The 113566-nt window shown below is 47.3% G+C and carries 110 protein-coding genes and 26 pseudogenes; 90 read left to right on the top strand and 46 right to left on the bottom strand.

Features of this window, described 5'->3' with window-relative positions; all coding sequences use genetic code 11:
- Positions 1-679: 679 nt before the first annotated feature.
- Positions 680-1216 (top strand): chromate transporter, encoded by a 537-nt coding sequence (locus O9H85_RS31290; protein ID WP_269885302.1) that lies wholly within the window; start codon positions 680-682, stop codon positions 1214-1216.
- Positions 1217-1221: 5 nt separating this feature from the next.
- Here O9H85_RS31290 and O9H85_RS31285 read toward each other — a convergent pair whose 3' ends face one another.
- Complete coding sequence (locus O9H85_RS31285; RefSeq protein WP_269885301.1) at positions 1222-1374, bottom strand: hypothetical protein; 153 nt, start codon at positions 1372-1374, stop codon at positions 1222-1224.
- Between the two features lie 72 nt (positions 1375-1446).
- Positions 1447-1638, bottom strand: coding sequence for a hypothetical protein (locus tag O9H85_RS31280; protein WP_269885300.1), 192 nt, complete (start codon positions 1636-1638; stop codon positions 1447-1449).
- Positions 1639-1778: 140 nt separating this feature from the next.
- Here O9H85_RS31280 and O9H85_RS31275 point away from each other — a divergent pair, with 140 nt between their 5' ends.
- Together O9H85_RS31275 and O9H85_RS31270 are read left to right on the top strand one after the other, a co-directional pair.
- Positions 1779-2939, top strand: a complete 1161-nt coding sequence (locus O9H85_RS31275) for an MFS transporter (RefSeq protein WP_269885299.1) — start codon at positions 1779-1781, stop codon at positions 2937-2939.
- Between the two features lie 25 nt (positions 2940-2964).
- Positions 2965-3777 carry an inositol monophosphatase family protein gene (locus O9H85_RS31270; protein WP_269885298.1) on the top strand — a complete coding sequence of 271 codons (813 nt, stop codon included), beginning with the start codon at positions 2965-2967 and terminating at the stop codon, positions 3775-3777.
- Between the two features lie 62 nt (positions 3778-3839).
- Here the strand turns inward: O9H85_RS31270 and O9H85_RS31265 are convergent, their stop codons facing one another.
- The gene (locus O9H85_RS31265; RefSeq protein WP_269885297.1) at positions 3840-4307 is read right to left on the bottom strand and encodes a type II toxin-antitoxin system VapC family toxin; all 468 of its coding nucleotides are present in this window, start codon (positions 4305-4307) and stop codon (positions 3840-3842) included.
- Positions 4307-4633: a hypothetical protein gene (locus tag O9H85_RS31260; RefSeq protein ID WP_269885296.1), complete on the bottom strand. Its 327-nt coding sequence runs from the start codon at positions 4631-4633 to the stop codon at positions 4307-4309. Before O9H85_RS31260 ends, O9H85_RS31265 begins: the two co-directional genes overlap by 1 nt.
- 187 nt (positions 4634-4820) lie before the next feature.
- Between O9H85_RS31260 and O9H85_RS31255 the strand changes: the two genes are divergently transcribed.
- From O9H85_RS31255 to O9H85_RS31185, 14 genes are all read left to right on the top strand, one after another.
- On the top strand, positions 4821-5423 hold the full coding sequence (locus tag O9H85_RS31255; RefSeq protein WP_269885295.1) for a hypothetical protein: 603 nt from the start codon (positions 4821-4823) through the stop codon (positions 5421-5423).
- Positions 5424-5573: 150 nt separating this feature from the next.
- Positions 5574-5954, top strand: a complete 381-nt coding sequence (locus O9H85_RS31250) for a response regulator transcription factor (RefSeq protein ID WP_269885294.1) — start codon at positions 5574-5576, stop codon at positions 5952-5954.
- A gap of 19 nt (positions 5955-5973) precedes the next feature.
- Entirely contained in the window at positions 5974-7068 is a 1095-nt protein-coding gene (gene mreB / locus O9H85_RS31245; RefSeq protein ID WP_269885293.1) for a rod shape-determining protein, read from the top strand.
- Between the two features lie 78 nt (positions 7069-7146).
- Positions 7147-7629 carry a MarR family winged helix-turn-helix transcriptional regulator gene (locus O9H85_RS31240; RefSeq protein ID WP_269885292.1) on the top strand — a complete coding sequence of 161 codons (483 nt, stop codon included), beginning with the start codon at positions 7147-7149 and terminating at the stop codon, positions 7627-7629.
- A gap of 164 nt (positions 7630-7793) precedes the next feature.
- Entirely contained in the window at positions 7794-8375 is a 582-nt protein-coding gene (locus O9H85_RS31235; RefSeq protein ID WP_269885291.1) for a hypothetical protein, read from the top strand.
- Between the two features lie 208 nt (positions 8376-8583).
- Positions 8584-8808, top strand: coding sequence for a membrane protein insertion efficiency factor YidD (yidD, locus tag O9H85_RS31230; RefSeq protein ID WP_269885290.1), 225 nt, complete (start codon positions 8584-8586; stop codon positions 8806-8808).
- 417 nt (positions 8809-9225) lie between these two features.
- Positions 9226-11253, top strand: coding sequence for a methionine--tRNA ligase (metG, locus tag O9H85_RS31225; RefSeq protein WP_269885289.1), 2028 nt, complete (start codon positions 9226-9228; stop codon positions 11251-11253).
- Between the two features lie 56 nt (positions 11254-11309).
- Positions 11310-12383, top strand: a complete 1074-nt coding sequence (locus O9H85_RS31220; protein WP_269885307.1) for a Gfo/Idh/MocA family protein — start codon at positions 11310-11312, stop codon at positions 12381-12383.
- A gap of 169 nt (positions 12384-12552) precedes the next feature.
- Positions 12553-13497, top strand: coding sequence for a metal ABC transporter substrate-binding protein (locus O9H85_RS31215; RefSeq protein ID WP_269885288.1), 945 nt, complete (start codon positions 12553-12555; stop codon positions 13495-13497).
- 34 nt (positions 13498-13531) lie between these two features.
- Positions 13532-14317 carry a metal ABC transporter ATP-binding protein gene (locus O9H85_RS31210; protein WP_269885287.1) on the top strand — a complete coding sequence of 262 codons (786 nt, stop codon included), beginning with the start codon at positions 13532-13534 and terminating at the stop codon, positions 14315-14317.
- A gap of 12 nt (positions 14318-14329) precedes the next feature.
- Positions 14330-15133, top strand: a complete 804-nt coding sequence (locus O9H85_RS31205; protein WP_269885286.1) for a metal ABC transporter permease — start codon at positions 14330-14332, stop codon at positions 15131-15133.
- A gap of 60 nt (positions 15134-15193) precedes the next feature.
- Positions 15194-15904 carry a cytochrome c biogenesis CcdA family protein gene (locus O9H85_RS31200; RefSeq protein ID WP_269885285.1) on the top strand — a complete coding sequence of 237 codons (711 nt, stop codon included), beginning with the start codon at positions 15194-15196 and terminating at the stop codon, positions 15902-15904.
- A gap of 501 nt (positions 15905-16405) precedes the next feature.
- A complete protein-coding gene (gene mntR / locus O9H85_RS31190) occupies positions 16406-16828 on the top strand; it encodes a transcriptional regulator MntR (protein WP_269885284.1) in 423 nt (140 codons plus the stop codon).
- A gap of 162 nt (positions 16829-16990) precedes the next feature.
- The gene (locus tag O9H85_RS31185) at positions 16991-17977 is read left to right on the top strand and encodes a patatin-like phospholipase family protein (protein ID WP_269885283.1); all 987 of its coding nucleotides are present in this window, start codon (positions 16991-16993) and stop codon (positions 17975-17977) included.
- A 48-nt stretch (positions 17978-18025) separates the two neighbouring features.
- Here the strand turns inward: O9H85_RS31185 and O9H85_RS31180 are convergent, their stop codons facing one another.
- Together O9H85_RS31180 and O9H85_RS31175 are read right to left on the bottom strand one after the other, a co-directional pair.
- Complete coding sequence (locus tag O9H85_RS31180; RefSeq protein ID WP_269885282.1) at positions 18026-18298, bottom strand: hypothetical protein; 273 nt, start codon at positions 18296-18298, stop codon at positions 18026-18028.
- A gap of 51 nt (positions 18299-18349) precedes the next feature.
- On the bottom strand, positions 18350-19285 hold the full coding sequence (locus O9H85_RS31175; protein WP_269885281.1) for a DUF1385 domain-containing protein: 936 nt from the start codon (positions 19283-19285) through the stop codon (positions 18350-18352).
- Between the two features lie 144 nt (positions 19286-19429).
- On the opposite strand from O9H85_RS31175, the gene O9H85_RS31170 reads away from it, so the two are divergent.
- The 7 genes from O9H85_RS31170 (at position 19430) to O9H85_RS31140 (ending at position 24912) form a co-directional block, all read left to right on the top strand.
- The gene (locus O9H85_RS31170) at positions 19430-19939 is read left to right on the top strand and encodes a YqhR family membrane protein (protein WP_269885280.1); all 510 of its coding nucleotides are present in this window, start codon (positions 19430-19432) and stop codon (positions 19937-19939) included.
- Between the two features lie 86 nt (positions 19940-20025).
- On the top strand, positions 20026-20472 hold the full coding sequence (gene aroQ, locus O9H85_RS31165) for a type II 3-dehydroquinate dehydratase (protein WP_269885279.1): 447 nt from the start codon (positions 20026-20028) through the stop codon (positions 20470-20472).
- Between the two features lie 2 nt (positions 20473-20474).
- Positions 20475-21548, top strand: coding sequence for a M24 family metallopeptidase (locus O9H85_RS31160; protein WP_269885278.1), 1074 nt, complete (start codon positions 20475-20477; stop codon positions 21546-21548).
- A 99-nt stretch (positions 21549-21647) separates the two neighbouring features.
- On the top strand, positions 21648-22205 hold the full coding sequence (gene efp / locus O9H85_RS31155) for an elongation factor P (RefSeq protein ID WP_269885277.1): 558 nt from the start codon (positions 21648-21650) through the stop codon (positions 22203-22205).
- 166 nt (positions 22206-22371) lie between these two features.
- Complete coding sequence (locus O9H85_RS31150; RefSeq protein ID WP_269885275.1) at positions 22372-23523, top strand: tyrosine-type recombinase/integrase; 1152 nt, start codon at positions 22372-22374, stop codon at positions 23521-23523.
- A 227-nt stretch (positions 23524-23750) separates the two neighbouring features.
- Positions 23751-24182: a GNAT family N-acetyltransferase gene (locus tag O9H85_RS31145; RefSeq protein ID WP_269885274.1), complete on the top strand. Its 432-nt coding sequence runs from the start codon at positions 23751-23753 to the stop codon at positions 24180-24182.
- Positions 24183-24450: 268 nt separating this feature from the next.
- Positions 24451-24912, top strand: a complete 462-nt coding sequence (locus O9H85_RS31140; RefSeq protein ID WP_269885273.1) for a hypothetical protein — start codon at positions 24451-24453, stop codon at positions 24910-24912.
- Between the two features lie 124 nt (positions 24913-25036).
- Here O9H85_RS31140 and O9H85_RS31135 read toward each other — a convergent pair.
- Positions 25037-26190 (bottom strand): annotated as a pseudogene (locus O9H85_RS31135) (IS256 family transposase).
- Positions 26191-26205: 15 nt separating this feature from the next.
- On the opposite strand from O9H85_RS31135, the gene O9H85_RS31130 reads away from it, so the two are divergent.
- Positions 26206-26523, top strand: coding sequence for a GNAT family N-acetyltransferase (locus O9H85_RS31130; RefSeq protein ID WP_269885272.1), 318 nt, complete (start codon positions 26206-26208; stop codon positions 26521-26523).
- A gap of 160 nt (positions 26524-26683) precedes the next feature.
- On the opposite strand, the gene O9H85_RS31125 is transcribed toward O9H85_RS31130, so the two are convergent.
- Entirely contained in the window at positions 26684-28039 is a 1356-nt protein-coding gene (locus O9H85_RS31125) for an IS1380 family transposase (protein WP_269885271.1), read from the bottom strand.
- Between the two features lie 197 nt (positions 28040-28236).
- Between O9H85_RS31125 and O9H85_RS31120 the strand changes: the two genes are divergently transcribed.
- Both O9H85_RS31120 and O9H85_RS31115 read left to right on the top strand, forming a co-directional pair.
- A complete protein-coding gene (locus O9H85_RS31120) occupies positions 28237-28719 on the top strand; it encodes an SDR family NAD(P)-dependent oxidoreductase (protein ID WP_269885270.1) in 483 nt (160 codons plus the stop codon).
- A gap of 154 nt (positions 28720-28873) precedes the next feature.
- A complete protein-coding gene (locus O9H85_RS31115) occupies positions 28874-29029 on the top strand; it encodes a hypothetical protein (RefSeq protein WP_269885269.1) in 156 nt (51 codons plus the stop codon).
- Positions 29030-29359: 330 nt separating this feature from the next.
- Here O9H85_RS31115 and O9H85_RS31110 read toward each other — a convergent pair whose 3' ends face one another.
- The 4 genes and pseudogenes from O9H85_RS31110 to O9H85_RS31095 form a co-directional block, all read right to left on the bottom strand.
- The gene (locus tag O9H85_RS31110; RefSeq protein ID WP_269885268.1) at positions 29360-30244 is read right to left on the bottom strand and encodes a cupredoxin domain-containing protein; all 885 of its coding nucleotides are present in this window, start codon (positions 30242-30244) and stop codon (positions 29360-29362) included.
- 162 nt (positions 30245-30406) lie between these two features.
- Entirely contained in the window at positions 30407-30949 is a 543-nt protein-coding gene (locus tag O9H85_RS31105) for a DoxX family protein (protein ID WP_269885267.1), read from the bottom strand.
- 263 nt (positions 30950-31212) lie between these two features.
- Positions 31213-31440 (bottom strand): annotated as a pseudogene (locus tag O9H85_RS31100) (PduL/EutD family phosphate acyltransferase); the annotation flags it as partial.
- A gap of 104 nt (positions 31441-31544) precedes the next feature.
- A complete protein-coding gene (locus O9H85_RS31095; RefSeq protein WP_269885266.1) occupies positions 31545-31694 on the bottom strand; it encodes a 3-hydroxyacyl-CoA dehydrogenase NAD-binding domain-containing protein in 150 nt (49 codons plus the stop codon).
- A 326-nt stretch (positions 31695-32020) separates the two neighbouring features.
- Between O9H85_RS31095 and O9H85_RS31090 the strand changes: the two genes are divergently transcribed.
- Positions 32021-32932 (top strand): GGDEF domain-containing protein, encoded by a 912-nt coding sequence (locus O9H85_RS31090; protein WP_269885265.1) that lies wholly within the window; start codon positions 32021-32023, stop codon positions 32930-32932.
- Between the two features lie 98 nt (positions 32933-33030).
- Entirely contained in the window at positions 33031-33468 is a 438-nt protein-coding gene (locus tag O9H85_RS31085) for a universal stress protein (protein WP_269885264.1), read from the top strand.
- A gap of 86 nt (positions 33469-33554) precedes the next feature.
- Here the strand turns inward: O9H85_RS31085 and O9H85_RS31080 are convergent.
- A pseudogene (locus O9H85_RS31080) lies at positions 33555-34187 on the bottom strand (GNAT family N-acetyltransferase).
- Positions 34188-34411: 224 nt separating this feature from the next.
- Entirely contained in the window at positions 34412-34597 is a 186-nt protein-coding gene (locus O9H85_RS38015) for an HPF/RaiA family ribosome-associated protein (RefSeq protein WP_409348230.1), read from the bottom strand.
- On the opposite strand from O9H85_RS38015, the gene mobA reads away from it, so the two are divergent.
- Entirely contained in the window at positions 34592-34996 is a 405-nt protein-coding gene (gene mobA, locus O9H85_RS31075; protein ID WP_269885263.1) for a molybdenum cofactor guanylyltransferase, read from the top strand. The two genes, O9H85_RS38015 and mobA, sit on opposite strands and share 6 nt — an antisense overlap.
- Before the next feature lie 68 nt (positions 34997-35064).
- On the opposite strand, the gene O9H85_RS31070 is transcribed toward mobA, so the two are convergent.
- Together O9H85_RS31070 and O9H85_RS31065 are read right to left on the bottom strand one after the other, a co-directional pair.
- Positions 35065-35715 (bottom strand): response regulator transcription factor, encoded by a 651-nt coding sequence (locus O9H85_RS31070; RefSeq protein WP_269885262.1) that lies wholly within the window; start codon positions 35713-35715, stop codon positions 35065-35067.
- 76 nt (positions 35716-35791) lie between these two features.
- Positions 35792-36250, bottom strand: coding sequence for a GAF domain-containing protein (locus O9H85_RS31065; RefSeq protein ID WP_269885261.1), 459 nt, complete (start codon positions 36248-36250; stop codon positions 35792-35794).
- Positions 36251-36538: 288 nt separating this feature from the next.
- Here O9H85_RS31065 and O9H85_RS31060 point away from each other — a divergent pair, with 288 nt between their 5' ends.
- The 5 genes and pseudogenes from O9H85_RS31060 to O9H85_RS31040 all read left to right on the top strand — a co-directional run.
- Entirely contained in the window at positions 36539-37300 is a 762-nt protein-coding gene (locus tag O9H85_RS31060; protein ID WP_269885260.1) for a Crp/Fnr family transcriptional regulator, read from the top strand.
- 86 nt (positions 37301-37386) lie between these two features.
- Positions 37387-37818 carry a universal stress protein gene (locus O9H85_RS31055; RefSeq protein WP_269885259.1) on the top strand — a complete coding sequence of 144 codons (432 nt, stop codon included), beginning with the start codon at positions 37387-37389 and terminating at the stop codon, positions 37816-37818.
- Positions 37819-37888: 70 nt separating this feature from the next.
- Positions 37889-38597, top strand: a pseudogene (locus O9H85_RS31050) (IS6 family transposase).
- A gap of 66 nt (positions 38598-38663) precedes the next feature.
- A complete protein-coding gene (locus tag O9H85_RS31045; RefSeq protein ID WP_269885306.1) occupies positions 38664-39239 on the top strand; it encodes a flavodoxin domain-containing protein in 576 nt (191 codons plus the stop codon).
- 27 nt (positions 39240-39266) lie between these two features.
- Positions 39267-39632, top strand: a pseudogene (locus tag O9H85_RS31040) (NADPH--cytochrome reductase); the annotation flags it as partial.
- A 91-nt stretch (positions 39633-39723) separates the two neighbouring features.
- On the opposite strand, the pseudogene O9H85_RS31035 reads toward O9H85_RS31040, so the two are convergent.
- Positions 39724-39885, bottom strand: a pseudogene (locus O9H85_RS31035) (IS6 family transposase); the annotation flags it as partial.
- A 285-nt stretch (positions 39886-40170) separates the two neighbouring features.
- Between O9H85_RS31035 and sigK the strand changes: the two are divergent.
- Both sigK and O9H85_RS31025 read left to right on the top strand, forming a co-directional pair.
- A complete protein-coding gene (gene sigK / locus O9H85_RS31030; protein ID WP_409348231.1) occupies positions 40171-40704 on the top strand; it encodes an RNA polymerase sporulation sigma factor SigK in 534 nt (177 codons plus the stop codon).
- A gap of 720 nt (positions 40705-41424) precedes the next feature.
- Positions 41425-42133 (top strand): annotated as a pseudogene (locus tag O9H85_RS31025) (IS6 family transposase).
- 102 nt (positions 42134-42235) lie between these two features.
- On the opposite strand, the gene O9H85_RS31020 reads toward O9H85_RS31025, so the two are convergent.
- Both O9H85_RS31020 and O9H85_RS31015 read right to left on the bottom strand, forming a co-directional pair.
- Positions 42236-42988: an esterase family protein gene (locus tag O9H85_RS31020; RefSeq protein WP_269885258.1), complete on the bottom strand. Its 753-nt coding sequence runs from the start codon at positions 42986-42988 to the stop codon at positions 42236-42238.
- The gene (locus tag O9H85_RS31015) at positions 42985-44172 is read right to left on the bottom strand and encodes an ATP-grasp domain-containing protein (RefSeq protein ID WP_269885257.1); all 1188 of its coding nucleotides are present in this window, start codon (positions 44170-44172) and stop codon (positions 42985-42987) included. Before O9H85_RS31015 ends, O9H85_RS31020 begins: the two co-directional genes overlap by 4 nt.
- Positions 44173-44641: 469 nt before the next feature.
- Between O9H85_RS31015 and O9H85_RS31010 the strand changes: the two genes are divergently transcribed.
- Entirely contained in the window at positions 44642-45253 is a 612-nt protein-coding gene (locus O9H85_RS31010; RefSeq protein WP_269885256.1) for a class I SAM-dependent methyltransferase, read from the top strand.
- Between the two features lie 341 nt (positions 45254-45594).
- Positions 45595-46605 carry a Gfo/Idh/MocA family protein gene (locus O9H85_RS31005; RefSeq protein ID WP_269885255.1) on the top strand — a complete coding sequence of 337 codons (1011 nt, stop codon included), beginning with the start codon at positions 45595-45597 and terminating at the stop codon, positions 46603-46605.
- Between the two features lie 19 nt (positions 46606-46624).
- Here the strand turns inward: O9H85_RS31005 and O9H85_RS31000 are convergent.
- From O9H85_RS31000 to O9H85_RS30990, 3 genes and pseudogenes are all read right to left on the bottom strand, one after another.
- Positions 46625-47657: pseudogene (locus O9H85_RS31000) on the bottom strand (IS630 family transposase); the annotation flags it as partial.
- Between the two features lie 215 nt (positions 47658-47872).
- Positions 47873-48274: a VOC family protein gene (locus O9H85_RS30995; protein WP_206250066.1), complete on the bottom strand. Its 402-nt coding sequence runs from the start codon at positions 48272-48274 to the stop codon at positions 47873-47875.
- An 897-nt stretch (positions 48275-49171) separates the two neighbouring features.
- A complete protein-coding gene (locus O9H85_RS30990; RefSeq protein ID WP_269885254.1) occupies positions 49172-50617 on the bottom strand; it encodes an RCC1 domain-containing protein in 1446 nt (481 codons plus the stop codon).
- Between the two features lie 1142 nt (positions 50618-51759).
- Between O9H85_RS30990 and O9H85_RS30985 the strand changes: the two genes are divergently transcribed.
- The 5 genes and pseudogenes from O9H85_RS30985 (at position 51760) to O9H85_RS30965 (ending at position 55937) form a co-directional block, all read left to right on the top strand.
- Complete coding sequence (locus tag O9H85_RS30985; RefSeq protein WP_269885253.1) at positions 51760-52623, top strand: MBL fold metallo-hydrolase; 864 nt, start codon at positions 51760-51762, stop codon at positions 52621-52623.
- Positions 52624-52938: 315 nt separating this feature from the next.
- A pseudogene (locus O9H85_RS30980) lies at positions 52939-53300 on the top strand (transposase); the annotation flags it as partial.
- 109 nt (positions 53301-53409) lie between these two features.
- Positions 53410-54036, top strand: coding sequence for a DUF4337 domain-containing protein (locus O9H85_RS30975; protein WP_269885252.1), 627 nt, complete (start codon positions 53410-53412; stop codon positions 54034-54036).
- Positions 54037-54084: 48 nt separating this feature from the next.
- Positions 54085-55014, top strand: coding sequence for a magnesium/cobalt transporter CorA (gene corA, locus O9H85_RS30970; protein ID WP_269885251.1), 930 nt, complete (start codon positions 54085-54087; stop codon positions 55012-55014).
- Between the two features lie 95 nt (positions 55015-55109).
- Positions 55110-55937, top strand: a complete 828-nt coding sequence (locus O9H85_RS30965; protein ID WP_269885250.1) for a peptidoglycan-binding protein — start codon at positions 55110-55112, stop codon at positions 55935-55937.
- A 416-nt stretch (positions 55938-56353) separates the two neighbouring features.
- Here the strand turns inward: O9H85_RS30965 and O9H85_RS30960 are convergent, their stop codons facing one another.
- On the bottom strand, positions 56354-56620 hold the full coding sequence (locus O9H85_RS30960; RefSeq protein ID WP_269885249.1) for a hypothetical protein: 267 nt from the start codon (positions 56618-56620) through the stop codon (positions 56354-56356).
- A gap of 381 nt (positions 56621-57001) precedes the next feature.
- On the opposite strand from O9H85_RS30960, the pseudogene O9H85_RS30955 reads away from it, so the two are divergent.
- A pseudogene (locus O9H85_RS30955) lies at positions 57002-57169 on the top strand (N-acetyltransferase family protein); the annotation flags it as partial.
- A gap of 388 nt (positions 57170-57557) precedes the next feature.
- Entirely contained in the window at positions 57558-58376 is an 819-nt protein-coding gene (locus tag O9H85_RS30950) for an S-layer homology domain-containing protein (protein WP_269885248.1), read from the top strand.
- 408 nt (positions 58377-58784) lie between these two features.
- On the opposite strand, the gene O9H85_RS30945 is transcribed toward O9H85_RS30950, so the two are convergent.
- Entirely contained in the window at positions 58785-59672 is an 888-nt protein-coding gene (locus O9H85_RS30945) for a fructose bisphosphate aldolase (RefSeq protein ID WP_269885247.1), read from the bottom strand.
- 183 nt (positions 59673-59855) lie between these two features.
- On the opposite strand from O9H85_RS30945, the gene O9H85_RS30940 reads away from it, so the two are divergent.
- Both O9H85_RS30940 and O9H85_RS30935 read left to right on the top strand, forming a co-directional pair.
- Positions 59856-60083 carry a hypothetical protein gene (locus O9H85_RS30940; RefSeq protein ID WP_269885246.1) on the top strand — a complete coding sequence of 76 codons (228 nt, stop codon included), beginning with the start codon at positions 59856-59858 and terminating at the stop codon, positions 60081-60083.
- Positions 60084-60249: 166 nt separating this feature from the next.
- Positions 60250-60486: an aminoglycoside phosphotransferase/kinase family protein gene (locus O9H85_RS30935; RefSeq protein ID WP_269885245.1), complete on the top strand. Its 237-nt coding sequence runs from the start codon at positions 60250-60252 to the stop codon at positions 60484-60486.
- Positions 60487-60560: 74 nt separating this feature from the next.
- Here the strand turns inward: O9H85_RS30935 and O9H85_RS30930 are convergent, their stop codons facing one another.
- The 4 genes from O9H85_RS30930 to O9H85_RS30915 form a co-directional block, all read right to left on the bottom strand.
- Positions 60561-61304 carry a type 1 glutamine amidotransferase gene (locus O9H85_RS30930; protein ID WP_269885244.1) on the bottom strand — a complete coding sequence of 248 codons (744 nt, stop codon included), beginning with the start codon at positions 61302-61304 and terminating at the stop codon, positions 60561-60563.
- Complete coding sequence (locus tag O9H85_RS30925) at positions 61289-62614, bottom strand: Mur ligase family protein (protein WP_269885243.1); 1326 nt, start codon at positions 62612-62614, stop codon at positions 61289-61291. The genes O9H85_RS30930 and O9H85_RS30925 overlap by 16 nt, the downstream gene beginning before the upstream one ends.
- A gap of 413 nt (positions 62615-63027) precedes the next feature.
- Entirely contained in the window at positions 63028-63177 is a 150-nt protein-coding gene (locus O9H85_RS30920; RefSeq protein ID WP_269885242.1) for a hypothetical protein, read from the bottom strand.
- An 18-nt stretch (positions 63178-63195) separates the two neighbouring features.
- Positions 63196-64047, bottom strand: a complete 852-nt coding sequence (locus O9H85_RS30915; RefSeq protein WP_269885241.1) for a hypothetical protein — start codon at positions 64045-64047, stop codon at positions 63196-63198.
- A 476-nt stretch (positions 64048-64523) separates the two neighbouring features.
- Between O9H85_RS30915 and O9H85_RS30910 the strand changes: the two genes are divergently transcribed.
- The 8 genes and pseudogenes from O9H85_RS30910 (at position 64524) to O9H85_RS30875 (ending at position 70281) form a co-directional block, all read left to right on the top strand.
- Positions 64524-65579, top strand: a complete 1056-nt coding sequence (locus O9H85_RS30910) for a sugar phosphate isomerase/epimerase family protein (RefSeq protein ID WP_269885240.1) — start codon at positions 64524-64526, stop codon at positions 65577-65579.
- A gap of 320 nt (positions 65580-65899) precedes the next feature.
- Positions 65900-66012 (top strand): annotated as a pseudogene (locus tag O9H85_RS30905) (polyketide cyclase); the annotation flags it as partial.
- Positions 66013-66067: 55 nt separating this feature from the next.
- Positions 66068-66445, top strand: coding sequence for an SRPBCC domain-containing protein (locus O9H85_RS30900; protein WP_333474289.1), 378 nt, complete (start codon positions 66068-66070; stop codon positions 66443-66445).
- 341 nt (positions 66446-66786) lie between these two features.
- Positions 66787-67725 carry a thioredoxin-disulfide reductase gene (trxB, locus tag O9H85_RS30895; RefSeq protein WP_269885238.1) on the top strand — a complete coding sequence of 313 codons (939 nt, stop codon included), beginning with the start codon at positions 66787-66789 and terminating at the stop codon, positions 67723-67725.
- A 24-nt stretch (positions 67726-67749) separates the two neighbouring features.
- Positions 67750-67995 (top strand): glutaredoxin family protein, encoded by a 246-nt coding sequence (locus O9H85_RS30890; protein ID WP_269885237.1) that lies wholly within the window; start codon positions 67750-67752, stop codon positions 67993-67995.
- 27 nt (positions 67996-68022) lie between these two features.
- Positions 68023-68592 (top strand): peroxiredoxin, encoded by a 570-nt coding sequence (locus O9H85_RS30885; RefSeq protein WP_269885236.1) that lies wholly within the window; start codon positions 68023-68025, stop codon positions 68590-68592.
- Positions 68593-68639: 47 nt separating this feature from the next.
- Positions 68640-69254 (top strand): superoxide dismutase, encoded by a 615-nt coding sequence (locus O9H85_RS30880; protein WP_269885235.1) that lies wholly within the window; start codon positions 68640-68642, stop codon positions 69252-69254.
- A 136-nt stretch (positions 69255-69390) separates the two neighbouring features.
- Complete coding sequence (locus tag O9H85_RS30875) at positions 69391-70281, top strand: SDR family oxidoreductase (RefSeq protein ID WP_269885234.1); 891 nt, start codon at positions 69391-69393, stop codon at positions 70279-70281.
- Positions 70282-70508: 227 nt separating this feature from the next.
- Here O9H85_RS30875 and O9H85_RS38010 read toward each other — a convergent pair.
- The 3 pseudogenes from O9H85_RS38010 to O9H85_RS30865 all read right to left on the bottom strand — a co-directional run.
- Positions 70509-70933 (bottom strand): annotated as a pseudogene (locus tag O9H85_RS38010) (ATP-binding protein); the annotation flags it as partial.
- Positions 70929-71324: pseudogene (locus O9H85_RS30870) on the bottom strand (NADPH-dependent FMN reductase); the annotation flags it as partial. The pseudogenes O9H85_RS38010 and O9H85_RS30870, both read right to left, overlap by 5 nt.
- A gap of 12 nt (positions 71325-71336) precedes the next feature.
- Positions 71337-71812, bottom strand: a pseudogene (locus tag O9H85_RS30865) (LLM class flavin-dependent oxidoreductase); the annotation flags it as partial.
- Between O9H85_RS30865 and O9H85_RS30860 the strand changes: the two are divergent.
- Positions 71812-72338, top strand: a pseudogene (locus O9H85_RS30860) (transposase); the annotation flags it as partial. The pseudogenes O9H85_RS30865 and O9H85_RS30860 overlap by 1 nt on opposite strands.
- Before the next feature lie 211 nt (positions 72339-72549).
- On the opposite strand, the gene O9H85_RS30855 reads toward O9H85_RS30860, so the two are convergent.
- Together O9H85_RS30855 and O9H85_RS38005 are read right to left on the bottom strand one after the other, a co-directional pair.
- Positions 72550-72705 (bottom strand): winged helix-turn-helix transcriptional regulator, encoded by a 156-nt coding sequence (locus O9H85_RS30855; protein ID WP_269885233.1) that lies wholly within the window; start codon positions 72703-72705, stop codon positions 72550-72552.
- Positions 72706-72784: 79 nt separating this feature from the next.
- Positions 72785-72997: pseudogene (locus O9H85_RS38005) on the bottom strand (FMN reductase); the annotation flags it as partial.
- A gap of 151 nt (positions 72998-73148) precedes the next feature.
- Here O9H85_RS38005 and O9H85_RS30850 point away from each other — a divergent pair.
- Both O9H85_RS30850 and O9H85_RS30845 read left to right on the top strand, forming a co-directional pair.
- Positions 73149-73446: pseudogene (locus tag O9H85_RS30850) on the top strand (pirin family protein); the annotation flags it as partial.
- A 52-nt stretch (positions 73447-73498) separates the two neighbouring features.
- Positions 73499-73812: pseudogene (locus O9H85_RS30845) on the top strand (winged helix-turn-helix transcriptional regulator).
- A 280-nt stretch (positions 73813-74092) separates the two neighbouring features.
- On the opposite strand, the pseudogene O9H85_RS30840 reads toward O9H85_RS30845, so the two are convergent.
- Positions 74093-74653: pseudogene (locus O9H85_RS30840) on the bottom strand (FAD-dependent oxidoreductase).
- Between the two features lie 197 nt (positions 74654-74850).
- Positions 74851-74992 (bottom strand): annotated as a pseudogene (locus O9H85_RS38230) (IS110 family transposase); the annotation flags it as partial.
- A gap of 102 nt (positions 74993-75094) precedes the next feature.
- On the opposite strand from O9H85_RS38230, the gene O9H85_RS30835 reads away from it, so the two are divergent.
- Both O9H85_RS30835 and O9H85_RS30830 read left to right on the top strand, forming a co-directional pair.
- Positions 75095-76426: a purine/pyrimidine permease gene (locus O9H85_RS30835; RefSeq protein ID WP_269885232.1), complete on the top strand. Its 1332-nt coding sequence runs from the start codon at positions 75095-75097 to the stop codon at positions 76424-76426.
- A gap of 38 nt (positions 76427-76464) precedes the next feature.
- On the top strand, positions 76465-77058 hold the full coding sequence (locus tag O9H85_RS30830) for a TetR/AcrR family transcriptional regulator (RefSeq protein WP_269885231.1): 594 nt from the start codon (positions 76465-76467) through the stop codon (positions 77056-77058).
- A gap of 193 nt (positions 77059-77251) precedes the next feature.
- On the opposite strand, the gene O9H85_RS30825 is transcribed toward O9H85_RS30830, so the two are convergent.
- A complete protein-coding gene (locus tag O9H85_RS30825) occupies positions 77252-77878 on the bottom strand; it encodes a nitroreductase family protein (RefSeq protein WP_269885230.1) in 627 nt (208 codons plus the stop codon).
- A gap of 971 nt (positions 77879-78849) precedes the next feature.
- Positions 78850-79431 (bottom strand): TetR/AcrR family transcriptional regulator, encoded by a 582-nt coding sequence (locus tag O9H85_RS30820; protein WP_269885229.1) that lies wholly within the window; start codon positions 79429-79431, stop codon positions 78850-78852.
- A 386-nt stretch (positions 79432-79817) separates the two neighbouring features.
- On the opposite strand from O9H85_RS30820, the gene O9H85_RS30815 reads away from it, so the two are divergent.
- The 14 genes and pseudogenes from O9H85_RS30815 to O9H85_RS30760 form a co-directional block, all read left to right on the top strand.
- Entirely contained in the window at positions 79818-80012 is a 195-nt protein-coding gene (locus O9H85_RS30815) for a hypothetical protein (protein ID WP_269885228.1), read from the top strand.
- A 488-nt stretch (positions 80013-80500) separates the two neighbouring features.
- Positions 80501-80917, top strand: a pseudogene (locus O9H85_RS38000) (polysaccharide deacetylase family protein); the annotation flags it as partial.
- 12 nt (positions 80918-80929) lie between these two features.
- Entirely contained in the window at positions 80930-81865 is a 936-nt protein-coding gene (locus tag O9H85_RS30810; protein WP_269885227.1) for a YkoP family protein, read from the top strand.
- Positions 81866-82305: 440 nt separating this feature from the next.
- Positions 82306-82476, top strand: a pseudogene (locus O9H85_RS30805) (IS66 family transposase); the annotation flags it as partial.
- Between the two features lie 90 nt (positions 82477-82566).
- Entirely contained in the window at positions 82567-82896 is a 330-nt protein-coding gene (locus O9H85_RS37580; protein ID WP_333474288.1) for a hypothetical protein, read from the top strand.
- Positions 82897-83097: 201 nt separating this feature from the next.
- Positions 83098-84150 (top strand): zinc-binding alcohol dehydrogenase family protein, encoded by a 1053-nt coding sequence (locus tag O9H85_RS30795; protein WP_269885304.1) that lies wholly within the window; start codon positions 83098-83100, stop codon positions 84148-84150.
- A gap of 69 nt (positions 84151-84219) precedes the next feature.
- A complete protein-coding gene (locus tag O9H85_RS30790; RefSeq protein ID WP_409348229.1) occupies positions 84220-84309 on the top strand; it encodes a transposase in 90 nt (29 codons plus the stop codon).
- A 171-nt stretch (positions 84310-84480) separates the two neighbouring features.
- Positions 84481-85032: an NADPH-dependent FMN reductase gene (locus O9H85_RS30785; protein WP_269885226.1), complete on the top strand. Its 552-nt coding sequence runs from the start codon at positions 84481-84483 to the stop codon at positions 85030-85032.
- Between the two features lie 294 nt (positions 85033-85326).
- The gene (locus O9H85_RS30780; RefSeq protein WP_269885225.1) at positions 85327-86403 is read left to right on the top strand and encodes an LLM class flavin-dependent oxidoreductase; all 1077 of its coding nucleotides are present in this window, start codon (positions 85327-85329) and stop codon (positions 86401-86403) included.
- Positions 86400-86966: an NADPH-dependent FMN reductase gene (locus tag O9H85_RS30775; protein ID WP_269885224.1), complete on the top strand. Its 567-nt coding sequence runs from the start codon at positions 86400-86402 to the stop codon at positions 86964-86966. The genes O9H85_RS30780 and O9H85_RS30775 overlap by 4 nt, the downstream gene beginning before the upstream one ends.
- Before the next feature lie 186 nt (positions 86967-87152).
- The gene (locus tag O9H85_RS30770; protein WP_269885223.1) at positions 87153-87722 is read left to right on the top strand and encodes an FAD-dependent oxidoreductase; all 570 of its coding nucleotides are present in this window, start codon (positions 87153-87155) and stop codon (positions 87720-87722) included.
- 197 nt (positions 87723-87919) lie between these two features.
- Entirely contained in the window at positions 87920-88963 is a 1044-nt protein-coding gene (locus O9H85_RS30765; protein ID WP_269885222.1) for an aldo/keto reductase, read from the top strand.
- Positions 88964-89540: 577 nt separating this feature from the next.
- Complete coding sequence (tnpB, locus tag O9H85_RS37995) at positions 89541-89732, top strand: IS66 family insertion sequence element accessory protein TnpB (RefSeq protein WP_409348228.1); 192 nt, start codon at positions 89541-89543, stop codon at positions 89730-89732.
- A pseudogene (locus O9H85_RS30760) lies at positions 89713-89982 on the top strand (IS66 family transposase zinc-finger binding domain-containing protein); the annotation flags it as partial. The gene tnpB and the pseudogene O9H85_RS30760, both read left to right, overlap by 20 nt.
- Positions 89983-90093: 111 nt before the next feature.
- Here O9H85_RS30760 and O9H85_RS30755 read toward each other — a convergent pair.
- Positions 90094-91611 (bottom strand): annotated as a pseudogene (locus O9H85_RS30755) (IS5 family transposase); the annotation flags it as partial.
- 179 nt (positions 91612-91790) lie between these two features.
- Between O9H85_RS30755 and O9H85_RS37990 the strand changes: the two are divergent.
- Positions 91791-92282 (top strand): helix-turn-helix domain-containing protein, encoded by a 492-nt coding sequence (locus O9H85_RS37990; protein WP_409348227.1) that lies wholly within the window; start codon positions 91791-91793, stop codon positions 92280-92282.
- A gap of 77 nt (positions 92283-92359) precedes the next feature.
- Complete coding sequence (locus O9H85_RS30750; RefSeq protein ID WP_269885220.1) at positions 92360-92758, top strand: IS630 family transposase; 399 nt, start codon at positions 92360-92362, stop codon at positions 92756-92758.
- 31 nt (positions 92759-92789) lie between these two features.
- On the opposite strand, the gene O9H85_RS30745 is transcribed toward O9H85_RS30750, so the two are convergent.
- Positions 92790-94067: a sulfatase family protein gene (locus O9H85_RS30745; RefSeq protein WP_269885303.1), complete on the bottom strand. Its 1278-nt coding sequence runs from the start codon at positions 94065-94067 to the stop codon at positions 92790-92792.
- Between the two features lies 1 nt (position 94068).
- On the opposite strand from O9H85_RS30745, the pseudogene O9H85_RS30740 reads away from it, so the two are divergent.
- A pseudogene (locus tag O9H85_RS30740) lies at positions 94069-94362 on the top strand (IS66 family transposase); the annotation flags it as partial.
- 261 nt (positions 94363-94623) lie between these two features.
- Here O9H85_RS30740 and O9H85_RS30735 read toward each other — a convergent pair.
- A complete protein-coding gene (locus tag O9H85_RS30735; RefSeq protein ID WP_269885219.1) occupies positions 94624-95472 on the bottom strand; it encodes a VOC family protein in 849 nt (282 codons plus the stop codon).
- Between the two features lie 180 nt (positions 95473-95652).
- Positions 95653-96684 carry a nuclear transport factor 2 family protein gene (locus O9H85_RS30730; protein WP_269885218.1) on the bottom strand — a complete coding sequence of 344 codons (1032 nt, stop codon included), beginning with the start codon at positions 96682-96684 and terminating at the stop codon, positions 95653-95655.
- 257 nt (positions 96685-96941) lie between these two features.
- On the opposite strand from O9H85_RS30730, the gene O9H85_RS30725 reads away from it, so the two are divergent.
- Positions 96942-97286, top strand: a complete 345-nt coding sequence (locus O9H85_RS30725; RefSeq protein WP_269885217.1) for a winged helix-turn-helix transcriptional regulator — start codon at positions 96942-96944, stop codon at positions 97284-97286.
- A gap of 62 nt (positions 97287-97348) precedes the next feature.
- Here O9H85_RS30725 and O9H85_RS30720 read toward each other — a convergent pair whose 3' ends face one another.
- Both O9H85_RS30720 and O9H85_RS30715 read right to left on the bottom strand, forming a co-directional pair.
- A complete protein-coding gene (locus O9H85_RS30720; protein ID WP_269885216.1) occupies positions 97349-97507 on the bottom strand; it encodes a hypothetical protein in 159 nt (52 codons plus the stop codon).
- A 42-nt stretch (positions 97508-97549) separates the two neighbouring features.
- Positions 97550-97783 (bottom strand): YozQ family protein, encoded by a 234-nt coding sequence (locus tag O9H85_RS30715; protein ID WP_269885215.1) that lies wholly within the window; start codon positions 97781-97783, stop codon positions 97550-97552.
- 307 nt (positions 97784-98090) lie between these two features.
- Between O9H85_RS30715 and O9H85_RS30710 the strand changes: the two genes are divergently transcribed.
- The 7 genes from O9H85_RS30710 to O9H85_RS30680 all read left to right on the top strand — a co-directional run bounded on the left by O9H85_RS30710 (position 98091) and on the right by O9H85_RS30680 (position 106856).
- Positions 98091-99566, top strand: coding sequence for a protein adenylyltransferase SelO (locus tag O9H85_RS30710; protein WP_269885214.1), 1476 nt, complete (start codon positions 98091-98093; stop codon positions 99564-99566).
- A 357-nt stretch (positions 99567-99923) separates the two neighbouring features.
- Positions 99924-100955 (top strand): LacI family DNA-binding transcriptional regulator, encoded by a 1032-nt coding sequence (locus tag O9H85_RS30705; RefSeq protein WP_269885213.1) that lies wholly within the window; start codon positions 99924-99926, stop codon positions 100953-100955.
- A gap of 46 nt (positions 100956-101001) precedes the next feature.
- Complete coding sequence (locus O9H85_RS30700) at positions 101002-102417, top strand: extracellular solute-binding protein (protein WP_269885212.1); 1416 nt, start codon at positions 101002-101004, stop codon at positions 102415-102417.
- Between the two features lie 99 nt (positions 102418-102516).
- Positions 102517-103389, top strand: coding sequence for an ABC transporter permease subunit (locus tag O9H85_RS30695; protein WP_269885211.1), 873 nt, complete (start codon positions 102517-102519; stop codon positions 103387-103389).
- Between the two features lie 9 nt (positions 103390-103398).
- A complete protein-coding gene (locus O9H85_RS30690; protein ID WP_269885210.1) occupies positions 103399-104268 on the top strand; it encodes a carbohydrate ABC transporter permease in 870 nt (289 codons plus the stop codon).
- Between the two features lie 44 nt (positions 104269-104312).
- A complete protein-coding gene (locus O9H85_RS30685; protein ID WP_269885209.1) occupies positions 104313-105578 on the top strand; it encodes a CehA/McbA family metallohydrolase in 1266 nt (421 codons plus the stop codon).
- Between the two features lie 54 nt (positions 105579-105632).
- Positions 105633-106856: an MFS transporter gene (locus O9H85_RS30680; protein WP_269885208.1), complete on the top strand. Its 1224-nt coding sequence runs from the start codon at positions 105633-105635 to the stop codon at positions 106854-106856.
- Between the two features lie 18 nt (positions 106857-106874).
- Here the strand turns inward: O9H85_RS30680 and O9H85_RS30675 are convergent, their stop codons facing one another.
- Positions 106875-107420 (bottom strand): TetR/AcrR family transcriptional regulator, encoded by a 546-nt coding sequence (locus O9H85_RS30675; RefSeq protein WP_269885207.1) that lies wholly within the window; start codon positions 107418-107420, stop codon positions 106875-106877.
- A 203-nt stretch (positions 107421-107623) separates the two neighbouring features.
- Between O9H85_RS30675 and O9H85_RS30670 the strand changes: the two genes are divergently transcribed.
- The 3 genes and pseudogenes from O9H85_RS30670 (at position 107624) to O9H85_RS30660 (ending at position 110247) form a co-directional block, all read left to right on the top strand.
- Entirely contained in the window at positions 107624-108784 is a 1161-nt protein-coding gene (locus tag O9H85_RS30670) for an MFS transporter (RefSeq protein ID WP_269885206.1), read from the top strand.
- 79 nt (positions 108785-108863) lie between these two features.
- Positions 108864-109160, top strand: a pseudogene (locus O9H85_RS30665) (zinc-binding dehydrogenase); the annotation flags it as partial.
- Between the two features lie 106 nt (positions 109161-109266).
- Positions 109267-110247: an aldo/keto reductase gene (locus O9H85_RS30660; protein WP_269885205.1), complete on the top strand. Its 981-nt coding sequence runs from the start codon at positions 109267-109269 to the stop codon at positions 110245-110247.
- 331 nt (positions 110248-110578) lie between these two features.
- Here O9H85_RS30660 and O9H85_RS30655 read toward each other — a convergent pair whose 3' ends face one another.
- Positions 110579-111052, bottom strand: coding sequence for an MFS transporter (locus tag O9H85_RS30655; RefSeq protein ID WP_269885204.1), 474 nt, complete (start codon positions 111050-111052; stop codon positions 110579-110581).
- Positions 111053-111100: 48 nt separating this feature from the next.
- Positions 111101-111961, bottom strand: coding sequence for an MFS transporter (locus O9H85_RS30650; protein ID WP_269885203.1), 861 nt, complete (start codon positions 111959-111961; stop codon positions 111101-111103).
- 133 nt (positions 111962-112094) lie between these two features.
- On the opposite strand from O9H85_RS30650, the gene O9H85_RS30645 reads away from it, so the two are divergent.
- A complete protein-coding gene (locus O9H85_RS30645) occupies positions 112095-112958 on the top strand; it encodes a helix-turn-helix transcriptional regulator (RefSeq protein WP_269885202.1) in 864 nt (287 codons plus the stop codon).
- The last annotated feature ends 608 nt before the right edge of the window (positions 112959-113566 follow it).

Below are 113566 nucleotides of genomic sequence, written 5' to 3'. Positions count from 1 at the left end.
TGGAACGAATACATCGCTTGCCTCAAAGGATATCCGAGGGTAGACGAAAAAAGCAATAAGTACCGTTGTTAGATGGATGAGTAAATTACCATATAATTACCAAATGGACAGAGCTACCTTTCAGAGGTGATCGACCTTTTGGCGATGCGGCTTGAATCATTGTTCAGAATAATTCGACAACTTATCCAAACGATTTTAATGCAACGCTAGTGAAAATATTGGTAAAATTTATAATTTTGATTTAGGTTCCGTTATTGATTCTGAGTTAAAGGGATAATGGAATAAAGATGTTCGAAAGTGAATTAGGTTTTGAAATTATTAGCTCAAGTCGAGATGAAACTTAGGGGAATAGTAAAATTTCGATGATTAAATTAGGTTCCGCTTTTTGTTCCGAGCTAATGGGATAATGGTTTAAAGAAGGTCGTACCTGGCTAATGGGATAATGGTGCATAGAAGGTCGAACCAAGTAAATGGGGATTATGAAACTAATATTCATTTCGGATGAAACTTATGGGATTAGACCGAATTATGTGTTAATAAAGAATTATAACGAATAAAAAATGATCTTTACTAAGCTAAATAATAACTTTATCGAAAAAAGTTAATTCCAAAATGAAACAAAGTAAAGTATAATAACAATAACTACATCATAGCGGACAAAGAAATGGGGGGCATGTACGTGCTCTGGAGTTTATTTTTTACTTTCTTCAAAATTGGGTTTATATCGTTCGGGGGCGGGTATGCGATGATTCCGGTCATCCAGCATGAGGTGGAGACGCATCACTGGATGACGCCGGACCAATTTGTTCAAGCGGTGGGGGTTGCCGGGATGGGGCCGGGACCGATTGCGGCGAACAGCGCTACGCTTGTCGGATTCGAGGTTATGGGTCTCCCGGGTGCGGTGGCGGCTACGCTTGGGATAGTGATGCCTTCACTTCTGCTCGTTGTGGTGCTCGCCGCATTCTTTTATAAGATTCATGATCATGCCATGGTGAGAGCCGTATTCTATGGATTACGGCCCGTTGTAACGGCTCTAATCGTCTATGCCGCTATCCGGCTCTGGAGCTCGGGCACCGGGATCGGGGGCTTAAACTGGCATACGGTGGCGACGCTTCTAATCACCGGAGGGGCGCTCATCGGCATTATCAAATACCGTCTTCATCCGTTAGCGGTTATCGTTGTTTCCGGTGTGCTTGGGATCGTCTTCTTCCAGTAATCATTTTAAAACTTAATTTTGACGTCGAAGTCCTTCATTCTTTTTTGAAGGGCTTCCATTTCTTTCTGAAGCTTCTTCATGTCGTTGAACATTTTTTTCATTTCTTTATTTTCGGTGAGCAGGTTCATGGCATGCTCCCATCGTTTGGTTCCGGGCATATTCGATTCCCCCCTCCCGCACTTAGTTGCTATACTTTACGGCGAGGGGGTCTTTTTCGTGTATGCGGGAGTCTAGTCTTCCTTGGAAGGGCGAAGCTTCCGGAGTGCGAAGGCGCCGATTTCGGAGACGATTACCATACAGGATAAGCAGCCTAACGCATAGGGGACAATCAACGGAATGGCCCGCATATCCCAAATGTGCACGGCCTTAAGAAATACGGGATACAAGAGGAGCAGCACGAAGAATAAGATCATTTTTTTCATAATTTAGAGGAACTCCTATCCATGCGAATATTTATGTTGACGACTTCCCAGATGCGGAATAAGATAGGCGTGACAGACAATCCATTTTAAGGCAGCTGAGCCGCGTGCAGGTTAACTCACAAATCAAGAAACTTTTGTTCATGAACGCATCATCCATGATTATCTTCAATTATATCGGGATCTTTGTCAATTTGTACATTTGGGAAAAAGACAAGAGCATTTTTGACGTGACTTGGTTTAATCTCGTGATGTTCTTGGCTTGGAGCTTCGCTTTCGCCATAGGCTCTCGGCTATTGTCCCGATTCTCGACGCGGCTTCTCATTCGAACGACGGCTATCTGCGGCGGGTTAACGTTTCTGCTGCTATCTTTTCTCCATCTGGACAACCGTTTGCTCTGGATTGCCATCATTGCCATTCCCATCGGGATTATGTGGGGATTTTACGCTTCTACTCAGAACATTACACTGTGCGTCTACGGGAAAGGAAAAGATTTCGAGGGTTATTTTTCCGTAGCGTCGATTATCGGCCAGCTGGTCTCCATCATTAATCCGATCGTGTTTGCTTTCATCATCAAGTGGATCGGATATTCGGGATCCTTCCTTTTGATGATTCTGTTCGTAGGCATTCTGCTGACCGTATCGTTCTATATTCCGCCGATTTCGCTGGCTGAAGCGAAGGAGCCTTTATTCCGGCGCATGCGGTTTTCTCAGGTATTCTCTTCGCGAGCGCTGCGATGGATGGTGCCATCATGCTTATTCGCCGGTTTCTTCCTACAATTTCAAGGGCTGTTCGCTCTTATCTTCACATTCTCGGTCTCCGGAGACAAGCTCATTATAGCGCTGCTTAACGTGCTTTACGCTTCTTCGACCATTGCGGCGATGACGTTATATCGGCGAATGAAAACAAAGGAAGGCATATGGCTGACGGTAGGCATGCTCTTTATCTCGGCCGGCTTCCTGCTCCCGCTGTTCCCGAAAGCGCCGGTACTGATCGCATCGAACATCTTGACGACGGTAGGGTTGTTTTATTTCGGTACGGTATGGAACACGCGGCAATTCCGGGTCATCAGCCAGCATACGGCGATCGAGCAGGCGAGAATATTGCTTTGGCGCGAATGGTTCTTGAATGTTTCACGGATTACGATGCTCATTCTTATCTTATTCGTCAAGGAATTGAAGGGCCCGGTTTTTATCGGTCTGATTGCGCTTGCGCTGGTAAGTGCCCTTATGATACCGTGGTTTTCTAGGAAGGGATCGGATGCGTTCGAGCAACAGGCTCAAGCAGCCGTTCTCGATCGATAGAATTGGAAAGCGGGGAGCAACAGGTATGCAGGAATTGTTATCGGCTGCCAAGGAGGCAGCTGTGGAGGCGGCGCTCGCAGCGGGACGGCTGGCGAAACGTTATTTTGGCCAAGAGGTAGAGATTCGGTTGAAAAGCGCCGATGGGGACCTTGTGACTACTGTCGATCATATGGCAGAGGAAGAGATTCTGGCGCGGATAAAGAGCCGGTTCCCAGAACATCAGATCCGAAGCGAAGAAAGCGGCTGGTCCGGAGTGGAAGGCGACTGGCTCTGGCTGATCGACCCGCTCGACGGAACGAACAATTATGCGATCGGCCTGCCGGTGTACGGCGTATCGCTAACGCTGCTGTACCGGAAGGAGCCTGTTCTCGGCGTCATTTACGATTCCCATCTGGAGCAGCTGTATGTCGCGGAAAAAGGAGCAGGAGCCTGTCGCGATGCTCTGCCGATCCGTGTGAAAGACGACGCTTCTTCCGGAAACGGGAAGCTCACGATCGGTTGGATTCAAGGGCATCAAGTGCAAAGAGATGCGAGAGCCAGAGCGCTGAAGAGCCATCTGGAGCAGCAATGCAAGCGCGTGCTGCGCCTCTGGGCCCCGACGATCCAATGGAGCATGCTGTCCCGCGGCGATTTGGACGGCATCGTTTTGTATAACTCCGAGGGCGACGATTTATACGCGGGCGTTCTGCTCGCCAAAGAAGCCGGCGCCGCCGTTGTCGATTTCGACGGTAATCCGTTCGACCGGATGAATCCGGAGCCTTACCTGATCGCTTGTCCTCCGGGACGGGTAGAGCTCTTCATGCGTATGGTCCAGGAAGGGTTGAAGCTTCACGTTTAATAGAATCTGCTGTAAAAAAGCGCTGCTCCTCCGGGATGGGCCGGGGAAGCAGCTTTTTGGCCTCACCAGAGGCTCGGCATGACTTTGATCTCGCGGTCCAGCTTGGGCAAGAAGCCATAGCTTGGATTGAAGGTAAAGATTCGTTTGATTTGATAGGTCAGCATCACTACGGCGGTAAGCGCTTCGCTGAGTGAGAACTGGTAATTCGGAAAATCAAGAATGAGCCGTTTCGATTCCTGCTCCAGCTCCGGACGGCCCGATATAATGGTGAGCACCCCTTGCTGGACGGCCTTATCCATCGTATTCAGAAAAATTTGCGCATCCGCGTAGTCGTAATGGTTCCGCAGCCATTGATGCGTATCGAAGACTACGTAGTTGGTGGTGACGAGCTTGCGGTCCAGGTCGTCCAAATCGTAAAAAAGCGCACGGGACTTCAAGTAATAAGGATCTTCCGGATTCATAAAAGCGGCCAGCGCCGTCTGCTCGAGAAAGACGGTCTGAGTGTAATTGGTTTCATCCTGCAATGGCATTAAACCATTTCCTCCTCCCGGTTCTTCTCGCCGTGTTTGGTCAGACCGTCCAGCTGGAGCAGCGGATTTCTATCCCTCTGTTCCAGCGTAGCTTGGAACATGCTGTCCTGCGGGCGAGAGCTTGCATATTGCTCGATCATATAATGGACCACCGCATTCACTGTCGTGCCCTGCGCTTCGGCCAATCTTTTGCAGATGGCGTAACTGGAAGGCTCCAGTTCTATCCGGTTGTCGTCTGCTTCGATTTCCTCGGAAGTGATCAGCTGCGATGCGGCGGATTTCCATTTTCTCAGCTGGTTTTGGAGTAATGTCTTGGAGCTGCTCACGGTTCCACACCTTCCCACCTTGATTTGGCGTACTCAAACCGAGGTCGCCCACCTAAAAGGTTCGACTCGTGCGAATATTTTAGGTGGGGCAATTTGTCGTTTTTTGAAAAGATTCATACAAAAAGCTTGATCTTTCGATATATTGGGTAATAAACTTTGTTTCCTCCACTGGAAAGGAGCGGACACCATGAGCATGAAGGCTCTATTTACCGCACCGCAAAAATGGAGTCGGCCGTTCGTCGGCGGACTATTGATTATAGGGATTCTTGCCGGCTGCAGCAAGGAAACGGCCGGGGTACCGGCGGATGCCGGCATCAGCAGCAATCAAGAGGCACCGAAAACTTCCAAAGAGACCGATAGCGTGAAACCGCCAAGCGCCGATGTCAGCCCTCCCGCGCCTCAGCTTCCGGCGAGCGGTTTTGCGGAGGTTGAGTCCTCGCGGCCGAGTCCTCCGCCTGTGAAGTCCAAGCCCGCGGCTTCGCCCAAGCCTGAAGCCACAGGCAAGCCTGCCACTCCGGCCGCGTCAAGCAGCGGCACCGGGCAAGGGGCTGCGGCGCCCAAGCCGCCTGCCTCTGCGCCTCAGAACAGCGGCACGAAGCCGCAGACCGTGCCAAGCTCCGGCAATGGCAGCGGCAACGGATCAGGATCAGCGGACTTCTCGATCGTCCCGGACGCCGGCGAGCTGATCAAGCCTCCGAGCGCCAGCACGGAACCGGATACGCCGGCTTCGGCGGACACGAAGCCTAAAATTACCAATGGCGGCTTGATGAGCCCGCCGCAGGTGAAATAATCCCAAGCGCCACAAGCGTTTAAGAAGCCTTCTCTTTCTCCGGCAGGAAAGGGAAGGCTTCTTTTTTTGCGAATTGCCCCCCGTAAAACCCTTTTGTCAGAAGAACTGTATAGAGTAACAAGGAAATTGCGGGAAGGGAAGCGGCATAGGATGGCGTCTTGGAAAATACTCGTAGCTGACGACGATCCGAATGTCCGTGAGGTTGTCGGGCTTTATTGCGCGAAGCAGCAAATACAAATGATTGAGGCTCCGGACGGGGAAGCGGCGCTGGAGCTCATAGAGAAGGAAAGGCCGGATATGATCATTCTCGATGTGAGGATGCCGAAGGCGGACGGGTTTATAATAAGCCGTCAAATGTTCCGGAGGTTCGACATTCCGTTCCTCTTCCTTACGTCCAACAGAAGCCCGTGTGACCGGGATATGGGCATCGGGCTTGGAGCCAAGGATTACATAACGAAACCATTCAGTCCCCGCGAGCTTGTGGCTCGGATTAAGGCCATTCTCTCCAGTACGGAGTCAGGACCAATCTAACAAGAAAGAGGGAATATCGATGTTTCAAAGCTGGGATCAATTGTTCGGAATCGATCTGGGCACTTCCAATACGGTAATTTATCAGCAAGGCAAGGGCATTGTGCTAAGAGAGCCCTCGGTCGTCGCGATTCGCCAGGATACGGGAGAAATCGAAGCCTTCGGCGCGGAAGCACAGGCCATGATCGGCAGAACGCCGGGCAATCTGGAAATCGTTTATCCGCTTCAGGACGGGGTGATCGCCAATTTCGACGTCACCTCGGCGATGCTGCAATATTTTATTAAGAAAACGCAAGGCCGTCTGCCGTGGTTCCGCAGCTCCCAAGTTTATATTTCCGTGCCGTGCGGTATTACGAATGTGCAGAAGCGGGCTGTCGAAGAGACGGTCGTACATAAGGGGGCCAAAAAAGCGGTGGCCGTTGAAGAGCCGTTGGCCGCGGCCCTGGGGGCAGGACTTCCGGTGGACGAGCCTGTCGGGAGCATGGTGCTTGATATCGGAGGGGGCACGACACAGGTCGCTGTGCTCTCGCTCGGCGGAATCGTGGTCAGCCAGACAGTGAAGCGCGCCGGCATGTCTATTGACCGGGATATCATCGATTACGTGAAGAGGACGTACAATCTGGCGATCGGAGAACGCACCGCCGAGGAGGTCAAGATGCGCATCGGTACGGCCGATCCTTCACCAGAGCCGATGGTCATGGACATCAAGGGCCGCGATCTGCTTGACGGTCTCCCCCGGTCAATCCAGATCTCCTCATCGGAAATCCATACGCTGCTGGACGACTTTCTCCAGGGGATTGTCGATGCGATCCGGCTTACGCTGGAGAGCTGTCCTCCGGAGCTTGCAGGTGACGTGATGGAGCGTGGCATTCTGCTGTGCGGAGGCGGATCTCTGCTTCAGGGACTGGACCGGCGGCTGCAGGAGGAAACGGGTGTACCAGTCTATATGTCGGAGCAGCCGCTGGATTGTACCGCGCTGGGTGCTGGACTGATGGTGGAATACAGCCGTTCCTCGGCGCGTGCCGGTTCACGAATGGTAAGGAATGCATCGGGCGGGGGAGGCAAGTCCTGGAAAGCGGCGCAGGAACCGGAAGAGCCTGTGCGTAAAGAAGCTTAGCTTCAAGTTTCACAGCGTGTCATTTTATGATAAACTGTGTAGAAAGAAGCCGACCGGCTCTGTTACGGAGGTGCCGAAGTGAACCAAGATTCCACAATCCAGCCCGAATCCAGTAAAACCTACGGTTCAAGCATCAGCGATCTGCTGCGCCGTTTAACGAAGCTCTACGAATCCGTCATCGCCAAGGCATTGAAGGAAATCGGATTGACGAACCCTCAAATGATGGTGCTGAAGCAAATCATTCGTGAGCCTAAAACGCTTGGACATATTTCACAGGCGGTGCAGCTGTCGAACAGTACGGTATCCGGCATCCTGGACCGGCTGGAACGGGACGACTGGATCGAAAGGATCAGGGATGAGGAGGACCGGAGAATCATATGGATTCGCAAAACGGAGAAAATATCGGGGCTAAGGGATAAATTTGAATTGTTTCGGGAAAGTTTCTACGATCATTTGTTCGATGACATCAGCGATGCGGAGATTGAGCATATCGTCCGGTCGCTAGATATACTCATTACCCATTTGGAATGCAAATTGGAAGACGAAGCGTCCAGGTCTTAATGAAGACCCGGGCGCTTCTTTTTTTTGTTCAAGAATCGTTCAAAATTTCGCGTTTACACATCGGCTGACGAGCTAGAGAAAGCGAAGAGCCAGGCAGCATCCAAATCCGAAGCCTGATTACCATTGGCGGTTATACGCCTTCGAGCAGCTCCGAGGCCGCGGACTTGAAAGCCGTTGTGGCCAAGCGGATGGCCCGAATTATCGATGACGCTGCAACGGTTGCGGACGTGGAGACGAGCGATATTCTCAGCAGCCTGGAATCGGGCCGCAACCTGATATCGGCCACCGGGCTCAGCGCTAAGGAACTGACAGAGCAGCTTGTTAATATGGCGGATCAGGACATCGAGTTGGTCGCATTGCAAGGTTCGACGGAGAAAGCCGTTGCTGAAGGGAAGCAGGATGCCAGAAGCCAGATCAATCAGCTGATCAACGAGAACGGCCTTACCCGTAAATCGAATGATCAAGCTTTGAATCCTCAAGCGGTCATTGACCAACGTCTTGCCATCCTTGCCGACGATGTGGCGTTTATTTCAGGTATCGACAAAGATTCCGTTGTCGACGCCGTGGCCAGAAAAACACTGGTGCAAGCTTCCGGTATGACGCCTTCCGATCTTGTGGAAAGATTGGCTGATTTTGCGTCTCAGGATCTGGACTCGTTCGCTTCCGGCAAAAACGTACCGGCCGATAAGCTGCTTCAGTGGAAAGCCGATGCGAAGCGCCAAATCTTCCAGAAGCTGAACTCCTAAGATAACGCATGGCAGGAAGAGAGGACGATCCTTTCATAAGGATGCGTCCTTTTCCTGGTGTGTTGTCCGGTTAATCCAGATGCGTCGTTTGTCCTTTTTGTGGTAGAATAAAGGACGAAAGTAGAAGCAGAAAGAACAATTGCAGAAAAGATTCGCATACAACGAAAAAGTAATCGGGCCTTAAGGCTTTAGATAAGGAAGGATCCGCATGGTTCGTAACGTTCTAAGAGGCGGCATCGTGTTTTACCGCAAATTCATCTCGCCCCTGAAGCCTCCAACCTGCCGGTTTTATCCGACCTGCTCGGCCTATGCCCTGGAGGCGCTCGAGCGTCACGGCGCGGCCCGCGGCTCCTGGCTGGCGGTGAAACGGATCTGCAAATGCCATCCGTTCCATCCCGGAGGACTGGATCCGGTACCGCCCGCTAAGCGCTGAGGGAGGGGCCGGGCGCAGGCCCGCTTGACATGCAGAGCCATATTCCGATATATTGAGCATAACAGGCCTGTGAACGGATAAGTACTTGAGGGCGAAGCTTTACAGAGAACCGGGGGAGCTGAGAACCGGCGGGCATTCGCGCAAGGAAGATGGTCCCGGAGGCCATGAGGGTAAGCCGCCGTCATCGGGGTGAGCCTTCATCGTGATTCCAGCGTTAATGGAAGGTCGCAAGTCGACCGCTGAGCCTTGCGCTCCGTCAGAGGATGGATCCCGTGCGGAACCGATCCAACGAACGGCGGTGCAGTCAAGGGAAGTTGGGTGGTACCGCGTGAGCCAGAGCTCTCGTCCCAAAGGGGATGGGGGCTTTTTTGCATTCTACGGACTGCAATTCTCGTATCAAAATAACCAAGGAGGCGTATGATCATGCCACAGGAGAACAAAACGTTTTTTATTACGACCCCGATCTATTATCCGAGCGATAAGCTTCACATCGGGCATGCTTACTCGACGGTAGCCGGAGATGTAATGTCGCGCTACAAGCGGCTTCGCGGGTATGACGTCATGTATTTGACCGGCACCGACGAGCACGGGCAGAAGATCGAACGCAAGGCCCAGGAGGCGGGCAAGACGCCGCAGCAATTCGTGGACGATATCGTCTCGGGCATAAAGGAGCTGTGGAAGAAGCTCGACATCTCTTACGACGATTTCATCCGCACGACCGAGCCTCGGCATAAGGCGGCGGTGGAGAAGATTTTCAACCAGCTGAAGGAGCAGGACGACATTTACTTGAGCCATTACGAGGGCTGGTACTGTACGCCTTGCGAATCGTTCTTCCTGGAAAGCAAGCTTGTGGACGGGAAATGTCCGGATTGCGGACGTCCCGTGGAGTGGGTGAAGGAGGAGAGCTACTTCTTCCGTCTCAGCAAGTATGCGGACCGGCTCGTCCAATATTACGAGGAGAATCCGGATTTCATCACTCCGGAATCTCGCCGCAACGAGATGATTAACAATTTCATCAAGCCGGGACTCGAAGATATGGCGGTTTCCCGCTCAACCTATGAATGGGGCATTAAGGTGCCCGGCGATCCGAAGCACGTCATCTACGTCTGGATCGATGCATTGTCCAATTACATCACGGCTCTCGGCTACGGCAGCGAGGATGACAGCAAGTACCGGAAATACTGGCCGGCGGACGTGCACCTGATGAGCAAGGAGATCGTGCGCTTCCATACGATCATCTGGCCGATCATGCTGATGGCGCTCGGGCTCCCCTTGCCGAAGAAGGTCATTGGCCACGGCTGGCTGCTCATGAAGGACGGCAAGATGTCCAAATCGAAAGGCAACGTCGTGGATCCGGTTACGCTGATCGACCGTTACGGACTGGATGCGCTCCGTTATTACCTGATGAGGGAAGTGCCTTTCGGCTCGGACGGCACGTTCACGCCGGAGAGCTTCGTCGAGCGGATCAACTTCGACCTGGCGAACGATCTGGGCAATTTGCTGAGCCGTACGGTCGTCATGATCGACAAATATTTCAACGGCGAAGTGCAGCCGTACCTGCAAGGCGCTACCGAATTTGACGCCGCCCTGCTGGAAACTGTCGAAACGACGGTTGCCAAAGTCGAGGAAGCGATGGAGAAGCTGGAGTTCTCCGTGGCGCTGACGTCCATCTGGCAGCTTGTAAGCCGTACGAACAAATACATTGACGAGACGCAGCCATGGATGCTGGTCAAGGACGAAGCGAAGCGCCCGGCGCTTGGATCGGTGCTGTACTGCCTGGCTGAATCGCTCCGGATTACGTCCATCATGCTGCAGCCGTTCATGACGCAAACGCCTCGCACGATGTGGCAGCAGCTGGGCCTAAGCGATCCGGCGCTGCTCGCCTGGGATACGATCCATGCCTTCGGTACGATGCCGGCTGGCACGCGGGTACAGAAGGGCGAGGTCATGTTCCCGCGGCTTGACCTGGAGAAAGAAACGGACTTCATCGCGCAATCGATGAACGGCGGGTCTGCGCCTGAAGCTGCCGAAGCGGTAGAGGCTCCGGTTAATACGGAGGGGACACCGGCAGCTGCTGCGAGTTCAAAGCCTCAACAGGACTCGGAGGAGGAGGCGCCGCTTCCGGAAATCTCGATCGACGATTTCTTCAAGGTCGAGCTCCGCGTCGCGCAAGTCATTGCCGCCGAGCCGGTGAAGAAAGCCGACAAGCTGCTCAAGCTGCAGCTGGATCTAGGCACCGAGCAGCGACAGGTAGTATCGGGCATCGCAAAATACTACATGCCGGAGCAAATGATCGGCCGCAAGGTGATCTGCGTGACGAACCTGAAGCCGGTGAAATTACGCGGCGAGCTGTCCCAGGGCATGATTCTGGCCGCTTCGCAGGGAGATCAATTAACTTTAGCGACAGTTTCTGATGAAATTCCTAACGGATCTGTGGTAAAATAAACATTGTTCACGTTAACAATGTCATAATACCTAGTTCGGGAGGTTATGGATTCATGATGCAAACAAGCGATGGAATGAACTACGCTCCACAAGGTAAACCGAATCCGGTCGTGAAGTCCGGCGAATTCGCGTTCGCCGCGATTGCGCTCGACCATGGGCACATCAACGGGATGTGCAACGGTCTCATCGAGGCCGGCGCAGACCTGGTCGCCGTCTATGACCGCGACCCGGCCAAAGTCGAAGCGTTCGTCAAGCGGTTTCCGCAAGCCAGAGCTGCCGCTTCCGAAGCGGAAATTTTGAACGACCCAAGCATCAAGCTGGTTGCTGCGGCGGCCGTCCCGTCGGAGCGCTGCGCCTTGGGTCTGCGCGTGATGGACGCCGGTAAAGACTACTTTACCGACAAGACGCCGTTCACCACGCTGGAGCAGCTGGAGTCGGCACGCGCCAAAGTGAAAGAAACCGGCAAGAAGTACATGGTGTACTACAGCGAACGTCTTCATGTCGAGAGCGCGATCTTCGCCGGCCAGCTCATCGAGCAGGGTGCCATCGGACGCGTTGTTCAGGTCATGGGCTGGGGTCCTCACCGTTTGAATGCCCCGACTCGCCCGGAGTGGTTCTTCCAGCATGAGAAATACGGCGGCATCCTGTGCGACATCGGCAGCCATCAGATCGAGCAGTTCCTGTACTATACCGGCGCGAAGGATGCAACGGTTGTCAGCAGCCGGATCGCGAACTACAACAACAAGGATTATCCGGAGCTTGAGGATTTCGGAGACGCAACGTTGACAGGCGACAACGGCGCGACGTTCTACTTCCGTGTGGACTGGCTGACGCCGGACGGACTCAGCACGTGGGGCGATGGTCGGACGATCATTCTCGGCACCGAGGGCTACATCGAGCTTCGGAAATATGTCGACATTGCGCGCGATAAAGCCGGCGACCACCTCTATTTGGTGAACAAGGACGGCGAGCAGCATTTCGAGTTGCGAGGCAAGGTAGGCTTTCCGTTCTTCGGTCAGCTGATTCTGGACTGCATCAACCGTACCGAGAAGGCGATGACTCAGGAGCATGCGTTCAAAGCGGCGGAGTTGTGCCTCAAAGCGCAAAACCAGGCCGTTCGCGTCCAGTAAACGATTCCCGAGCCGGTCTTCCGGCTCATCAACCCTCTGCAGAACAATCTGCAGGGGGTATTTTTTTGAGGGACGGGGTTCAAAAAGGCTGTTGACAGTGGAGGAGGACGGACTTATAATCATGTTTGTTAATAAAAATAATTACGATTAGCATTCGGGGAGAGAGACAATGTTAAAAAAATATGGTTTGCTGATGACTTCGCTGCTGCTTGCGGTTGCGCTGTTCGTCAGCGCTTGCGGAAAGCCGCAGGCCTCGCTTGTCAAAGGAAAAATCAATATCGTAGCCAGCTTCTATCCGCTTTATGATTTCGCCTCCAAGATCGGGGGAAGCCACGTCAACGTCATCAATCTGGTGCCTGCCGGCGTGGAGCCGCATGACTGGGAGCCGAAAAGCCGGGATATTCAGAATATTACCAAATCCGATCTGCTGCTCTATCTGGGAGCCGGGTTCGAGGGCTGGGTCGATCATACGGTAGGAAGCTTGCCAAAGGACGCGAAGGTAACGCCGGTCGAGACCAGCAAAGGCATCAGCTTCATGAAGGCGACTGAGGAGGAAAATGCGCCTAAGGGCGATAAATCGGCCAAAGAAGGGGCTTACGATCCCCATGTATGGCTCAGCCCGGTGAATGCCAAGCTGATGGCGCAGAACATCAAGGACGCGCTGGTTAAAGTCGACGCCGCCCATCAGGCGGACTATGAAGTGAACTTCAAGAAGCTGTCCGATCAATTGGATCAGCTGAATACGAAATATAAGACGAAGCTGGCGCCGCTGCCGAATAAGGACATCGTAGTAAGCCATCAAGCCTTCGCTTACCTGGCGAAGGAATACGGTCTCGTGCAGAAGCCGATCATGGGCTTGTCCCCGGACGCCGAGCCTACGTCCAAGGATATGAAAGATATTATTCAATTCGTAAAAGACAACCATGTCAAATATATTTTCTTTGAGGAGCTCGTATCCGATAAGCTGGCCAAGACGCTCGCCAAGGATGCCGGCGTCCAGACTATGGTGCTCAACCCGCTAGAGGGTCTTACGGAGGAACAGAGCAAGCAAGGCGCCGATTATGTGTCGATTATGGAAAACAATTTGAATAATTTAATAAAAGCATTACAATAGAAGGTAGACTTTCCGATTAAGGAGCATACCTGTGATGGACAATAAACCTTCCGGATGTCATCAACAGATCGTCACGATCGATGACGTCTTTTTTTCTTATGAGAACAAGCATGTCATTGAAGGGCTTCAATTCACCGTACTGGAGCGCGATTTCGTCGGGCTCATGGGAGCGAACGGGGCGGGCAAGACGACGCTGCTCAAAATGATCGTCGGCCTCCTCCGGCCGACCCGCGGCGAGATCCGGCTGTTCGGTCAGCCGGTGCGGCAATTCAACGACTGGGAGCGCATCGGCTATGTGCCCCAGAAGAACGCGCTGAACCCGCTCTTCCCGGCAACGGTACGCGAGGTCGTCACTTCCGGGCTGTTCGGCCGGAAGAAGCTGTTCCGCCGCGTCTCGAAGGCCGACAGGCAGAAGGCGGACGATGCGCTCTACGCGATGCGCATCGAGGATCTGGCTGACCGCCGTATCGGACAGCTGTCCGGCGGTCAGCAGCAGCGAGTGTTCCTCGCCCGCGCGATGATCAACAACCCGGAGCTGCTTATCCTGGACGAGCCTACGGTCGGGATCGACGCGGAGACGCAGGAGGGCTTCTTCCGGATGATCCGGCATATGCACCAGCATCATCACATCACTTTTATTATGGTATCTCACGATATGGAGATGATGAAGTCGTATTTGGGCAATCAGCCGGCGCTGAAGGACGGCGGATTATCCTTTTATGTGAAGCATACCCATGAACCCGAGAATTGCGGGGAAACGAATTTAACCCATTCCATCCAGCAGCTGAGGGACTCGATGGAAGTGCTGAGTTCACGATAGGAGAGAAGCAGGTTGGATATTTTTACAGAGTATTTTTTTCAAAGAGCGCTCATCGGAGGAATTTTGATCGGGTTGACGGCACCTCTGATGGGAGTATTCCTCGTGCTGCGGCGGCTGTCCATGATCGGGGACACGCTGGCCCACGTTTCGATCGCTGGAGTCGCACTAGGCTTCTTGATCAATGTATACCCTATCGGCGTAGGGCTGTTATTCGCGCTGCTCGCTTCCTTCGCGATCGAACGGCTGCGAAAGGCCTATAAGACCTATGCGGAGCTGTCAATCGCCATTATTATGTCCGGCGGCGTAGCGCTGGCCACTCTGCTGTTTACGATCGGCAAAGGCTTTAATATCAACGTGATGAGCTATTTCTTCGGCAGCATCTATACGCTGGATAATACGGACTTGTGGGTAGTCGCTGGAGTTACGGTGCTCGTCGTGGCCGTAATTGCCATCAACTACAAGGAAATGTTCCTCATGTTCTTCGACGAGGATGCAGCGGGCGTCAGCGGTCTGCCCATTCGCTTCTACAACATTCTGATCACGATGCTGACCGCGCTCGTCATCAGCGTATCGATCAAAATCGTCGGAGCGCTGCTCGTTTCGTCGCTGTTAACGATCCCGGTCGCCTGCAGCCTGCTCGTGGCACGGAGCTTCAAGAATTCCGTCTTCTGGGCCGTTCTGTTCTCGGAGATTGCCGTGACGCTGGGTCTGATTGCTGCGGGCTGGTGGGATTTGGCGCCTGGTGCCAGCATTGTGCTCGCGCTGATCGCTATGCTCATTTGTATTTTGTTCGTGAAGCGGGGACTTCGCCTTTAAAATCTACCTCATGGTGATAGGGATGAAGTCCTCAGCAATAGAAGAAGGTGATCGAAAGCCATGCATTTGAATTTCTGGATTGCGCTATGGGCAGGGTTCGCATCCTTTATCTCGCCTTGCTGCTTGCCGCTCTATCCGTCTTATTTATCCTACATAACAGGCGTTTCCGTCAGCCGGCTGCGGGAAGAACAAAGCACCCGGGACATTCGTTTCAAAACGATTACTCATACGTTATGTTTTATTCTCGGCTTTTCCATCATCTTCTACAGCTTGGCTTGGGGAACGAGCTTTATAGCGAATGCCTTCTCCGACTACCGCGGGCTGCTGCGTCAAATCGCGGCGATTCTGATCTTCGCGATGGGTCTGTTCCTGCTGGGCATATTCCAGCCGCAATGGCTGCTGAAGGAACGCAAGGTCCAGTGGAAATTCCGGCCTGCCGGTTATATCGGCTCCGTGCTGATCGGCATGGGCTTCGCCGCAGGATGGTCTCCCTGCATCGGGCCGATTCTATCCGCGATGCTGGCTTTAGCCGCTACCGAGCCGGGTTCCTGGCTCCCGCTCATTACCGCTTATTCGCTCGGGTTCGCCATCCCGTTCTTTATCCTGGCCTTCTTCATCGGTTCTACGAAGTGGATTCTAAAATACACGTCCACCTTGATGAAAGTTGGAGGGGGGCTCATGCTCATCATCGGCGTCCTGCTCTACACGGACCAAATGACGCGTATCACTGTATGGCTGCAGAGCATCACTCCGGATTGGCTTAAATTTTAGGTGAAATAATCGATATTCGATTCCGGAAAATGATGAAAGATTATCCATCTCCAGCTTCGATTTCGGATACCGCTGGCGGATGTTGTTTTCGGCGGTCTTCTTGAATCGATGCTGGATCAGCTCAAGGTTAGGTCAGAGGCCGCTTCCGCCGGAAGGGCCTCTTTCAATTTGACCGGAAGCCCGGCATAGACCTTCTGCCACCTTCGTGTCAGATCATGGGGACAATGATAAACCCGATGGGCCAGCCTCCTTTGGCCACCATTTCGGCGACTCCTCATCTTCCGTTTCATTGACCGTTCAACTTGCTTCACAGTCGTCTGGTATGCTATATTATACAACGCTTGTCTTTACCATAGCTTGCGACAAGGTGTCCTTCCCCGGCATGGGAATTGCATGCGGTCCGGGAGGGGTTTAGGCTTGCGCTTGGCAAAAGATTAAGTGTATCATTAACTATACAAAGTATCGAAGAGCTTCTTCTTTGGACGCACAGGAGGATTCGCGATGGCTACGCCAAGCATGGAAGATTATTTGGAACGCATCTATAAATTAATCGACGAGAAGGGCTATGCGCGCGTGTCCGACATTGCCGAAGGGTTGGAAGTCCATCCTTCTTCGGTAACGAAGATGATCCAGAAGCTGGACAAGGATAACTATCTCGTGTATGAGAAATACCGGGGACTTGTGCTGACCTCGAAGGGCCAGAAGGTAGGGAAACGGCTCGTTGACCGCCATCAGCTGCTGGAGGAATTTCTGACCCTCATCGGCGTTTCCGAGGAACAGATCTATAAGGACGTTGAAGGCATCGAGCATCATCTCAGCTGGGACTCGATTACATGCATCGAGACGCTGCTTGAATATTTCCGGCGCGATCCGTCGCGGATGAGTGATCTTGTCAGCTTGAAGAAGGAATTGGAAGAGAATTAACCGAATAAGTGTACAACGACATTCAGTCCGTGCGGCTGGATGTTTTTTTGAATGAACGGGCATAAGTACAAACTTTCTCCTCATACATAGGTGGTGGGACATTACTAACGCTCTCGTGGGACCGAAAGCGTTCGCCGGGACGATAGGAGAGGGGATGGACGGGTGAAGATCAATGCGGTATTTGAGGGCGGAGGGGTGAAGGGCATTGCGTTGGCCGGGGCGGTATCTGCCGTGGAGCAGCTGGGATACGGCTTTCATCAGGTAGCAGGCACCTCCTCGGGGGCGATCGTAGCGGCACTGGTGGCGGCGGGCTATAAGGCGGAGGAGCTCAAGATGATTATCGAGGCCACACCGTTCGGGGCCTTTCTGAAAAGAGCGCCGATCTTCGAAACGAAGGTGATCGGGCCGCTAACCCGTCTGTTTCTGAAGAAAGGGCTATATTCCGGCGAAGCGCTGGAGCAGTGGATGTACCAACTCCTGCTGGCTAAAGGAATTAAGACCTTCGGCGATTTGAACGATCAGCAGCTTCGCATTATCGCTTCCGACATTTCGGGTCGTAAGCTGCTTGTCCTTCCCGGCGATATCTCCCAATACGGCATCGACCCGAAACGGCTTCTCGTGGCCAAAGCGGTCCGGATGAGCACCAGCATCCCTTATTTCTTCGATCCGGTCGTGATCCGCAAATCCCCGGATAAAAGATCCCCCGGCGAGAAATTCGCCGATCAATTCGTTTATATCGTGGACGGGGGGCTGTTAAGTAACTTTCCCCTCTGGATCTTCGATCAGAACGAGGTGCCTCCGCTGGATCAAATGATTCCGACCATCGGCTTCCAGCTCTTCGGCCGCGGCACCGGGATGCCGAACGCCATCCACGGTCCATTGTCGATGCTCAAAGCGCTATTCTCCACGATGATGGACGCCCACGACGGCCGGTATATTGAGGACCATAACCAATTTCGAACGGTGATCATCCCGACGTACGGCGTATCCATCACGCAATTCAGCATTACAGCGGAAGAGAGCCTGAAGCTGTACGAATCCGGCTTGCAAGCGTCGCTCGCTTTCTTCAATAAATGGAAGCTAACCGATTATAAGCAGAAATATGTATCTTACTTAAGGCAGAAGGCTTCATCTCTAAAGAGCGGATGATCAAATAAAAAAAGCCCGGGCGAAATGAATCCGTCCGGGCTGCTGCAGTTAATGATATTTCGGAGGTTCGTCCGAGCTGTCCTTGCTCCCGTTGATGACACGGAAGGAAGCATTTCGCCGCTTGGCCTTGGCAAAGCGGGAGGAAGCCGGCCGGCCTCCGCGCCGCCACCGGTTCGGCGGAAATTTATACAGCCAGAATATGATTCCGAAGACAAGGATCGGAATGATGTAGGCTCCCGGATTTCGGAAGATGCTTGCCAAAATACCGAGCGCGATCAATCCTAATACGATGTAGGTGGACCATGGATAACGGCCTCTCATGACGATTCCTCCTTGGGCGTACCAGCTTGATCCGCTTTACTTGGGGGCGGATTACCCCTTGAATTGCCGGTCCAGCTCGCGCATCCGGTTAAAGGAGGCGATGGACACTTCCACTTGCTCGTCATTCGGCTCCTTGGTCGTAAGCAGCTGCAGCCATAGCCCCGGATAGCCGAGATATCTCAGCACCGGCACCTCGCGAAGCGAGTTCGTGAATCTCAGCGCTTCATAAGATACTCCGATCACGAGCGGCAGAAGCACGATGCGCTGCACGATCCGCTGCAGGAACGTTTCATAAGGGAACAGGGAATAAATAATTACTCCGATGATAACGGTAAATACGATAAAGCTGCTGCCGCACCGGTAATGCAGGGTATTGAACTGCTGGACGTTCGCTACAGTCAATTCTTTGCCCGCTTCGTACGCGCTGATGACCTTATGTTCCGCTCCATGGTATTGGAACAGCCGTTTGATCATCGGCGTCAGCGAGATGAAGTAAATGTAGGCGACCAGAAAAATGATCTTGATCAAGCCTTCCAACAGGTTATGGCCGATCTGGTTCACGAACAGCTTGCCGAACAAAAATTGCTCAATCGTCGGCGGAATGAGTGTAAACACGAACTTGCCGAACAAGAAGGAAAGGATACCTACGAACGCCACCCCGAGAATCATGGAGATTCGCCCTGTAACCGTTTCGTTCTTCTCTTCCTTCACTTCTCCTTCTTCCTCCGCGAATACCTCGGCGGAGAAATTGAGATGCTGGGCGCCCTTGGCGCTGGCCTCGATAATGCCGACGATGCCGCGGATCAAAGGAATCTTCTTCAGCGTCTGCACCCAATCGATTTCCTTCTTCGGCACCTCCAGGAATTGGATGGAATTATCTTTTCGGCGAACCGCCGTCACATGCACATGCTGACCGGCAAACATAACGCCTTCAATCACGGCCTGTCCGCCGTATACCGCATTTGGACAATTTTCCGACAAAACCATACACCTTCTTCTAATCTAAGTGTGAATTAAATTGCGAGCAAGTATGTATTTATTGTAACGAATCCGCGGACATAATGCCACCGTTTATAGAACAAACTTTTGCATATACTACTTCTATCTGCTTTTGGAGGAGGTCCCTGGCTTATGGTACAATCGAAAAGGGAAACCGTCCATGATACGACGAAGTGGCGGTTCGCGGTAAATGTCGGATTTTTCGCCGGGCTGCTGTGGGGCGGAGTCAAAATTGTCGAGCATTATTTTCATTTTACGACGCTTTCACCCGGTTTTCTGATCGAGCCTTTCTATCTTCATTCTTTCTTGTCGACTTGGCAGGGTATGCTCGCCGGATGGCTTGCTTTCATTGTGTTTTCCATCGTCTCGGCTCTGATCTATTCCGTGCTTCTAGCCAAAGCGAGAGGGCCTTGGTGCGGTATTTGGTACGGCCTTGCCTGGTGGGCGGTGATCTTTCTGATTCTCGGACCGGTTACCGGCACTACGAAATGGATCGCCTACATGGATCTGAACACGGTGCTTACAGACCTCTGCTTGTTCCTGCTATGGGGACTCTTCATCGGTTATTCCATCACATTCGAATTTACGGACGAACGGGTACGCGAGCCTTATCCGGGCAACAAAATTCCCGAGCCGGACTAAGCTGCAAAAAAAAGTTCTCAAACCGGGGAAACTTATGGTAAAATGGCTAAGTATGTGCGGTTTTCAGCCGTAAGGAGGTTCCCTGTTTGAAACAGATATTGCTACTGAATGGACCCAATCTTAACATGCTCGGCGTTCGTGAGCCGGGAATTTACGGTACAGTAACCCTGGAGACGATCGTACGGCGTATGGAACGGCTCGCAGAGGAGCTGCAGGTCGGACTCGAATGCTTTCAGTCCAATCACGAGGGTGCGCTCATTGATCGGATTCACGCGGCGTACGGTACGAAGGACGGCATCGTGATGAATCCGGGGGCCTTTACGCATTATTCTTATGCGATTCGCGATGCGATCAGTACGGTAGGGCTTCCCATGATTGAGGTCCATATATCGAATATTCACAAAAGAGAGGCGTTCCGCCACACTTCGGTGATTGCCCCTGTAGCGCTCGGGCAAATCGCCGGTTTTGGCGCGGACAGCTATGAGCTGGGCCTGCGGGCTCTGGTCCAGCATCTTCAACCAACGGAGGGATGAGCATGCAACAGGAACGCATCAATCGCTTGCGCGGACTTCTCCAAGAAAAGGGTCTGCCTGCCCTACTCGTTACGAATGCTACGAACCGTCTTTATATGACAGGCTTCACCGGATCTTCCGGATATGTGCTGATCACCGAAACGCGGGCTATTCTTCTGACGGATTTCCGTTATGCCACACAGGCGCCTCAGCAAGCGAAGGGCTATGAGGTCATCGAGCATGCGCCGAAACCGATGGAGACGGTGAGGGAACTGCTCGGCACAATGGGGATTAAGAAGGTAGGCTTCGAGCAAAACGATCTGACCTACGGCGCATACCGTGCCACGTCCCAGACCTTGTCCGGAATCGAACTTGTTCCGACCGAGGATCTGGTCGAGACGCTTCGTATGGTGAAGGATGAGGGCGAGCTCGCTGTGATGCAGGAAGCCGCTGATCTCGCGGACCGCACGTTCGAGCACATACTGACCTTCTTGAAGCCGGGTATCACGGAAAACGAAGTGTCGCTCGAAATCGAAATGTTCGTCCGCCGGAACGGCGGCGCCGGTTCGTCCTTCGAGACGATCGTCGCTTCCGGAGAGCGTTCGGCGCTGCCTCATGGGAAAGCCAGCTCCCGGGTGCTTGGAACGAATGAATTCGTCAAGCTGGATTTCGGCGCGCTGTTCAAGCATTACTGCTCCGACATTACACGAACCGTCGTCTTAGGGAAACCGAGCGACAAGCATCGCGAGATTTACAATATCGTGCTGGAATCGCAGCTTAAGGCGCTGGAGATGATCAAACCCGGCATGACGGGACGCGAAGCGGATGCCGTCGCGCGCGATGTGATCAAGAGCTACGGCTATGGCGACAACTTCGGTCACGGACTCGGTCACGGGCTCGGCATGGAAGTGCACGAAGCGCCGCGTCTTTCGATGCAGGGCGATATCGTGCTGAAGCCGGGCATGGTCGTTACGGTCGAGCCGGGCATTTATTTGCCGGGATTCGGCGGCGTACGGATCGAAGACGATATTGTCATTACCGAAACAGGCAACCGCCGGTTAACACAATCAGGCAAAGACCTGATCGTGCTGCCATAAATTTGTTTATCCATTGCGGCGCGGCAGAAGGGACTGAGAGGCTCAGCCTTTACAGGAACTCTGCCGGTGCCCGCTCACATTTTAGGGAGGTTTTTTGAAGTGATCTCAGTAAACGATTTTAAGACAGGCCTTACCATTGATGTTGACGGCGACTTGTTCACCGTTATTGATTTCCAACACGTAAAACCAGGAAAAGGCGCGGCATTCGTTCGCTCCAAACTCAAGAACCTCCGCAACGGCAATACCGTAGAGCGCACCTTCCGTGCCGGCGAGAACGTGTCCCGCGCGCATATCGAGAACCGTCAAATGCAATACCTGTATGCCAGCGGTAAAGAACATACGTTCATGGATACGGAAACGTTCGATCAGATCAACCTCGACGAGAAGCAAATCGAGTGGGAGCTGAAGTTCCTGCAAGAGAACATGAACATGAACATCATGAGCTACCAAGGCGAAATCCTCGGTATCAACCTGCCGAACAGCGTCGATCTGAAGGTTGTTGAAACCGAGCCGGGCATCAAAGGCAACACGGCAACGGGTGCAACGAAGAACGCCAAGCTCGAAACCGGCCTGAACGTGCAAGTTCCGCTCTTCATCAACGAAGGCGACGTTCTGACCATCGACACGCGTGAAGGCAGATACGTTTCCCGCGCTTAAGTTATGCTGGACAAGCTGCGATCTTAAAGCATAAGATCCTTATCCGTTATGTGGATAAGGGTCTTTTTTGCATTTAAGGACGGACTACAGTCGTGATGAAGTGCCGAGCTTGCGCCGGGAAAAAAGCTTATTGGAAAGTGATTTTGTAATGAGAGGATTGGTGTAAATGATCGTCATTCAAAAGAGCGGCGAAGACAAGCTATCCGTCCGGTTCGGCTACGATGTGGAGCTGGTGGAGCGAATCAAAACCATTACAGGCAGAAAATACGACGCTAACGCGAAAGTGTGGCTGGTGTCTTATTCCATAAGCATGGTACGTATGTTGAAGGCGCTGTTCTCGGACCGGTTGATCGTGTGGGAAACGGGGCTTGATCCGGATGGGACGGATGGGAGTACTATAGCGGCCGGTATTGGCGAGGTCGAGTGTAAGAAGAAAGAGCTTACCAAACTTGCAAAACATGCGCTGGATTCGTTCGATGATACATTAAAGCTCAAGGGTTACAGCACACAAACCCGCAAAGCGTATGTTGGTCATACTCGTAGATTTTTATTAGGCTTGTCGGTTCCTCTATCTTCAGTCCATCGGACCGAGTTCGAAAATTATTTGTTGGCCGTCCTGGATGAGGATCGCTCTTATGCTTATTTGAATCAAACCGTAAGTGCGCTCAAGCTCTTCTGCAAAGAGACGCTTCAACGTGCAGACCTCTCCTTCAGCCTACCTAGGGCTCAGAAGGAGAAAAGACTCCCCGATGTACTGAGTGCAGATGAAGTTATGAGTATACTGTGTTCCGTAGATAATTTGAAACATCGTGCCATTCTCTATGTAGCTTATTCCGCGGGCTTGCGTGTCAGCGAGGTTGTGAATTTGAAGGTGCAGGATTTGGACGGGGAACGAGGATTGATACATATCCGGCAGAGCAAGGGACGGAAGGATCGGTACACCCTCCTGTCAAAAGCCGCCATGGAGCTGGTGCAAGCTTATATCCGGAAGGAACGGCCGGAGACATGGCTATTTCCGGGAGCGGAAGACGGGAGACACCTCACCATCCGGTCCGTGCAAAAGATGTTCGATCGCGCCGCGGCGAGATGTGGCATTCGAAAGCATATTACGATGCATACGCTTCGCCATTCGTTTGCCACGCATTTGCTGGAGGCAGGCACCGATCTGCGATATATCCAGGAGCTCCTGGGGCATCAGAGCTCGAAGACGACGGAGATTTATACGCATGTAACGACGAAGGATGTACGGCGTATTCAGAGTCCTTTGGATCGGATTATGCAGGATGGGGCGGGGAGGGGGACGGATGTGGGATTATGACGGAACAAGAAGAACGCAAATAATGTGAGCGCAATAATGAAGCCACTAAAATGAGGCTTAAACGAACCATGGGCGCTAAACAAACGGAATGAGGGGATAGAGAGAAACACCGTTTCGTTTAATATACATAATTTACTATTTATGGCGAAGCAGGTGCGTTATAATGGTGTTATAGAAAATTGCCGCGAATACATAAAAAATCCAAAAACCAATTCGGGAGAATGTCAATGAAGCTTATATTAAGATCCGGAAGACCTGAAGACCTTCAAAATATTGAAAATTGGGATTGGTTAGATGAAAACATTTATGAATGGAAATTAAAAAATGATGAAATATTTTTAGTAGAAATTGATTGCGAAATAGTTGGATATTTAAGGTTAGAGTATTTATGGTCCAAATATCCATATATTGGGTTAATCAAAGTACATGAAGATTATAGAAGACAAGGAATCGGCAGATCGTTGCTAGCTTTTTTAGAAGATCATCTAAGACTCAATGAACATGATACAATATTTAGTTCGTCACAAGTTAATGAAGCAGAACCTCAACAATGGCACCGACGAATGGGATTTGTGGAATGTGGAGTAATCAATGGAATTAATGAAGGAAATATAGGAGAGATCTTTTTTAAGAAATATATCAAGAATATAAAAGACTAATATTGAAGGGAATTTATTCAGCATCTTCAAGGAAGGCAGCAACATCCTATAACACCGTATTCACGCTACGGCTCCTGACGGAGCCTTGGTCTGCCAGATGTTATTCAGGGAAGCGAGTTCAGGCAGACAACCCTGCACCGACTAAGCGCATCGCGCCCCGCCTAACGGCCTTAAGTCGGTGAGGGTTCGTGAATACAAGAACGTTAGGTGAAATGCTAAGTGAATTTTAATTAAAAGAAACATAACTACATCATTCTGGAGGTCGTGTATGCTATTCAAATCAGAAGAGCAAATCAAACATTACTTTTATATTGATGGAAGTTTACGAGATATATATGTTTTAGATACCTGTTTGACCGACTGGAATGATTTTTTAAATTATATTGTTAAGTCTGAATACATATATGACATTGGTTTATATAGAGACAATGAAATAATAGATTTTAAAGGACTAAATATTACTGATTTATTCAATTTAAAGAAAGAGCATTTTTTAACACTATCTTTTAGAATTGATGATGTCTTGATATGCTGTCACTTTTTTACTATTGATGAGATTGAATTAGACGTTGACCCAAGTAATATAAACTTAAATAGATTAAATTCAATAGTAAACTTTATGAAGAAATTATCAATAGAAATAAACAAAGAAGTTATTTTAACCCCAGAGAACACAAAGGAAATTGAATTAATTAAGGTAGACCTAAAAGGGAGTATACATAACTTATAAGATGTCTTGAATGTAATAACTGTCCGCACATCACCTAACACCGTATTCACGCTGCGGGCGGGTCTGTCAAGATCTTTGTGTAGACTCATTTAAAAAGATTTCTCCCCGATGGGAGAAAAAATTTTCAGCGTAAAAATTGGCCGATGCGTTCGGGAAAGAAAACCGAAAGTTGGAGCAGTATCTGGCCCCAATTCTGTACACGGCCCGTCCATTTACGGACGACATCCATTGTGGCCAGATAAAACATTTTTAGCAGAGCCTCGTCTGTCGGGAAGATGCTTTTCCCTTTCGTGACCTTTCGAAGCTGGCGATGGTAGCTCTCAATCATATTGGTGGTGTAGATGAGCTTTCGAAGCTCTGGCGGGTACTTGAAGAAGGTAGCTAGTTCATCCCAGTTAGAACGCCAAGAGCGGATGATCAAGGGATACTTACTACCCCAAGCCTCTTCAAATTGGTCAAGTTCCTGCAAAGCTGCTTCTTCCGTTGCCGCTTTGTAAATGGGCTTTAAAGCAGCTGTTACCTTTTTGAGGTCCTTGTAGGACACATAGCGAGTCGAGTTCCGAATCTGGTGAATGATGCATTTCTGGATTTCTGTCTTGGGATAAGAGGCTGCAATGGCTTGGGAAAAGCCGGTCAGGTTGTCGACACAGGTGATCAAGATGTCTTGTACTCCGCGGTTCTTCAGGTCATTCAGCACGCCGAGCCAGAATTTAGAGGACTCATTCTCGCCGATCCACATGCCGAGGACATCCTTGTTTCCATCCAGGTCAATACCGATAACCATGTAAGCAGCCTTATTTACGATGTGCCCATCCTGCTTCACTTTGAAATGAATGGCGTCCAAGAAGACCACCGCATACACGCTCTGCAAGGGGCGGCTTTGCCATTCTTTAATGACGGGAACGAGTTTGTTTGTTACATTGGAAATCATCGTGGGCGACACTTCAACACCGTACAATTGCTCGAGGTGATCCTGAATATCTCTTGTGCTGACTCCCTTGGCATACATGGCAACAATCTGATCCTCAATGCCCGTACAGTCGATTGGTGCTTCTTCACAACAATCGGCTCGAACTCACCTTGACGATCCCGTGGAACTTCGATTTCATGTTCCCCGTATTCGCTGATGATGGTCTTCTTACTTTTACCGTTTCTGCTATTGGTGGTTTGTTTGTTCTGGACGTCGTGCTTCTCGTACCCTAAGTGCGTATCGAGCTCCGCCTCCAGTTCCCTCAAGATGAATTGGAGTTGTTTTTTATTTACCCAAGATGGGATTATCCGGCGACTCCAAGCATGATGGCGGAAGTAGCAAATCAGAGGTATAACGCTACCGTAATAACATTCAATAATGAAGTAGTGGGCTACAGCAATCTATACGATGTTGTAGATGGAGCGCACTGTTGGCTGGGGAATGTCATTATTTCGCCCCGGCATAGAGGTAAGTGCGCAGGAGCCTATTTGATTAAAACCATGATGAACAAGGCCCGGGAAGAACGAGGTGTAAAGCAGCTTAAATTAATGTGCCACAACATCAATACGAAGGCATTATTATTTTATAATCGATTAGGTTTTAAACCCTTTGGTTTACAAGAAATGGTGGATAAACATTAACCTGAATCCGTGAAAGATTGTTGAGGCCAGACTCTATGAGCGAACCCCACAAGGTTGCTTGGAAAAATAAGGAACCGGGGGATTCCAAAACAATTACGTGCAGGTGCAAACAGACCTCCCCTTTCGGGAAAGTCCAAACTTAACATGATAGGGTTACTGGTCAGCCCGACAACGCCATATATATTCGACGAAATGTCGGGAACCAAGGACTGTGATGACCAAAGCGCAACTTGGTTTCCCTGGCATGCTTAACCAACCTGGAGGCCAGCCAGATCAGATTCTCAATGACTGTTCTGACCCGCCGCCTTATAACCTTCGTCTTCACTGGAGCGTCAGGCGCTTGCAGAGAGATTTGGCCTATGGCTCGTAGCAGATTGTAAGCGAACAGCCCGGCGCACAGCACCAGATCGTTGGTGGCAAACTTTCCTGAAGGTAGACGCTCCAAGTTCAAATCGGTTTTAAGTTCACTATGGAACTGTTCGCTTGTCGCATGGTCACGATATAGGTTAACAATTTGTGAAGGAGCACAAGAGAGTGTTGTCCAATACACTTCTGCCTCCACAATTGGCGTAAGCAGAATCTGCCCATCAGCTTCGATGGTTCGCTCCGTTACGCGGTAAACTGCTTGAATGGGACGTATCAATTTTTTGTCATTCCAAGTCAATGCACCTAAATAGACGCGTTTGCCTTCTCGCTCTTCACAGCACATACCATCCTGACTGGCAATAGCTAGCCATTCTTCTGGCGACTCGCGACGCAAATTGCGCTTAATGATGAAGTCAACTTGCTCATTCAGGCAGACGTTCAGATTCTCAATTGCATCATTCCCAGCATCCATCCGGACTAGTAATCGTTTGTCTGTCAGCCGACGACTATACTCAATGCTATGCAGAAGAAATGCCGCAGCCTCTTTTTGAACATGCGTGCTGCCCTCGCGCAGATTCACGTTGACACCGTAGCCTTCCTGTCCGAGATAGGCAAAGAAAGGAGAATAGCCATCCGTTCCCTTGTAAGTTCGGGAGACGCCTTCCTTCTTTGTGAAACCATTGTCGAACGGGGAAACGTCCAGATCAAGCGGAAGCCAAGACGAAACTTGTCCCCCGTCTGTTGTAACGGTTACTGGCGTTAAGGGTACTTCTAACGAACGGAGTAAGTCGGCCGACTCTTCCAACAAAATCGTCTGCCAGTCATAGCTGGCGGCTGCAGCCAGATCGAGCCGTTGACGGAGGGTTGGCGATGAAGGTACGTGCTTAATACCAAGAGCTTTGCCGAAGAATTTATCTTCACGAAAAGGCTCAATGTGATCAAAATCGCTCTTACCCTGACATAACAAACCCAGATAAGAGCACAGAACATCGGGGTGTGTGACCGTTGGATTATGAACACCGGGCAACTTGTATTTAATAAGACGCTTAGCTATTCGCGTATGTGAAAGAAGCAAGCCGATGAGCGCTAGACCAGAATGCGCGGTCAGCGTTTCCATCGACTGGTCCAGATTGAATCGTACGGGTTTCATCATTGCACCTCCGGGGTGAAGTTGAGAAAAACGAAGAGTTTCCCTCTTTTCTCCATTTTAAGCCACCGGACGTTCATATTCTATTGTTTTCATATATTCGCTTTCACGGATTCAGGATCATTTTAAAATGGAAGAAGAAATCATTTCTTCGCTTGCAGATCGATCGAATGCAATCGGTTTTTAAGGGAGGTGAAAAGATGGGATTGGCCGGTGCGACGGTAATTGTGCCCGTGCGTACGCCGGACAAAGCCCGTGCTTCGCTTGCCGGTATCCCGCGAGTGGAGCTGGAGGAGTTGGATCTTATGGACCCTGCTTCAATCGATGCATTTGCACAGCGGTTTCTGGACTCTGAACGGCCGCTGGATATTCTCGTCAATAACGCCAGCATTATGGCTGCCCCATTGATGCGTGACACACGTGGCTACGAATCCCAATTCGCCACCAACCATTTGGGTCACTTCCAGTTGACTGCACGGCTCTGGCCGGCCTTGAAACAGACAGGAAACGCGCGGGTCGTATCGGTCTCCTCAACTGGAATCCGCTTCGGGGGTGTAGATTTTAACGATCCAAACTTCGAGCGGCGGGGTACGACAAGTGGAAAGCTTACGGCACATGGCGTCCGTGCCTTCTCCGTCCATCCTGGCAGGATCTTGACCGATTTGGCGTTTTATGTCCGATGACGAATTACGCGCAATGGGCGCGTTTGACGAGCAGAGACGCCGCGTCACCGTTGCGCCCAGCGGCAGCGGATACAAGACAGTTGAGCAGGGGGCGGCAACGAGCGTATGGTGCGCGGCGAGTACTCAGCTAGATGGGAAAGGCGGCGTTTATTGCTTGGATGTCGATATCGCCGAGGTCGTTCCGGCATTTACTTTGCAGGGGGTGACCCAAGTGGTGGAGGACGTACTTCCCTGGGCGATCGACCCCGACTTGGCGGAGCGGCTGTGGCAACTCAGCGAGGAGATGACCGGCGTAAAGTTCACGACTTGAGCGTGACACAACATTAACAATTGTCGGGAAGGACTTATTAGTTCAAATTAGGGTCGAACCACAACATATTAGGTAGAGGGTTGAGCTGTAAATCAAATTCTCCAAATCATTAAACGGATTTTACTATAGCTGAATAAAAGTAGCGGCAGTCTAAGACTTTATTTTTTTAGAGTCTTAGTCCGCCGCTGTTTTATTTTGGAGTCAGTCTAATACTTATTTTTGAAAGTTGACGATTTTTCGTTTCATAAAGCCCCATTATTTCAAAGAGTCCAGTCTATTACTTTATTTTCATCTAAGAAAAATACCTTTATAACTGATAACTGACTGATGTTATTTTACAGTGATATATCCCATCATATAATTATCGTTCATCATGGCCCAGCCTTGGTTTGCGCCGTCGCAAGGTGCACCGCACATCCATTCAAATTTACCTGTTTTGTCGGCTGTAAAAGTGGTTTGAAATACTCCGGGATCCCCGATATCTTTGCGGCTAGTGACTTGAAGATTTATGCCCAAGTCGCCGCTTATGATCGGATGCGGGTTTTTTCCGAAATGGTATACGGTTAATTGCACGGGTGTACCGGCATTAACGGTCACATCGCCAGGTGTATAGGCATCATGCATCTTTCCATCCGGACCGAGCTTATAATCGGCGTTCGCGACCATAGTGATATGCTGGACATGATCCTTCACCGGAGTCACCGTGATTTTGCCCTTCATATATCCGTCCTGACTCATAGCCCATTGCGAATTATCTCCATCGCATGGAACGGCGCACAACCAATCAAATGTCCCTTCCTTGGAAGGAGTAAATGTAAATGTTGTAACTGCCGGCTCGCCTTTCTTTTTGCTGCCTTCGATTTGTACATTCAGTCCGAGATCGGCCGACGTATAAGTATGGGCTCCTTCGTCATAATTGTAAAAGTTCAATGTGACCGGCTTACCGACAGCCAAGGATAAATCGCCTCCGATAAACGAATCGTGGAGCTTGCCGTCCGCGCCTTTTTTAACGCCCGGTTCGATAACGATATATTCATTTTCCGGTTTAGCTGTTTCAGCGGATGTTGTTGGGCTCGACACAGTTTGCACGCTCGAGGCCGCATTGGACTTTGGAGACGAGGCATTAGGAGTAGCTTCTTTTGATATTTGGCCACATCCTGCTAACAGAGTGAAAGAAGCCGCTAGAGTGACGATGATGAGAAATTGTTTTTTCATGTTGATTATCTCCTTTATCTATATTGTTTGTTATCAATGCCTCTGTATCATTGGAGTGAGAGAGAAGGAAGCAGTCTGCCAAAGCAACCACTCCCTTAATATTCCCTCATACTGTGCAATCCGGTTGCATAGTTCTTTCGCTCATTGGATGGCGTTTTCGGGTTAGGCATGTGCTGGCGTATGCTTTGTACCGGTTCCCGTTTTATGATTGGCATCGTCTTTCTTATGCATTAATTTGTTCAGGTACGGCATCAGGTAGTAGTCTACGCCAAATCTTCCGGCATTTGCCCCGGCCATAAACAAGATCCCGCCAATCAGAATGAACCATGGATTCGTGCTTACGGTGCCGGCGAACATGAACATAAAGTTCATCAAAAGTCCGAAAAACAGTGCGGCGGTAGTCAAAGCTCCCAGAATTAATCCAAGTCCGACTAAGAATTCGCCTAGAGGAATCATAAAGTTAATAATCTTAACGTTCGGCAGCGCAATATTGTTTATGAAAGCTGTAAAAGTCGGATAAACCAGCTCATTGGTTGCTTTATCGATCACCGGTTTAGTGACTGCGTTATTTAAGAATCCGGCCGCATCGAATCCGCCCGTGATTTTTTGCCATCCGTGTGTGAGCCATTCATATCCAAAGTACAATCGAACAAAAAGCAGGACCCCTGCCGCATATTTATTCTCTCTAATCCATTTTCCCAACATGACAATCAGCTCCTCAATTTTAATTTGTGAAAATTTTCATTACTTTTGGTAAGATACTTTGTCATTTCTGACAAGATCGGGATCGGTTAAGTGGTTTCATGGGAATTCTCCTTCGCCCTCGATATTGCTTGCGGTTACTTCCTCCCTGCGCCTTTAATTTACCATGCTGGAAAGCCAGAGCATGTGATCAAAATCACATGTTTATCATTTTTTTCTCTGGACCATCTATTGCGGGATGGCAGGATTAAAACGTACAAGGCATGCTACAGAATACATGCAATATCGCCATTAGCTACACCGGCAGCATTCGCTTCATCCGTATCGATGTGCATTTCCAGCAGAAAATCATCGGAAACCCGGGCAATGACGTTTTCAAATACAACGCCTCGGGCGGTTCGCATTTTCACCTGAAGCAGCTGCTTGTCCCTAATCCTACAGCGTACTGCATCGGACGTATGGAAATGAATATGTCTGGCGGCCAGAATAACTCCATATCGCACTTGCTGAAAGAGGAATAATCGGAAACCGGATGAATATTTGAAACGATCCATTTTTTCTCTTGCCCGGTTATTGTCCATCGTTCGATTTGGCTGTCCTAATTCGTTTCAAAAAGCTTTAAAGATTGCTCCAGTTTGCTTGTAGAAATGTCGGATAAAAATACCTCCAAACCTTTTATGGCAAGCAATTCCGCAATTCCGCATCCCATTGTTCCCGCGCCAACGACTCCGATTCTTTTAAAATCCATATGATTGGTATACTCCTTCCCGCAGATGTTTCTGCGTTACTTTCTGATTTCGGTACTTACTATATCTGAAGCTTGCATGGGTAGGTGTGATTTAAATCATATTACTTCGAACTGAAGACCGATCGTGTCCTATTTGTTGCATGACAATGGTTCCGGGATGATTACTAAGAGCTGCTTCATTGCATACATTGCCTCACTGTCGGTCGAAATCCGTACGTTTAAAAGTCGGACAAAGTCAAACTATGAGCAAAGTCACAACGATCGGTTTACCCGTCTTCTATAATCCAGACATAAACATAACAGGCGCATATGAAGGAGGTATTGTCATGAGAAACGGACAACATTGGATGAACAAGCAAATGATTTCGCACAGTAAGGAACCGCAGTTGAATGATTTACGCAGAGCCTATTCCTTGCGTATACTAGTAACAGTTCTTGTGTTGGTATTTATGCTGCTGATCGTGATGGTGGACATGGCGGCCGTATATACAGTGGATTTTTTAGTTGATAGAAAGGATTTATTGAAGCAAATGATATTATTTGAAATTCCAGTATTTATTCTGGCACCATTTTTGACGTCTACTCTTGTTAATAAAGTGGCACTCCCCCTGAGAGGATTGTCCTGTTATATTAAGCAACTTTCCGGGGGAGACATTCAATCACCGGTTCCTGTATTCGTTACGCCTAATCATGAAGTTAACGAGTTGGATCAGTGCGTCATTCATGCCGTTGAATATGTAAAAACGCGTTTTGGCGATTTAAAGGTCGAAGCGGAAACAGACCCTTTAACGGGTCTGGTTAACCGAAGAACATTGGACCGAATCATCGAGCATTGGGGGAGCAATCATTCTGCATTTTCCCTTATTATGTTGGACATTGATTACTTTAAACGAATAAACGATACATATGGCCATGGTGTGGGCGATGAGGTTCTCAGGTATTTGTCGACAATCATGCTCGGTTTATCGCGTACAGGCGATTATTGCTGCAGATATGGGGGAGAAGAGTTTGTTATTTTGCTTCCGTGGACAAGCATGGATAAAGCAATTTCTGTTGCAGAGCGGCTCCGCATAAAAATGTCGGAAACAGTTAGCCCGGTAGGTGAAATCATAACGATTTCATTGGGAGTAGCAACATGGGAAACTTCCGACCAGGATGTCTCCGATATTCTATTACGGGCGGATCAGGCCTTATATGCAGCCAAGCAAACAGGACGTAATCGTGTGGTGGCAGGATAAATGGGGAGAAGGTTTAGATGTTTTTTACAAATTGCAGCTTTTCATACTCCGGCACGGAGAAGATTCGTTGATTCAGAATACAGGGGGAGGCGGACTGCATGACAGGCTTTCATTTCAAGAAAATACTCGTTGCATACGATGGTTCCGAATTGGCGGAGAAAGCGCTAAAAGCGGCCATTAAGCTTGCTGTGCACGATAAGAAAATCGAACTGCATATCTTGCATGTTTTAAAGCCGTTGCCAATCTTCGATTACATAGAAACCGGGGTTGAAAATGTGAAGATGCTGCGCAGGGAAAAAGCGGATGTGATGATGAAAGAAATCAAGGAATCTTTGTACGGAATGGGAAACCCGATCATTGTTGAAATTGTTGAAGGGCATCCGGAGAAGAAAATAGTAGAGTATGCCGAGAAACATAACTGTGACTTAATCGTTATGGGCAGCCGAGGGCTAGGGGGATTGAAAGAAGCTTTTCTTGGAAGCGTTAGCCATTATGTGGTACAGCATACCCGCATACCGACTTTTATTATCAAGTAGCCTATATTGAATGTAACAATTAGAGCGCCGGTAGTTACCGACGCTCTTCGCATTTCGTTGTAGTGAAATCGAATGCCTTTCCCCGCTCAATGTATAAACCGATATTGAAATCGGGTCCGGTCAAATTGCTCCACAGAGGAGCTCGGAACGTCATGACCAATACGTGCCATTAGGCAATTGGCCGGGTATGAGCAAATTTCAGGATCGTCCGTAGCGTACCATTCCATGTCTACGCTATTCATCAACCGTTCCATCATCGTACGGTAATTCCAAACCGACAATTTGCTGCTTTGTAAATCCCAATTTCAATAATATTCCGTAGTAAACACGATGACGTTCTCCATTTGTTGTTCGGCAAAGGCGAGTTGAATCATTTTCCGGCCTAATCCGAGTGAGCGATATTCGTTCGCTACTTCAATCGCCCCCAGTTCGATCAGATCGGGCATATTTAACTTCGACCAACGTTCCATTTTATCCGGATAATGAAAGGTAACGTAACCAATGATCGTTTCCCCATTCCTCGCAACAATAATCCTTCCTTCCGGGAGTGAGGCAATTTCCATAAGCGCCGCTTGCTGATCCTTCGGGCTTCGAAATGCATCCAAATCTTTTTGCAGATTCCATTGGGCCAACAAATCAGGTGACACCGGACCTTCGATGATAAGATGGGCATTATTATGGTCAACCGTTTGCCAATGATAAATTTTGAGATGGTCCATGGAGAACAACTCCTTTTTAGAATTCATTCCCAATTTTCTTTATCTTCACTATACATTTGTCTTCCTCCATTCACTGTGAAAAGAATCACAACGAACCCTAGGCATATCTTGTTACATTGTGATTGTCCTCACAACACAAATCTCCGATTCGATTTACAATGAAGCCAATAAGGAGGGGATAAAAGTATTCAGCTTGAAGGAATTTTATATTGAAAAGGGAGGAATTACGAATATGAGACCTTATGCGTATCGTGCTTATGTCCGTTTATGGTCAATTTCACGACCGCTTCTTCAACTGCCATCACCGTTTCCACGCGTCCTACTTTTCGTTCAACATATTGCTTTAGCGCATCCGTAACTTCCATTTTATTTCCATGAAATATAAATAAATCATTACGGACTTCGTGCAAAATCGCGGTCCACTGGACGGCATGTATGCGGGACTCAGTTTAGCCCGCAATCGCGATGTGTGGATTGTCGGAAGCCATATGCCGTTCATATCTGCAAAAGCTGCCGAGCTGCGGGAAAAGAAGATTGAAGGGGGGGACGCCGTACTCCACTCAGTGCAGGCGGGCGTTTATCCGCTTCATGGCGTCTATGACCGATCCTGCGCGAATAATATTTGGCGTCTCCTTGAAAGCGGGGAGCATCCGCTGATGCGGCTGTTGAAAGTCATTGACTGGCTAGTGCTGGAAGAAACGGTATTCCTAAACGAAGGTATCGGACCGGAGTTCGTCAGCTGCTTCGGCACGCCGGAGGAATACGAGCAGCTGCTTAAGCAGCTGTCGTCTTTGACCCGAATCCTTTAACAAAAGGTGACAAAAATTGTAGCGGAGGTACATTTCCGTTTGGGCGCTTCCTTGCTTTTCCTTGTTCCTTATTCAAAGTTTAACAACCGTTTCTTCATTGCATATTTGACGAGATCCGGGCGGCTTTTGAGACCGAGCTTTTCCATGAGATTCGCTTTATGGGATTCCACAGTCTTCACGCTAATCAACAAATGCTCCGCGATTTCCTTATTGGAATAGCCTTTGGCTGTCCAGCTCAAAATTTCTTTCTCGCGGTCTGACAGCGTATCGAAGGTGCTGCCGCTTTCCCCTTTTTTCATCCGGTCCAAATATTCGCTCATCAGCCGCTTTGTAGCTGTCGGGTATAAATAAGCGTTGCCGTTCGCGACCGATTGAATGGCGGAGACGAGCTCGTCATGCGGGGCGCTTTTAAGAATGTAGCCTGCGGCGCCGGCATGGATCGCGCGGAACAAGTATTCATCGTCGTCATGCATCGTAAGAATGAGAACTTGTATTTCCGAAGCGAGTTTTTTCAACTCGGACGTTGCCGTCAAGCCATCTTTTCCGTGCGGCATGCTGAGATCCATCAGCACGACGTCGGGTTTCAACTCCATTGCCTTCGCGATGCCTTCGTCCCCGTCTGCCGCTTCCCCTACTACCACGATGCCATGCTTACCATTCAGCAGCATCGCCATCCCGGAACGAACCACTGAGTGGTCGTCTACAATCAACAATTTCATAGTCTGACCTCCGCTTTTTATTTCTTAGTTTCATCATAACACAACAAAATGAACCTCATCGAGAGATTCATTTTGTTTAGGAAACGGATGGGTTATCGGCAGCTTGCGAAAATACGGAGGAAAGCCTCTTCGCAGATTCATATAGCTTCTCGATCGAAGCGGAATCGTAATCCATCGGCGATCTCGCGCCGAGAAGCAGCACACCTTGGGGGCCGTTTGGCAGCAGCACCGGCACTGCGGCAACGGCTTCTAGCCGTTCCGCCATGAGCAGCGGCGAATCCTCCTTTCGCAGATCAAGGGCGTGGCGGTGGCGGTCGAGCACGATCACTCGCTCCGTCCGCAGCGCCGCGCCAACGATGCCGCGGCCGGGCTTCACGGCAAGCAGTGCATATCGTCCGTTCAAACTTCCGGAGGCGTAAGTCCAGCGCCAAGAGGATTCATCGCGGCGAGGAGCAGCGAAGGCGGTAAAATCGCTATCCGTCTCTTTGCGTATCCGTTCCAGTTCCGCAGCAATCATCAGATTAAGGCCATCCATCGTATTCCCTCCTTCTTCTCTTTGCCGACAGAAGTTTCATCTTTCATTGTAGCTTTTTCGAAGCGTATCCGCATTCGGGGAATTCCATGAAAATCCGGGAGGGAATTCCCCAATGCCGAATGTGTGATTTTTCTCTCTCGCAGCGCATTTCCCTGAGGGATCGGTGTGAGAAACCTCACAATAAATAGGGGAATCCTGCTAGAAAAATCCGGTGTTCTCCTGATGTGAGAAATTGGACCCAAGGAGTATGATGAAGACATCAAATGGACCGAGAGGGGAACGAAAATAATGGCGGCACAAGTGATGGAAATGAAGCAAGGTTGCAAGGCTGGAAGCTGTGGAGAAACGACGGCATGTGGCGTTGCCGCATTTTTTACCGAAGCGCATATGCGGATGCTGGAAGACATTATGTACGGGAAGAAGTCGGTAAAGGGATCTCATGTATTCAGGGAAGGCGACGAAGCGGACAAGCTGTATTTTATCCGATCGGGCAGAGTGAAATTGACGAAGACGACGGAGGAAGGACGTATCCTTAACCTGTCTCTTTTAAGGGAGGGGGATATGATCGGCGAGCTTGGTATGACCGGGGGCGGAATTTACGACTATAGCGCGGAAGTGATCGAGAATGCAGAGTTTGGCGTTATTCAAGAAAAGGATTTGGAAATTCTATTGTACCGATTCGGAGAATTTGCCGTTGCCTTCACAAAGTGGATGGCTCAACAGCACCGTGTAACACAGTTGAAATTCCGTGATTTGCTGCTTTTCGGCAAACCGGGTGCGCTAGCTTCGACATTGATCCGTTTGTGCAATTCGTACGGTGTTGTAACGAAGAAAGGTATCCGGATTTCGGTGAAGCTCACAAACACGGAGTTGGCCGATTTTATCGGGGCCACACGGGAGAGCGTCAATCGAATGCTGAGCGACTTAAAAAAGGACGGAATCGTCGATATGGATGCCGGCCATCTGTTAATTACATCGTTGAACGAACTGAAATCAATCTGTCAATGCCCTTCGTATCCGGCTTGTCCACGCGAAATTTGCCGCATTTGATTTTCATTGTGATATTCCTCACTTCCTGCATGATTGCCCGATTCTATAATGGGGATGAGGTTAATAAAAAAACAGAGGTGATTAACATGCTTTATTCGAAAATCATTGTTGCGTATGACGGTTCCGAACATTCGGAAAAAGCGCTTGAATCGGCGATCAAACTTGCTGAAATGAATCATTCCGCCAAACTGGAAGTGATCTATGTTTATGTGGATCCGTTCCAAAAAATGGTTTTGGGCGGTGAAGGATTACTTTTAATCCCATCGGATTTGCAAAATGAAATGGCTTCCGCAATCGTGGAAAAAGCCAAAAAAGCGGTGGAAGGACTGCCATATGCTAACGTTATTTTTAAAGAAGGCCATCCTGCCAAAATCATTTTAGAATATACCGAAAGCGAGGGCGGTGATCTGATCGTGGTGGGCAGCAGGGGGTTAGGAGCCATTGGCGAGTTCGTGTTAGGCAGTGTCAGCCATAACATCGTGCAGCATACCAAGGTGCCTGTATTGGTTGTTAAATGAGGTTGTGGTGCAAAGCTCTTAAATCCATGATAACATGATTGAAATGAAGTCATGAGATGGGGATATTACATTGGAAACGGAATTAGATTTGTTTAAGTGGAAGCAGTATGAATCAGAGATGATCTTGTTGACAATAAGATGGTATTTAAAATATAGCCTTAGTTATCGTAATCTAGTGGAGATGATGGAAGAACGAGGACTACACATGGCTCATACAACCATCATGCGATGGGCACCAGTTTGGGCCGGAATTAGACAAGCGAATTCGTCCCTTTCTAAAACCGACCAACGATTCCTACCGAACGGATGAAACCTACATCAAAGTCAAAGGACAATGGAAATATCTTTACAGGGCAGTGGATTCAAACGGAAATACGATTGATTTCATGCTTTCTGAAAATCGAGATACTTCCGCGGCCAGACGATTCTTCAAGAAAGCGTTGACCACACCACACAATCAATCGCCGCGTATGATCACCGTCGATAAAAATCCAGCTTACCCTATCGCAGTCCAACAATTGAAAGACGAGAAAGCCTTGAATCAAGAAACATTACTACGACAACAGAAATATCTAAACAACATAATTGAACAAGACCATCGATTCATAAAGAAAGTTATTAAACCAATGATGGGATTTAAGTCTTTTAATACTGCAGAGAAAACAATTGCCGGAATCGAAGTCATGCATATGATAAAGAAAGGGCAGGTCGAATGCATTCATTCGTCTGTCCTTTCTGCAGTACAATTAATCAATAAAATGTTTGGTTTAACAGCATAATCAAACAACAATAAGGCGACTATCTTTGATCCATTTTAATAGTTGCACCAAAACCTCCCTCTTCTGGTGCTGTACGGTTCAAATCTTGGCACAGCGGAAGGCTTGGCTCGTGAACTGGCGCACCTTGCTCAGGAAAGAGGGTTTAACAGCAAGGTTGCCCCTTTAAAAGATTATGTTGGCAAATTGCCAAAAGAGGGCGCAGTCCTTATTCTCACCTCTTCTTACAACGGCAAGCCGCCTGCAAACGCCAAAGCATTCGTCCAATGGATTGAAACAGCAAAACCAGAAGAAATTGAAGGTGTGCATTATGCCATTCTCGGCTATGGCGATCATAACTGGGCAGAGACTTACCAGCATATTCCACGTTTCATCGACCAGCAGCTTTCAGCAAAAGGTGCACTCCGTCTAACTCCCTTGGGTGAACGGGATGCGAGCGGCAATTTCGAGCATCAGGAAAAACAATGGATCGAGCAACTATGGCTGGACCTCTTGAAAGGGTTAGGGATAGATCGGCGAACGGGTTTGAAGCACATGTCTATTGGTAATCAACAGAAGGAACAATTGCAGAGACAAGGGAACCAACAAGTACAGGAACATGTGCAGGAACATGTGCAGGAACATTTGAAGATTGACATCTTCTAGCAAGACGAGGATTTACCTTATAACCCTCCGACCCTGGTGGAACGAGCCCTGCAGAGATATGGATTGCGTAGACATGATCGCATCGTCATTCACGCTCCTGTAAATAGCGTGCCCCACTTGCCACAGGACCAGTTGCTTTCTGCTTTTGATTTGCTAAGCTATCATGTCAATCTGCAAGCTATAGTAACTCCAGAACAGTTACGTGAGTTGGCCTCTGTAACTATTTGTCCGCCGCATCAGGTTGAACTGCAGACACTATCACAGGAAAACAATTACATTTCCGAAGTTGTCTGGAAGCAGATGACGATACTCGATTTGCTGGAAAAATACGAAGCCTGCCAATTGCCATTCGAGCGTTTCATCCAAATACTACCTGAACTACCTCGGGTGTAGGTGTTCAGGTTCTGGTGGCAACATATAAAAAGATCAAAAGGACTACAATGTATCAGGCTTACTTATGCTGCAAAACCAAATAATTTATTAATCAGTCCGACCGTTGGAAGGACAGACGAATGATGGTATTCGTCTGTCCTTTTCTAATCCTATGCATGCACTCGACCTTCAATGTCTTATCAGCAGTCAGAAACGATTTAAAACCATGCATAGGATTTGTAATTTTCTTTATGAATCGGTGATCTTGCTCCATAGACTGAACTTGAAAATGGGATGTGGCAAATATGCGTTTGGTTCATCAGTTTAGTTCTGAAAAAGACAAGCGAATTCGACCTTTTTGAAATCGACAAATGAAATCGTTTATTGAAGCGAAATCGAGAATGTCAGGCTCTTGCTATCCTGGAAAGAGGGTAATCAATTAGTTGAACTGTGGATAAGAAGAATGGAATCAAAAGCTGTTTTACATACTTCATTGTTAGTACATTAAGTATAGTGTCACTACATCGCAGGGCGGCTTTCTATAACTAAATACTAACCACTGGTTACATCGGTTCGTGTTCATATCGTCAAAAAATTCGACAATACAGGGGAAGATCTTGAGGATCTTATCTCTATAGGAACGATTGGATTAATCAAAGCAATTGAATCGTTTTCGCCTGATAAAGGGACAAAATTAGCAACGTTCGCGGCGCGATGTATTGAGAACGAGATTCTGATGCATCTGAGGTCGCTTAAAAAAACGCGCAAAGACGTCTCGCTTCATGACCCTATCGGTACGGACAAGGAGGGAAATGAGATTACATTAATCGATATCCTTGGTACGGAAGCCGACGATGTCGTAGAAAAAGTGCAGTTGAAAATTGAAAAGAGCAAAATATACAAAAATCTGGATATTCTTGACGAGCGTGAGAAGGAAGTGGTCGTCGGCCGTTTCGGATTAGAGCATGGCGGGGAAGAGCGAACACAAAGGGAAATTGCGAAGGAGTTAGGTATCTCGCGGTCCTACGTATCACGGATCGAGAAACGGGCGCTCATGAAGCTGTATCATGAGTTTTATAAGGCGAAGCGGTAAATCATTTCAAGTTAATGAGGCAGCTTGCCGGTGTAGGCAAGCTGCTTCACTATAAACGAAGGCAGGTATATAAAATGGACAAGCTTATAAAATTGGTAGAGGATAAAATAAATTCCCTAAGATCCTCAGTAGAGTATAACAAAAAATATTTTGATTTCCCTTTTACGAACAATTGTGATCATTACTATAAATTGATGCTGTTGCACAACAGGCTGGAGGTCTGGGAACAATTCGAGAGAATTTTATTATCTTTTAGAAATTCTCGGTGCAAAGAAATAAGTAAGAAAAGTTCCCACTTTGAAAAGGTCATGAAAATGGAAAACGATGGTGTGTCAGGTTTTATCACCAAAAAGACACAGACACGAATGTTAGAATACATAAAGCAATTAGAATGGAAGGTTGATGAGTTAGAAGGGATGAGGTCAAGCGACGAAAGGACTTATTAAAAATCGTGGGAAGATTGAAGATTTAATTTCCATTGGGAAGAACGGATTAAAACAAGCGGTTGTGGTGCAAAGCTTTAATTCATGATAACATAACTGAAATTAATGGGATGGAGCAACTTACTTTGGAAACGCAATTGGATTTATTTAAATGGAAGCACTATGAATCAACGATTATTTTACAAACCGTAAGATGGTATTTGAAAGGTTGTGGTGCAAGAACTTCAACCATGCTAATATTGGGTCTAAACGAACACATGGGATGGAGTAAATTAGGTTGAAAACATCATTGAATCTGTTTAAATGGAAACATTACGAAGCGGAAATCATCTTATTAACGGTTAGATGGTATTTGAAATATAGCTTAAGCTACCGAGATGTAGCAGAAATGATGAGTGAACGAGGATTAAAGGCTTTCTCATACGACGATCATGAGGTGGGTCCATGAGTTCGGGCCAGAAATAGACAAGCGAATTCGCCCCTTTTTGAAGCCGACCAACGATTCTTATCGTGTTGACGAAACTTACATAAAAGTCAAAGGACAATGGAAATATCTTTACAGAGCAGTAGATTCGATGGGGAATACCATTGATTTCATGTTATCTGCTCATCGTGATGTTCACGCGGCGAAACGATTTTTTAGTAAGGCAATGTCGTCCCCTCACAATCAGTCACCGCGCGTAATTACAGTGGATAAAAACCCAGCATATCCTCCAGCAATTGAACAATTAATGGATGAAAAAGTCCTTTCGAAAGAAACCTTGATGAGACAAACCAAGTATCTGAATAACATTGTAGAGCAGGATCACCGATTTATAAAGAAAATTACAAATCCAATGCATGGGTTCAAATCGTTTCTGACCGCTGAACGGACGTTAAAGGGAATCGAGGCCATGAATATGATCAGGAAAGGGCAGGCCGAAGATAATTCGTCTGTCCTTTCAGCAGTTGAACTGATTAATAGATTATTTGGATTAGTAGCATAAGTAAACCTAATAACTTTTAGTACTTTTTGATCTTTTTAAATGTTTGCACCATAACCGTTATTATTTTGTAGATGAGGCAGTCAGGAAAGGACGTCGTACTTTTTAACTTAAGCAACGATCCATGTAGTAAAGGATTTGCTTCCTCCACCAGTACCAGTCATGATTGACATCGTACCCCCAAAATTCCACGCTTGCCGGGACGTGTTTCTCCTGCAGCACTTCCAAGAGCTTCTGCGTCTCCGATCGCATTAAATCTTCATAAGCGCCTTGGCCTGTGCAAATGATGATTTTGCTGTTCCTGTATTGATTCAGATAGGAAGCGTCCTCCAAGTTTTTCAAATAGTGAAGCGGGGAATGGTAATAAGCTGAAGGAGGGACCTCTTCTCCAAAAAATCGATTGGTCGAATACAAACCGCTTAAAGCAATTAAACTGTCAAAATATTGCGGGTGCCGGAAGAACATATTGGAACTGTGATAAGCCCCCAGCGAACATCCCGTCGCCAAGATCTTCTGAGTGCGTCCCCCGTTGCTCTCCTTGCTTTGCTGCAGAATGGAAGGAATGAGTTCGTCTTTCACATAGGCATCATATTGGTCATGGCGTTTCATTTTCTCATCGGTCGTCGAGTTCTTGGCATAAAAAGTCTCTTCGTCAATGCTGTCGCATGTCCAGACTTGAATTTGCCCTTGTTCAATATAACTTTCCAACGCGCCGATCATGCCGGAATCTTCATACTGATAAAACCGTCCGCAGGAGGTCGGAAAAACAAGAACGGGCTTCCCTTGATGTCCATAGGTTTTGTATTCCATGTCCCGATGCAAGTTGTCGCTATATACTTTGTGATAGGTTACTTTCATGAAAACACCTCGACTCTGTTTTCCACTGCATGAATATAAGCTGCAATTCGTTTCACTTCATCAAAGTCCTTTGAGCGAAATTGATACGCATAATTTCCCCTTGACTGGCTTTGCACATCCGTAATGCTGTCGTGATAGACAATTTCATGCCGATATCGCTGCATGATCTCTTCGTGCCCATGAGCGTAGTGGAGGTGGTTTTTGTGGCTGGCAAATCCGGTATAATACTTCCCGACAAAAGGTCCTTCCACCTGATTATTAACAAGCATATTCGCCCATAGCTTGTAGATATCGATATCGTAAGTGTAATTGATCGCATCCGTCATCCACGTACCGGGCGGCCTCATATTGACTTCTAGCGCAATAATTTTTCCATCCGCATTGGATTTGAAAAACTCGAGATGAAAAAAGCGTTCTTTGATCCCATAGGTTCGGATGATCCTTCTTCCGGCCTCCTCGATTTCCCTACTTACTTCTTTTAAACAATAATAGCTGAAATGATTTCCAGAATTTACGGCTTCCATGATGCTATGCGGAAATTCGTGGCTTGCTGCAAATACGATTTCTCCATCCCTGTTGACAAGACCGTCGTAGGTTTGCAGGACGCCGTCTATAAACTCTTGCATGATAAATTCTACTTCCGACGGTTTAGTATGCAAGAAATGCTCCAGCTCCGACTCGCTCGCGATTTTGTAAGTCATGTTCGCTCCCGCGCCTTTATTCGGTTTCACGACGACGGGATAGCCGATTTTCTCAATAAATTTCTTTGCCTTCGCCCGATCGAATTTCGTTATGGAACGTATGGACTCGACACCGCTTTTTTTGAAAAACTTTTCCATCTTCGATTTTTGTTTCAAATTGGAAATGAAATCGAGCTTCGTCCCGAAAATGTTGAAATCCGTTCGAATGTGCGCATCAAGCTCCAGCCAATGCTCGTTAAGCGATTCAAAACGATCAATCTTTCCATATTTATGGGTATAGTAACCGACCGCGCGCAGAACCTCGTCGTAATTTTCCAGACGATCTACTTTGATATAGTCCGTAAGGGAATGTTTCAGCTTTTCGTTCAGTGAGTAATAATCCACATCGCTGATGCCAAGCACATTCACTCCGCAGTTTTTCAAGTGAAAGCAAAATTCCGTGCAGTACTTTGGAAAATTCGGCGAGAAAAAAATAATGTTCATATTTTTGCCCCCCTGACTCCTATTATCTAAAATCTTATCCTGACATTTCCATGATTTCAAGAAAATCAATTGTAAAGATCAGCATGATGAGCTACTACGTTCAGGTTACCAAACCTTTATATTTGAATAACAGAGGATTAATAATTTATCAATAAAATGGATGATGAGCCTCATCATATTTTTCAGAAAAGTGCACATATAGATCTCATAAAACAGCTTGCGTCCTTCAGTCAATTCATCTGTCGTCGGTTGTCCGTCCATAACCCGAAATAATGAAGGTCACCGATCAATGCGATTCGCAGCATGTTTCACTCTCCCTTAGACCATGAAAATAAAGTTGTTGACTGGCTGCTGGCGTTAAACTAACGGGCAGATTAGTTGAAATGTGATATGCAGAATCGTATCCTAAATAAGGACAAGTTTTTTTAGTGTTGAGGCTTGTTTATTAAGGCTGATTGGAGAGATAATAATGGGAAATACTGATAAGTTTGAAATGATAGCTAATATATATGACACTCCTGAAAGAATCCAAACGGCAAAGGTATCATCCGATGTCATCCGTAATTATTTAGTTGACGCTAAAAGTAAGAATGCTATTGATTTTGGGTGTGGAACTGGTCTTGTCGGAATGAACTTGTTAAACGAGTTTGATTCTATGCTTTTTCTGGATACGTCACAAAACATGATTAATCAAATAAAGCAAAAAATAACTGATTTTAATATTCAGAATGTAGATACATTATGCTTTGATTTTGAAAAGGAAAGTCTATCCGATTTACATGCTGACTATATTTTTATGGCTCAGGTTCTACTCCATATTCATGATGTTGAATTAGTTTTATCAAGATTATTTGATGTTCTTAATGATGGAGGACATCTACTGATCGTAGATTTTAATAAAAATGAAAAAATAGTTTCAGATATTGTTCATAACGGATTTAATCCAGGAGAGCTAACCGACATTATGACTAAAATAGGGTATAGGGATATTCAATTCAAAACTTTTTATACTGGAAGTAAAATATTCATGGGATACGATGCGTCTATGTTTATTCTTGATTCAAAAAAGGGCCACCGGTAAAGGATGACCTTAATACTTGCAGTTACAAACAGCTCGGAGAACCGTACCACAAGTAAATTCGTTATACATTCACCGATTCGGACACGTGCGCTGTTCAACGACACAAACTTGTGTGTATTGAGATCCCCAAGCCTTGACGCACAATCCTAGGGCTCGATTGACACAAAACTCCCTTTTGATTAATGGTTAACAAATATTCGATAAAAAAAGTTCATTTTCGCCAAAGGAATCCAGAAGTTGTGTGGAGAAGCCATAATAACGTGACATAATCACGAAAAATGATACAGGAGCTAAGTATTTGTATTTTCCAATTTAAAATTTATAACGAGGTGGCGAGAAATATGGTTCATTTGGCATTACTTGGCGCATGGCATGTTCATGCCAAAAATTTTGTAAAGGAAGCATTAAAGACCGGAATAGCGGAGTTAAAAGTGGTCTGGGATGATGATGAAGAAAGAGGCAAAGCTTTTGCCGAACAGTTCGGGGTCGCTTATGAAGGCGACTTGGATAGCGTACTTAGCAGAAAAGATATAGATGCGGTAATGGTGGAGTGTGCCACCGCAATGCACAAGGAAGTCATCATAAAGGCCGCCAACGCCAAAAAGCATATTTTCACCGATAAAGCGCTAGCTCTAACGGTACAAGACTGTCTCGCGATCAAAAAGGCCATCCTCGACAATGGTGTGAAATTTGCTGTATCACTGGAATCCAAGATCATTGGCCCATACCGCTACGCCAAAACGCTGGTGGATGAAGGCAAGCTCGGCCGCGTGACGTCAGCCTATTTCAGACGCGCTCATCAAGCGGCATTGGATAAAACCATGCTTCCAACATACTGGTTTGATCCTGCTCAAACCGGCGGGGGAGTGACATTGGATTTGGGCTGCCACGGATTATATCTTCTGCCGCATTTTTGCGGAATGCCCAAAAAGGTTACCTGCCTGATGAATGAACTGTATGGCACCGGAAGCGATGAAAATTCGACCACCATAATTGAATTTGACAGCGGAGCCATTGGTACTTCCCACACCTCATTTGTCTCTTACCGCATCGATAATTTGCTGGAGATCATCGGCACAGAGGGAATTTTGGTCATTTCCGGCACGAATAAGTCCAACTTCCGGGTATTGCTGCAATCCAAACATGTGCCTGGCCACGAAAACTTGATGCCGGTTCCGAGCGAGAACGTTCCGGAAGACGACGAACTTCCAAGCGCCCAGTTTGTAAGGCTGGTGTCGTCCGATACGGAGCTAAGCTTACCCTACTTTGACATTGATGTGGCAATTGGGATTACCCGTCTGATCGAATGCGCATATGAATCCGCAAAAGAACAAAGGCATGTGATGTATTAAGCTGTACTATATAAACGGCAATACATAACCTGTCTACGGTCTTCAACGGTGTCTTGTTGATGTTTGCAATAAAATCTTGAACAGCCTTGCGAATGTCGTCTACAGAGTGATAGAAGACATTGTAAATCACCGCTTTTTTAAGCCAGCCCCATAGTCCTTCAATGACATTCAGTTGTGGACTGTATGGAGGCAAAAACATGAGTTGTAGTTGTTCAGCATGTTCCTGCAAAAATGGCTGAATGAATTTGGCATGATGAATGCGGGCGTTGTCTAAGACCATCACAATTTTCTCACCCGAATAACGAGCAATAACTTTTTCAAGAAAAGCCAGAAACACCACAGCATCGTATTGTTCTTCTTCCATGCAGAATACTTCGCCGCTTTCGTAATCCAGCGTACCGATCAACTTAACGCCGCGGTGCTTGCCGAATGTAGGAACAATTTTTTGTTGTCCTTTCGGAAACCAGGTATGGGCGAGGGCTTGATAGTCACGAATCATCGATTCATCTTGAAACAGGATTCGATCAATTTCGCACCGAATCAATTTTTTTTACTACGTCAAAGTCCTTTTTAAACTGCTCTTGCTTCTGAGGATCCGCAAGAGCTAGTGTATAGGTCGGTTTGGTAAAGCTGAAGCCAAGAAGGTGTAGCAGTTTGCGAGTTCCTCGTTCAGAGTAGGTGACGCTAAATTCACGCAGGATCCACTGTCGCAGCAAAGGAGCGTTCCAGTTCATCTCTGAGGGAAACCCGACATCCGCAGGCCGCTTTTCTATTAGAAGCTTTCGCACTTGGCCCTCTTGCTCTTTCGTGAGAAAGGAAGGACGACCCGGGGATTCGCCAAGCACTAAGCCATCCAAACCATAAGCTCGGTAGGCTTTCACATAACTGCCTATAGTGACGTTGGACCGACCAACAATGAGAGCGATTTGATCGTACTTCATCCCATGCAAGTGCAACAAGATGGTTTGATATCTTTCGAACATCCGTTTATTTTTTGTTGATTTCATCGCGGATTTTACGGCTTGGATTTCCGGATTTTGGTCGTCTTGCAGGATGGGAGTATTCATCGTACCGCCTCCTAAAGGCTACTTAATGTTCTTCCTTTAAGAGTTATACATATTTTTCCAAAACCCTTTAGTACCGTCTATATAGTTTAACCCACGAATTTTTCCTTCTAAGCAACGATTTTGATTTGAATGACAGATATGAGATTATACGGGTGTAAAAAAACGCCGGTGACCTTAAGCAGGTGACCGGCGTTTCCATATTAGCGTTTCGGCATTTTGTTCTCATCCATGTACAGCAGGTTCCAGCGGTGACCGTCCAGGTCGGCAAATCCTGCGCCGTACATCCAGCCGTCAATTTCACTCGGCTTGCCAAAGATGCTTCCTCCGGCAAACTCTACTTTTTGAATAAAGGCATCTACTTCTTCTCTGCTTTCAGCGCCAATGGAAAATATTACTTCTGCGCTATGGGAAGTATCTGCGGTTTTTGAACCTGTAAATTTCTCAAACGCCGCATCCGGGAACAGCAGAATCGTTGTTTGGCCTATGGCAAGCTTGGCTCTCTCGTTACCAACGCTCACCGCATGGAATCCAATCTCATTGAAAAAGGCAGTTGACCTCTCAACATCTTTGACCGGCAGGTTAATCCAAATCTCCTGTGACATGGCTGTAGCCTCCTGGAATATATTTTCAACTACTCCTACTATACTCTACTTCTGGCAGCAGAAGCGAATCTTATAAAAGAAACCACAAGGTATGACATTCCTGTCATGCATCCTGCGGTTTCCTTAGTAAACTTATTTACTTGTCTGCTCCAGCATCGTCTCCGTCAAGGTATCGATCTGGCCAAGAATGGATTTCGCATCAAAGTAGAAGTACGTTTTGTAATCCAGCGGAATGACATTGCCGTTCTTAACGGCCGGAGGAGAAACAGTTTGGAAAGAAGAGAATGAAGATGGCTACTGGGAACAGATGAGAATTTGGTTGAAGCGAGAAACAATGCATAGTGAATTAAAAGTTTTAATTGACTTAGCTGTTAAAGCTTCAGAGAACAACCGATTGATTATTCATTTCGGAATTTGAGTACAGCCGATGAATGTGGAAACTATAAGCTCATTGGCTGGTTAGCAACCAGCAGTGATTGATGTGATAGTCGAAATTGATGGTTACTTTGAGAATGTACTGCTTTCAGGAAAACCGTGTTCTATCATGGAATTAAGAACGAAATACAAGATTGCTAAAAGACAATGTAACAACATGAGGGATTTTCCATTAATCTTTTGTAGGTTATTTGAATTCGAACAATTACCTGGTGCGAATCTAAAAGGTATTCAAACAGATTTTGTAATATCGGGATAGTATCGTGCTAATTATAAATCAAAAAACAAATCCGCCTTGTAGAAGGCGGATAAACTATAACAGGACGGATGAACTTGGTTCATGGGAGGATTTCGGATCGGGAATCTCCTTGTGTCTGTCATACAAGCGGAGTATGCGCCTTTTCTCGCTTTAACAAAGCCGTTTCTCTTGCCCTGGGTTTTCTTTTTTTATTCGGTCCAGCATTATAAGACTTTCATGCATTTGAAAGGTTGATTTCTTGCACTCACGGTTTGATCCCCGAGCTGTCCGTGGTCGTTGCTTCCCCACAGCCAAACGCTGCCATCTTTCGTCATCGCCATAGAGTGCTTTGTTCCGGCCGCAATCTGAATGACGTCGGCAAGTCCCGGAATTTCTGCGGCTTCACTTCTTCTGTCATTGGTACCGTCACCAAGCTGGCCAAAAGCATTAGAACCCCATGTCCATACGGTCCCGTCCTTCTTCAAAGCCATCGTAAACGCTCCGCCTGCCGCTATGGCTTTAACATCGGATAGTCCTGCCACCATTCTCGGTTCGCACGAACAGCCGTGCTCAAATTTTCCATCTCCCAATTGACCTTCCGTATTATAGCCCCACGTCCAAACGGTGCTGTCCTCTCTTAATGCCGCTGAGTGCATGCCGCCTGCAGCGATTGCAGTTACTTGATCCAACTGACTCACCTGGACCGGGACCCAGCTCTCATCCCGTATTGGAAACATGTCCGTGCAATCTCCAAACCCACCCCATCTCCAAACCGTGCCGTCTTCTAATCGTGCCATCGAATGAAAAAAGCCGGCAGACACTTCTTTAACGTCGGTCATCCCTGGAACCATTTCCGAAGTTTTTCTACCTTTATCTGTCCCATCTCCCAACTGGCCGTACCAGTTTGGCCCCCATGTCCAAACCGTCTTATCCTCTTTTAGTGCCAAAGTATGAAATACGCCTGCCGAAACGGACATGATCTGATTCAAGCCTTCCACCTGAATGGGGAGTTCCTCATAGCTATTGTCGGAACCGTTTCCAAGCTGCCCGTGACTGTTGTTTCCCCATCCCCAGACAGTACCGTCCGCTTTGACGGCGAACGAATGATAGTGTCCCGAAGCTGCGGCTACGTTTTTTACATTTGTAAGAAGTTTAATCAGAGTAGGCTCTTTTTCTACGGACTGATCGGTACGGCCGAAATTTCCCCATCCCCAGACGGTACCGTCTGCTTTGATGGCTATCGAGTGTTCGTATCCTCCGGCGGTAAATTTCTTCTTATGCTTTTCGATGGAAGTCATGTCAAATCCCTCGAACATGTCCTTAGTACTCAATCTTATTCCTCCTGTCGTAGATTGAATCGTTTTATTTATGGTCTCAATGATGTCTTCCAGACGCTTTTTCTGCAGCAGCAGTACATCTCTATGCAATTCCAATGCCCGGTTCCGATCAAAATTGGGGCTGTCCAAAATAGGACCGATCTCTTTTAGTGAGAACCCGATTTCGCGAAAAAACAAAATTTGCTGCAGCCGTTCCAGCTCATTATCTGTGTAAAGCCTATGTCCCGCCTGATTGATGGATTTGGGTACAAGCAGTCCGATTTCGTCGTAATAATGAAGAGTACGTATGCTAACACCCACCAGATTAGCTACTTCCTTCACTTTGTACGGCACTGATCATCACCTCGAATCAATCATACTTCATCACGTTACGTGAGGAGCAATAGGTATGTTCAAAAAAATTGTAAGTGGCAAAGGATGTTCAATTTCCCTGATGTCCATATCGACGAGACAAACGTCTGAACGGAGAGAGCAATCTTTACACGGGTGATCGAGAGAAGCCACATGAAGCGTTCGGAAATACATACAGCGTCACAGATCCCAGCGATGAACTCGATGATTCCGCTAACGGGTAACGATAGTGCGGCGATGGAACCGATCCATCGCTTGTTTTAGTTTATCTGCACTTCGCTCAACAAACGGACAGCATAGTGAAAAGGTATAGATTACTTAATATGGAACACTATTATAAATTAAAAGTGTACTTTCTTGAGTTTGCAGTTTTTAAATTTTGGCTCTGTTATTGTTCAATGTTGATTTTCAATTGGAATTAATTCGTGCTAAATGATGCTCGACAAGCACTGTAGAAAAAAGGATTAAAAGACCTAGTAGCCATAATAAGTGCGTCACAACGATAAGTGAGCTTACTACATTAAATTTTTTTTTCAAACACCAATACAAAGTAATGCTAGTTATTATCCATAACGCTAGAGCAATGATAGGTCCTGCTCCCAAGGCTACAATCATTGTTGCTGGACCACCCACCAATTTATTATGAGTATCATATAAGCTTGCAATAAACAATGAAAGAAAGTAATAATTTACTCCGGAAAATAGGAATACAATCGTAAGACAGTTTTCTTCAAAAATAATAGAAAACCTGGACTCAAATAAATCGCCATCCAAGTCGCAATATGTTTTTACATAGTATACTTAAAATAACACAAATGATAACATAGCCTAAATTTTAAAAAGGTTTGAACGGACTAAGCTAACGAAGACGATAGCGTAATTATCTAACATCGAGCAGGTCGCCACGCACCTAGTACAAGAGCTGAATTACACATATACAATAAAGCTGCCAAATATATATATATGTTGAACCAAAAAGACTTTAAACAATTCGGGTTCGACGGCTATATTTCCATCGAATTTGAACAATTGAAGTGCTACGCGTATCAGCTTTGAAAATGGTCGCCGTCTGTGGAACGAAGCTTGAACGAAATCAATAAACTAAATGGGAGTGGATTAATTATATGACGCAAGGAAACTGTTCACAGGTCATCGCTCCAGCCACCAAGCCCATCACGGCCGAAGCTTTTTCCAGATCGGACAAGACCTCGGTTTGGTGGTTGTCAGGTGCCGGGTTTCTGATTAATTCCCGCGGTACGTTAATTATGATTGATCCCGTCCTTACGATGAAACCAGGCTCCCCGGATATTTGCGAGCTTGGCCATCGCATGCTGGTGCCTTTACCTATAGTCGCTACCGAGGTGCCAAGGCTAGACGCCATTCTCTATTCGCATCTGGATGACGATCATTTGGCTCCAGTCACGGCACCGGCACTTATTCGCACCGGCGGGTTATACGCCGGTCCCGCTGTTGTCGTGCAGGAGCTTGCGAATTTAGGAATACCTGAGAATAAATGCCGATCTTTCCGAATTGATGAAACAATGAGAATAGGCGATGTTGAAATTACGTTTACCCGTGTTGATCACTCCTGGCAAAATCTCAATCCGGAAAAATATGGTCCGCCTTATGGGCCGGAAGACTGCTGCGGCTTTCTGATCAGGACTCCTGACGGCACGATCTGGTATACGGGAGACTCTCGTCTTTTACCTGAACATCTAGAAATGAGCGGAGTCGATCTCCTGCTGCTCGACGTATCGAACGATCCATATCATTTTGGGATCGAGAATGCGGTTAAACTGGCCAATACGCTCGCTTCCGCCGAAATTATTGCACATCATTACGGTACATACGATGGCCCGGATGTGCTGGCTTTTAACGGGGATCCGGGGAAGCTGTCCCCTGCGATTGACGGTTCGGAGAGCAGATTCCATGTCCTCGCTCCAGGGGAGCCTTATGTGTTGAATGGGCTATCGATCCATAAAATGTAAATCATTTAGGTCATTGGAATTTAAGGGATGAATGCATCTTGAAAACTTACTGAGCTAACGGGAACGTTAGCATAACGATACCAGACTGACGACAACAACGGCAGCCCGTTCTAATGGAGAACGATTACAGCAACATCGTCGTGAAGAAATCTGTAATAAAAATGCAACCTGATTTTTAAACTGTGTTAATGAACTAAGATTATAATAAAACTTGCCCCCCTTTTTAATATATAAACCTTTTAGACCCGCAGCATGAGCTGTAGGTCTCTTTCTGTAGTTGAAAGGGCAGGATAGTGGAGTAATGAACGCCCATATCAAATTTACCGTACCCGCGAGAATCGAGCGTTCTGCAAGTCACACGGCATAACGGCTTAGCGGGCCTGCCCTGGGCCGTCCCTTCAAGAGAGAGACGCCGCCTAGTAAAACAGGACGCTGGTGATCGAAATGCCGTCGAAGGCATATTTGGCGAAGGCAAGCGCAAGTATGGACTTGGGCGTATTCAAGCACGCCTTGCAGCGACGAGCGAGACGGTCATTGCGAAACAATTCCTGGTTATGAACTTGCGAAAGCTGAGAGTTCTTTTTGCCTTCTGCTGGAGTTGGCTTTATTCCGCTGTCAGAGTGCCGCCAGCTATACTTTGGCGTTTAGGAGTCGTTCAGGAAGCCCTAATTATTTAGTCTACAACATTAGTTGCGGTTCCCTCTAGTTCCCGACCATATTACCACGGAATTAGAAGTCAGATTGTGATAAAATAATTCACATACTAATGCTTGGAGGAAATCATGAATGGAAGAGAACTTTGGAATCGAGAATCCCTTAGAAAAAGTAGAAGAGGAAGTTAAAGAATTAGAGGAGAAGGAAGAACAGCATCGTAAAGAAGAAGCAGAGCGTAGTAAATTCAACAATTGGATTGCGATTACCATTAGCATATATGCCGTATTTACCGCACTTGGAGGAATGAAGGAAAGCCAAGTTACTACCGATACACTATTGCAGATGGATCAGGCAGTTTTACTACAGGCACAAGCGTCAGATCAGTGGGCCTTTTATCAAGCGAAAAGCATTAAAGGTGAACTTTATAAAACCCAGTCCCAAATCTCCAGCTTAAATTCGACTCCTGCAGCTTCTGCACTATCCAAAGAGTTTGATACGAATACAAAGAGATACGATGCGGAGAAAAATGACATTCAGACCAAAGCGAATGAGTTAGAAAAGCAGCGTGATGAAAAAATGAAAGAAACAAGTGATTTGGTACACAAACATCATAACTCAGGAATGGCAATCATTTTTTTACAAATTGCTATCGTGCTAGCATCGGTTTCAAGCCTTCTCAAGAAGAAGGTACTTTGGTTTGGAAGTATAGGAATTGCTGCTATAGGGCTAATCTACCTTGTCCCGCTGCTAATCAAATAACAAAAATCCATCGTTTATTATCGTTTATAAAAGTTCAGGAGTGATATTATGCTCATTTATAATAAATCCAATCATCGATTCTTTACGGAAAAAATAAGGAAGCCCTCAGAGGATGAGGTGGTCTGGATTCGTTTAAGGTCACCCAATGAACAGGAGATCCGACATGTTTTGGAAGACTTGTTCCAATGTCATAGTTTGATGATCGAAGACTGTATTAAGTTAAACCAACGGCCAAAAATGGATAAATACAAAGACAATATCTTTATTTCGTTTTTCGCTGTAAACGAAGTATATCAAGCCCAAGAAATTGCATTAGTCATTGGCTCAAATTATGTGATTTCAATTTATCAGGAAGATATCCCTGTTTTGGATAAGCTTTATGACGAGTTGCAGAAGTATGAAGGGAAGATGAACTATTCAGGCCAAATATTATATCATATTTTGGATCGATGTGTGGATGAATATGCCCAATTGGCCGACCATATCGAAGATAAAGTCGAAGAATGGGAAGTCGCCATCCATGAGAATCCATATGCAAAAATTGCGCAGGATGTTTTCCACCTAAAGCGGGTGATTCACAGTTTGAGAAGAATATTTGTTGAGGAACGCACTGTAATCGGCAGTATCACCCACCAACAGTTTCCTTACATGAGTGCGGAGGGAGATATATATTTTGTCGATATTTTCGATCATATTTCAAGAGTGTTAGATTCGATTGATATTTTCCGAGACTCTTTGACTGGACTGCTGGATATGCAAATTTCGATGAAGTCGGACCGCATGAATGAAATAATGAAGACCCTTACGATTTTCAGTACCATTTTTCTGCCATTGTCTTTTATTGTTGGGTTGTATGGAATGAACCTAAAAAATATACCCGAATATTCTTGGAATTATGGATACGAATATGTCTGGGGATTAATGATTATTCTGATTGTATCCATGTGGTATTTCTTTAAGAGAAAAAAATGGTGGTAATTTCTTTTATATTCACACACTTACAAAAGTAACAGGACAATGTAACCGCCCATACATTACCATGTAGAAGGTAATGATGGTGGGGGGGTCCATTCATGCCAGTTTTGCCAATCATTCAATTAGGGTCCACTGGTCATTATGTAAAATTGCTTCAAATGAATTTAAACGGACTAGCACTTAATTTTAATGGATTTGTGCTTAATGGTGTTTTTGATATTAAGACAAGTGAGGCAACAAAAAATTTTCAGGACCGGTTTGAAATAAACCCTGATGGAATTGTCGGCCCCGTCACATGGAAAGTATTGCTGGAACAAGTCAAGGTAGTACAAAAGCTATTGAATGCCAGAGGTCATCATGCCGGATACCTAGACGGATGGTTTGGAGCGGCGACTACAAATGCGGTGCACAGGTTCCAAACGGTCAACGGACTTTATTCGTCAGGCATCGTCGAGCCTAGGTCACGACGAAGATTGTTTGATCCATACCCAAGGGACAATTATGAATACCGTCCGAGTTCAAGTGATCTACGCTCGCTACATCCGCACGTTGCTGTCCTTGCTAGAAGATTTCTGGAGTTAACGCGGGCACATAACTTGGATGTGCGAATATACACGGCATTTAGAAGTTGGGACGAACAAGATCGATTGTTTGCTCAGGGCAGATGGATGCCAGGGTATGTAGTTACGAATGCCAGAGGTGGAGACTCTTATCACAACTGGGGATTGGCCTTTGACGCTGCGCCTTATGAAAACGGCATCCAATCCAATGATCCTCAGAAGTTTGTAAGAATGGGACATTTTGGACAACAAGTAGGATTGCAATGGGGCGGAACTTTTAGGACCCTTGTTGATTACCCGCATTTTCAATACACATTCGGACTAAATACATGGGATCTTCTTCATGGTGTGAGGCCTTCTGTATAAATCATAACCATTCGGGAGAGCTATTACGAAGGGAGTAGCTGTATTCCAAAGCACCAGTATAGTACTTGCCAAATACTGATGTCACATGGTCGCATTACGAAAACTCTAAGGATATCATAACTTCTTTGAATACTTTTAAACAACATCTTGAATTAGGAGAGTATAAAGCAATATCGGAACTTGAAATCTATATGGGTCGACGAACTATTTCTGTTTGATACTCGAAAACGAGCCGTTGGAAATCATTCTGACTAAAAAAAAACATGTAATCCAACTGGCTCTACGCTAACGGGTAACGATAGCGCAATACTCGACAAGGCTGCCGCGAATGATCGGCAGCCTTTGTTAACTTAACCGTCAGGATAATGTAGTTGTGGTCCCTTATTTTATAACGATTAGAACCAAGTACGCGAATTTTATAGACTTTTCGGTTTAGACTTTTCCAAAGCCTCTGACAATAAATCGATATAAACTAAAATTTCTTCTGGCAAAAATATATCATTTCGTTTCACATAGCCCACTTGAATCTGATATCCTACATCCAAGGGGATAGAAATAATATTTGGGTTCATATAATTTCTGACGATACAGCCTGTTCCAAGATTGTATCCATCTGTATTGGAGAGGAGATCATTCATTGTGCCTCTATCCTTTAGATAGACCAATTTCCCGATTTTATCCATATTGATGGCTTCTTCCGCAAAATGGAGCAGTACGTCGTCCTTTTGGTAGGTCAGATAAGGATATTCCTTCAACTGCTCTAAGGTATGAGCTCGAGAAGGGCTAGAGGATGCTCTTTTCGTAGAAAGACGTGCTGCCTCATTGAAGCGAGGGGAGTAAACGTTAATGATTTCGAGATAAAATAACGCTCAAAAAAATTCTTGTTTAGATCGGTTAGAAATAAAATCCCAAGGATACTTCTGCTTGCGTAAACGTCTTCAATCACATCGCTTGTTTTTCCTTCCCGAATTGTCAACTCATAATTCCGTTCAGCAAAAAAATTCATCAGACTTGCAAAAGCCTCTATTGCAAAACTGTAATGTTGAGAGGAAATGGACAGCTTTGTTGCTGGAATCGATGCAGCAAATGAGATAAGTATAAAGCTCCACGAAAGATTGGGATTTGAATATTGCGGAGTAATAAAAAAAGCAGGATACAAATTTGATAAATGGCTGGATCTTGCTTTTTATCAATTGGATTTAAGGGGTCCTAATATGCCCATAGAAGGATAATACTCCGCGGTTGTGCTAACGGAGAAAACCGTTTAAATAATGCCGTTGAATTAACGGGTAACGAGAGGTAATCATCCATGACATCGAGGCTGCCGCGGAGATAATCGGCAGCCTTGTTGCGATAATGGGCAGATTAGTTTTAATGGGGAATCTCTATATGGAAATAAAAAATGCATATTATCCCGCAGAAAGATTTACAAACCCGTTGTAGATAGCGTATTTCAAAACTAATTTTGAACCACAAATCCAGAAATATGTGTCAAAAGTATTACAAAATGCCCCGAAAAAAATAAATATATTAAACTATAGAACTACCCTCAAAAATCGATCTAGTTCTTCCGAATCAAATAGTGTAAGAAAAAACAATCAAAGGATGGGATGAATAATTATGAAAAAGTTATTGGCTACCGTATCTGTATTCTCCATTTTGTCACTCTCCGCTGTACCGGCTTTCGCAGCCGACAATAACGGCACAGGCAATATTCACATCAAGGGTAACCATAATCAAATCAAAATTGATAACAACACGAAGGTGGAAAACAATTTCAACATTAATCTAGTGGACATTGGAGGCCACTGGGCAGAAAAATACATAAAAGATCTCGTGAGCAAAGGCGTCCTCCAAGGGGATGAGAATCACAACTTCAATCCTGATCAGCACGTGACCCGCGAGCAATTCGCAGCGATGGTGGCGAGAATGTTCAATTTGAAAAACACGTCCACCGTGCAAGATTTTAACGACGTACCGCAAAAACGTTGGTCATTTAGTGTTGTAGAAGCAACCAAGGATTATTTCGATGCCTTTAAAGATCTCAACGGCGGCTATGACTTCCACCCTGCGGAGGGGGCACAAAGACAAGATGTGACGGTTACCCTAGTCAAAGTACTTCTGAAATTGAACCCTACCATACAATTGATGGACGCTGGTTCTGCTGATCAACTGCTACACAGTAAATTTAAGGATGCAGACAATATTGCAAGTGTACTTCGTCCTTATGTAGCTACCGCTGTACAAAACAATTTGATCCAAGGAGATGACCAAGGACGATTCAATCCGGACCGCACATTAACCCGTGCTGAGTCCGCGGCTCTTCTGGATCGTATATCCGATATGAATATCGTTGTTAGCGTTCCGTCGGGTTCTACTACGGTTAGCGGAAGCACCTATGGTGATAGCTCGGTTACAGGCAGCACTTATGGAAAGTAATACCCGGTTAGATATAGCTGAAGGGATTGACCATTATGCATCATTTGATACATATTATCATTGGAATAGTTATTGCAGTTTTCATTTGGAAACTAATTAGGATTACTTTTAAATCTATACTTTTTTTCATCGTGCTTGGGGTACTGGCATTACTTATATTTCCTAAGGCGTTGGTTCTCGTTGGAAGCGTGGGATTCTTATTAATAGGTTTCCTTGTTACATTAACTGTATTGGGAATCGGTGGACTAGTATTTTTAGGGAATGATAATTAAAAATAAATCCAATTCATTGAGGGAGCTGTTGCGGCAGCTCCTTCTAGCCTATAAGTAGGATTATTCGTTCGGCTAATGGGTACGATAACAGAATGACACAGGCTGCCGGCATGATCGGCAGCCCTGTTCATTTCCCTTATTTAATAGAAGCTTCATAAATCTCCTGAATGGATTGTGACAACATCACGTTGAATTCGTCGTGCGTTTGCCCTGCGGTAAGGCCCTCCGACAATGCACGGGAGAAACTGGCGATCAAACCATGATTACGTGCTAGCTTTTCATTGGCTTCCTCTTGCGTGTACCCGCCTGACAAAGCCACGACCCGTACAACATGCGGATCCTCCATCAAATCACTGTAGAAATTGTCTTCCGTCGGTATGGAGAGTTTAAGCATGACTTTTACGTCTTTGCCAAGGGTAGATAAATGCTCGAAAATCTCATCTTTTAATCGTTTTTCCGATGTTGCCTTATCCGCGCTGTGAATATCAACTTCCGGTTCGATAATCGGAACCAGCCCCATCTCAATGATTTGATTACCGATGGCAAACTGTTGCTCAACCACTTTTCTTATTCCGACCGGATTGGCTTCCTTAATAACCGAGCGCATTTTTGTCCCAAAAATGTTTCGTTCAACCGCCCGCTTCAAAAGGTCGTTTAGACCGAAAATGGGCTTCATGAGCTGAACTCCGTCTTCAAGATCGGCAAGCCCTTTATCGACTTTTAGAAAAGGAACGATGCCTTTCTTTTCCCAAAGATAATCAGCGGTAAATTGCCCGTCAATGGATCGATCCATTGTGTTCTCAAATAAGATCGCACCCAAAATGAACTGGGAATCAAACGCGGGGCTCTTGATAATACGAGTTCTCATCTCATGTATCAATGCATACATTTCTTCATCATTGGAATAGCTGTTTTCCTTAATGCCATACTGCAAGAGAGCCTTAGGTGTACTCCCCCCGCTTTGGTCTAAGGCCGCTATAAACCCCTTTCCAGTATGGATTCGGTCCAATTGCTTTGTATTCATCGGATTTGCTCTCTCCTTTTCGTTATTGAATGGTATCTTGAATCTTTTTCATTATAACACTTCTACATCAGGAATGAGGATTTTGAATGTCGAGAGTTTAATGGCAGGAATGTGTAGGAATGGGATTGAAATATATGGTAAGTTGTACTTAGTTTTGTGATCCTGAACAGAAGAGGTGAAATATTGATTCAAGGAATAATTGTTGAAGGATTATCCACGGCAGGCAAAACATCTGTTTTGTCTGCGTTAAAGAAAGTACATAGTCAGACCTCAAATGTCGAAAGAACTATGATCGCAGTAAGCGAACACTATTCGCAAATTTTGCATCAAGATCACGGTACCCTCAGGTCTTTGAAACAGGACGAACATATCAATCTCTTAAAACTTAGAGATTCAGGAACAATTACGTAACTATGCGCAACAATCTCAAATTCCTACATTGGAAATTAACACAGACGATGCTGATTGGGATTGGTATGCAAAACAAATTCTGGCGAAACTAAACGGCCAGGAATGCTGAATAAAACTTTCATTCGTAGAAAAATTGTCATTTTGATAATCTGAAGGAGGGAATGGAATGCTGAAGGAAAGTGTGTTACAAACAGCAACAAATGCATTTGGGCTTAATTCGAATCTTCTTACACATGTTGGTGGCAATGTTAATGATGTGTATCAATACCCAGCACAAAACGGGTACCCTGAACGGATATTACGTTTGTCAAATCAGAAGTGGCGTAGTGAACAAGAGGCATTAGCAGAACTACACTTTATGAAATATCTGTTTGATAACGGCGTTTCTGTTCCTAAGAAATAAGCCGGGGGCCGGGAGACGGAAGAAACCGGCCTCGGCCCTTGTAATTGCAAGGCGGATTTGAAGGCTGCCGTGGCTTACGACAGCCGGAGCCGATGCCCGGCTTCGCGGTTCCAGAGGATCTTCTTCGCCTCGTCTTCCAGTTCGTTATTCAGACTTGGCAGCGGCGCTTCGCCGTATTTCCTTCGGAGAGCGGCCATAATCATCCAATCCGCAAGGACGGGATTTTTGGATAGAACGGGCCCATGCAAATAAGTGCCGATCACATGCTTATAAACCAATCCTTCTTTCTTCTTGCTTAGGTTATTTCCATAGCCGAACACTACGTCCCCCAAAGCTTCGTAAGCGTGGAAGGTTTCACCGCCGTGATTCTCAAAGCCGACCAGCGGTCCGAATCTGGGAGAGATAACGCCCAAATTCCCGACGAGCCGGCGCCGCGGATCGCCGCATCGCGAATAATAATCGAGGATGCCAAGCCCTTGAATCCGGGTCCCATCGGCCAATTCATAGTACTCACCCAGCAATTGGTATCCGCCGCAGATGGCGAGTCCGCAGAGTCCGTCCTCGATCGCTTCCTTCCACGGTTCCTTCATCTGCACCAATTCCTCCATTACCAGTCCCTGCTCGCGGTCGCTCCCGCCGCCGATCATGAACAGATCCGCCTCCGGGAAACAGGCCTCCCGGGCATGGCGGATTTCTTGAATCTTCAGGAGGATATTTCGCCACCCGCACCGCTTCTGGAGTACGGTAACATTGCCCCGGTCCCCGTATAAATTCAAATGCTCGGGAAAAAAATGCAACATCGTCAAGACCGGCTGCATTCCAGCTCCTCCAATCGCCGTTGTACGAAGTGAAGAGAGGAGTAATTCGATACGACGTAAGTGGGCCGTTTCCATATGCAGCTATCTTGTAAGGCGCTTGCGGCCGACGGCGTCACATGGATGCGGTCTCTGGCGATTCCTGTATAATACAGGCGTAAGGCCATATCGTGAGCCCTTCTCCCCGCGCAATAAATCCGTTCGATGTCGCTCCGCTGCAGAAGCTCATAATCCGCATCCCAAATCCATGAAACATCGTGCCCGTCAGCGTCCCGGTCATCCAGCACAAGAATAAACTGCTTGGGCTCCTTGGTTTGCAGGTAGGCGGCCAGGGTGCTGTTGACCCCTTGGGGATTTTTGGCCAGGTTGAGCTTGTAAGGAATCCCGCCGATGCTAAACCGCTGCATGCGTCCGTTATCGCTTCGATAGCTCGAGATTCCGCCCGAAATCATGGCGTCGTCCAGGCCGAATTGTTTGGCGCAGGCGACCGCCGCGGCCACATTGTAAGCGTTATAGGCGCCCTGCAGCGGCGTATCGAACGGTTTTCCATGCAGGACGATCCGGAGCGCATCCTCGTTCTCGATCTTTTCCACTTCATAATCGACGGGAGGGCGCGAAAATCCGCAATCGCATTGAAAATGGCCCAGCTGTCCGTAATGCTCCCACTCGTAAGTTAACGGATTGCCGCATACGGGGCAAAATCGGGATTCGCGCATTCCTTGCCGGGGAAACGAGTAGGCGCCGTTCTTCAAGCCGTAAAATACGGAAGGCTTCCGCAGCCTGGATAAACGGACGGCTAAAGGATCGTCGCCATTGATGAATAACGTCGTATCCATCGGTTCGATGGCTTCTGCGACCTGCTCCACCAACCGGTCGATTTCGCCGTAACGGTCCAGCTGATCCCGGAAAAAATTTGTAATCAATATGGCTTGGGGGCGGATATGCTGAAGCACGTTATAGAGGCTACCTTCATCCACTTCAAGAATGGCCATGCTTTCTTGGTTCAAAGCGCCGAATGCGTTCGTTTGCTGCATGAGACAGGTGGTGATGCCGGACATTAAATTGGCCCCTTCGCGATTGTGAATGACAGTTCTGCCCGCCTGGATAAAAATGGATGCGAGTATGCTTGAGGTTGTTGTTTTGCCGTTGGTGCCCGTAACCAAGACGGTATCCTTGATTTTGCCGGATAAGGCGGATAGCAGATGGGGGCAAAGTCTGAGCGCCAAATGTCCGGGTAAGCTCGTACCTTGTTTCCCCAGCATCCGGCTCATATGACCGGCCATTTTTCCTAATCCGATAGCTAGAGGCAGCATCCTGTTTCTCCAATAGCGGTAATTTGATATACGGTTTAGTATGGATCAAAAAGGGCAGGATCATGTCTTCCAGAACATATTTTTTTCCTAAAATTCTCCGATGAAGCTGCAGACGCCAAAGAGCTCCATGGGCTTCGGGTCCCGCGGCAGAAAAATTGCAGCAGCAAGCGTTGATGACTGCCATATGCCAAAATATAAAGAAGATCGCCAATAACCTAGCCAAGAAGGCCGGATAACAGGCGATCTTTTTTACATAGCTCCTAGAAAACGGGGCTTGTCAACAACTGGCCTTCATCGAAGAAGGCGTTTCCTTATTCAGGTAAGGCTAAGAAGCTGAAAAATTGCACTACCCAAGCCAGCTTGGCTAGCGGATCTTTGTTAACTTTCTCAATAGCTGCTATTCTGTTACTTTTTTAAGGAAGCGGGTCCCAAGTGCCATCGGGCTTCACGCAAACTTTAACCTGCCCGAGATCGGCAACGCAAACGCAGCTGGATAGTCCCGTTTCAAAACAGATTTTCTCATGCTCAATAACAGCAGGCTTGGAGTATGTTTTTTTTAACATGTCCGTTCCTCCCTGATTTTATGGTTTCGTGCACGAACAACCTGTAAAAATAAGGACCGTATTGTCCGCGGGCCTTACTTGTTTGGTATTGTCTTCCGTTAAGGTTGCCTTATTCATTAATGGAATAATCTGCAGAATAGGAGCCGTATTGTTGGTTACAGTCAGTGTATATGTGATCGTTTCGCTATTATTCAAATTCCAGGGTGCCGGGTGGCTTGAAGTACAAGTAAAGCCGGCCGGACATAAAGCGGTATCGCTTACCGTTGCGGTTGCATCCTCGGAAACCGGCTCAGCGGCCGTTGGAAACGAGAGGCCTGCATCCGGCGTAGGCCCGAAAGGAACGCCCAGATGTCCGGAATGGTTGGTAATGGTGACAGCGGCACTCAATTTATATTGGGCTCCGTTGACCGGTGTAAAGAAGATTTCATACGGATAGGTTTTCGTTTCCCCCGGCTGGAGCGGGTCAGGCGTAATTGCGGTAGAGGCACCCGAAAGAGTCTGGAAGGGTCCACCACCCGCCTTATACAGTACTTGCGGTACAAGCTTCAAGCCTTCGGTCGGTTTATCTCCTCCATTCTTAACGGTGATAATTCCGCGTACGGAGGTCAGTTCCTTTTCCGATACAAGGTTTCTCTTAGTTTGTAATGTATAAACCAACGGAAACGATACATGAGGATTAATTACCGGACGAAGTACATTGGAGGTTTTGGTGATTGTCCAGTCGTATGTCGTTTTTTTCACCCAAGCTCCTTCCGCTGTCACAGTCGCCGTTAAAGTGGTGCCGGATTGGCCGGCCCCTAATGCCGTATTGGAAAACATGGTGAACAGCAGGATGACGCCGAGCCAAACATAAATTATTCTTTTGCTCATACAAACACTCCTCTGTCAATAATGAAAAGCTCATACTTCCTTGAACCTATGCAAGATCGAGTTCTTAGGTCTATAAGCATCGCCTCCAGAGAAAATGATACATTACGTGTCTAAATATAGATCAAAAGATACAGTTTGTCACTACTTATTTGGATATCGTTTCCACACGGGGAAGAAATCGGTTGACACCTTTTATTCAATCATATAACATTATTTGTATTAACGTTAATCTAAGGAAAAGCGTTCGAAAATTCGATGCCTTAAGGCTAAACACCCGATACAATCTGTACATAACAGTGTGAACTAGAGATTCCACCTCTGATCTTTCAAAAAAACTGCACACATGCATTTTTGTTATCGTTAATATTTCTGATGCTAATCGGATATCACCCGACTTGGTCTTATATAGAAATGTAAGCGCTAACGAAGGTTGCTGCTTTCAATTCAAATACAGATTATAAGAGAGGAGCATGGCTATGAACACTTCGCAATCGAATGAGCATTCGTCCGCCAATATTTATGAGCAAATTCCGACAAGCCATTACCTGCAAAACAGCCGCAGAGGTCCGTATTATACAGGGGACTACAAGATCGGGCTGAACTTCTACAGCTTCAGCCACAATTTGAACTCGTGGATGAAAGGGAGCACGGAAGGAGCGCCTCCGATCGATACGATGGAGGTGATCCGCTTCGCCAAAGAAGCCGGATTCGATGCGGTTGATATTACTTCGTACTATATCCCCGGCTATGACAACGTTACGATGCCGACGAAATCCGACGAAGAAATCTATGCGTATGCCCGCAGCATCAAACAGCTGTGCAGCGAGCTTGGCATCGCCATCAGCGGGACGGGGGTCAAGAACGATTTTGCCGATCCGAGTGCAGAGAGACGTGCGCTGGATGTGAAGCGAACGAAGTACTGGATCGACGTAGCCGCCGAGATGGGGGCGCCCGTCATGCGGGTGTTCAACGGCGCCGTTCCGAAGGACATTGAAAGCTCCGATTGGGAAACCATCGCAAGGGAGCGGATCGTCCCGGCCTTAAGAGAGTGTGCCGAGTATGGCGCAAGCAAAGGGGTCGTAGTCGGAATGCAGAATCATGGCGACATGGTGTGTACGGCCGATCAGGTCATCCGTATCCTGCAGTGGGTGGATCACCCCAATATCGGACTGATCAACGATACGGGCTTCTTCAAGACTTTCCGCTCCCAGAGCGGGCTCGGTTACTCCTGGTATGACGATATTGAAGCGGTTCTTCCATATACGGTAAATTTCCAGGTGAAGCGCAAGCCTGCCGGCGCCGATACGGACGTTTTGATCGATCTGGAGGAGCTCTTCACGCGCCTTCGATACAGCAATTACCGCGGGTATATTCCGCTTGAGACGCTGTGGGTAAACGGGGACGCGAATCATCCCAAGGATCTGAGCGAACCTCCGTTCGAGCAAGTCCGCGATTTTCTGAACAAGATCAAAGCCGCTTCGGAAAGCACGAAAACCAAAGTTCAAGCCTCTACCGATTCTTCCGCTTCTTAGATCATTCCAATTCCAGAATCCCCGGGTGAGCGGCCATTGCTACGGCTGCTCACAGGCGGATCATTTCCGCACCGAACGAACCCCACCCCACAAGAATTCTAGCCTGATAAAATAATAACCGAAAGAATGGAAGCGTTAACATATAGGGAGCGATCGCAGCCTTATCTAGTCTGGGAACCGGTACCAGAATCGACGACCTGATTACCGCCGGCAACATACCGGATATCGCGACGGCCGCCATTCCCGACGTATTCGGGTTCACCCGGCAGGATTTGCTCTATGACATCACCCCGCGCGTGGAAAATAACAGCAGCTGGGTCAAACTGATATTTACAGAACAGGAACGTTTTTCGACGGCCACGATACGCCAGAACAACGTAAGCATGGAACTAAGGAATTGCTGGACCTTCTTGGGAAATACTGGGAAAAGTAACGCAGACACCTTCGAACTCGTGTCTCGTCGAAAGTTCGATGCCCTTTGAAATTTGGTGTACCGGGCTTGGACGGAGCCGGAACTCCTCGCCCAGTGGTGGGGACCTAACGGTTTCACGAATACTTTCCACACTTTCGATTTAAGACCCGGAGGACTTTGGGAATATACAATGCATGGCCCTAATGGAGCCGACTATCCGTACCGAAGCGTTTTTCATGAAATCGGGCCCGAATGTATTGTGCTGAGGCACGAAACCAGACCTCACTTTATTCTGACTGCTACATTCGAGGACGTTGACGGTGGAACAGAGATCACTTTCCGGCAGACTTTCGAAACAGAGGAAGAATACACCCAGCTAAAACCAATTTGCGAAGGGGCGAATGAACAAAATTTAGACAGGCTCGGATTGCTCATGAAGAGGCTTTCCGAATAAGTTTGATAAACTCCCATACATCCGATGCGCTCTTACCTGTAGATCGTAGAGGCGTTTAACGCGATGCTCAAAGGATGATGGAACGAGGGGCTTCACAAGCTGATGTTGATTCTTGGGTTTCAAGTGGGAAGGTGTTTTACCAAAATAATGGTAGTACGTATCTATTTTTTCTAATCAAGGAGCCGCCATTGTTGCAGCTGATGTCTTCATAAAATCTTTATGATACCTTCATTAAGCATTCATGTTGTCTTCACGGTTACTTCATGAAGGATTAAACAGCGAATGATATGATGACAGTATAACTTATTTATAATTATTCTAAAGAGGAGAGGTGATCTTTATTGTATAAAACAGTGATTATCGGTACAGGACCCGGCGGATTGACAGCGGCTATCTACTTGGCCAGGGCAGGATTAGCACCTCTCGTTATTGAAGGGTCGGAACCGGGCGGACAACTCACAACAACCACCGAAGTGGAAAACTTCCCCGGCTTTCCGGACGGCATTCTAGGACCGGAACTTATGGAGAATATGCGAAAGCAAGGAGAACGTTTCGGAGCCATATTCAAAAACGGTTGGGTCAACTTCGTCGATTTCTCCGAAAGACCGTTCAGATTGAACGTCGAGGGAACGGGTGACATACTTGCTGAGTCGGTGATTGTTTCAACAGGGGCATCGGCAAAGTACCTCGGAATCCCCGGGGAAAAAGAAAATGTAGGCCGCGGAGTGAGCACATGCGCGACTTGCGATGGATTTTTCTTCAGAAATAAAAAAATTATAGTGATTGGCGGCGGCGACTCAGCGATGGAGGAAGCGAATTATTTGACTCGTTTCGCTTCTGAAGTCGTTTTAGTCAATCGGCGTACAGAACTTCGTGGATCCAAAATTATGCAAGAGCGCACTCGGGTAAATGGTAAAATTCGCTGGATGTTGAACCGCACTCCACTTGAGGTTATAGCCGGGGAAAACGGAGTGACCGGACTGAAATTGAGAAATAACGATTCAGCTGCTGAAGAGATTATTGATGCCGACGGCGTGTTCATTGCCATTGGACATACGCCGAATACGAAGTTTCTCGGTGGACAGTTAACAACAGATGATCACGGTTATCTTCTTGTGAAACCGGGTACTACACAAACGAACATTCCGGGCGTATTCGCATGTGGAGACGTTCAAGACAGTAGATATCGGCAGGCAATCAGTGCTGCAGGTACCGGGTGTATGGCCGCGCTAGATTGTGAAAAATACCTGGAATTGGTTGAAACCGAAATTGCCGTTTGAATATAGAGAGGAGGACATATAACCATGACAGACAAGCCTAACGTTATTGTTTATTCCAGCACGAACTGTCATTATTGCGGTCAGCTAAAAAAATATCTCAACGAACAGCACGTTGTATACGAAGAAAGAAATATCGATCTCAATGAAACATTCGCTGAGGAATTATGGAATACAGGCATGCGGTCTGTGCCGGTCACTGTCGTTGGAGATAAGAAAATTCTAGGAATGAATCTTACTCAACTAAATAAAGCTCTTGGATTATCATCATAAAACAATATTAGAAGGAGAAATGATAACATGACACAAGCTGCTGCATCGAACCAATATCCCTTTGCTAAAGTCGGGCTGCCGGCGCCGTCCTTCAAGATGGTATCAACAAAAAACATGGATACTTTGGAGGAATATGTATCGCTAGAGCATTACCGCGGCAAATGGCTTGTCTTTTTCTTCTGGCCATTTGATTTCACGTTCGTATGTCCGACGGAAATCATCGCTTTCAGCGACAGCTACGAGCAATTTAAAGAACTGGATTGTGAAATCGTAGGTGCGTCCGTCGATAGTGTTTATACCCATCGGGCTTGGACGCAAACTCCACGCGACCAGAACGGAATCGGTGAAATTAAGTTTCCGATGGCCTCTGACTTTAGCAAAGAAGTGGCACAAGCTTATGGGGTTTTGGACGATGAAACCAAAGCCGCCCATCGCGGATTGTTTATTATCGACCCGGAAGGCATTCTGCGCTATCAGGTCGTAACCGATATGAACGTTGGCCGCAGTGTTGACGAAACCCTTCGCATTTTGCAGGCCCTTCAATCGGGTGGTCTGTGCCCTGTCAACTGGAAGCCGGGCGACAAGCTTCTTAAATAAGTAAATAAATATGTCATACCAAACTTTATCATTAGGAGGAAATAACCATGGCACATCAACTTCCGCAACTGCCTTACGCAAACAATGCACTTGAGCCTTATATCGATGAAATAACAATGATGATCCATCACGATCGGCACCATAACACATACGTTACTAATTTAAATGCGGCACTTGACAAGCATCCGGAGCTGCACGAAAAAACTATTGAAGCACTGATTGGCGATTTGGCATCCGTTCCGGAAGAAATCCGCACGGCGGTTCGGAACAACGGAGGCGGTCATGCCAACCACTCTCTTTTCTGGCAAACGATTGCCCCTAACGCAGGCGGGGCACCGACCGGTGAGCTTGTGGCTGCAATTGAAAATGATTTGGGCGGATTTGCCAAGTTTAAGGAAGCTTTCACAGCTGCTGCTACCACCCGTTTTGGCTCTGGTTGGGCGTTCCTTGTTGTCAGCAAAGATGGCAAACTGAAAGTGTACTCCCTCCCGAATCAGGACAGTCCGATTATGGAGGGTGATACGCCTCTTCTCGGAATTGACGTGTGGGAACATGCTTACTACTTGAAATATCAAAACAAACGTCCGGATTATATTCAAGCTTTCTTCAATGTGATCAACTGGGCAGAAGTGTCTAGACGGTATCATGCTGTAAAAAAATAAATTCGATCGATTTATGAATCAACACTTCCCCTGTATCAGATTATTTTGGTACAGGGGATTTTTAATTGCGACACGAAATCGAAAGAATACTGGGAATGTTAAAAATCACAACATACATATTTTGGAGGAATAGGACATGAAAACGTTAGTCACAGGCGCAACAGGGAGATTGGGAACGAAAGTGGTAGACACGTTATTGAAAACTGTACCGGCGAGTCAACTGGCTATCAGTGTACGGAATCCGGAAAAAGCGGAAGGATTACGAGCTCGCGGGGTAGAGATTCGCCAAGGCGATTTTGACCGTCCGGAAACATTGGATACTGCTTTTGCAGGGATCGATCGCTTATTACTGATTTCTGCAGATGGAGACAACGAAACAAGAATTCGACAATATACAAATGCTGTAACTGCTGCAGAGCGTGCTGAAGTAAAATTTATACCAGCTTGTCGAACGCAAAGGAAAGCACGCCTTGCTCCAACGCATCAGGCATCAGAGGACGCTATTATGAAAACAGGCATTCCTTACTCCTTCTTACACAACAACTGGTACTTGGAGAATGAAATTGCAAGCATTCAAGGCGTGATGGCGGGAGCTCATTGGGTGACGTCCGCAGGAAACGGCAAGGTGGGCTGGGCGCTGCAGCAAGATTACGCGGAGGCAGTAGCAACCGTTTTGGTGGGGCCCGGACACGAGAATACGATCTATGAGCTTTCGGGTAAACTGCTGACTCAAGAAGAACTGGCGTCTGAGCTTGGTACGGTATTAAGCAAGGAAGTACATGTACAACAGGTCGATGACGCCACGTATGCCGACATCATGAAAGGCACGGCTGTACCCGACTTCGTCATCTCCATGCTTGTAGCTATCCAGCAAGGCATTCGGCAAGGCGCACTGGAGATGGAAAGCCATGATTTTCGAAATCTGCTCGGTCGTCCGGCTACGCCAATCAGGCAGGCACTGACTCAACTCGTTAACGGAATCTCTCAGACAAAATATTTGAACTTATTAAAAACCTATCGTTCGTAATGCGAGGTCGGTTTTTAATTTAAAGGTTTCCAAGCTTGTCATGCCTCGCAATATATCCTGTACTTATAGGGCTGTTCCGGTAATTTCCTTACATTTTGTTTTTTTCTATAGGAGTAACTTTCGATAAAGTACTATAATTATAATTCCACCTCCCAAGAATCCCCTAATCTATACATCATCCTATCTTCATGAATTGTTGTAGTCGAAGTTGTTCAAAATGATAGTAGTCAGTTGGTTAAAGGTAACGAGATGATGAATTCTGCTCCTTTTCCTGATGTACTTCGTACAGATAATACAGCACCGTTCATCGAACGGATTAATTGATAAGAAAACGTAAGTCCCAATCCTGTACCTTTGTTTTTTGTTGAAAAATAAATGGTTCCCAGCCGCGCAAGTTGCTCTTGGCTCATTCCAATTCCATTATCATTTATAGTTATCTTTGCATATAAGGATTCGCGGTCAATACGGAACTTCACTTTTCCTGTTGAGACAGCGTCCGCTTAATCTCTTCAACTCAAATATCAATATATTGCTGGGTCTTTTCTTTTGAGATAGAATCATCACGGATTAATTTCAGAAATTCCATAACTGCTGTAAGTGGATTGCGGACTTCATGGGCAAGGGAGGCTGCAACATGAGCCATAGTTTCGACTATATGTCAAAATGGGCTTGAGCTGCTGTTCCGCAACCAAGAAATGCCTGGGCGAACCCGCGGTCACAAGTAAGCCGACAATTTTATCGCGCAATGCCTGTGGAGGAAGCAAATCAAAGATGTTCTTCAAAGTACCCGGTATGGAGGCTTGAAAAATGGGAGTACCGATGATGATCGCATCGGCTTCCATCACGGTTTTCGCCACGTGTCCGGTATCGCCCTCGTATTCCAAGTAATTGCGCCCGTCGCTAAACTGAATGTCGTACTCGGACAAATCGATCAATGTCGCGTCGGCATCGGGATATTTTTCAGCGATTTTTTTCATAGCGTAGTCGATTGCCGTTCTGGTCTTCGAACCGACGATGGATCCGGATAATCCGACGATCTTCATACCTTCGCCTCCTCATGCTTCCTTTGCAGTATATTTTTTGACGGCTGGCATGATTTTCTTTGCGATCAGTTCGATGTTTCTCTTTACCCTGTCGGAAGGTACGCCTCCAAAATCAATTTGGCGATATACCGCTGATGGCCGAATAGTTCATGCTGATAAAGAATTTTCTCAATGATCTGCTCAGGAGTGCCGATGTTCAAGACGTCGTGCGGATCCGCACCTTGTGCAAAAAGCTGCTTCGGATAGCCCCTTCCGTTGGTGAGCTCCATGCCCTGATTCATGTGGGGATACATTTCTTTCAACGCCTGCTGGGTTGTATCGGCGGCGTGGAACAATCCGGCCAACGTAATCGGGAGTTTTGCCGGATCGTATCCATTTCGCTGCGCAGCCTCACGGAATGCATTGATCGACGGCTTAAAGCTGGTTACCGGGCCGCCTAAAGCTGCCAAAAACATCGGAACGCCCGCATAACCGGCCTTGATGGCGGATTCAAGCCTATGAGAAAAAAGAGCCGAAACGGAAAAGCGAGCTAACCGGAAATGCCAACTGGGGCGCGAAGTTCGATTCCTTTGGCAATAAGGTTAAGTGGTTTGGTTATAAGCTGCATCTTGCCGTTGACACAACAAGTGAGCTGCCCATGGCGCTGTCTATTACACCGGCTCATGTCAATGACGGCGATATGGCTCCTGTTCTTATGGCACAGGTAGCTGCTGGAACGAAAGTGAGCTTCTTTGTGCTTGACGCCGGCTATGACCAACTCAAAAACTATGAAGTCGCACGGAACGTAAAAGCTCAGGCGATTATTCCAATGAACCTTCGCATTGAGAGGGAACCGCCTGCAGGGATGATCTCCAGCGGTACACCCTGCTACAGATGGGCTTTGCTATGACCTATTGGGGAGCCGATGGCGATCACCTGAAATTCCGTTGTCCCCATGCCACAGGCAAGGTGGACTGCCCACTCGGTATGGCCGCTTGTTCGTCCTCCAACTATGGGATGGTCGTCAAGTTGGATAGGAGATTACGCTAACGGAAAACGATAGCACGGCGATGGAACCGATCCATCGCTTGTTTTAGTTATTCTGCAATTCGCTCAACAAACGGGAGGTTAGTGCAACAAGAGCTTTTGGAATTCACCACAAACAGGGAAATAACATGCGCCACCCACTTTCGGATGGCGCATCAATACAGCTGTGCTCTACTCATATACTTGTCCACGATACTGTCTAACAAACCATAATGCCATCTAACCACAGATTAGCCCATTGCTGAACTTGATCAATTACAGGTTTAAAATTCCGCCCCTTCTCTGAAAGTTCATATTCCACACGCACTGGCGTTTCGGGGTAGACATGCTGCTCCATAATCCCTGCCGTCTTCAATTCTTTGAGTACCCACTATGTTACTAGATTAATTACCAAAGAGTCTACCCGACCTATCAAATGATTGGTTGCGTTATGATTAAAAACCGTATTCTGCTTCTTTCTCTTCGCGAAGCTTCGAATAAGTTTTTGCTAACAAAACGGTATCCTCAACGAGACGTTAAATTCGAAAGAGGGCATCATCATTGATAATTTCTTTGTGATGGAAATCCTTTTCTTCGATTATACGTAGGTCTGAACGATCTGTGCTTTCATACTAAGCCAAAATCGGCTTCAACTGATGTTCTACTACCCTCTAAACATCTTCGGTTTCTTTTTTGATACTAAGCTACATTGAAGTGATTACTTCCTTTATTATAGTTACTGGTTTATAATAAGGACATCAAGGTCTTTGCTGGGAATGGCAGCTTCTTGACCTAAAAGAAGGTACCCGGTAATCAGAGCATGTTCAACAAGCTTGGGTATTGGATCTAGGTCGATGGAAAGATTGGGATCCGTTCATCTTGATGGCGGAGGACCGGTTTAAACGCGGCACGTTCTCTGATCACCCGCACCGCGGTTTCCAAACGGTCACCTACGTGGTGGATGGAAGATTGGAGCACATCGATCCAAGCCGGAGGGCACTCCATTATGGAAGCCGGCGACGTGCAATATATGAATGTTGGCTGGGCGGCCAGACATGCCGAAGAATCGGTAGATGAGGAGATTATCCATACTCTTCAGGTATGGCTTAACCTGCCATGTACTTATTATTGTAAAGTTAATTATAATAAATTAATAGGGAGGTGCGTATATGGAGCCCAACTATAAAATATGTCCCAGGTTTGAAGCAGCTTTTGAATTATTGGGTAAACGTTGGATTGGACTTATCATATGGACGCTTATGAGTGGACCGAAGCGATTTAAAGACATTTCTAATATTATTGAAAACATGAGTGATCGAATGCTGTCAGTGCGTTTTAAAGAGCTGGAGACCGAGGCATCGTCATCCGTCGCGTGTACGATGAAACGCCTGTTAGAATTGAATATGAGCTTACAGATAAAGGCAAGGCATTGGAACCAATGATGACGGAATGCGAAAAATGGGCAGAAAAATGGATGACTTAAGCTGCCCTAAATTGGAAAGCAAATTATGGGGAATAATAAGGGGTGATTCGCGTGAATAAACATACCTCAATGAAATCATCAAAACAGGAAAATATAGATTTTTATGCGAGTGTTTTAAGTTTACGGCTTGTTAAAAAAAACATTAATATTGATGCGTCCGAAGATACCCTAATTCCATGACAGACCAAGATGATGCTTTTTGGCAACGAAGGAAATATAGTTGGGCAATAAATAAGGGTAAAAATGGGAAAAAGCTTGCCATTTAAACCCTTTTAGAAATTTATTGCGGCTTTAATATATCGTGGTCTACGTATCTTTTACCATTGATTTCACTAATAACATTAATTGCTGTTTTTGTCCCATCGCCAGCTGTTATAATGGCCTGTACGCTTACACCCGCGCAAGTGCCGGCAGCCCAAATGCCATTGATATTCGTTTTACCACTGGCATCCACATCTAAAACCGTTTTTATTCTTGGTTCTGTTCCAGGTTTGGTGATTGCAACGGAAAACGATAATTATGAAGCCAGATATATCATACTCGCCACGGGAGTAATTACAGAATTAGCAAAAAAAGTCGGAATAATCTGGAATGCATCGCCGTTTTTTTTGAATATCAACAGCTTCTTGCTCTCCCCCGAATTTTTGAACTTGCTTTTCTCCTAATTCCACCATCTCTGGACCACCAATTTCCATGATCCCGTAATAATTTTCAAACCATGCCCTTCTGGTCATTCCTTTATCGTTGTTGTTATTAATAAAGTCTTTTTGCTTGCCTTTGCGGCAAATAAAGCGGCACTTGCCCCGGCAGGACCAGCGCCAATAATGGCGATTTCATACATTATTAAACATCTCCTAATCTATTTTTATTGTTCTTGAATTTATTTTTTGGAATTTCTCCTTCAGGTCCTTTTTTTATTGGTTGATGTGGGTTTAGCTTCATTAATTGTTATTTTAGAAGTGTTTGTTTCTTATCGTTTTTTGCTTATATCCTTACTGCTTTTATTATTAAGCAGAATTGGAGTGAAGTCGCATACGCAACTTTGTGAGCATTTACAACAAGCACTTCAATCTCCACAAGCTCAAACAGATTGTAAATTGGTTTCCAGTAAGGTCCTGACCTTGATCCAATCCACGAGCAAGATTAAATCGTCAGTCATGGTGCCAAACGTTCGGATTTCTTATTGACATATCCGAACAAATCGGATAAATTCATATTAATAAACGAAACGTTCCGTATTGTATTAAAAACAAAGACCAAGAAGAGGAGTCAGTAGAAGATCATGAAACATTTAGCAATAGGCACAGGTATTTTTTCCTTGCAGTGGTTTGTATTTTTAGTAGCCAATTCGTTAATGCTTCCCATTGTCGTAGGAAAAATATTTCACATGCCAACGGAAGAAATTGTTGGGCTCATTCAGCGCATGTTCTTTGTCGTAGGATTGTCATCTCTTATATCCGCCCGTTTCGGTCACCGGGTGCCTATTGCCGACGGTCCTGCCGGGATATGGCTCGGCATCTTCATTTTGCTAGGACAGTTAGCCGCTTCGCAAGGGACCGATCAATACGCAACCTTGCAACTATTAGAAGGCGGTATGCTGATCACCGGCGTAACGGTTGTATTGATCGGATTTTCGGGATGGATACATCAGCTGCTCAAAGTATTTACTCCACTTGTTACCGGTGTTTATTTGATTAGCTTAACCATTCAGCTGTGCGGCACATTATTGAACGGCATGATTGGTGCCAGCGATGCCTCGGTGCCGAACCATACGGCTAATGCAATCGTTTCCTTCGGCGTATTTTTCGTAGTATTCGCCCTTTCTGTGTGGGGCAAAGGATGGATGAAGAGCTACGCTGTATTGATCGGCGTCATTGTCGGCTGGATTGTTTATGCCACGGTTAACGGTTTTGGGAATGTGCCCACTTCGGGCTCCATCGTGAACCTGCCGGACGTGTTTGCCTGGGGCATGCCGAAATTGGATGGCGGCATGACGGTTACAGCCGTAATGGTTGCTTTTATCCTCATTTCCAGCGTCATTGCCAGCATGGCGGCTATGCACCAAGTTCTCGGCGAACAGGAACAAACCGACCGCAAGTTCACTCCCCTCGATAGGGGCGGCGTCGTTGCGGGCATCTCCAACATCCTGTGTTCTTTATTCTCGACAATCGGGGTCGTCCCTCTGTCAATATCGGCCGGATTCGTCAGGCTCACTGGCCAACGCCGACTCGTACCCTTTTATATCGCTTGCATCGCGTTGATCGTGGTTTCTTTCGTGCCTGGAATTTATTCGCTGCTATCACTATTGCCCGCTCAGGTTGCCTATGCAGCCATGTTCGCCACCTTTGCTCAAATGATCGGCATCGGATTGATATCCATTCTCAAAATGCCGCTCGATGAACGCCGTTTGACCATTCATAGTCTATCACTGTCGTTAGGAACGGGCGTCATGTTTCTCCCGCAAAGTCTCTTTAGCTCTTTGCCGACTATTTTTCAGTACCTGCTAAGCAACGGCGTCATTGTCGGCATGCTGGTTGCCTTGCTGCTGGAACAATCTTGGAAACCGAAACCACAAACTGTCGCAAGCGTTCCAAATAATGTAAAATCGGCTTAGGCTACTGAAAGCGAGTGAACTGGATGACAGACGATAGCATGAATCTGCGACCCTCTGCAGGACGGCCACGGAGCGAAGAGTCTAAGAACGCTATACTGAACGCGACGATCGAACTGCTTAATAAATCCGGATATCCGGCGCTGACGATTGAAGGGATCGCCTCCCACGCCGGAGTAAGCAAAGCAACCATCTACCGTTGGTGGAACCACAAGACGCTATTGGTGATGGATGCATTCATTATGCTGATCGCGCCTCCAGTTGAATTGCGGGATGAGGAGACCCTTCGCGAAAATTTTTTGATGCAGCTTACCGCTTTATCAAACGTGTTCAACAGTACGATTGGCCGCACCATGCTGTCCATCATTTCCGAAAGCGCCCCGGATTCGGAGGTTTTCAAAGCCTTCTATTCGCAATACATTTCACCGAGAAGGGCTACTGCGAGGAGAATTCTTCAAGCCAGCATATTACGCGGGGAAGTCCGCTCCGACATCGACATAGACGTTGTGCTGGATATGATTTACGGTCCCATCTATTTCCGCTTCCTTATTCATAAGCGCCCCTTGGAAACGTCATATTTGGAAACGTCGTATTTGGTAACGTTGATCGATTATACCCTGCAGGCAATACGATAAGGGCGATCGACTTCATATAAAAAGAGCCTACAGTCTGTAAAAAACTGTAGGCTCTTGCTCATCCGTAGGAGTCGTCCCAACAGATCAAATCAACTGGTTAAGAGAGAACTCCCGGATTATGTATCGAAAAAATAAAAAACAGGTGTTAAAACATTCTGTTTTTGCGATCAACGATACTGGAAAAGTAAAAGGCCTAGAAATAATCATAGCTTACGAACTCATTTACCGGCTTCCGGTAGCCACGTAGGCGGCGTTTGCTGGTATCTTCCTTGCCTAGTGTTATGAGCAGAGCCGGTACGTAGCGGTCAGGTACCTGGAGCACCTCCGTGATCGCCTGCGGATTGAAGCCAATCATCGGGCATGTATCCCAACCCTTATGCTTGGCTGCCAGCATGAACAGCATTGCTGAAAGATTCGCATTACGGATTGCTTCCTCACGCTTAAAGATTTCTCCTCTCTGATTGTAGAATGATTGTACCGAGGTGACCTCATATTCGAACTCCTGCTTGCTGATTACGCCGAGATTCAAAAGGCCTTCGTTAATTCGCGGGGCATCCAGATGTGCGTCCATGTAGCCGAGCACAAGAATGGCTGCGGATGCCGTTCGTACTTTAAACTGCTTATATGCGGCTTCGTATATTCGTTGTTTGATATCTGGATCGCGGACGACGATATACTTGGTATGCTGCAAATTGAATGCCGATGGTCCGAATTTTACCAGTTCAAAAATCTCGTTCAACTCTCTGTCTCCAATCTCGATGCCCTCTACAAACTTGATCGCGGACCTTCTTTCTTTTACTAAACTCTCAAAGTCATGCATTCTAGATTCCTTCCTTCGTTTAAATATGTAGATTTCCATCATAAATAATTCTTAAATTCCCTTTAATTTAAGATTTGCAGGAAAAAAATGCTGCATTTCTGTTCGTAAAATTTGTTAACAGTTCTACTTCTGATAAATTTTAAGGAGATTACTGCATGGATAACAAAGAACAAATTTTAATGATGAGAGAAGACATTCGTATCCAGGGGGCTGTCACAATAGACATTGAAGAACTATACCCAACAAGTACGAAGTTTTCTCGAGTATAGCAACTGTCTATTTAGAACAGCTGAATGTAGAAGATATCCGCAATTTCTTGTGGTATTTAATCAATGAGAGAAGACCTTCACTTGCAACGATAAATATAATGCATCCCATTATCAAGACATAACTTTAGGAGAAATAAGTTTTGTCCTCCTTCCAGTGGCTAGGATGCGATTTTCTTGATTTCCTAGGTGTAAACTGAGTTGGCCTAGCTTCTCCAAGAGAAGCCCTTGTCTCAAAGTCATGCCTCCAGATTCCTTCCTTAAGGTCCTTCGCTCCCAAATTTCCAATGTTCACTGCACATCATTGTTTGGAAGGAGTTGCGAAAGGATTTCGCATACTTCTTCTCCGCATCAGCTCAAGGCACCAACTGGGTCAACTTGACCTAACTATTATTTTCATTCAGCTTTCCGCTAAACGGCAGGAATAAATCATCGGGCAAAGTAATTGCTAGTTTATATGAGATTCCTGTTGTACACATTACCAAGTTTTTTGTATTCCGCTCATGATTTCCCTGTATATGAATTCGATGAAACTTGGCTAAACCATTGTCATTACTAGATTTATTGATGATTCAACAGACAGTAAATAAGGGAGGGAGTTGTCTCATGAACAGTTGGTGTGATCTGCTGGGGCGACTGAATGAGCAAGAGCCTACAGTTTTTTTTAAAAGACTGTAGGCTCATTTTATATGATGTCGATCGCCTTTATCTACGTATTGCCTGAAGCGTATAATCGATTAACGTTTCCAAAAACGACGTTTCCAAAGGGCGCTTATGAATAAGGAAACGGAAATAGATGGGACCGTAAATCATATCCAGCACAACGTCTATGTCGATGTCGGAGCGGATTTCCCCGCGTAATATGCTGGCTTGAAGAATTCTCCTCGCAGCAGCCCTTCTCGGTAAAATGTATTGCGAATAGAAGGCTTTGAAAACCTCCGAATCCGGGGCGCTTTCGGAAATGATGGACAGCATGGTGCGGCCAATCGTACTGTTGAACACGTTTGATAAAGCGGTAAGCTGCATCAAAAAATTTTCGCGAAGGGTCTCCTCATCCCGCAATTCAACTGGAGGCGCGATCAGCATAATGAATGCATCCATCACCAATAGCGTCTTGTGGTTCCACCAACGGTAGATGGTTGCTTTGCTTACTCCAGCGTGGGAGGCGATCCCTTCAATCGTCAGCGCCGGATATCCGGATTTATTAAGCAGTTCGATTGTCGCGTTCAGTATGGCGTTCTTAGACTCTTCGCTCCGCGGCCGTCCTGCAGAGGGTCGCAGATTCATGCTGTCGTCTGTCATCCAGTTCACTCGCTTTCAGTAGTCTAAGCCGATTTTACTTTTATTTGGAACGCTTGTCCAGATTGAGGTTTAGGTTTCCAGGATTGTTCCAGCAGCAAGGCAACCAGCATGCCGACCATGACGCCGTTGCTTAGCAGGTACTGAAAAATAGTCGGCAAAGAGCTAAGATATTGAGAGTGGGACGACGCCGATTGTCGAGAACAAGGAACCCGAGGATGTTGGAAATGCTCGCAACTACGCCGCCTCTAGGATGATTGGCGCCGGCGGTGCCTCGGTACCGAACCATTCCGCGAACGCAATCGTGTCCTTCGGTGTATTTCTCGTAGTGTTCGCCCTTTCTGCTTGGGGCAAAGGATGGATGAAGAGGGTCATTGCCAGCATTCCATCCCGAAAATCCGATCAATACAACCGTTACGCCGGTGATCAGTATGGAGCCCCGTCTGCGGACTGTACGGATTGCCGATCACGCTCCGAGCCGCGTTATCACGATTCGCTCCGACCGCTATCTTAGTCATGCAGCCAGATCGTTGATTCAAAAATTGCAGAAACAGGTGTCCCGTCACTGAAATGAATCTTCATCTTTTGCCGAGGAGTGTTAGGACTTATGCAGCTTGAGCGTTGATATGGATCGTTTATTCAGACGTGAAAGACTCTCCACTTAAGTTCATATAAAAAGCATATTGACAATTTACGAATAAATCAGATATATTGAACTTATAAAAACGGTACGTACCGTTTCAAAAATGTTCTAACTTAAGTCTTTAAGGCACATGAAAGCGGTACTTGCGAACTCCAAATTCTCAAAGCTTGTTCCTCCAATCTCATACCAAGCAGACGAGAAACCAAACCTTGCAAATGGAACTTATTCATATTACTCGGATTGGAGTCGACATGCGAATGCCCTCATTTAGCTGGCGGCTGAGTAGCCGATACCTTTAATGCGAAAGTAGCGATTTGGGTAAGCGCGGCGCTGCTGGCCTTCACTGCAATTAATTACATGATGGAAGGGGAGAAAGAAAGGGCTTTATAAGACTCTCTTTCATTTGAAGGAGCCATGGGGATGAATCTGCTGTTAGGTTACATTATCGGAGCTTTGAGCGTTTATTCAATCATTCCGACCATGTTGATTCGTTTATTCGGTATAGGCGCATATAAAAAGGGAGAAACCGGACGCTTCATTGCCTTGACGTTTGATGACGGTCCGGATCCTTTTTATACTCCGCGATTACTTGATTTACTCAAGCATTTCGGCGTCAAATCGACATTTTTTGTATTAGGCTCAAAAGCGGAGCGGTATCCGGAGCTGATTAAACGGATGAACGCCGAAGGGCATCTTATAGGGCTTCATAATTATGTACACAAGGCTAACATATTTATGACCCCTAGGGGGATCAGGAGGCAGCTGCTCCAATCCATTGAAGCCGTAGAGCGCATTATCGGGGTGAGGCCTGAATTTTACCGTCCTCCCTGGGGTGTAATCAACGTGTTCGATTTCTTGCTGTTAACGCGATTTCGTTTGATCCTTTGGTCCATTATTGTAGGCGATTGGAAGAGCCGAGGAGGTAAACAAAAGGTCAAGAATCGCCTAATCTCGAAGCTCAAAGACGGTGCGGTTATTGTTCTACATGATAGCGGGCAGACACTGGGAGCCGATTGGGACGCTCCTTCGCATATGCTTGAGGCTTTGGAGGAGTTCGTCAGCGAAGCATTATCGAAAGGATATTCCTTTATGAGAGTGGATGAGAAAATGATGCTGGACGGTCAGGTTAAGAAGCAGAAACACCGTCATTTCAGGCAGTTGTTGGCTTACTTATGGCACAGCTGGGACCGGCTCTTTCATCTTTGCTTTGGCGTAAAGCCTATCGGATATGCCGATCCTCCATTTTTTCTCTTTCGTGTGCGCCGATACCTTGGAAACGAGGTTGTGCTGTCGGACAATGAAATCCTGAGGTGCGGAGATCGCGTGATGGAGCTACACCTGAACAACGAAATATTGGCACGCCTTGTTTCCGAATCGCGATCGTTGGTTCATTGTGCAGTGCGGATAATCCAAATGGTCAAGGAGGCGCTGCCGTACATGCACGAGATATTAAAAAGAGATCCGCGTTATCATAACGTAAAGGCCATTTACGGAATTACTATGATTCATCAGGGTGCGGAGCGGATTGGTTTTACCGTAATGAATTTGCCGGACGGCTGGTTTTCAAGGCTTACCCGAATCTACCTGCGGTCTCTACTTTCGGTTATCCACCCGGATGGCAGCGCAAGGCTGAAGGGAAATAAGGCTGCTTTGAAGCCCAAGCTGTTAGCTATGTCAGTACACTCACTTAAGAAAAAATATCCGATACCTGCTGGGGACTTAAAAAGCTACACTGCGAACGAACAGCAGGAAAGCCTTGTGCATTATTTTCATTCCTGAAATACTCGAAACCCAGAGCCCTGTTGGTGGAGTAACATATTACCCCCAATAGGCGAGATTCTTTTTTAAAACTTGTATAAACAGAAAAGTAATTAACTGTTTATTTGTATTTTTGCTAATTTGCTATAGTGCTATTGCAAACTTTCTAAAAGATTGACTTTATTTCCGTCTTTATCAAACCATCCGGATATGATGCTTGCTTCAACTTGCTCCTTAGAAGCAAAAAGCCAAATAAAATCGGTATCATCAACGACCTTAATGCAATCCTTTAGCTTAGGTGCTCTTTCTAGAGTCGGGGCAATTGTCATTATGACCGGGAAGAGAAATTGAATGGGATATCCCACAGTGCTTCAATGGCGCACTCGGTTCATGCCAAGCCGAACTATCATGCTGACGGGAGCGTGGACGCGGAGTAACGGCATAAAGCTCGAGAAGAGTGAAGTCGTCCGATACTGGAAGTGTACCAGACGTGGCTGCGTCAGCAGAAGTCCCGTACGATGCCCAAGAGTTTGATCGGCCAGGCGATTGCGTACAGCCTGAACCAGTGGGACAAGCTGACGGCATTCCTGAAGGACGGACGCCTTGAGATCGACAACAACCGTAGCGAGCGTCGATCAATCCGGCACCTTTTCCAATTCCCAGTCCTCCTCTGAAGGTATCATTAGGTATACTATAGCACATTAATGTGCCTACTTACGAATATGGAATCTGTATGTTACAGTATATTTGTAAGTAACTTTAATAAAGTATTGGAAGCCGGGATACAATTTGAAGATCAAGTGAAAGGTAGGGATATGCAGATGTATCACATTGATCTGAGCAAAGGAATGGAATTCGGTATTTATACGTTAGGCGACAACCTCCCGGACCCGAATACGGGGAAGCGCATTTCCGCACAGGAAAGAATCCATGAGATGCTAGGTGCTAACTACTTTGCTACAAGGCAGCAGGACATTTTGGTTAAGCAGTCCGCCCGAAGGCTTGAGAATTTAGGTTTTACCGTCACTCTTTCTAGCCCTACGGCTTCCTAACTTGCCTCATTCACCTGACAGTGCAAGACGTAGTTTCGTTTAAAAAAACGATTAGGCTGCGCCTACTCTCGTATTGCCATTTTTAATTCTACGCTCCGTTTCAATTTTCAGGGTAGATAATTTCGACAGAAAGAGGAAAATTATGGTGTTCAGCAAGCCCTATATAGGGAGTCAATCATAAGGACGAAAGGACCGATGATGATGTCTTCAAATGAAACGATGAGAGCAGTAGGTCTTTATCAATATTTGCCGGCCGATCACCCGGAAAGCTTGCTCGACGTGGAGGTGCCGAAACCGGCTCCTACAGGTCGAGACCTGCTGGTCCGCATCAAAGCGATCTCGGTGAACCCGGTCGATACGAGGGTACGTGCATCGAATTCCAAACGCGAAGAAGTTCCGCGCGTCCTCGGCTGGGATGCGTCCGGAATTGTCGAAGAGACGGGACCGGACTGCACGCTATTTCATCCCGGCGACGAGGTGTATTATGCCGGCAGTATTGTAAGACCAGGCACTAACAGCGAATTTCATTTGGTGGACGAGATGATCGTCGGACGAAAGCCGCGAACTCTCGACTTCGCCGCGGCCGCCGCTCTGCCGCTAACTTCCATTACGGCTTGGGAAGCGCTATACAACCGTCTAGGCGTCTCTTCCCAACATGCGGAAAACAGCGGCCGAACGATCCTGATAATCGGTGCCGCAGGCGGCGTCGGCTCCATCGCCATCCAACTTGCGAAGCTGGCTGGACTCACCGTCATCGGCACCGCGTCCCGGCCGGAATCGTCAGCATGGGCCAAAAGCATGGGCGCCGATCATATCATCAACCATCACGAAGCGTTTATGCCCCAGGTTCGGGCAATAGGCATCGAATATGTGGATTATATTTTCTGCATGTACGATACGGCCGTGCATTGGAGCTCGATGGTGGAAGCGATTAAGCCGCAGGGAAAAATTTGCTCCATTGTCGGGACGGCCGAGCCTCTTCATTTGACTCAGCTGCAGAGTAAGAGCGTCACCTTCGTTTGGGAGTCGATGTTCACGCGCCCAATGTTTCAAACGGAAGATATGGAGGAGCAGCACAAGCTGTTGAACCGGATCGCGGACGAAATTGACATGGGACGGCTGCGTACGACGGAAACCAGGCGCCTGTCTCCCATCAATGCGGCGAATCTGCGGAAAGCACATGCCCTTCTGGAATCGAAAGTTATGATCGGAAAACTGGTTATTGAAAGTTTCGACAGATCCCCCGTTGAGTAGATGTAGTTTAGAAAATGATCGATGTTCCAGCCGGTACGATAAACGCATCCGTATGACAGTGAAGATAACGTGAGACCATCCATCGATTCACAGGTTTTCTTCAAAATGATCTTCCTGGGTCACCTGTACGGTATTCGTTCCGAACGCAGAATTGAGTAAAAAGGATTCTTCAAAATCCAATTAACGGCTGAAGGTAAGCGACTTGAACATTTAGTAGTACCAGTTCTCAAAAAAACGCATGAAACCGTTATAACTGGGGCGACGAATGAGGAAGTCAAAGAACTTTACTATAACGAAAATGATTAATAAAACCTTGGGAGGTAATATGGTATGACGAAAGTTGGTATTTTAGTTGGAAGCCTGCGGAAAGAATCTTTTTCCAAAAAACTTGCAGCGAATGTTGAAACTTTATTCCCTGAAGGATATGTAACAGAATTTATAGAGATTGACCTGTCTTTATATAATCAGGATTATGATGATGAAAACCGGGTGCCGGCAGAATATACTGCATTCCGAAACAAAATGAAGGAAATCGACGCTGTATTGTTTGTAACTCCTGAATATAACCGTTCAGTACCGGCTGTATTGAAGAACGCACTAGATGTAGGTTCCCGTCCTTATGGAGCAAGTATATGGAATGGCAAACCGGCTGCAATTATCAGCCAGTCTCCAAGTAGGCTGAGTGGATTGGGTGCAAACCATCATTTACGTCAATCACTGGTATTCTTGAATTTGCCCGTACTCCAACAACCGGAGGCTTATATTGGTTTTGTTGCCGACCTGTTGGATGAAAACGGCAAGGTTAAAGATGAAGGAACTGTTAAATTCCTACAATCGTTCGTTAATGCGTTTGTTGATTTCATTAAAAAAAATCATGCATAAGAGACCAAAATACACCAAAGAGACATCGGGAACACTCGAATGCCATTGTATTTTTAAGGCTTATATCCTCCATAGATAAAAGCGTATAAAAAGAACAGAAGGATGAAAATAATGAGAGCCGTGTGCGCCGCCGGGTGCAAGAAGAGTACACGGTTCCTGATGCGGTCTTACCCGCCACTGACAGCTTGTTGCCGCCTTCCTCGATGCGTTTAAGAAGTTCCGGGCCGATCAGGTACTGTTCGGCGGGTGCCTGCGGGAAGCAATAATACAATGAAGAGAAAGGCGGGAATTACAATGGAGAAATATCGCATCGATCCGAGCAAAGGGCTGGAATTCGGCATCTATACGTTAGGCGACCATCTCTCAAACGCTCATACAGGAAAACGGATTTCAGCACAGCAGCGCATTCATGAAATCATTGAATTCGCTAAGCTGGCTGAGCAAGCGGGTATTGATTTCTTTAGCGTAGGCGAAAGCCATCAGGAATTCTTCGCGACTCAGGCGCATTCTGTCGTGCTGGCGGCCATTGCACAAGCGACGGAAAAAATAAAAATCGCAAGCTCTTCCACGATCCTCAGCACACTGGATCCTGTTAGGGTGTACGAGGATTTTGCGACGATCGATTTGATCTCGAACGGTCGTACGGAGATCGTTGCCGGCCGCGCATCGCGGGTAGGTAACTTTGCATTGTTAGGGTATGACCTCCATGATTATGAAGAACTGTTCGAAGAAAAGTTTGAACTGCTGCTGAAGATTAATGAAGAGGAAATCGTCAATTGGAGCGGACAATTCCGCGCTCCGCTGCGGAATGCGAAGGTACTGCCGCGTCCGCTGAATGGTTGGATTCCGATCTGGCGCGCGGTTGGCGGACATCCTTCCAGTGCGATCAAGGCGGGGTATGCGGGCGTTCCGATATATCTGGCAATGTTAGGAGGACCGGCTGCGAACTTCAAAATCGCCATCGACGCTTTCCGCGAAGCTGCCGAACAAAGCGGACATAACCCGTCGGAGCTCCCAGTTGCAACGGCCGGCCTCTTCTATGCGGCGGAAACGACGCAACAGGCGCTGCGCGAGTACTATCCTCACGTGAATGAGGGCATACAGCTCACTAACGGGGGGGGCTATCCAAAGCAGCACTTCGCACAAGGCGCGGATACACGCGATGTTTTGAATACCGGCAGCCCGCAGCAAATTATTGAAAAGATTCTTTATCAGCATGAACTGTTCGGCCATCAGCGTTATATTGCGCAGATGGATTTCGGGGGAGTACCTTTTGAGAAGTTAATGATGAACATTGAGCTGATCGGGAAAGAAATTTTGCCGGCCGTCAAAAAATATACCGCCAAGAAGCATAAGGAGGCGAAGGTATGAAGATCGTCGGATTATCCGGATCCATCGTCGGTTCGAAGACCAGAACGGCAATCGACTACGCTATGAAAGAAATCGCTGAAAAATATCCCGATGCCGACGCGACATTGATCGATTTGTCCGAGTACGACATTCAGTTTAGCGACGGGCGCAATTACTTGGAATACGAGGGCGATACCGGACACGTGGCGAAAACCGTGATGGAGGCCGATGCGATCATCATCGGTACTCCCATTTTTCAAGCCTCCATACCGGGTACTTTGAAGAACATCTTTGATTTGCTGCCTCCTCAGGCATTGCGCGATAAAATTGTCGGCTTACTTGTGACCGCGGGTTCGTCCAGGCATTTCTTGGTTGCGGAACAGCAGCTCAAGCCCATTTTGACATATGTGAAAGCGCAAATTGTTCAAACTTATGTATTTATCGAGGAAAAGGATTTTTACCGCAAAGAAATCACCAACGATGACGTCCTGTTTCGTATCCGCCGTTTGGTGGAGGATACGGTCGTTTTGACAGAGACCTACACCAAAATTCGCGAAGCCAAAGAGGCGGAATACGGCTTTTAATTAAGAAGGGAGTTTTTAAGTTTTGAATCGAGAGGTCCATGCTATTGCGCATGTGCTCCGGGTAGAGAGGCCACCCAACTGGTGAACCCCATAGACCCCGGCGTGCGGATTTCTTGGGCAAACCGGACATCCATTCAATCGCTGGTTAAGATAACTTATAGAACTATTAAAAAAAGGAGCGATAACATGTACGATATTACCATTATCGGAGCGGGTCCTGCCGGTGCCAGTGCAGCTATATTCGCAGCAAAAGCCGGAAAAAAGACTCTGCTGATTGACAATGATAAGGGAATGACAAGAAGGGCTTGGCTTCAAAATTTTTATAGTATCATGGAGATTAACGGCCCCGACATGGTCGATCTGGGAGAAAAGCAAGCTGTCAAATTTGGGGCAGAACTTGTCAGAGATAAAGCCGTTGATGTCCAAATTAACGAAGGTGCTTTTGAAATCCAAACGGAAAACGGTAAATATGAGACCAGATATGTCATTCTCGCAACAGGAGCTTTGGTCGATTTGGCTGAAACCATCGGGATTCGAACCAAACCGGGTACAGAGCCTAGAATAAAAAAGGTATTGGATGTTGATGTTAATGGGAAAACAAATATAGATAGGATTTGGGCTGCCGGAACTTGTGCAGGAGTAAGCGTACATGCCATTATAACCGCAGGCGATGGAGCAAAAGTGGCTATCAACATAATTAGTGAAATCAATGGAGAGAGGTACGTTGATCATGATGTGTTAAAACCAACAACTTAAATCCAGAAGGCATGAGTAGAATGCCGAAGAGCCTTCGACAAGCGGCAGGACACAACTACCGAAATAACGTCATGATTACCCAGGATACCGATACGACGAATGAGTTGGACGAAGGTCAAAAAGTGCGTCAATGATGGATTTATCCATTCTCCACTCATATAGTATGTTTAAACTCAAGAGAAGAGAGGAACAATTCAATGGAATACAGGCAGCTTGGCGGTTCTGGTCTGAAAGTTTCTGCCCTGAGCTTTGGAGCAGCTACCTTCGGTGGCGGTGATGCCTTCTATCGCGCCTGGGGCAATGCCGGCGTGGAGGAAGCACGTCGTCTGGTTGATATCTGCCTGGAGGCAGGCGTCAATCATTTCGATACGGCTGACGTTTACTCTAACGGACTCTCAGAAGAGGTTCTTGGTAAGGCAATCGCAGGAAAGCGAGACCAACTGTTAATCTCCACGAAGGCGGCTTTCCAGATGGGCGATGGGCCAAACGCGATTGGTTCCTCACGCTATCACCTGATCCGGGCCTGTGAGGACAGTCTGCGCAGATTAAATACGGATCATATCGATATTTATACCGTGCATGGTTTTGACGCGCTTACTCCTGTCGAAGAGACACTACAAACGCTCGACACCCTGGTACAAAGCGGCAAGGTACGTTATATCGCCTGTTCCAATTTCTCTGGCTGGCACCTGATGAAGTCTCTTGCCATCGCGCAGCCTTATGGCTGGGCGCGCTACGTGGCCTATCAGGGCTCTTACTCCCTGGTCGGGCGCGAGTACGAGTGGGAACTTATGCCGCTCGCTCTTGACCAGAAGGTTGGCACAATTGTCTGGAGTCCTCTGGCCGGGGGGCTTCTCTCAGGAAAGATTCGCCGCAACCAGCCTGCCCCTCAGGGTAGCCGATTGCAGCAGATAGGCTCTGTGGGATATCAGATTCCTGACGAGAAGGTGTATGAAATCATAGATGTCCTTGACGCTATCGCCGAAGAGACTGGCAAGTCGGTAGCGCAGATTGCCTTGAACTGGTTATTGCAGCGCCCTACGATATCAAGCGTGATTATAGGCGCTCGCAACGAGGAGCAACTCAAAAGTAACCTTGGCGCGGTCGGCTGGAATCTCACTGCTGAGCAGGTCACGAGACTCGATAAAGTCAGCCAGATGCCCGTCATCTATCCATACTGGCATCAGCACTACTTCACTGAGCGCAATCCTCTCGTTGTTCCTTATTATCAAGAGGGATAATAAGCAGGTTGTGTTGCAAAAAAGCTGATCTTTTAGAGAGCGTCAGAAAGGGAAAAGCTTCTCTCTAATAAACAAAACAGGTGATGACAGGTGTCTCACCTGTTTTGTGTTGTATGGGTGCGCTTCTGCCCGGAGGATGCAACTTACCGTATGAGCACAGCTATAGTTTTGATCGCGTAAGCGTCAAACAGAGCCCACCTGTTCAAAATAAGCAAAGCCTGCCACAATGAATCCATCACACGAACTAGAGGATGGATTTCGATGGAAGAGACGTTACAGGAAGTATGGGCCAACCATATTGCAGCCTATCAGGCAAGTGGGCAAACGATGAAGGCCTAGTGTGCGGAACAGAATCTGACGGTGCATCAGTTCAAATATTGGCTGTACAAAGCCCCAAAACGGCAAAGCCAAGCGCGGTCCACATCCACAACATTCCGCGCCGTAGCCTCACAGCCCCAGAGCCAACTTACGAATCGGTGTGGGTACAGGTCGGCTCCGCCCGGATCGGGGTTGACCTGGCTTCGAGCCGCAACTGCTTCGTGACGTGGTTGCGGCACTGGGGTCCGAATGTTAAATTTTGCCGGTACTTCACAGGTCTATTTGGCCTGCGGTTTCCACCGACAAGCGCAAATCCATTGACGGCCTGGCCGCCATCGTACAGGAACAGTTTGCACTGAACCCGTTCTCCTTGACACTGTTTGTGTTTTGTAACCGCAAGCGGGACAAACTCAAAATTCTGCAGTGGGATCATGGAACTGAACCTGTTTAATGAAGCGGAAGTGCTGGCAACGCCCAAAGGGCATGAGCCCGAGACCGAGAAAATCACCTACGAACGTCGCAAACCTGCCGGCAAGCGCGAGGCGGACCTGTCGGAGCTGCCTGTGGAAACGGTGACCTACGAGCTTGCAGAAGGAGAGCAGGTTTGCGCCTGCTGCGGCGGGTCATTGCATGAGATGAACACCGAGACGCGCAGCGAAATCGCGGTGGTCCCACCGCAGGTCAAGGTGGTTCGGCGATTGCTGAAGAACAATAATTAGGGCTTGCTGAACAAGATTCGTTCCAGTCTACGCCCAACGTAAGTCTCTAAACCCAAGCAGTCTGAAAAAAATCAAAAAGAGAACCCGCAGTCACCGCTCCAGATTCATGACCAGAAACTGAAGTGCGATGACGGTCAGACTTGTTTCGGCGCCACGCGCCCGAATGCGACCCAGTCCCAATTTGCGTTTGCCTTCTCCAAACTTTCCTTCGATCGCATTGCGCTTTGCTGCGTCTTGACGCTCTTGCACACGATCAGAGACTTCACTTTGATCTTTCGAGGGCCTGCCGAGCTTCGGGCCGCTGAGGCGAATCCCAAGCTCCTTGCAATAGTTCAGGTTATCTCGATTGCGGTAGATTTTGTCGGCTAGAATGACGGCGGGATAATACCCAGATCGCTGTTTGTATGCTTCGACCGATGCTTGAAGCGTTGTTGCCTCGTTGAAGCTATCCCATTGTGCCGTTTCGATCCAAGCGTATCCGTCTACCAGACTGGCGGCGATTTTGGCGTCGAACTCCACGTTAGCTCCAGCTTTGCCTCGAACCATCGGACGTACATGTGGCTGTTCGATACTCACGATGCGATCGGCGATGATATGGGTTTTCTTCTCCATCATTTCACGCTGCTGACGGTAGAGCTCCGAGATAATCAAGAGCAAGCGATAATGTCTTTTACTCAGCTCCGTGAGGGGCGTATGTGTTACGAGTACTTCAATGATCCGCAAATCCCGTCCCACAAAGCCAAGTTGCTTTTTGATCGCTTTGCGGATCACCTTGCCCGATGCCTTGCGTTGTTTGGATACGCCTAGATACGATTTTCTTGCTTTCTCGCGGTAAGTGCGCGGCTTCTCCATCGATCCGATATGGGGATGGTGCAGTACATCAATGATGTCTTCGAGAATCTCACGGGCGTGATTGAGCAGTCCCAGGTCCGTCGGGTATTTAATGTCCGCAGGCGCACATGTCGCGTCCAGCATGAGGGTTCCCTTATTCGTGACATTTGCAGCTGGTGCAGATGCTGGTGACAATACGCGGAACCTCTTCGCCATGTTACGCGGTGTCTTAGCTGTCGCGGGAGTTTCCTCCGGAATGGTGAGAGCTTCCCCTACCTCCATGGTCAACTGGGAACCGCCGGCATCGTTGTTGTCGTCGTCATTGTCCCGGCTTGACGATTTCTTGGACTTTGCTGCTTCTTCTTGCTCTGCTTTGAGCGCTGCTTGGGCAATCCAATCGTTGACCTCTGCAAGGATCTCAATGCCCAATCTTTCCCGAAAATGCGTCATGAGTGAATGGTGGAACGGTTCTTCATCCACATACTCCGAGTAACCAATGAAGAACTACTGATAGGGATTCTCCCGAATCTGCTGCGTGGTTTCGCGATCGCTTATCACCAGGCGCTCCTTGATGATGAGTGATCCGAGTGCGACTCGAACGGAATATGCCTTTTATCCAATGGCTGGAGACTGAAAGGAATCCATATATTTTTCTTCTACTTTGTCCCAAGGAATAAACGAAGCAAGCTGAACCCAGCGATTCGCGGGGTTTAATTTTCCTCCAAAGGGCAAATAGAACTTTTTGAGCAGATCCGCCATATTCCGATTCAGCACGAACAATTTCATTCACTCCATCTGCAAGGTTTTTTATCGATTTTCCATGGTTTCCTTGCAGATAAATTCGACAAAATTGGTCGAAAACCCTTGTAGAATAAGGATTTTTTTATTTTTCAGCAAGCCCTAATTAAAGAGATACGTATACCTTCATAATCTGCGTATGCTTGAATTCTATTGAGCTTATGACCGAAGCTCGGCTTGATGAAGTGAAACGAGCGATGCGTGAAACAAATGATAAAAGGTTGTACGAACGATATCTTTGCATTTCCTTACTCCTCTCGGGCTATAGTCGGAAGAACATCACCGAGATTCTGGGCCGTGGTCTCGACACAATCGGAATCTACATCCAAGACTACTGTACTTCCGGACTGGAAGAGTTGAACATGGAGCACTCTCCAGGGCGTCCTGCCCTACATACGCCGGAACAGGAGCAGGTGCTGTATCGTACCTTGGTTGAAAAAACGCCGGTTGACGTTGGGTTCCCTGCAAAAATGAACTGGACATCGGGAATTGTCCGAAAGTGGATCAAGAACGAATTCCAAGTCGAATATTCCGAACGAGGAACCAGAGAACTTCTATACCGATTGGGCTTCGCGCTACTAGACCTACCTACACGATGGCCAAAGCTGATCCTGAGCAGCAGGAAGTATTCAAACAAGAATTCGAAGTGGTAAAAAAAAATTGCTAAACTGCGAAATGGATCGGATCTTGTTTGAGGATGAAAGCATGATTCGGGATTATCAATGCGTTAATGAGCACCTGGTTTCCCAAAGGCCAGCAAAAGATCATCCCTACCTACGGGAAGCACCGTGGCGCCAAGTTACTGGCCACACTTGATTATGAGACAGTTGATATTTACTGGGAAGAACATGAGCAATACGATGCGCAGGTGTTCCTATCGTTTTTACAGAATGCTGCCAGTAAATACCCTGAGGGTAAGACCTTCATGGTTTTGGATAATGCTAGAATCCATCACGCCAAATTACTCCAGCCCTTTCTTGATCAAAACGCCGGGAAATCAGAATTAATGTTCCTTCCCCCGTATAGCCCTGAACTCAACATTGTGGAAGGTCTGTGGGAATGGCTTAAACAATCTGTCAAATGCCGTCTATATAGCACGAATAAAAGTGTTTCAACACAATCGCAGTAGCCACCATGAATTGGACGTTAATTCTCACGATTTACTCAAAATCACACATATTTGGACTTAGACAATCTCTCTTATTTGCAATAGCGTTTACCGGTTTTTCTACCTTCCCATTTAATAGCGGATCACCAGTTTCCTTCATCCACCGGTCCAGCTTCTCAGCAAGTTCTTGATAAATTGGATGATAATTGTCCTTATGGACTAAATTAATACGTTCCACTGGATCCAGATATAAATCAAACAACATTTCCTTGTTCTGTTTTGTTGTGAGGTATCCTTGCTCAATTAAAAAATCTTTGCTTAAGCTGTCGTCTATATTGGCGGGAACCGGTTGATTCCAGTCATCGAAATACCTGATGAGTTTGTAACGTTCAGTCCGGATACAACGCATTGGTTCATAGGCCGCATGATACGTAACTTCAGTAAAAATCTCCGTTCGAATACTATCGGTTTCTCGTTTTAGAATAGGCATGAGGGATATCCCTTGCAGCCAATCAGGTTTAGCAAGATTTAGGAAATCGCAAATCGTTGGGAATAAGTCAATTTGAGAAACTAAAGCATCTATCGCTTCTCCTTTTTTACTGTTCCCTGGATACTTAAGAATTAGGGAAACACCGATTCCAGTATCATACAGATTGCACTTCATAAAGGGGAAGGCAGGTCCATGATCAGTAGTAAAGATGACCAAAGTGTCATTTTCTAACCCAGACTCATTTAGTGCCTCCATGACAATCTCCACACACTGATCCACCACTTTGGCTGACGAAATATACCGAGCCATCTCTTCCCGATTTTTTTCATTATCGTAAAGTGGAAAGGGTGGCACCACATAATTCGGATTAATTCCTTCGGAAATTTGCGGATATTCGCGATGGGTATTAAACATCCCGTAAGAAAGAAAAAACGGATTTTGGTGATTTTCCTTGAGGAACGAAGCGACGATTTTGGCGCGGTTCAAGTCCCATTCGGTCCAGTCGGTATCGTATTGACCCATATTATAATCCTGTTCGTCTAGAATTCGGCTGTAGCCGATCATATCAACAGACGACGCCTCGTGTTGAATGCCACACAAAACTGTCTCGAACCCATGATGGCCTAAAAATTGCACCAGATGTTGATTATAATCGTTCAACTGAAAACCTCGATGGGCAAGTCCGATCATTCCTGCCGAATGAGGTGACATACCGGTCAATAAGGCACTTCGACTAGGTGAACAGGTTGGTCCCGCGCAATATGCTTGTCGGAACAGAATTCCCTCTTCGGCCAACTTTTGGATATTCGGTGTTGGAACGTTGTATCCGTACGGTTCAATCCACATTCCTGAAGGGCGCCTTGAGATCGACGACAACCGTAGCGAGCGGTCGATCAAGCCCTTTGTGATCGGGCGAAAAAACTGGCTATTTGCGAATACGCCTCGGGGTGCTAAGGCCAGCGCGGCGATCTACAGCGTGATCGAGATGGCGAAGGAAAACGGGCTGCATCCGTTCCGGTACCTCATGTACTTGTTCGAGCAGTTGCCGCAGCTTTCCGATCTCCAAGCTCCGAAGGCACTGGAGCCCTTCATGCCGTGGTCACCCACACTGCCGGATATCTGCCGCACGTCTTAATCTTCATTCATCATACTTTGGCTTCCATCTGACTACTAGGTGGGGCCTATAAGACGTTCACTTTGCTTCCTCGCTGTTTACTGTGGGCTGGAAGTTTAGGAGGCTTTACATGGAGGGGCGGGCATGATAGTCTGGCAAGCCATACGAACCCTTGTACTTCGTCGCTGTTCGCAAGAAATCATGCCCGCAGAGGATGAATCCTGAATTCGAAGATCGTTCTGCCTCTCCCATGACCATTCCTCCATTTAAGCCCTTCTTAGATTAGACAAGCAAAAGAATACGATTCCCAGACGGATCGGTAGTAGCAAATGTGCTATTTTCTTCTGTAATGGGTGCACCAATATTTTCTAAATGAGCTACGACATGATCTCGTGCCGTAATATTTGGATAAATTAATGTAAATGATTTGAGACCGACGCTGTTTTCAGATGGTCTGGGTGCGCCCAAGCCGTTCCATGTATTTAATCCAATATGGTGATGGTACTTACCAGTGGAGATGAAAAGCGCTTGTGTCCCATATCGGATTACGACCTCGAATCCAAGTCCCTTGACATAAAATTCTTCGGTCATACGTAATTCGGATACATGCAAATGGATATGCCCCATCACCGTACCAGCCGGCAATCCTCTCCATGTTTTCTGATTCACACACGAGAGGAGATCTCTAAAATTCAAAGGATCAACTGAAACTTCCACTTCACCGTTATTCCATACCCATTCCGAAGGATCACGGTCTCTAAAAACTTCAATCCCGTTTCCGTCCGGATCGGATAAGTAAAGGGATTCACTGACAAGATGGTCGGAAGAGCCAAATTGCAACCCTATCTTGGCAAAATGCTGAACAATTTGTGCCAAATCAGTGCGAGTAGGCAAGAGTAACGCAAAATGGTACAAGCCTGTTGTCCTTTCTTGCATGGGCACGACGTTATCCGGTTGTTCAATGGATAACAAAACCGTCTTCCCATCTGCGGTCAGGTTAGCTGTTTTTTCTGTTTGGTCCAGTACCTTAAAACCGATTACTTCCTGATAAAATTGTAAAGCACGTTGTAGATTTTGGACCTTAAGATTCAATTGCCCAACATAAGTATTGGGATTGCGGTGAAAATTCAAGATACTCACCTCTTTTTAAACATTTTTTGCGTGAAAAATCACATTTTCTAATCCCCAGATAGATTGATCTTCAAGGCAAGATATACAGAAATTACGAATAAAGCCAACTCAAGTGCATAACCAATCATCTGTCCATTTCCAAGGAACTGTAGGCCACAAAGCCGGGTTATCTCTTACTGGTTACTCTTCGATTGAAAGATTGACGAGAGAAGCCATTGCGTCATCGCTCAGTAAAGAGCCATCCCAAATTGAGGTCAGTCGTGTGATTTTGCCATCTGCGTCGAGTTCGAGTGCAATGTTTCCTCTCGGTACTGGTCGACTATCGGAACGCCATTCGTAGCCGCCTCCTAGATCACTGCCGAGAACATGGCGCACCGAGGCTCCTGAACCATAAGGCAGATCCTTCAAAGCCCGCTTAAGGTAGCGACTGATGGCTAATTGTCCTTGGATATTGGCGCGCAGCATGTCCTCGAAGACGGCATCATACGAAAACAAGTCGGCTGCGGCCGCAGCGTCATTATTCGCAAAGGATTCGTTCAGTTTATTCGCGACTTTACGCATTACTGTGGACGCGGTTTCCTCGACCGTGTCTTCACCGAGAGTCTCAGGGAACTTGTCTGCAGGGGTCTGATTTTTGGCGAGGTCTCCCATAGGCCAAGTGCGACCGTCCCAATAGTCGACCCAGCGGACTATTTTGCCTTCCTTGAAGTTGACGGACCCCATTATACGGATCTCATTACCGAATAGCTCCGGGGTATCAGTAAAGAACACTATGGCGCTGTTGCTGTCGCCAAGAATCCGTGTGGGATAGGATTTACCATTTGCCCATGTTGGCATGTACTGCTCTAACGTCGATTTCAGCGCGTTGAAAGAAAGGAATGGCCACCCCAATGTAGCATCGTAGTATACCATGTTATCAGGATCAAAATGAGACATGGTCGCATTAACGTCGCGCATGGTCTTGGCGGTGAAAAAGGAGTGGAAGATTGACGCTACCTCCTTGGTGGCGTGTGTCGTATCCGCAATCTCAGGAAATACACTCTTTTCCTGCCCCTTGGATTCCTGCGACGAGGTTTTGATTAATGCTTGGTCAGCATTGCTGGTCGCAACCGAGTTTTTGGGTGATGCCTTTGTAACGTTGTTGGTCGTGAAACCGGCGAAAAGCAGGGCGGACAATCCTAAGCAAGCCATAACATGTAATTTTTTTTGCATTTGAAAAAATCCTCCTTTGATTATTGTTAATTTGAAATTCAAAACCTGCTAAAATTTGTAACTTGTCCTACATCAATTACTATAATTCAGAATCTTATTTTTTGTAAGTAGGAACATGAATGTGCCCTAGTATAATTAAATGAACTATAAGATACAGGTTCGATACTTTATAGGATTGTGACTTTGCTGCATTTAATATATTATGTACATACATCAGCGAGTGTAGTATTAATAAAGTTCTTGAATGGAGTGGGAAGATGGAAGAAAACGCGGAGATGTGCAAAGTGGTGGTGGCGCTGGACATGATCGTTGGCAAGTGGAAACCCATTATTATTCAACATATGCTTTTTAATGAAACACTGCGATTTAATGAGTTGAGGAGATTAATCCCCGCTATTACGCAAAGAATGCTCACGCTTCACCTGCGTGATTTAGAGGAACAAGACATTGTTCAACGTGTCGTTTTTCCGCAAATACCGCCAAAAGTAGAATATTCGCTCACCAAGTACGGACGAACTTTGGAACCATTATTAGCAGCCATGCATCAATGGGGGTTAGCTCATTTAGAACATATGGAGATGAAAAAAAAGCGGCATTCTTGAGTGTACCTTTGATTTCCATCATTTGTTAGCGATACGAGACATTGTTTCTCTCCTTTACTTTTTTATTTTTTTTCGAAACAGGTCCGAACGTTATACGGATAGCCTAGTTCGATCGCGTTGACAGTGTCACTGGCATAATAAAAATACCCATTTTGGGGGGTGACGTCGTCCGCATCGTCGCTAAGCAGACCGCAGGCATCACGTTCGTGCCGTGACCGCATAAAAAGGCCTCCTTGGCCCTTAGGGCCAGGGAGGCTCTTTGGCTACTCTTGCGTGTCTTCATCGAACTCGAGCTCGGATAAATTGACCTCCCGATCCTCCAACTGCCGCTTCCCGTCGCTGGTGCCGGAGAAATAGGCGTCGCTCAGCTGCTCGTGCGTTACGGCCGTGCCTTGAGAAGTCTCGTCTCCGCTGCGATAATCCGCGGCGTCATAAGCATGTACGGTTACTTTGCGGTAATTGCCCAGCAATGCGTCGTCTGCTTGTTTGTCGGTCATCGGTACTCCTCGTTTCTTCATTTATTATTGAAATGGAAATCGTTCCCTCTTGTTATTCCTCGGTGAGCATTCTTTTATGCATGGGTTATTGATATAATAGAACGTGGCAAAGGGCGAACCGCCTCATTGAACGACTATATCTCAAACTGATTCGGTAAATGAGGTGGAGATGGCGCTTCATTCATAAATGAATTGTCAGGTACATAAAAGGGCGCCATCTATGTGTGGCAACAGTATAATAAATTGGCAGAAGCAGACACTAAAAGGAGCCGCCTTGTGTGGATTTAGAAAGAAAAAAGGAGATACGATGACAGAGAAAAATGCCATTATAGAACCAGGATGGAACTTCGACAACAGTTATGCTCGGCTGCCGAATTTATTTTTTACCAGGCAGGACCCAGCCCCTGTACGTTCACCGAAGTTGATCATTCTTAATGAACCGCTCACAACATCCCTGGGGTTAAACGTCCAAGCGCTGCAAAAAGATGACGGCGTAGCGGCACTTGCCGGCAACCGGATTCCCGAAGGCGCATCGCCTCTTGCTCAAGCTTATGCGGGGCATCAATTCGGGCATTTCACCATGCTAGGGGACGGCCGGGCTCTGCTGCTTGGCGAACAGATCACCCCTCTAGGCGAACGGTTTGACATTCAGCTCAAGGGTTCAGGCAGAACGCCCTATTCCCGCCGAGGCGATGGCCGGGCGGCACTTGGACCGATGCTGCGCGAATATATCATCAGCGAAGCGATGCATGCGCTTGGCATTTCTACAACCCGCAGCCTTGCGGTGGTGACGACCGGTGAACCAATAATCCGCGAAACCGAGCTGCCTGGTGCAATTCTGACCCGCGTGGCTGCCAGTCATCTGCGCGTCGGCACCTTCCAATACGTTTCAAAATGGGGTGCTGCCCAGGATCTCCAAGCCCTGGCTGACTACACATTGCAAAGACATTTTCCGGAAGTTGATGCTGGTGAGAACCGCTATCTTATCCTGCTTCAGGAAGTGATCAAGCGTCAGGCCGTGCTGATAGCCAAATGGCAGCTCGTTGGCTTTATTCACGGGGTGATGAACACCGACAACATGGCCCTTAGCGGAGAAACCATCGATTATGGTCCTTGCGCCTTCATGGATGCTTATGACCCGGCAACGGTTTTCAGCTCCATTGACATGCACGGCCGCTATGCCTACGGCAATCAGCCCTATATTGCCGCGTGGAATCTCACGAGATTTGCCGAAACCCTATTGCCGCTGCTGCATGAAAGCGAAGAACAAGCCGTTAAACTGGCCGAGGATGCGCTTTCGGATTTTACCGAATTATATCACCGTCATTGGCTCGCGGGAATGAGGGCAAAACTCGGAATCTTTAACGAAGAGCCGGAGGATGAATCCCTTATTGAAGGCCTGCTCAATATGATGCAGAAGTATGGTGCGGACTACACCAATACCTTCCGCGCATTAACTCTTGATAAGCCGGAGGATACGGTCCTTTTCGGTACAACGGAATTTGCTCAGTGGCAAGAGCAGTGGCAGGCGAGACTCGGCAGGCAGCAGGAACCAAAAGCCTTCTCGCATCAGTTGATGCGCAGTAGCAATCCCGCGCTGATCCCTCGCAACCACCGGGTAGAAGAAGCGCTGGAAGCCGCAGTTAATCAAGAAGACTACAGTGTGATGGAGCGGCTGCTTGATGTTCTTTCGAACCCCTACGCGCACTCCCCCGAACAAGCTGAATACTCCACACTGCCGGCGCAATCAACCTGCCCTTACCGAACCTTTTGCGGTACCTGATACAGACGTATTAGATCAATTCCATAGCCTGGCCACGGAGTCAAAAGCAGCCGATCCTCGAATGAGGATAAGCTGCTTTTTTATTTATGTAACGACTATTTCCAATTCAAAAGCTGCCATTGCATTCCGAAATCATCGAACCGGTTTCATAAAAACCAAGTTATTTTACCCCCAACTGTTCGACAGAAACATCCTTTTACGACCAAATTAACGTCAAAAATCATTCATTTCCTACTAAACTAGCCCTAAACTCCTATAATTCGACATCAAATTTACAAAATCAAAGTATAGAGAAGACATTAAGTTAATAAAACCGGTTTAACATTACTCATTGAACGAACAAAGGGAGTTGATCATTTGGCAACAATCGATGATGTCGCAAAATCTGCAGGCGTATCCAAAAGTACCGTTTCCAATGTGTTTTCACAAAAACGGCCGATCAGCAAAGAAATATCCGAACGAGTGCTGGAGGCGGCCCGTGAATTGAACTATAAACCGAATTATTGGGCACGCAGTCTAGCCAATAAGGAAACACGAATCATCGGACTCAACATGGAGGGCGACAAGGTCAAGTTTGGCCAATTTCGCATGACACTGCTAAATGGAGTGTTGAAGGAATGCTACAACCAGGGCTACCGGCTTCTCGTGAATACGCTGCCGAAGCATTTCACGAACCGATTGGAAAATTGGTCCTCCGATCCGGTGGACGGTGAAATATTGCTGGATCCGATGGTTCGGGATCCGCGCATCGAGGAGAGGGTGGCCGGCGGTATCCCGATCGTCGTCATTGGAAGGCCGCCTGAGTCTCATGAATCCACCGTCTCGTACGTCAGCAGCGACAATGTTGGAGCGGGCCGTCTGGTAACCGAATATCTTATCGGTCTCGGACACCGGAATATTTTATTCCTGAATGCACCCGAATACCGCACCGTATCCCATGAACGGTTTGACGGATATCGGAAAGCGCTCGAAATGGCGGAGCTTCCAGTAGAATCCAGTTTGGTAGTTTATAGAGACAAAGTCTTCGGAAGCTCTGAGGAATACGGGTACATCATGGCCAAACGATTGCTTTCCGAGAACCCGTCCATTACAGCAATTATTACGGATACGGACAAAGTGGCATGCGGCGTCTACCAGGCGGCCGAAGAGCTTAAGTTGGTTATTCCAAGAGATTTGTCGGTATTTGCTTTCAGTTTGGAGACCTCCTATGGAACCCAGCTCCAGCCGCCGGTAAGCAGCATGCGGTTGAACGGGGAGCTGCTAGGAAGTGAAGCAGCCAAGATGCTTCTGAATCTGTGTGCATCCAAAACACCAATCATCAAGCGGGTCATTATCCCGTGGGAGCTCATTCACCGCGAATCGTGCGGTCCGGTTAAGGTTGTTCAATAAGACAACATAGATGTATCAAAAAAATGCGGTCAAAAGGAGACTAGACATGAGGAAGAAAGGTATGAAAGTTATTTTGGCGGTCGCGATGTCGTCCACGATGTTGATTGTTGCTGCTTGCGGAAATTCGGATAAGTCGGCCAGCGGCAATGGTGACAGTCAGAAGCCTTCGGAGCAGAAAAAAAAGGAGCTTCGTATGATGGTAGGCACCATCGGCGGTAAAACCCCTGACGAACACGTGCTGTTTGAGAAGGAAGCGGAGCGTCTTTCCGGTATCAAGGTCAAAATGGAGAAGCCTGCCGGATTCAACGATAAATTGCTGACCGCTATTTCCTCCGGCGAGAAATACGACTTAATCCAATTGGATAGGCCGCTTATGGAAGTGCTATACGCTCAAGGCGTTTTGACTCCGCTCGATGATTTTATCAAGAAATCCAAAATCATTTCCGACCCGGCTATTTTCCCTGAGAAAGAATGGGATCAGGTGAAGATGGGCGACGGCAAAATATATGGCGTATTCACCAAGCTTCAGGGCGGTACGATGCCGATCGTTCGCAAAGATTGGCTGGACAAGCTCGGGCTCAAGGAGCCCAAGACGCTCGACGAATATTACGAAGTACTGAAAGCATTCAAAGAGAAAGATCCCGACGGGAACGGCAAAGCCGACACCTATGGCTTGTCCACAGCCGGCTTGTACGATATCCAGGGGTTTATGAGCGCTGCCGGTGTTAAAGCCGGTTACGTTATAAAGGACGGCAAACGCACGATCCCGTACGCGACTGAGGCCGCTATCCCGGTCTATGAATGGTTTGCCAAGTTGTACAAGGAGGGTATTCTTGACCCTAACTTCGCAACGAACGATGCAGGTAAAATGCGGGACTTGTTCCTAACCGACCGCGTTGGTATGGTCACCTATTGGGATACGTGGGTAGGGACGTTCAATAACATGCGCATGCAAAAGGATCCCAATACCACATTCAAGGCAGAAGGTCTGCTGCCTGTTGCGGGGCCTGACGGCAAAATCTTGATGCGCCGTGGAGAACCGAATGCATGGATTATTCCGGCTAATGCCCCGGATCCGAAGACGGCCATGGAATTTATCGAATTCTGGAGTACGGAGAAGGGCAATGTTCTCGCAACGCTTGGCATCGAAGGCCATGATTATAACGTAAAAGACGGCAAATACGAGCTGACACAAGAGGGAAAAGACCATAATCTCGACCACGGCGCCCCTTATGTCTACAACTCAAAATGGACGAACCCGTTCGGTTCCTTGCCAGGCGTGAAGGAAGCGAAGGAGATGGTCATGAAGTACGGTACTGTGGAATCGACGGGTAAGGACTGGAAGGATATTGAGAAAATAATTAACAACTATGCGCTTCAAGCCATGCAGGGTAAAATACCGGCAGCCGAAGCCGTCAGCAAAATGAATCAAGAGCTGAAAGCGGGAAAATTCATTGACTGACCGCTCCGCATGAAGTACATACGGAACAAGGGAGAGGGTGTTTGCGCCCTCTCTCTGCCGTTCAAATCAGCTAACAAGTAAGAAGGTGGTGTTCGCAACATGAAGGTGCTGCGGAAAAATTCGATCTTTTATCTTATGATGCTTCCGGTAATCGTATATTTTCTTTTGTTTTCTTATTACCCGCTGCTCCGCGGTTTCATTACTTCATTTCAGAAGTTTCGCGTGATTGGAGACCGTCCTTTTGTCGGCTTCGATAATTACAAGACTGTTCTGGCCGATCCGAATTTTTGGCGGATGCTGGAGAATACGCTGTTCATCGGCGGAGGAATTTTGGTGGTCGGGTTTATGGCTCCGCTGATCGTGGCGCTCTCCTTGAGCGAAGTCATGAAAAGCTGGTTCCGTAAAATCACGCAAATGATCATATATTTGCCTCATCTGTTCTCTTGGGTCGTCGTGGCTGGTCTGTGGATATTTATGCTGAGCCCTGACGGCGGACTGGTGAACGCAATTCTCGGCTGGTTCGGCGTGGTACCGATTCATTTTCTTGGGGAGGAAGCTTACGGACGTTGGGTCATGATCGCTTCATCGATATGGAAGGAGGCCGGCTTCACCTGCATCATCTATCTCGCCTCGATCGTCAGCATCAACCCGTCCTTGTTCGAATCGGCCCGGATCGACGGGGCGAATCGTTGGCAAATGGTCCGCTACATTACGATCCCTCAGCTGGCGTCCGCCATGAAGGTCGTGCTTCTGCTCAACACCATGAGTGTGCTGCGAATTTTCGATCAAGTATTTATTTTGAAAAATCCTGCCATCGCGCATTCGGTGGACGTCCTTATGATTTATACATATGAAAAAGGGATCGTTAAGTTCGACATGGGCGTTGCCAACGCTGCCGGGTTTATAATCATTGCCGCTACATTACTGCTGACGCTAGTTGTCCGTCGGGCAATCCGTTACGACGAGGGGTGAACCATTACGATGAATAGAAGAATTGGAGACACCGACTTTACAGGGAAAGCTTTTGATGCAGTGAATACGCTATTTCTCCTGCTATTGATATCGACTATGATTATTCCTTTAATGAATACGGTGGCACTATCGTTCTCCACAGGCATCGATTCAATGGAACCGAGGGTTATTTTGTGGCCTAAGGAATTCAGTCTGGAAGGTTATGTCACGGTATGGAACAAAATCAAGTTGTGGCAGCCGTTCTGGAACAATACCATCGTGACGGTAGTCGGAACGGTCGGGCACGTTTTGCTGTCGTCCATAGCCGGGTATGTGCTAATCCAGCGTTCCCTGCCGGGACGGAATCTCATGGTATCGTTCATCCTTCTCACAATGATGGTACCGGGTGAAATGGTTATGATCCCCCTTTACATGGTGAACAAAGAACTGGGGCTATTGAACAGCTTGTCGGCATTAATCATCTCCGGCCTCGTATCCGGCTTCAGCGTGTTGTTAATGCGCAACTTTTTCCTGGCGGTGCCTCACGAGATGGCTGAATCAGCAAGGATCGACGGAGCGGGGGAACTGAGGATTTTTCTAACGCTGTTCATGCCTCTGGCAGCCGCAGGTCTTGCCACCGTTACGCTGTTCGAATTCGTCAGCAAATGGAATCATTTCAATTCGGCGCTTATGTACATAAACAACAGTTCCAAATATACACTGCAAATTGCGCTCAAATCGCTTATTATCGATACTTCTTCAACATCCAGCAACTTTATAATAACCAAAAACGTGCGGATGGCCGGTATTGTCATTTCCTTGCTGCCGCTCGTCGTCATTTATCCGTTCGTGCAAAAATATTTCGTTCAAGGCGTCATGGTTGGCTCGGTAAAAGAGTGAGGCTTCAGTGATGAACGGTCAACACTATACGAGGAGTGCATATAATGGAGCTTGTCATCAGACGCGAGATTAGTCCGCAGGAGGAAGATTCGTATATCGAGGTCCCGTTTGAAATGCCTGCGGGTGTGGAGCGTATGCATGTGGTATTAGTAACGCAGCTGTACGGAGCCGACAAAAGCGTCGTCAACCTTGGGATTAAAGACGCGCAGCGGATGCGCGGCTGGAGCGGGGGAGCGCGCACCGAATTTTTTATTGGAACGGAAAAGGCGACGCCGGGTTACATACCGGGCCTGTTAGCGCCGGGTCCTTGGGCCGTTCTATTGAACCCTCGAAGAATAGGGGAGACCGGCTGTAGCGTCATCTTGACCGTACGTTTCGAGATGGAAAGTCCAAGATGGCTGAAAGGAGATCTGCATGCGCACACCGTGCATAGCGACGGGGCACATACGATGCTTGAGGTGGAACAGATGGCACTGGAGGCGGGGCTCGACTTTTTGGCCTTGACCGATCATAACACGGTTAGCCAGAACTTCGTTTATCCGAAGGATTCGGAGCTCGTCTTCATCCCGGGCGTGGAGTTGACTACCCGTTTCGGCCACTGTAATTTCTACGGCGTGGAGCAGCCGGGCGAAAATTTCCTGACGGCCTCATTCGACCAAGCGAAGGAGTATATCCGGATTGCAAGGGAGCGCGGGGCTAAAATTTCGTTGAATCATCCTCATTGCCGAAACTGCGGCTGGTTATGGGACTTCGATGTCGACCACGATTGGGTGGAAATATGGAACGGTCCATGGCGGGAAGATAACGAGCTGACGTTAAACTGGTGGCACGAGCAGCTGGCGGCAGGGCGGAAGCTGGTCGCTGTTGGCGGAAGTGACTTCCACCGGGTACAGCCCCATGCTAAGCACGGCATGCCGACCAACTGGGTGTATGCGGAATCGAGGACAGTACGGGGAATTCTGGAAGCCGTAGACCGGGGCCGGTTGTACTTGTCCTATGCGCCGGAAGGACCGCGGCTTACGATGAACGCTGACAGGTGGATGATGGGTGACACGATTTCGGCCGATGAGGTGGCGAATGGGCTGCAGCTTGTTATGTCCTGTCACGGACTGGAAGCAGGAGACTCCATAAGGCTGCTTACGGAGCGTGGAGTGGAGCGGGAATGGATCGTAGAGCCGGGCTGCGAAACAAAGAAGCTTGAAGTGCGGATGGAGGAACGTTTATTTTACCGGGCTGAAATTCGCCGTCATTTTGCTGAAGCCGGTCAAACCTTGCTCGCTTTGGCGTGCAATCCGATCTATATTCGGTAGCTGGGCAACCGATCAACCGGGCTTATTCATTTATCAACGAGGAGATTCGACTTTGTGAGTCAGCATGAGCAACAGATTACCGGCAAATTGATGAAGGCCAGTCGGATGCTTCTTACTGTAAAAGCACTCAATGCAGGTGCCAGCGCTTTGTCCGGCATATTCGTTAATGTATATCTATTTAAAGTGTCTGAGAGTCTGCTGCAGGTTCTCAGCTTTCATCTTGCCTCCTTTAGCGCTTGGGTTCCCGCTTTTGTCGGGGCCGCCTGGCTGGGAAAAAAGGCAGGACGAACGATAGGACTGCTGCTTGGCAACGGCGGTTTCCTCTGTTTTTATTTGTGCATTCTGGTACTGGGACAAGGATCTGCAGCGTATTCCATACCGCTCGGAATTTTATTCGGCGTTTCATCCGGCCTGTATTGGATGTCGATCAATATCCTTGTCGTAGATTTCACCTCGAAGACGAATCGGGACTGGTTCAACGGCGTCAACGGCATGATCGGCTCCCTCACCCAATTGGTCGGGCCGCTTATCGCGGGTTGGCTAATCATCGGGCTGCCGTCCGGACTTGGTTACGGCATTATTTTCACCTTATCCGTTGTCCTGTACGGCTTCTCTATCCTATTCGGGCTGAAGCTCCCTATAAAGAAAGTTTCGTCTCCCTTTTCCTGGCCCGCCCTGCTCTCCATTCATAACCATCGAAGCTGGAGAGTGATGTCTTATTGCTTCGCAGCGCTGCATTTTCGCGAAGATGTGCTCGCATTCACCCTATGGCTGTGGATGTACACGGTAACCCGGAGCGAAGGGGTTATGGGCAATTTCGCTTTTCTGTTGACCTTGTGCTCAGTTATCTTCTACTACAGGATGGGCAGGAGCATGGCGAGTCAAGCGAAGTACCGGATGATGGTTACCGGAACGATAGGCTTTAGCGCTTCATTAATGCTGCTCTGGTGCAACATCAGTCCGTATACCCTGACAATATACACGATACTCGCTGGCGTTTGCGTACCGTTATTCCAGGTGCCCTTCAATACGACATTGATGAATTCCATAGAGTCGTTTGACAATGGAGGCAAATACCGGACTGAGCTTATCGTAGCTAGGGAAATCGCGATCAGTATCGGGCGTATTGTCAGCGCTGCGGGGAGAAGAATAATAAACAATAGAGGAAGGCCGCCGTCAGCAATGATCGGTGGGCATCGCTGCGCTTATGGGCAGCATAGCTTAAAAAAATTACGCAACAAAGAGCAGTGCTTAAGGCAACTGCTCTTTTCTTTTTGATCCATTTGTCTGATACCGCTATAGACTCCTCTCCAACAATGTCCCCACTTGTTTTGCCACGACATCAGGTGGATAGGGCATTCCGTTGGTTATCCACCATTCAACTACCCCTACGTAAGCTGTTCCAGTAAATTGAACAATAATATCATCACTTAGACCGTTATTTTTTCCACTCGTTTTGTCCACCTCATCTTTAAATTCCTCGATAAAAAACGCAAGGAACCGAGTGCGAAAAGAAGGGGCCCCTTTACTCGCTAACATCGTAGAAAAGAATGCGTAATTTCGCTCAAAGTATTCGAAAAAGGGGATCGTTGCATTGATAAAATCCAATTCACATGCCCATTCGCACATTTCCCTAAGTTCGTTTATGTGCGCTTCGATAAGTTTATCCAGTAAATCATATTTATCCTGGTAATGAAGATAAATGGTTCCTCTGTTTACATTTGCCCTGTCGGAAATATCCTGTATGGTAATGTCGTCAAAATTTTTTTCAGACATCAGTTCGATAACAGCTTTTTTTATCGCTTCTTGGGATTTAAGTATTCTTCTATCTACTTTAGCCATCGTGTGGGTCACCAAGCTTTCTTGAATAATCAACGATTTAGTTTGTTTTGTTCATAAATCAACAAAACGCGCTCATTTAACCATTGCTAGTGTCATATTACTTTATATAATAATAGACATACGTTGATTATTCAATCAACATCGATTTAGTTAAGGTCATTAAACAATGAAGCGACCATCTTTGACTTGAGGAGGCAGGAAACGTGGAACGCCTGTGGACGAAGTCGTTTATCCTTATGACCGTTGGGACGCTTTTCCTATTCATCGCATTTTACATGCTGTATCCGACGCTGCCGTTGTTTATCAAACAGATTGGCGGCAACGAAACGCAGATCGGCCTGTCGATGGGCGCATTTATGTTGACTTCCGTTATGGTTCGCCCGATCGTTGGCGGGCTGCTGGATCGTTACGGCAGGAGACCGTTTATCGTCTGGGGGCTTGCGCTCTTCATTGTGGCGATGTATTTGTATGACTGGATCGGCGGAATCGTCGTTTTAATGGGGCTCAGAATCTTGCACGGAATGAGCTGGGCCGTTTCTTCCACCGCCATTAACACGGCCGTTACGGATATGATCCCGTCCGCCCGCCGCGGAGAAGGCATGGGGTGGTTCAGCACGTCGATGACCTTGGCTATGGCATTCGGCCCGATGGTCGGGATCTGGGTGATCCAGGACTTATCGTACCATGCTCTGTTTCGATTCGCTGTCGTTTTTTCGGCCGTAGCGCTGATCCTAACGTTTGGAGCCAAAATGCCTTTCCGGCCGCAATCGGGCGCAAGGAGAATCGAGTTGTTTGAAAAATCGGTCCTGCCCATCTCAACGTCGGTCTTTTTCATGTTCATCGCATATGGCGGCATTACCACCTTTGTTCCGCTGTTCGCTGACTCGATCAAGGTCAATTCCGGTGTATTCTTTCTAGCCTTTGCCGCAACGCTTGCCCTGAGCCGTCCCCTTTCGGGGAAGCTCTCGGACCGGTATGGGGAGACGTTTATCATCGTACCGGCCCTTGTAATTACGATTTTGGCTTTAATTTCGTTGAGTTTCTCGACCGGATTGCTCGGCGTGCTCGCTTCGGCGGTTTTGTACGGGATCGGTTTCGGTTCCGCGCATCCGGCTCTCCAATCGGCAACGTTACGTCTTGCCCGCCCTGATCGTAAAGGGGTTGCCAATGCTTCTTTAGCGACTGCCACCGACCTCGGCATCGGGTTGGGCGCGATCATGCTGGGCTGGGTCTCTCAGTACACAAGCTACTCGTTCTTATTCGCGGTAAGCGCAGTGACGGTCGCATTTTCCATGTTGGTGTTCACTTTCTTTGTGAAACGTTCGTTGAAAACAAATCTGCGACTCACTTCAATTGACGTGTGAAAGAACAAGATCGTGCAAATGTAAATGCAAATTCCATATGTATTCAAGCAGATAGGGAGAGTGGAGAAAACGATGTGTAAATCTTGATGTCGATGCTTACTTATCGTTGCTTCGCGTAGATGGAACGCTTGTCAATGTCGGTGCTCCAGGCAAGCTGGATCAATATAACGTGTTTTCCTTAATCATGGGCCGTCGCAGCATTGCCGGTTCACTTGGCGGCATTCGGGAAACGCAAGAGATGCTCGATTTTTCCGCTCAACACGGTATTGCCCCTAAAATCGAAGTAATCCATGCCTATCAAGTCGACGAAGCGTATGAGCGTGTCCTTCGAAGCGATGTGCGTTATCGATTCGTGATCGACATCTCGACCTTGTAATTCACACGTTTAGGCTGGGCCGTTATTCCGGGAAGCGTATAGCGACGAGGCGACGGGGAAGTCGATTGGGGGTCAGCTCCAAATTAAACAAGGAAGGTGATTCGGTATGGAATATGTGAAACTTGGAAATACCGGCTTGGATGTATCCCGGCTTTGTCTTGGCTGCATGAGTTTTGGTGTAGCAGAGCGTTGGATTCATCAATGGGTCCTTGATGAGGAGCACAGTCGTCCGATCATAAAGAAAGCCCTTGAGCTTGGAATCAATTTTTTTGATACGGCAAATGTGTATTCAGGTGGAACAAGCGAGGAAATTTTGGGACGAGCGCTAAAGGATTATGCCAATCGTGATGAAATTGTCCTCGCTACGAAGGTTCATTTCCGTATGCATGAAGGGCCCAATGGTGCAGGACTTTCCCGAAAGGCCATCATGAGTGAAATCGATAAGAGCCTTAAGAGACTGGGAACAGATTATGTGGATCTGTACCAAATTCACCGCTGGGATTACCATACGCCCATTGAAGAAACGATGGAGGCCTTGCATGATGTGGTGAAGGCTGGCAAAGCAAGATACATTGGCGCTTCTGCCATGTATGCATGGCAGTTCCAAAAGGCATTATATGTATCAGAGAAAAATGGGTGGACCCGGTTTGTATCGATGCAGAATCATTTAAACCTCATCTACCGTGAAGAGGAGAGGGAGATGCTGCCTCTTTGCAAGGAAGAAAAAATCGGCGTGATTCCGTATAGTCCGCTTGCATCGGGAAGATTGACTCGTGATTGGGCGGAAACCACCCATCGCTCCGAAACCGATCAGGTTCAAAAATCTAAATATGATGCGACTGCAAATACGGATCGATTGGTCGTGGAACGGGTTGCAGCAATCGCGGAAAAACGCGGCATTCCCCGTATTCATATCGCACTTGCCTGGTTGCTGCAGAAAGAACCGGTAAACGCTCCAATTATAGGTGCCACGAAAATGTCTCATCTCGAAGATGCCGTAGGTGCTCTATCGATTACGTTAACGTCTGAAGAAATTGCGTTCCTAGAAGAACCATATGTTCCTCACTCTATAGTTGGTTATCAGTAATTGTGATGCGATGAAAGGCCTGAGATAAATGAAAAGAGTGGTTGGTTTGAATATGGAAGCCTAGAAGAATTAATTGAAATTGAAGCATATTTAACCAACTTATATTGCTGCGTCATTGAATTAACGGAGAACGATAGTGAAATGATTCGCCGATCGGAATCCGATCGACTGTTGAATTTCGCCCGCAACCTGTATATCAAATATTGGTTGTTTGCGACCAGACCCTTAAGAGGAAGGTGTTGGAACATCTTGAGGTAATAGCCTCGCTGGAGCAAGATGTATGGAGCCGGTACTTGCGGGGATGATATGAAAAAGCCTAGGGGGATCATCCCTAGGCTTGCTTCTTTCTCGGTTGCCGACCGATGAATAAGAGCGTAATCACCCCTCCGCCGGCAAGCACGAAGGCCGAGACAAGAAGCGCTGTATTCACCCCGGCTGTGGCAGCAGCGGTTTCTGCGTGAGCGCCGGCGCCGTTCATGCATAAGCTGAGAACGGAAACGCCTAGAGCGGCTCCGAGCTGGCGGATCGAATTCAGTGCGCCGGAGGCGACGCCGGCTTGACCAGGGGGAGCAGCGGTAACGACAGCCGTCACCAGCGGTGGAATCGTTAAAGAAAGACCATAGCCGATCAAGAATAAACCGACGAACAGCAGCCAGTAGAAGGCGACGCTTACGAATGTCAGCATGGCCGTGCCGATAGCGGTGACGAAGAAGCCGCATATCATCGGCAGGGTAAGCGGAAGGAAAGCGAGTCCGGTCAACAGCGCGGAATATCCGCGGCCTTGCTGAAAGAAGAAGGTAAGCACGAATAGGCAGCCGGACAACCCGAAGTTAACAGCGAGTCCGGCGGCGAGTCATGCCGAAATGCTGCGCTGCCGAAGCAGCTGAACAGGCAGCATCGGCGATTTGCCGCGGGCCTCGACGACGGCAAACAGGAGCAGGCTGACTGCGGCTACGACAATAACCGACGTCACGATGGGGGAGCTCCAGCCTAACGAGCCTCCTTCAACGAGTGCGAAGGTCAGCGCAAGGAAGAATAGGGTTGCTGTAAGCTGCCCTGCAAGGTCAAGGCTATGCTCCGTGTTACGCTTTGTCTCTCCGGCGTTAGGGACTATAACGAATAAGCTCAATACGGCGATCGGGATGTTCACCATAAAGATGCTTCGCCATCCGATCCAATCGGCAAGCAGTCCCCCTATGACAGGTCCTGCAGCCAAAGCTACGCCGGAAACGGTGGCAAAGACGCCAAGCGCTTTCGTCCGTTCCTTCGGATCCTGGTAGATGGAAGCAATAAGCGCCAGCGAAGAGGATGTCATTGCCGCGCCGCCGATACCGAGCATCCCCCGCAGCGTGATCAATAATCCTAGCGAAGGGGCCGCGGACGATAAAGCGGAAGCGGCTGCGAAGAGGATGAGTCCGCCACTGAAGATGCGTTTGGCCCCGTACCGGTCGGACAGCGAGCCCATACTGAGCAGCAGACTGGCAAACAAGACAGTGTAAGCGTTGACCACCCATTCGAGAGACGTAAACTTGCCGCCCATATCGGTATGGATGGCAGGCAGCGCAACCGTTACTATCGTCGTATCGAGCAGCACCATGAAGTAGCCAAGAGAAAGACCGAACAAAGCGAGAGCTCTCCTTTTGGCCGCTGCTTTTAACGATGCTGCAGCCGAAGATGAGGCTGATGCTGAAGTGGATTGAGCGGGTGTAGCCATAACGTACCTCCAATTTCTTTATTCTTGCAGATTGAGTGTATAATGAAGGAAACAGGTTGACGAGATGACGGTTTGTCATAGGATTCATACTCCTACCATGGCGGACTTCCCGATAAAGGGAGGGGGATAAGAGATGGAGCAAACGATGGATGCGGCCAGGTTCGAGCAGCTGGGGCAGTTTCTGCGAGCGAGGCGGGAGCGGCTCACGCCAGAGGCGTTGGGATTTCCCAATGACGGCAGAAGGCGGACGCCCGGCCTTAGGCGCAGCGAGGTAGCGATGCTAGCCGGGGTTAGCGTCGATTGGTATACATGGTTGGAGCAGGGAAGGAATATCCAGGTTTCCGCGCAGGTGCTTGACAGCATCGCAAGAGCGCTGCAGCTGGACGGCAGCGAAAGGAAGCATCTATATTTGCTGGCGATGAGGCAACTTCCCGCGGATGTTCTGCAAACGGAACGAACCGAGGTAAGCGAGACGCTGCAGCACGTGCTGGATCGGCTCGAATACAGCCCGGCCATCGTGACCGATGCGCGCTGGAACGTGGTAGGATGGAATTTGGCGGCGTGCGTTGTTGTAGGCGATTATCGCGTCATGCCGGAGCAGGAGCGAAACATGGTATGGAGAGCATTCACCTCACCTTATTTGCGGCAGTTACTGCGGGGCAAATGGGAAGAACACGCCAAAATGAGACTCGCCCAGTTCCGGGCAAGCTACGGAACGTATGCCGGGGACCCTTGGTGGGAGGAGTTCATCGCCCAGCTTTCCGTGGAAAGTACCCATTTTCGGGAGTGGTGGGCAAGACATGAGGTGCTTCCGGTATCGGAAGGGAACAAACAATATTTCCATCCTGAAGCTGGGGAATTGACGTTGGAGCATATCACTTTCCAGGTTAGCGATGCTCCCGGCTTGCAGGTGATGGTCAATACGCCGATCGGCCAGACAGAAGAGAAGATCAAGTGGCTGGTGGAGAACCTGAAGGGCGCCGTGCATTCGCTTTAATCAGAAGTTCCTTGGAGTGCCGAGCGTTCTCGATACCGCATTTAAAGCAAGAACACCTTGGAGAGCTAAAGCGATCGAATTGATGGCTGCGAATGAAAAGATTGCGGTATTATCTCATCAAATGCCGTGTAAATCGCGGCTTTTTTGTTTTATGGGATAAATTTATCAGCAATGGGATAACCGTTCTTGTCATTTATGGCATCAAGTACTTGTCAACTGACAAGAAGATTGTGTAGCGATAAGAACATGCTCGAATTGAAAAGCCAATAAATAACGTCCTTCATGATTTATTGAGGTATGTTCTTGTCGCATGTTTTGGACTTGAATATACATCAAATATTTATATAGCGACAGAATTTACTTGAATAATAATCAGAAGAGGCGTCGAATAAGCTCCCTCAGAGAATAAGGTTTTTCTCACGTATGCTCGCTCATTCGCAGGATTTCACGTACCTTGTTAAGTAGGAGTTTAAACGAGTGGATAATGTGGCTAGTCAGATCCGTTAGAGCGCATGCGGGAATAGAAGGTGTTGATCATATTACAACATCTTCCAAAAAAAGTTTTTGCTGCACGTCTCTCTCCACAAGGTCCTTGGGATTCACTCTCC

The organism is Paenibacillus gyeongsangnamensis (assembly GCF_027533625.1).
Classification (GTDB): Bacteria; Bacillota; Bacilli; order Paenibacillales; family NBRC-103111; genus Paenibacillus_G; species Paenibacillus_G gyeongsangnamensis.
The sequence above is the reverse complement of the archived record's forward strand: the minus strand, read 5'-3'. Positions and strand labels throughout refer to the sequence as shown.

What these genes read in the sequence shown, in the direction of transcription:
- O9H85_RS31285 (WP_269885301.1), bottom strand. Translation starts at nt 1,374, where the DNA reads ATGCCCGGAACCAAACGATGGGAGCATGCCATGAACCTGCTCACCGAA.
- O9H85_RS31280 (WP_269885300.1), bottom strand. Translation starts at nt 1,638, where the DNA reads ATGAAAAAAATGATCTTATTCTTCGTGCTGCTCCTCTTGTATCCCGTA.
- O9H85_RS31275 (WP_269885299.1), top strand. Translation starts at nt 1,779, where the DNA reads ATGAACGCATCATCCATGATTATCTTCAATTATATCGGGATCTTTGTC.
- O9H85_RS31270 (WP_269885298.1), top strand. Translation starts at nt 2,965, where the DNA reads ATGCAGGAATTGTTATCGGCTGCCAAGGAGGCAGCTGTGGAGGCGGCG.
- O9H85_RS31265 (WP_269885297.1), bottom strand. Translation starts at nt 4,307, where the DNA reads ATGCCATTGCAGGATGAAACCAATTACACTCAGACCGTCTTTCTCGAG.
- O9H85_RS31255 (WP_269885295.1), top strand. Translation starts at nt 4,821, where the DNA reads ATGAGCATGAAGGCTCTATTTACCGCACCGCAAAAATGGAGTCGGCCG.
- O9H85_RS31250 (WP_269885294.1), top strand. Translation starts at nt 5,574, where the DNA reads ATGGCGTCTTGGAAAATACTCGTAGCTGACGACGATCCGAATGTCCGT.
- mreB (WP_269885293.1), top strand. Translation starts at nt 5,974, where the DNA reads ATGTTTCAAAGCTGGGATCAATTGTTCGGAATCGATCTGGGCACTTCC.
- yidD (WP_269885290.1), top strand. Translation starts at nt 8,584, where the DNA reads ATGGTTCGTAACGTTCTAAGAGGCGGCATCGTGTTTTACCGCAAATTC.
- metG (WP_269885289.1), top strand. Translation starts at nt 9,226, where the DNA reads ATGATCATGCCACAGGAGAACAAAACGTTTTTTATTACGACCCCGATC.
- O9H85_RS31220 (WP_269885307.1), top strand. Translation starts at nt 11,310, where the DNA reads ATGCAAACAAGCGATGGAATGAACTACGCTCCACAAGGTAAACCGAAT.
- O9H85_RS31215 (WP_269885288.1), top strand. Translation starts at nt 12,553, where the DNA reads ATGTTAAAAAAATATGGTTTGCTGATGACTTCGCTGCTGCTTGCGGTT.
- O9H85_RS31210 (WP_269885287.1), top strand. Translation starts at nt 13,532, where the DNA reads ATGGACAATAAACCTTCCGGATGTCATCAACAGATCGTCACGATCGAT.
- O9H85_RS31200 (WP_269885285.1), top strand. Translation starts at nt 15,194, where the DNA reads ATGCATTTGAATTTCTGGATTGCGCTATGGGCAGGGTTCGCATCCTTT.
- mntR (WP_269885284.1), top strand. Translation starts at nt 16,406, where the DNA reads ATGGCTACGCCAAGCATGGAAGATTATTTGGAACGCATCTATAAATTA.
- O9H85_RS31180 (WP_269885282.1), bottom strand. Translation starts at nt 18,298, where the DNA reads ATGAGAGGCCGTTATCCATGGTCCACCTACATCGTATTAGGATTGATC.
- O9H85_RS31175 (WP_269885281.1), bottom strand. Translation starts at nt 19,285, where the DNA reads ATGGTTTTGTCGGAAAATTGTCCAAATGCGGTATACGGCGGACAGGCC.
- O9H85_RS31170 (WP_269885280.1), top strand. Translation starts at nt 19,430, where the DNA reads ATGGTACAATCGAAAAGGGAAACCGTCCATGATACGACGAAGTGGCGG.
- O9H85_RS31160 (WP_269885278.1), top strand. Translation starts at nt 20,475, where the DNA reads ATGCAACAGGAACGCATCAATCGCTTGCGCGGACTTCTCCAAGAAAAG.
- O9H85_RS31150 (WP_269885275.1), top strand. Translation starts at nt 22,372, where the DNA reads ATGATCGTCATTCAAAAGAGCGGCGAAGACAAGCTATCCGTCCGGTTC.
- O9H85_RS31145 (WP_269885274.1), top strand. Translation starts at nt 23,751, where the DNA reads ATGAAGCTTATATTAAGATCCGGAAGACCTGAAGACCTTCAAAATATT.
- O9H85_RS31140 (WP_269885273.1), top strand. Translation starts at nt 24,451, where the DNA reads ATGCTATTCAAATCAGAAGAGCAAATCAAACATTACTTTTATATTGAT.
- O9H85_RS31130 (WP_269885272.1), top strand. Translation starts at nt 26,206, where the DNA reads ATGATGGCGGAAGTAGCAAATCAGAGGTATAACGCTACCGTAATAACA.
- O9H85_RS31125 (WP_269885271.1), bottom strand. Translation starts at nt 28,039, where the DNA reads ATGAAACCCGTACGATTCAATCTGGACCAGTCGATGGAAACGCTGACC.
- O9H85_RS31120 (WP_269885270.1), top strand. Translation starts at nt 28,237, where the DNA reads ATGGGATTGGCCGGTGCGACGGTAATTGTGCCCGTGCGTACGCCGGAC.
- O9H85_RS31110 (WP_269885268.1), bottom strand. Translation starts at nt 30,244, where the DNA reads ATGAAAAAACAATTTCTCATCATCGTCACTCTAGCGGCTTCTTTCACT.
- O9H85_RS31105 (WP_269885267.1), bottom strand. Translation starts at nt 30,949, where the DNA reads ATGTTGGGAAAATGGATTAGAGAGAATAAATATGCGGCAGGGGTCCTG.
- O9H85_RS31095 (WP_269885266.1), bottom strand. Translation starts at nt 31,694, where the DNA reads ATGGATTTTAAAAGAATCGGAGTCGTTGGCGCGGGAACAATGGGATGC.
- O9H85_RS31090 (WP_269885265.1), top strand. Translation starts at nt 32,021, where the DNA reads ATGAGAAACGGACAACATTGGATGAACAAGCAAATGATTTCGCACAGT.
- O9H85_RS31085 (WP_269885264.1), top strand. Translation starts at nt 33,031, where the DNA reads ATGACAGGCTTTCATTTCAAGAAAATACTCGTTGCATACGATGGTTCC.
- O9H85_RS31070 (WP_269885262.1), bottom strand. Translation starts at nt 35,715, where the DNA reads ATGAAATTGTTGATTGTAGACGACCACTCAGTGGTTCGTTCCGGGATG.
- O9H85_RS31065 (WP_269885261.1), bottom strand. Translation starts at nt 36,250, where the DNA reads ATGGATGGCCTTAATCTGATGATTGCTGCGGAACTGGAACGGATACGC.
- O9H85_RS31060 (WP_269885260.1), top strand. Translation starts at nt 36,539, where the DNA reads ATGGCGGCACAAGTGATGGAAATGAAGCAAGGTTGCAAGGCTGGAAGC.
- O9H85_RS31055 (WP_269885259.1), top strand. Translation starts at nt 37,387, where the DNA reads ATGCTTTATTCGAAAATCATTGTTGCGTATGACGGTTCCGAACATTCG.
- O9H85_RS31020 (WP_269885258.1), bottom strand. Translation starts at nt 42,988, where the DNA reads ATGAAAGTAACCTATCACAAAGTATATAGCGACAACTTGCATCGGGAC.
- O9H85_RS31015 (WP_269885257.1), bottom strand. Translation starts at nt 44,172, where the DNA reads ATGAACATTATTTTTTTCTCGCCGAATTTTCCAAAGTACTGCACGGAA.
- O9H85_RS31010 (WP_269885256.1), top strand. Translation starts at nt 44,642, where the DNA reads ATGGGAAATACTGATAAGTTTGAAATGATAGCTAATATATATGACACT.
- O9H85_RS31005 (WP_269885255.1), top strand. Translation starts at nt 45,595, where the DNA reads ATGGTTCATTTGGCATTACTTGGCGCATGGCATGTTCATGCCAAAAAT.
- O9H85_RS30995 (WP_206250066.1), bottom strand. Translation starts at nt 48,274, where the DNA reads ATGTCACAGGAGATTTGGATTAACCTGCCGGTCAAAGATGTTGAGAGG.
- O9H85_RS30985 (WP_269885253.1), top strand. Translation starts at nt 51,760, where the DNA reads ATGACGCAAGGAAACTGTTCACAGGTCATCGCTCCAGCCACCAAGCCC.
- O9H85_RS30975 (WP_269885252.1), top strand. Translation starts at nt 53,410, where the DNA reads ATGGAAGAGAACTTTGGAATCGAGAATCCCTTAGAAAAAGTAGAAGAG.
- corA (WP_269885251.1), top strand. Translation starts at nt 54,085, where the DNA reads ATGCTCATTTATAATAAATCCAATCATCGATTCTTTACGGAAAAAATA.
- O9H85_RS30965 (WP_269885250.1), top strand. Translation starts at nt 55,110, where the DNA reads ATGCCAGTTTTGCCAATCATTCAATTAGGGTCCACTGGTCATTATGTA.
- O9H85_RS30960 (WP_269885249.1), bottom strand. Translation starts at nt 56,620, where the DNA reads ATGGATAAAATCGGGAAATTGGTCTATCTAAAGGATAGAGGCACAATG.
- O9H85_RS30950 (WP_269885248.1), top strand. Translation starts at nt 57,558, where the DNA reads ATGAAAAAGTTATTGGCTACCGTATCTGTATTCTCCATTTTGTCACTC.
- O9H85_RS30945 (WP_269885247.1), bottom strand. Translation starts at nt 59,672, where the DNA reads ATGAATACAAAGCAATTGGACCGAATCCATACTGGAAAGGGGTTTATA.
- O9H85_RS30935 (WP_269885245.1), top strand. Translation starts at nt 60,250, where the DNA reads ATGCTGAAGGAAAGTGTGTTACAAACAGCAACAAATGCATTTGGGCTT.
- O9H85_RS30930 (WP_269885244.1), bottom strand. Translation starts at nt 61,304, where the DNA reads ATGCAGCCGGTCTTGACGATGTTGCATTTTTTTCCCGAGCATTTGAAT.
- O9H85_RS30925 (WP_269885243.1), bottom strand. Translation starts at nt 62,614, where the DNA reads ATGCTGCCTCTAGCTATCGGATTAGGAAAAATGGCCGGTCATATGAGC.
- O9H85_RS30920 (WP_269885242.1), bottom strand. Translation starts at nt 63,177, where the DNA reads ATGTTAAAAAAAACATACTCCAAGCCTGCTGTTATTGAGCATGAGAAA.
- O9H85_RS30915 (WP_269885241.1), bottom strand. Translation starts at nt 64,047, where the DNA reads ATGAGCAAAAGAATAATTTATGTTTGGCTCGGCGTCATCCTGCTGTTC.
- O9H85_RS30910 (WP_269885240.1), top strand. Translation starts at nt 64,524, where the DNA reads ATGAACACTTCGCAATCGAATGAGCATTCGTCCGCCAATATTTATGAG.
- O9H85_RS30890 (WP_269885237.1), top strand. Translation starts at nt 67,750, where the DNA reads ATGACAGACAAGCCTAACGTTATTGTTTATTCCAGCACGAACTGTCAT.
- O9H85_RS30885 (WP_269885236.1), top strand. Translation starts at nt 68,023, where the DNA reads ATGACACAAGCTGCTGCATCGAACCAATATCCCTTTGCTAAAGTCGGG.
- O9H85_RS30880 (WP_269885235.1), top strand. Translation starts at nt 68,640, where the DNA reads ATGGCACATCAACTTCCGCAACTGCCTTACGCAAACAATGCACTTGAG.
- O9H85_RS30875 (WP_269885234.1), top strand. Translation starts at nt 69,391, where the DNA reads ATGAAAACGTTAGTCACAGGCGCAACAGGGAGATTGGGAACGAAAGTG.
- O9H85_RS30835 (WP_269885232.1), top strand. Translation starts at nt 75,095, where the DNA reads ATGAAACATTTAGCAATAGGCACAGGTATTTTTTCCTTGCAGTGGTTT.
- O9H85_RS30830 (WP_269885231.1), top strand. Translation starts at nt 76,465, where the DNA reads ATGAATCTGCGACCCTCTGCAGGACGGCCACGGAGCGAAGAGTCTAAG.
- O9H85_RS30825 (WP_269885230.1), bottom strand. Translation starts at nt 77,878, where the DNA reads ATGCATGACTTTGAGAGTTTAGTAAAAGAAAGAAGGTCCGCGATCAAG.
- O9H85_RS30820 (WP_269885229.1), bottom strand. Translation starts at nt 79,431, where the DNA reads ATGAATCTGCGACCCTCTGCAGGACGGCCGCGGAGCGAAGAGTCTAAG.
- O9H85_RS37580 (WP_333474288.1), top strand. Translation starts at nt 82,567, where the DNA reads ATGGAATCTGTATGTTACAGTATATTTGTAAGTAACTTTAATAAAGTA.
- O9H85_RS30795 (WP_269885304.1), top strand. Translation starts at nt 83,098, where the DNA reads ATGTCTTCAAATGAAACGATGAGAGCAGTAGGTCTTTATCAATATTTG.
- O9H85_RS30785 (WP_269885226.1), top strand. Translation starts at nt 84,481, where the DNA reads ATGACGAAAGTTGGTATTTTAGTTGGAAGCCTGCGGAAAGAATCTTTT.
- O9H85_RS30780 (WP_269885225.1), top strand. Translation starts at nt 85,327, where the DNA reads ATGGAGAAATATCGCATCGATCCGAGCAAAGGGCTGGAATTCGGCATC.
- O9H85_RS30775 (WP_269885224.1), top strand. Translation starts at nt 86,400, where the DNA reads ATGAAGATCGTCGGATTATCCGGATCCATCGTCGGTTCGAAGACCAGA.
- O9H85_RS30770 (WP_269885223.1), top strand. Translation starts at nt 87,153, where the DNA reads ATGTACGATATTACCATTATCGGAGCGGGTCCTGCCGGTGCCAGTGCA.
- O9H85_RS30765 (WP_269885222.1), top strand. Translation starts at nt 87,920, where the DNA reads ATGGAATACAGGCAGCTTGGCGGTTCTGGTCTGAAAGTTTCTGCCCTG.
- O9H85_RS37990 (WP_409348227.1), top strand. Translation starts at nt 91,791, where the DNA reads ATGACCGAAGCTCGGCTTGATGAAGTGAAACGAGCGATGCGTGAAACA.
- O9H85_RS30750 (WP_269885220.1), top strand. Translation starts at nt 92,360, where the DNA reads ATGAGCACCTGGTTTCCCAAAGGCCAGCAAAAGATCATCCCTACCTAC.
- O9H85_RS30730 (WP_269885218.1), bottom strand. Translation starts at nt 96,684, where the DNA reads ATGCAAAAAAAATTACATGTTATGGCTTGCTTAGGATTGTCCGCCCTG.
- O9H85_RS30725 (WP_269885217.1), top strand. Translation starts at nt 96,942, where the DNA reads ATGGAAGAAAACGCGGAGATGTGCAAAGTGGTGGTGGCGCTGGACATG.
- O9H85_RS30720 (WP_269885216.1), bottom strand. Translation starts at nt 97,507, where the DNA reads ATGCGGTCACGGCACGAACGTGATGCCTGCGGTCTGCTTAGCGACGAT.
- O9H85_RS30715 (WP_269885215.1), bottom strand. Translation starts at nt 97,783, where the DNA reads ATGACCGACAAACAAGCAGACGACGCATTGCTGGGCAATTACCGCAAA.
- O9H85_RS30710 (WP_269885214.1), top strand. Translation starts at nt 98,091, where the DNA reads ATGACAGAGAAAAATGCCATTATAGAACCAGGATGGAACTTCGACAAC.
- O9H85_RS30700 (WP_269885212.1), top strand. Translation starts at nt 101,002, where the DNA reads ATGAGGAAGAAAGGTATGAAAGTTATTTTGGCGGTCGCGATGTCGTCC.
- O9H85_RS30695 (WP_269885211.1), top strand. Translation starts at nt 102,517, where the DNA reads ATGAAGGTGCTGCGGAAAAATTCGATCTTTTATCTTATGATGCTTCCG.
- O9H85_RS30690 (WP_269885210.1), top strand. Translation starts at nt 103,399, where the DNA reads ATGAATAGAAGAATTGGAGACACCGACTTTACAGGGAAAGCTTTTGAT.
- O9H85_RS30685 (WP_269885209.1), top strand. Translation starts at nt 104,313, where the DNA reads ATGGAGCTTGTCATCAGACGCGAGATTAGTCCGCAGGAGGAAGATTCG.
- O9H85_RS30675 (WP_269885207.1), bottom strand. Translation starts at nt 107,420, where the DNA reads ATGGCTAAAGTAGATAGAAGAATACTTAAATCCCAAGAAGCGATAAAA.
- O9H85_RS30660 (WP_269885205.1), top strand. Translation starts at nt 109,267, where the DNA reads ATGGAATATGTGAAACTTGGAAATACCGGCTTGGATGTATCCCGGCTT.
- O9H85_RS30650 (WP_269885203.1), bottom strand. Translation starts at nt 111,961, where the DNA reads ATGGCTACACCCGCTCAATCCACTTCAGCATCAGCCTCATCTTCGGCT.
- O9H85_RS30645 (WP_269885202.1), top strand. Translation starts at nt 112,095, where the DNA reads ATGGAGCAAACGATGGATGCGGCCAGGTTCGAGCAGCTGGGGCAGTTT.